The organism is Aeromonas sp. R5-1 (assembly GCF_040908265.1).
In the GTDB taxonomy this organism is placed as follows: Bacteria; Pseudomonadota; Gammaproteobacteria; order Enterobacterales; family Aeromonadaceae; genus Aeromonas; species Aeromonas caviae.
Map to the genome: position 1 here is coordinate 1 of NZ_JBFODJ010000013.1, position 111,118 is coordinate 111,118.

General features: G+C 62.2%; 112 protein-coding genes (1 of these 112 cut by a window edge). 38 read left to right on the forward strand and 74 right to left on the reverse strand.

Annotated features, from left to right (window positions below; translation table 11 throughout):
* Positions 1-276: 276 nt before the first annotated feature.
* The 3 genes from AB5Y64_RS01680 to AB5Y64_RS01690 form a co-directional block, all read right to left on the reverse strand.
* Positions 277-3,738 carry a PAS domain-containing hybrid sensor histidine kinase/response regulator gene (locus AB5Y64_RS01680; RefSeq protein ID WP_043152611.1) on the reverse strand — a complete coding sequence of 1,154 codons (3,462 nt, stop codon included), beginning with the start codon at positions 3,736-3,738 and terminating at the stop codon, positions 277-279.
* A 63-nt stretch (positions 3,739-3,801) separates the two neighbouring features.
* Positions 3,802-4,944: a 3-phenylpropionate MFS transporter gene (locus AB5Y64_RS01685; RefSeq protein WP_010673233.1), complete on the reverse strand. Its 1,143-nt coding sequence runs from the start codon at positions 4,942-4,944 to the stop codon at positions 3,802-3,804.
* Between the two features lie 261 nt (positions 4,945-5,205).
* Complete coding sequence (locus tag AB5Y64_RS01690) at positions 5,206-7,299, reverse strand: TonB-dependent hemoglobin/transferrin/lactoferrin family receptor (RefSeq protein WP_368203131.1); 2,094 nt, start codon at positions 7,297-7,299, stop codon at positions 5,206-5,208.
* Between the two features lie 196 nt (positions 7,300-7,495).
* Between AB5Y64_RS01690 and AB5Y64_RS01695 the strand changes: the two genes are divergently transcribed.
* Genes AB5Y64_RS01695 through AB5Y64_RS01705 form a run of 3 tightly spaced genes read left to right on the forward strand, consistent with a single transcriptional unit; the run spans position 7,496 to position 9,477 of the window.
* The gene (locus AB5Y64_RS01695; protein ID WP_113978651.1) at positions 7,496-8,464 is read left to right on the forward strand and encodes a ChaN family lipoprotein; all 969 of its coding nucleotides are present in this window, start codon (positions 7,496-7,498) and stop codon (positions 8,462-8,464) included.
* A 14-nt stretch (positions 8,465-8,478) separates the two neighbouring features.
* On the forward strand, positions 8,479-9,030 hold the full coding sequence (locus AB5Y64_RS01700) for a cysteine hydrolase family protein (protein ID WP_039040040.1): 552 nt from the start codon (positions 8,479-8,481) through the stop codon (positions 9,028-9,030).
* 39 nt (positions 9,031-9,069) lie between these two features.
* A complete protein-coding gene (locus tag AB5Y64_RS01705) occupies positions 9,070-9,477 on the forward strand; it encodes a hypothetical protein (RefSeq protein ID WP_041211184.1) in 408 nt (135 codons plus the stop codon).
* Positions 9,478-9,542: 65 nt separating this feature from the next.
* Here the strand turns inward: AB5Y64_RS01705 and hutZ are convergent, their stop codons facing one another.
* Together hutZ and hutX are read right to left on the reverse strand one after the other, a co-directional pair.
* Complete coding sequence (gene hutZ / locus AB5Y64_RS01710) at positions 9,543-10,100, reverse strand: heme utilization protein HutZ (protein ID WP_010673228.1); 558 nt, start codon at positions 10,098-10,100, stop codon at positions 9,543-9,545.
* Positions 10,097-10,609: a heme utilization cystosolic carrier protein HutX gene (gene hutX / locus AB5Y64_RS01715; RefSeq protein ID WP_368203132.1), complete on the reverse strand. Its 513-nt coding sequence runs from the start codon at positions 10,607-10,609 to the stop codon at positions 10,097-10,099. The genes hutZ and hutX overlap by 4 nt, the downstream gene beginning before the upstream one ends.
* A gap of 167 nt (positions 10,610-10,776) precedes the next feature.
* On the opposite strand from hutX, the gene AB5Y64_RS01720 reads away from it, so the two are divergent.
* From AB5Y64_RS01720 to AB5Y64_RS01730, 3 genes are read left to right on the forward strand one after another with little or no spacing between them, the layout of a single operon-like run.
* Positions 10,777-11,622, forward strand: coding sequence for a hemin ABC transporter substrate-binding protein (locus tag AB5Y64_RS01720; RefSeq protein ID WP_041211182.1), 846 nt, complete (start codon positions 10,777-10,779; stop codon positions 11,620-11,622).
* A complete protein-coding gene (locus tag AB5Y64_RS01725) occupies positions 11,619-12,650 on the forward strand; it encodes an iron ABC transporter permease (RefSeq protein ID WP_039040072.1) in 1,032 nt (343 codons plus the stop codon). The genes AB5Y64_RS01720 and AB5Y64_RS01725 overlap by 4 nt, the downstream gene beginning before the upstream one ends.
* 15 nt (positions 12,651-12,665) lie before the next feature.
* Entirely contained in the window at positions 12,666-13,457 is a 792-nt protein-coding gene (locus tag AB5Y64_RS01730) for a heme ABC transporter ATP-binding protein (protein ID WP_368203134.1), read from the forward strand.
* A 97-nt stretch (positions 13,458-13,554) separates the two neighbouring features.
* On the opposite strand, the gene AB5Y64_RS01735 is transcribed toward AB5Y64_RS01730, so the two are convergent.
* Positions 13,555-14,163: a YitT family protein gene (locus AB5Y64_RS01735; protein WP_368203135.1), complete on the reverse strand. Its 609-nt coding sequence runs from the start codon at positions 14,161-14,163 to the stop codon at positions 13,555-13,557.
* A gap of 291 nt (positions 14,164-14,454) precedes the next feature.
* On the opposite strand from AB5Y64_RS01735, the gene AB5Y64_RS01740 reads away from it, so the two are divergent.
* Positions 14,455-15,816, forward strand: a complete 1,362-nt coding sequence (locus AB5Y64_RS01740) for a UDP-glucose/GDP-mannose dehydrogenase family protein (RefSeq protein WP_323937449.1) — start codon at positions 14,455-14,457, stop codon at positions 15,814-15,816.
* A complete protein-coding gene (locus tag AB5Y64_RS01745) occupies positions 15,813-16,811 on the forward strand; it encodes an NAD-dependent epimerase (protein WP_368203137.1) in 999 nt (332 codons plus the stop codon). The genes AB5Y64_RS01740 and AB5Y64_RS01745 overlap by 4 nt, the downstream gene beginning before the upstream one ends.
* Before the next feature lie 81 nt (positions 16,812-16,892).
* Here the strand turns inward: AB5Y64_RS01745 and AB5Y64_RS01750 are convergent, their stop codons facing one another.
* The 3 genes from AB5Y64_RS01750 to AB5Y64_RS01760 all read right to left on the reverse strand — a co-directional run bounded on the left by AB5Y64_RS01750 (position 16,893) and on the right by AB5Y64_RS01760 (position 19,765).
* Positions 16,893-18,581 (reverse strand): ArnT family glycosyltransferase, encoded by a 1,689-nt coding sequence (locus AB5Y64_RS01750; RefSeq protein ID WP_368203140.1) that lies wholly within the window; start codon positions 18,579-18,581, stop codon positions 16,893-16,895.
* Positions 18,571-18,936, reverse strand: a complete 366-nt coding sequence (locus tag AB5Y64_RS01755) for a lipid-A-disaccharide synthase N-terminal domain-containing protein (RefSeq protein WP_252593194.1) — start codon at positions 18,934-18,936, stop codon at positions 18,571-18,573. The genes AB5Y64_RS01750 and AB5Y64_RS01755 overlap by 11 nt, the downstream gene beginning before the upstream one ends.
* 88 nt (positions 18,937-19,024) lie before the next feature.
* Positions 19,025-19,765 (reverse strand): glycosyltransferase, encoded by a 741-nt coding sequence (locus tag AB5Y64_RS01760; RefSeq protein ID WP_257709780.1) that lies wholly within the window; start codon positions 19,763-19,765, stop codon positions 19,025-19,027.
* 343 nt (positions 19,766-20,108) lie between these two features.
* Between AB5Y64_RS01760 and AB5Y64_RS01765 the strand changes: the two genes are divergently transcribed.
* Positions 20,109-20,954, forward strand: coding sequence for a lytic transglycosylase domain-containing protein (locus AB5Y64_RS01765; RefSeq protein WP_042075010.1), 846 nt, complete (start codon positions 20,109-20,111; stop codon positions 20,952-20,954).
* Between the two features lie 586 nt (positions 20,955-21,540).
* Here the strand turns inward: AB5Y64_RS01765 and AB5Y64_RS01770 are convergent.
* The 36 genes from AB5Y64_RS01770 to AB5Y64_RS01945 all read right to left on the reverse strand — a co-directional run bounded on the left by AB5Y64_RS01770 (position 21,541) and on the right by AB5Y64_RS01945 (position 50,194).
* Complete coding sequence (locus tag AB5Y64_RS01770) at positions 21,541-21,846, reverse strand: hypothetical protein (RefSeq protein ID WP_368203142.1); 306 nt, start codon at positions 21,844-21,846, stop codon at positions 21,541-21,543.
* Positions 21,833-22,069, reverse strand: coding sequence for a hypothetical protein (locus AB5Y64_RS01775; protein ID WP_368203143.1), 237 nt, complete (start codon positions 22,067-22,069; stop codon positions 21,833-21,835). Before AB5Y64_RS01775 ends, AB5Y64_RS01770 begins: the two co-directional genes overlap by 14 nt.
* Complete coding sequence (locus tag AB5Y64_RS01780) at positions 22,066-23,757, reverse strand: hypothetical protein (protein ID WP_368203144.1); 1,692 nt, start codon at positions 23,755-23,757, stop codon at positions 22,066-22,068. The genes AB5Y64_RS01775 and AB5Y64_RS01780 overlap by 4 nt, the downstream gene beginning before the upstream one ends.
* 66 nt (positions 23,758-23,823) lie before the next feature.
* Positions 23,824-29,397: a hypothetical protein gene (locus AB5Y64_RS01785; RefSeq protein ID WP_368203145.1), complete on the reverse strand. Its 5,574-nt coding sequence runs from the start codon at positions 29,395-29,397 to the stop codon at positions 23,824-23,826.
* A gap of 83 nt (positions 29,398-29,480) precedes the next feature.
* Positions 29,481-29,882 carry a hypothetical protein gene (locus tag AB5Y64_RS01790; protein ID WP_102948362.1) on the reverse strand — a complete coding sequence of 134 codons (402 nt, stop codon included), beginning with the start codon at positions 29,880-29,882 and terminating at the stop codon, positions 29,481-29,483.
* 5 nt (positions 29,883-29,887) lie between these two features.
* Positions 29,888-30,472, reverse strand: coding sequence for a hypothetical protein (locus AB5Y64_RS01795; protein WP_171865159.1), 585 nt, complete (start codon positions 30,470-30,472; stop codon positions 29,888-29,890).
* Positions 30,469-31,071, reverse strand: coding sequence for a hypothetical protein (locus tag AB5Y64_RS01800; protein ID WP_368203147.1), 603 nt, complete (start codon positions 31,069-31,071; stop codon positions 30,469-30,471). The genes AB5Y64_RS01795 and AB5Y64_RS01800 overlap by 4 nt, the downstream gene beginning before the upstream one ends.
* Positions 31,068-33,197: a hypothetical protein gene (locus AB5Y64_RS01805; RefSeq protein ID WP_368203148.1), complete on the reverse strand. Its 2,130-nt coding sequence runs from the start codon at positions 33,195-33,197 to the stop codon at positions 31,068-31,070. Before AB5Y64_RS01805 ends, AB5Y64_RS01800 begins: the two co-directional genes overlap by 4 nt.
* Positions 33,175-33,495: a phage tail assembly protein T gene (locus AB5Y64_RS01810; protein ID WP_368203208.1), complete on the reverse strand. Its 321-nt coding sequence runs from the start codon at positions 33,493-33,495 to the stop codon at positions 33,175-33,177. The genes AB5Y64_RS01805 and AB5Y64_RS01810 overlap by 23 nt, the downstream gene beginning before the upstream one ends.
* A gap of 17 nt (positions 33,496-33,512) precedes the next feature.
* The gene (locus AB5Y64_RS01815; RefSeq protein ID WP_368203150.1) at positions 33,513-33,950 is read right to left on the reverse strand and encodes a hypothetical protein; all 438 of its coding nucleotides are present in this window, start codon (positions 33,948-33,950) and stop codon (positions 33,513-33,515) included.
* On the reverse strand, positions 33,947-34,423 hold the full coding sequence (locus AB5Y64_RS01820) for a phage tail tube protein (protein ID WP_102948357.1): 477 nt from the start codon (positions 34,421-34,423) through the stop codon (positions 33,947-33,949). Before AB5Y64_RS01820 ends, AB5Y64_RS01815 begins: the two co-directional genes overlap by 4 nt.
* On the reverse strand, positions 34,423-34,824 hold the full coding sequence (locus tag AB5Y64_RS01825; protein WP_368203152.1) for a hypothetical protein: 402 nt from the start codon (positions 34,822-34,824) through the stop codon (positions 34,423-34,425). The genes AB5Y64_RS01820 and AB5Y64_RS01825 overlap by 1 nt, the downstream gene beginning before the upstream one ends.
* A 32-nt stretch (positions 34,825-34,856) precedes the next feature.
* Positions 34,857-35,024 (reverse strand): hypothetical protein, encoded by a 168-nt coding sequence (locus tag AB5Y64_RS01830; RefSeq protein WP_368203155.1) that lies wholly within the window; start codon positions 35,022-35,024, stop codon positions 34,857-34,859.
* A gap of 34 nt (positions 35,025-35,058) precedes the next feature.
* The gene (locus AB5Y64_RS01835) at positions 35,059-35,661 is read right to left on the reverse strand and encodes a phage tail protein (protein WP_368203156.1); all 603 of its coding nucleotides are present in this window, start codon (positions 35,659-35,661) and stop codon (positions 35,059-35,061) included.
* A gap of 7 nt (positions 35,662-35,668) precedes the next feature.
* Entirely contained in the window at positions 35,669-35,965 is a 297-nt protein-coding gene (locus AB5Y64_RS01840; RefSeq protein ID WP_005323966.1) for a hypothetical protein, read from the reverse strand.
* The gene (locus AB5Y64_RS01845; protein WP_236664162.1) at positions 35,965-36,282 is read right to left on the reverse strand and encodes a DUF2190 family protein; all 318 of its coding nucleotides are present in this window, start codon (positions 36,280-36,282) and stop codon (positions 35,965-35,967) included. Before AB5Y64_RS01845 ends, AB5Y64_RS01840 begins: the two co-directional genes overlap by 1 nt.
* 57 nt (positions 36,283-36,339) lie before the next feature.
* A complete protein-coding gene (locus tag AB5Y64_RS01850) occupies positions 36,340-38,445 on the reverse strand; it encodes a ClpP-like prohead protease/major capsid protein fusion protein (protein ID WP_368203159.1) in 2,106 nt (701 codons plus the stop codon).
* On the reverse strand, positions 38,357-39,919 hold the full coding sequence (locus tag AB5Y64_RS01855) for a phage portal protein (protein ID WP_368203160.1): 1,563 nt from the start codon (positions 39,917-39,919) through the stop codon (positions 38,357-38,359). The genes AB5Y64_RS01850 and AB5Y64_RS01855 overlap by 89 nt, the downstream gene beginning before the upstream one ends.
* Positions 39,916-40,125 (reverse strand): hypothetical protein, encoded by a 210-nt coding sequence (locus AB5Y64_RS01860; protein ID WP_270807119.1) that lies wholly within the window; start codon positions 40,123-40,125, stop codon positions 39,916-39,918. The genes AB5Y64_RS01855 and AB5Y64_RS01860 overlap by 4 nt, the downstream gene beginning before the upstream one ends.
* Positions 40,122-42,068, reverse strand: coding sequence for a phage terminase large subunit family protein (locus AB5Y64_RS01865; protein WP_368203162.1), 1,947 nt, complete (start codon positions 42,066-42,068; stop codon positions 40,122-40,124). The genes AB5Y64_RS01860 and AB5Y64_RS01865 overlap by 4 nt, the downstream gene beginning before the upstream one ends.
* Complete coding sequence (locus AB5Y64_RS01870) at positions 42,040-42,576, reverse strand: terminase small subunit (RefSeq protein WP_041205565.1); 537 nt, start codon at positions 42,574-42,576, stop codon at positions 42,040-42,042. The genes AB5Y64_RS01865 and AB5Y64_RS01870 overlap by 29 nt, the downstream gene beginning before the upstream one ends.
* Positions 42,577-42,702: 126 nt before the next feature.
* Positions 42,703-43,299: a DUF2514 domain-containing protein gene (locus AB5Y64_RS01875; protein ID WP_368203164.1), complete on the reverse strand. Its 597-nt coding sequence runs from the start codon at positions 43,297-43,299 to the stop codon at positions 42,703-42,705.
* Positions 43,242-43,733, reverse strand: coding sequence for a lysozyme (locus AB5Y64_RS01880; RefSeq protein ID WP_045525021.1), 492 nt, complete (start codon positions 43,731-43,733; stop codon positions 43,242-43,244). The genes AB5Y64_RS01875 and AB5Y64_RS01880 overlap by 58 nt, the downstream gene beginning before the upstream one ends.
* A gap of 2 nt (positions 43,734-43,735) precedes the next feature.
* Positions 43,736-43,942 carry a hypothetical protein gene (locus AB5Y64_RS01885; protein WP_033132437.1) on the reverse strand — a complete coding sequence of 69 codons (207 nt, stop codon included), beginning with the start codon at positions 43,940-43,942 and terminating at the stop codon, positions 43,736-43,738.
* A gap of 193 nt (positions 43,943-44,135) precedes the next feature.
* Positions 44,136-44,657: an antitermination protein gene (locus AB5Y64_RS01890; RefSeq protein ID WP_223918230.1), complete on the reverse strand. Its 522-nt coding sequence runs from the start codon at positions 44,655-44,657 to the stop codon at positions 44,136-44,138.
* 94 nt (positions 44,658-44,751) lie between these two features.
* A complete protein-coding gene (locus tag AB5Y64_RS01895; protein ID WP_041211155.1) occupies positions 44,752-45,138 on the reverse strand; it encodes a RusA family crossover junction endodeoxyribonuclease in 387 nt (128 codons plus the stop codon).
* The gene (locus AB5Y64_RS01900; protein ID WP_368203168.1) at positions 45,125-46,117 is read right to left on the reverse strand and encodes a DUF968 domain-containing protein; all 993 of its coding nucleotides are present in this window, start codon (positions 46,115-46,117) and stop codon (positions 45,125-45,127) included. Before AB5Y64_RS01900 ends, AB5Y64_RS01895 begins: the two co-directional genes overlap by 14 nt.
* Positions 46,114-46,311, reverse strand: a complete 198-nt coding sequence (locus AB5Y64_RS01905; RefSeq protein WP_005324004.1) for a DUF3283 family protein — start codon at positions 46,309-46,311, stop codon at positions 46,114-46,116. Before AB5Y64_RS01905 ends, AB5Y64_RS01900 begins: the two co-directional genes overlap by 4 nt.
* Positions 46,308-47,018, reverse strand: a complete 711-nt coding sequence (locus AB5Y64_RS01910; RefSeq protein WP_041205556.1) for a phage regulatory protein/antirepressor Ant — start codon at positions 47,016-47,018, stop codon at positions 46,308-46,310. Before AB5Y64_RS01910 ends, AB5Y64_RS01905 begins: the two co-directional genes overlap by 4 nt.
* 76 nt (positions 47,019-47,094) lie before the next feature.
* On the reverse strand, positions 47,095-47,376 hold the full coding sequence (locus AB5Y64_RS01915; RefSeq protein WP_171865133.1) for a hypothetical protein: 282 nt from the start codon (positions 47,374-47,376) through the stop codon (positions 47,095-47,097).
* Entirely contained in the window at positions 47,376-47,648 is a 273-nt protein-coding gene (locus AB5Y64_RS01920) for a hypothetical protein (protein WP_171865131.1), read from the reverse strand. The genes AB5Y64_RS01915 and AB5Y64_RS01920 overlap by 1 nt, the downstream gene beginning before the upstream one ends.
* Positions 47,635-48,303: a replication protein P gene (locus AB5Y64_RS01925; protein ID WP_368203169.1), complete on the reverse strand. Its 669-nt coding sequence runs from the start codon at positions 48,301-48,303 to the stop codon at positions 47,635-47,637. Before AB5Y64_RS01925 ends, AB5Y64_RS01920 begins: the two co-directional genes overlap by 14 nt.
* Complete coding sequence (locus tag AB5Y64_RS01930) at positions 48,303-49,217, reverse strand: replication protein (protein WP_319886400.1); 915 nt, start codon at positions 49,215-49,217, stop codon at positions 48,303-48,305. Before AB5Y64_RS01930 ends, AB5Y64_RS01925 begins: the two co-directional genes overlap by 1 nt.
* Positions 49,210-49,422: a hypothetical protein gene (locus AB5Y64_RS01935; protein ID WP_005324016.1), complete on the reverse strand. Its 213-nt coding sequence runs from the start codon at positions 49,420-49,422 to the stop codon at positions 49,210-49,212. Before AB5Y64_RS01935 ends, AB5Y64_RS01930 begins: the two co-directional genes overlap by 8 nt.
* 77 nt (positions 49,423-49,499) lie before the next feature.
* The gene (locus tag AB5Y64_RS01940; protein ID WP_368203171.1) at positions 49,500-50,021 is read right to left on the reverse strand and encodes a phage regulatory CII family protein; all 522 of its coding nucleotides are present in this window, start codon (positions 50,019-50,021) and stop codon (positions 49,500-49,502) included.
* Positions 50,018-50,194, reverse strand: a complete 177-nt coding sequence (locus tag AB5Y64_RS01945; protein ID WP_368203172.1) for a Cro/CI family transcriptional regulator — start codon at positions 50,192-50,194, stop codon at positions 50,018-50,020. The genes AB5Y64_RS01940 and AB5Y64_RS01945 overlap by 4 nt, the downstream gene beginning before the upstream one ends.
* A gap of 87 nt (positions 50,195-50,281) precedes the next feature.
* On the opposite strand from AB5Y64_RS01945, the gene AB5Y64_RS01950 reads away from it, so the two are divergent.
* Entirely contained in the window at positions 50,282-50,932 is a 651-nt protein-coding gene (locus AB5Y64_RS01950; protein ID WP_368203174.1) for a LexA family protein, read from the forward strand.
* A gap of 366 nt (positions 50,933-51,298) precedes the next feature.
* Here the strand turns inward: AB5Y64_RS01950 and AB5Y64_RS01955 are convergent, their stop codons facing one another.
* The 3 genes from AB5Y64_RS01955 to AB5Y64_RS01965 all read right to left on the reverse strand — a co-directional run bounded on the left by AB5Y64_RS01955 (position 51,299) and on the right by AB5Y64_RS01965 (position 52,488).
* The gene (locus AB5Y64_RS01955; protein WP_202605897.1) at positions 51,299-51,466 is read right to left on the reverse strand and encodes a hypothetical protein; all 168 of its coding nucleotides are present in this window, start codon (positions 51,464-51,466) and stop codon (positions 51,299-51,301) included.
* A 133-nt stretch (positions 51,467-51,599) separates the two neighbouring features.
* A complete protein-coding gene (locus AB5Y64_RS01960) occupies positions 51,600-52,130 on the reverse strand; it encodes an ImmA/IrrE family metallo-endopeptidase (protein WP_161470040.1) in 531 nt (176 codons plus the stop codon).
* A gap of 4 nt (positions 52,131-52,134) precedes the next feature.
* Positions 52,135-52,488: a helix-turn-helix domain-containing protein gene (locus AB5Y64_RS01965; protein ID WP_161470041.1), complete on the reverse strand. Its 354-nt coding sequence runs from the start codon at positions 52,486-52,488 to the stop codon at positions 52,135-52,137.
* 365 nt (positions 52,489-52,853) lie between these two features.
* Here AB5Y64_RS01965 and AB5Y64_RS01970 point away from each other — a divergent pair, with 365 nt between their 5' ends.
* The 14 genes from AB5Y64_RS01970 to AB5Y64_RS02035 all read left to right on the forward strand — a co-directional run bounded on the left by AB5Y64_RS01970 (position 52,854) and on the right by AB5Y64_RS02035 (position 64,213).
* Positions 52,854-53,195 carry a DUF4406 domain-containing protein gene (locus AB5Y64_RS01970; RefSeq protein ID WP_368203176.1) on the forward strand — a complete coding sequence of 114 codons (342 nt, stop codon included), beginning with the start codon at positions 52,854-52,856 and terminating at the stop codon, positions 53,193-53,195.
* Positions 53,192-53,743 carry a hypothetical protein gene (locus tag AB5Y64_RS01975; RefSeq protein WP_368203177.1) on the forward strand — a complete coding sequence of 184 codons (552 nt, stop codon included), beginning with the start codon at positions 53,192-53,194 and terminating at the stop codon, positions 53,741-53,743. Before AB5Y64_RS01970 ends, AB5Y64_RS01975 begins: the two co-directional genes overlap by 4 nt.
* A complete protein-coding gene (locus AB5Y64_RS01980) occupies positions 53,740-55,434 on the forward strand; it encodes a phage N-6-adenine-methyltransferase (protein ID WP_368203180.1) in 1,695 nt (564 codons plus the stop codon). Before AB5Y64_RS01975 ends, AB5Y64_RS01980 begins: the two co-directional genes overlap by 4 nt.
* On the forward strand, positions 55,431-57,242 hold the full coding sequence (locus AB5Y64_RS01985; RefSeq protein ID WP_368203182.1) for a DNA cytosine methyltransferase: 1,812 nt from the start codon (positions 55,431-55,433) through the stop codon (positions 57,240-57,242). Before AB5Y64_RS01980 ends, AB5Y64_RS01985 begins: the two co-directional genes overlap by 4 nt.
* 89 nt (positions 57,243-57,331) lie before the next feature.
* Positions 57,332-57,526 carry a hypothetical protein gene (locus AB5Y64_RS01990; RefSeq protein ID WP_368203184.1) on the forward strand — a complete coding sequence of 65 codons (195 nt, stop codon included), beginning with the start codon at positions 57,332-57,334 and terminating at the stop codon, positions 57,524-57,526.
* Positions 57,523-57,960 (forward strand): hypothetical protein, encoded by a 438-nt coding sequence (locus tag AB5Y64_RS01995; RefSeq protein ID WP_102948875.1) that lies wholly within the window; start codon positions 57,523-57,525, stop codon positions 57,958-57,960. The genes AB5Y64_RS01990 and AB5Y64_RS01995 overlap by 4 nt, the downstream gene beginning before the upstream one ends.
* Positions 57,936-58,130 (forward strand): hypothetical protein, encoded by a 195-nt coding sequence (locus tag AB5Y64_RS02000; protein WP_102948876.1) that lies wholly within the window; start codon positions 57,936-57,938, stop codon positions 58,128-58,130. The genes AB5Y64_RS01995 and AB5Y64_RS02000 overlap by 25 nt, the downstream gene beginning before the upstream one ends.
* A 54-nt stretch (positions 58,131-58,184) precedes the next feature.
* Positions 58,185-58,442 carry a hypothetical protein gene (locus tag AB5Y64_RS02005; RefSeq protein WP_368203186.1) on the forward strand — a complete coding sequence of 86 codons (258 nt, stop codon included), beginning with the start codon at positions 58,185-58,187 and terminating at the stop codon, positions 58,440-58,442.
* Complete coding sequence (gene ssb, locus AB5Y64_RS02010; protein ID WP_102948877.1) at positions 58,442-58,906, forward strand: single-stranded DNA-binding protein; 465 nt, start codon at positions 58,442-58,444, stop codon at positions 58,904-58,906. Before AB5Y64_RS02005 ends, ssb begins: the two co-directional genes overlap by 1 nt.
* A gap of 87 nt (positions 58,907-58,993) precedes the next feature.
* A complete protein-coding gene (xisR, locus tag AB5Y64_RS02015; RefSeq protein ID WP_223918428.1) occupies positions 58,994-59,182 on the forward strand; it encodes an excisionase family protein in 189 nt (62 codons plus the stop codon).
* Positions 59,158-60,465, forward strand: coding sequence for a DUF3596 domain-containing protein (locus tag AB5Y64_RS02020; protein ID WP_182957056.1), 1,308 nt, complete (start codon positions 59,158-59,160; stop codon positions 60,463-60,465). The genes xisR and AB5Y64_RS02020 overlap by 25 nt, the downstream gene beginning before the upstream one ends.
* A 28-nt stretch (positions 60,466-60,493) precedes the next feature.
* Entirely contained in the window at positions 60,494-62,161 is a 1,668-nt protein-coding gene (ettA, locus tag AB5Y64_RS02025) for an energy-dependent translational throttle protein EttA (protein ID WP_201955916.1), read from the forward strand.
* A gap of 111 nt (positions 62,162-62,272) precedes the next feature.
* Positions 62,273-62,602, forward strand: coding sequence for a hypothetical protein (locus AB5Y64_RS02030; protein ID WP_113978642.1), 330 nt, complete (start codon positions 62,273-62,275; stop codon positions 62,600-62,602).
* A gap of 255 nt (positions 62,603-62,857) precedes the next feature.
* Positions 62,858-64,213 carry an NCS2 family permease gene (locus AB5Y64_RS02035; protein ID WP_045523766.1) on the forward strand — a complete coding sequence of 452 codons (1,356 nt, stop codon included), beginning with the start codon at positions 62,858-62,860 and terminating at the stop codon, positions 64,211-64,213.
* A gap of 85 nt (positions 64,214-64,298) precedes the next feature.
* Here AB5Y64_RS02035 and djlA read toward each other — a convergent pair whose 3' ends face one another.
* The 3 genes from djlA to AB5Y64_RS02050 are packed head-to-tail and all read right to left on the reverse strand — an operon-like array spanning position 64,299 to position 66,815.
* The gene (gene djlA / locus AB5Y64_RS02040) at positions 64,299-65,120 is read right to left on the reverse strand and encodes a co-chaperone DjlA (protein WP_368203188.1); all 822 of its coding nucleotides are present in this window, start codon (positions 65,118-65,120) and stop codon (positions 64,299-64,301) included.
* 19 nt (positions 65,121-65,139) lie between these two features.
* The gene (gene murU, locus AB5Y64_RS02045; protein WP_171865071.1) at positions 65,140-65,808 is read right to left on the reverse strand and encodes an N-acetylmuramate alpha-1-phosphate uridylyltransferase MurU; all 669 of its coding nucleotides are present in this window, start codon (positions 65,806-65,808) and stop codon (positions 65,140-65,142) included.
* Entirely contained in the window at positions 65,805-66,815 is a 1,011-nt protein-coding gene (locus AB5Y64_RS02050; RefSeq protein ID WP_368203191.1) for an aminoglycoside phosphotransferase family protein, read from the reverse strand. The genes murU and AB5Y64_RS02050 overlap by 4 nt, the downstream gene beginning before the upstream one ends.
* A 174-nt stretch (positions 66,816-66,989) precedes the next feature.
* On the opposite strand from AB5Y64_RS02050, the gene lptD reads away from it, so the two are divergent.
* Genes lptD through AB5Y64_RS02080 form a run of 6 tightly spaced genes read left to right on the forward strand, consistent with a single transcriptional unit; the run spans position 66,990 to position 73,788 of the window.
* A complete protein-coding gene (gene lptD / locus AB5Y64_RS02055) occupies positions 66,990-69,422 on the forward strand; it encodes an LPS assembly protein LptD (protein WP_223929873.1) in 2,433 nt (810 codons plus the stop codon).
* A 30-nt stretch (positions 69,423-69,452) separates the two neighbouring features.
* Positions 69,453-70,745: a peptidylprolyl isomerase SurA gene (gene surA, locus AB5Y64_RS02060; RefSeq protein ID WP_052816417.1), complete on the forward strand. Its 1,293-nt coding sequence runs from the start codon at positions 69,453-69,455 to the stop codon at positions 70,743-70,745.
* Between the two features lie 50 nt (positions 70,746-70,795).
* Complete coding sequence (pdxA, locus tag AB5Y64_RS02065) at positions 70,796-71,791, forward strand: 4-hydroxythreonine-4-phosphate dehydrogenase PdxA (protein ID WP_368203211.1); 996 nt, start codon at positions 70,796-70,798, stop codon at positions 71,789-71,791.
* Positions 71,781-72,593, forward strand: a complete 813-nt coding sequence (gene rsmA, locus AB5Y64_RS02070) for a 16S rRNA (adenine(1518)-N(6)/adenine(1519)-N(6))-dimethyltransferase RsmA (RefSeq protein WP_010673207.1) — start codon at positions 71,781-71,783, stop codon at positions 72,591-72,593. The genes pdxA and rsmA overlap by 11 nt, the downstream gene beginning before the upstream one ends.
* A 4-nt stretch (positions 72,594-72,597) precedes the next feature.
* Positions 72,598-72,960: a Co2+/Mg2+ efflux protein ApaG gene (apaG, locus tag AB5Y64_RS02075; protein WP_010673206.1), complete on the forward strand. Its 363-nt coding sequence runs from the start codon at positions 72,598-72,600 to the stop codon at positions 72,958-72,960.
* A gap of 6 nt (positions 72,961-72,966) precedes the next feature.
* The gene (locus tag AB5Y64_RS02080) at positions 72,967-73,788 is read left to right on the forward strand and encodes a symmetrical bis(5'-nucleosyl)-tetraphosphatase (RefSeq protein ID WP_039040022.1); all 822 of its coding nucleotides are present in this window, start codon (positions 72,967-72,969) and stop codon (positions 73,786-73,788) included.
* Between the two features lie 126 nt (positions 73,789-73,914).
* Here the strand turns inward: AB5Y64_RS02080 and AB5Y64_RS02085 are convergent, their stop codons facing one another.
* Complete coding sequence (locus AB5Y64_RS02085) at positions 73,915-74,400, reverse strand: 2TM domain-containing protein (protein WP_045523772.1); 486 nt, start codon at positions 74,398-74,400, stop codon at positions 73,915-73,917.
* A gap of 183 nt (positions 74,401-74,583) precedes the next feature.
* Positions 74,584-75,573, reverse strand: coding sequence for a luciferase-like monooxygenase (locus tag AB5Y64_RS02090; protein WP_103244305.1), 990 nt, complete (start codon positions 75,571-75,573; stop codon positions 74,584-74,586).
* 216 nt (positions 75,574-75,789) lie between these two features.
* On the opposite strand from AB5Y64_RS02090, the gene AB5Y64_RS02095 reads away from it, so the two are divergent.
* Positions 75,790-78,675 carry an HD domain-containing phosphohydrolase gene (locus AB5Y64_RS02095; RefSeq protein ID WP_103261492.1) on the forward strand — a complete coding sequence of 962 codons (2,886 nt, stop codon included), beginning with the start codon at positions 75,790-75,792 and terminating at the stop codon, positions 78,673-78,675.
* A gap of 70 nt (positions 78,676-78,745) precedes the next feature.
* Here the strand turns inward: AB5Y64_RS02095 and AB5Y64_RS02100 are convergent, their stop codons facing one another.
* The 4 genes from AB5Y64_RS02100 to rplU all read right to left on the reverse strand — a co-directional run bounded on the left by AB5Y64_RS02100 (position 78,746) and on the right by rplU (position 82,461).
* Complete coding sequence (locus AB5Y64_RS02100; RefSeq protein ID WP_010673201.1) at positions 78,746-80,116, reverse strand: YjiH family protein; 1,371 nt, start codon at positions 80,114-80,116, stop codon at positions 78,746-78,748.
* Between the two features lie 366 nt (positions 80,117-80,482).
* Complete coding sequence (gene cgtA / locus AB5Y64_RS02105) at positions 80,483-81,685, reverse strand: Obg family GTPase CgtA (protein WP_010673200.1); 1,203 nt, start codon at positions 81,683-81,685, stop codon at positions 80,483-80,485.
* Positions 81,686-81,874: 189 nt separating this feature from the next.
* Positions 81,875-82,132 carry a 50S ribosomal protein L27 gene (gene rpmA, locus AB5Y64_RS02110; RefSeq protein WP_010673199.1) on the reverse strand — a complete coding sequence of 86 codons (258 nt, stop codon included), beginning with the start codon at positions 82,130-82,132 and terminating at the stop codon, positions 81,875-81,877.
* A gap of 17 nt (positions 82,133-82,149) precedes the next feature.
* Positions 82,150-82,461: a 50S ribosomal protein L21 gene (gene rplU / locus AB5Y64_RS02115; protein ID WP_005304210.1), complete on the reverse strand. Its 312-nt coding sequence runs from the start codon at positions 82,459-82,461 to the stop codon at positions 82,150-82,152.
* 242 nt (positions 82,462-82,703) lie between these two features.
* On the opposite strand from rplU, the gene ispB reads away from it, so the two are divergent.
* The gene (gene ispB / locus AB5Y64_RS02120) at positions 82,704-83,675 is read left to right on the forward strand and encodes an octaprenyl diphosphate synthase (protein WP_043152564.1); all 972 of its coding nucleotides are present in this window, start codon (positions 82,704-82,706) and stop codon (positions 83,673-83,675) included.
* Between the two features lie 76 nt (positions 83,676-83,751).
* Here ispB and AB5Y64_RS02125 read toward each other — a convergent pair whose 3' ends face one another.
* The 10 genes from AB5Y64_RS02125 to AB5Y64_RS02170 form a co-directional block, all read right to left on the reverse strand.
* The gene (locus tag AB5Y64_RS02125) at positions 83,752-83,952 is read right to left on the reverse strand and encodes a DUF2065 family protein (RefSeq protein WP_043152561.1); all 201 of its coding nucleotides are present in this window, start codon (positions 83,950-83,952) and stop codon (positions 83,752-83,754) included.
* A gap of 91 nt (positions 83,953-84,043) precedes the next feature.
* Positions 84,044-84,928 (reverse strand): protease modulator HflC, encoded by an 885-nt coding sequence (hflC, locus tag AB5Y64_RS02130; protein WP_010673196.1) that lies wholly within the window; start codon positions 84,926-84,928, stop codon positions 84,044-84,046.
* A gap of 3 nt (positions 84,929-84,931) precedes the next feature.
* Positions 84,932-86,083, reverse strand: a complete 1,152-nt coding sequence (hflK, locus tag AB5Y64_RS02135; RefSeq protein WP_010673195.1) for an FtsH protease activity modulator HflK — start codon at positions 86,081-86,083, stop codon at positions 84,932-84,934.
* Between the two features lie 91 nt (positions 86,084-86,174).
* Complete coding sequence (gene hflX, locus AB5Y64_RS02140; protein ID WP_161470478.1) at positions 86,175-87,461, reverse strand: ribosome rescue GTPase HflX; 1,287 nt, start codon at positions 87,459-87,461, stop codon at positions 86,175-86,177.
* Between the two features lie 63 nt (positions 87,462-87,524).
* Positions 87,525-87,788 (reverse strand): RNA chaperone Hfq, encoded by a 264-nt coding sequence (gene hfq, locus AB5Y64_RS02145; RefSeq protein ID WP_011704864.1) that lies wholly within the window; start codon positions 87,786-87,788, stop codon positions 87,525-87,527.
* Between the two features lie 72 nt (positions 87,789-87,860).
* Positions 87,861-88,778: a tRNA (adenosine(37)-N6)-dimethylallyltransferase MiaA gene (gene miaA, locus AB5Y64_RS02150; RefSeq protein WP_161470477.1), complete on the reverse strand. Its 918-nt coding sequence runs from the start codon at positions 88,776-88,778 to the stop codon at positions 87,861-87,863.
* 92 nt (positions 88,779-88,870) lie between these two features.
* A complete protein-coding gene (gene mutL / locus AB5Y64_RS02155) occupies positions 88,871-90,754 on the reverse strand; it encodes a DNA mismatch repair endonuclease MutL (RefSeq protein WP_368203195.1) in 1,884 nt (627 codons plus the stop codon).
* A 105-nt stretch (positions 90,755-90,859) separates the two neighbouring features.
* Positions 90,860-92,377, reverse strand: coding sequence for an N-acetylmuramoyl-L-alanine amidase (locus AB5Y64_RS02160; RefSeq protein ID WP_202395083.1), 1,518 nt, complete (start codon positions 92,375-92,377; stop codon positions 90,860-90,862).
* A gap of 23 nt (positions 92,378-92,400) precedes the next feature.
* Positions 92,401-92,874 carry a tRNA (adenosine(37)-N6)-threonylcarbamoyltransferase complex ATPase subunit type 1 TsaE gene (gene tsaE / locus AB5Y64_RS02165; protein WP_109111729.1) on the reverse strand — a complete coding sequence of 158 codons (474 nt, stop codon included), beginning with the start codon at positions 92,872-92,874 and terminating at the stop codon, positions 92,401-92,403.
* Between the two features lie 17 nt (positions 92,875-92,891).
* The gene (locus tag AB5Y64_RS02170) at positions 92,892-94,394 is read right to left on the reverse strand and encodes an NAD(P)H-hydrate dehydratase (protein WP_368203196.1); all 1,503 of its coding nucleotides are present in this window, start codon (positions 94,392-94,394) and stop codon (positions 92,892-92,894) included.
* Positions 94,395-94,493: 99 nt separating this feature from the next.
* Here AB5Y64_RS02170 and queG point away from each other — a divergent pair, with 99 nt between their 5' ends.
* Together queG and ppgK are read left to right on the forward strand one after the other, a co-directional pair.
* A complete protein-coding gene (gene queG, locus AB5Y64_RS02175; protein WP_201890642.1) occupies positions 94,494-95,648 on the forward strand; it encodes a tRNA epoxyqueuosine(34) reductase QueG in 1,155 nt (384 codons plus the stop codon).
* An 83-nt stretch (positions 95,649-95,731) separates the two neighbouring features.
* A complete protein-coding gene (gene ppgK / locus AB5Y64_RS02180; protein ID WP_010673187.1) occupies positions 95,732-96,475 on the forward strand; it encodes a polyphosphate--glucose phosphotransferase in 744 nt (247 codons plus the stop codon).
* A gap of 52 nt (positions 96,476-96,527) precedes the next feature.
* Here ppgK and AB5Y64_RS02185 read toward each other — a convergent pair whose 3' ends face one another.
* The gene (locus tag AB5Y64_RS02185) at positions 96,528-96,983 is read right to left on the reverse strand and encodes a hypothetical protein (protein ID WP_010673186.1); all 456 of its coding nucleotides are present in this window, start codon (positions 96,981-96,983) and stop codon (positions 96,528-96,530) included.
* Positions 96,984-97,455: 472 nt separating this feature from the next.
* On the opposite strand from AB5Y64_RS02185, the gene metN reads away from it, so the two are divergent.
* From metN to rfaH, 4 genes are all read left to right on the forward strand, one after another.
* The gene (metN, locus tag AB5Y64_RS02190) at positions 97,456-98,499 is read left to right on the forward strand and encodes a methionine ABC transporter ATP-binding protein MetN (protein ID WP_039040957.1); all 1,044 of its coding nucleotides are present in this window, start codon (positions 97,456-97,458) and stop codon (positions 98,497-98,499) included.
* On the forward strand, positions 98,480-99,133 hold the full coding sequence (locus tag AB5Y64_RS02195; protein WP_029313844.1) for a methionine ABC transporter permease: 654 nt from the start codon (positions 98,480-98,482) through the stop codon (positions 99,131-99,133). The genes metN and AB5Y64_RS02195 overlap by 20 nt, the downstream gene beginning before the upstream one ends.
* A gap of 26 nt (positions 99,134-99,159) precedes the next feature.
* On the forward strand, positions 99,160-99,960 hold the full coding sequence (gene metQ, locus AB5Y64_RS02200; protein WP_010673183.1) for a methionine ABC transporter substrate-binding lipoprotein MetQ: 801 nt from the start codon (positions 99,160-99,162) through the stop codon (positions 99,958-99,960).
* Positions 99,961-100,057: 97 nt separating this feature from the next.
* A complete protein-coding gene (rfaH, locus tag AB5Y64_RS02205; RefSeq protein ID WP_010673182.1) occupies positions 100,058-100,558 on the forward strand; it encodes a transcription/translation regulatory transformer protein RfaH in 501 nt (166 codons plus the stop codon).
* A 167-nt stretch (positions 100,559-100,725) separates the two neighbouring features.
* Here rfaH and AB5Y64_RS02210 read toward each other — a convergent pair whose 3' ends face one another.
* From AB5Y64_RS02210 to arcB, 6 genes are all read right to left on the reverse strand, one after another.
* Positions 100,726-102,702 (reverse strand): methyl-accepting chemotaxis protein, encoded by a 1,977-nt coding sequence (locus tag AB5Y64_RS02210; protein ID WP_368203197.1) that lies wholly within the window; start codon positions 102,700-102,702, stop codon positions 100,726-100,728.
* Between the two features lie 37 nt (positions 102,703-102,739).
* Positions 102,740-103,951, reverse strand: coding sequence for an EAL domain-containing protein (locus AB5Y64_RS02215; RefSeq protein WP_041214588.1), 1,212 nt, complete (start codon positions 103,949-103,951; stop codon positions 102,740-102,742).
* Positions 103,944-108,218, reverse strand: a complete 4,275-nt coding sequence (locus AB5Y64_RS02220) for a transporter substrate-binding domain-containing protein (RefSeq protein WP_368203198.1) — start codon at positions 108,216-108,218, stop codon at positions 103,944-103,946. The genes AB5Y64_RS02215 and AB5Y64_RS02220 overlap by 8 nt, the downstream gene beginning before the upstream one ends.
* 144 nt (positions 108,219-108,362) lie before the next feature.
* Positions 108,363-108,566 (reverse strand): hypothetical protein, encoded by a 204-nt coding sequence (locus tag AB5Y64_RS02225; RefSeq protein ID WP_041211124.1) that lies wholly within the window; start codon positions 108,564-108,566, stop codon positions 108,363-108,365.
* A gap of 293 nt (positions 108,567-108,859) precedes the next feature.
* Positions 108,860-110,236, reverse strand: coding sequence for a dGTPase (gene dgt / locus AB5Y64_RS02230; protein WP_128312853.1), 1,377 nt, complete (start codon positions 110,234-110,236; stop codon positions 108,860-108,862).
* 29 nt (positions 110,237-110,265) lie between these two features.
* Positions 110,266-111,118, reverse strand: partial view of an aerobic respiration two-component sensor histidine kinase ArcB gene (gene arcB, locus AB5Y64_RS02235; protein WP_069784566.1) — the end only. The gene runs 1,460 nt beyond the window's last position; the window shows 853 of its 2,313 coding nt (coding positions 1,461-2,313); its start codon lies off the right edge, out of view; the stop codon is at positions 110,266-110,268.

Below are 111,118 nucleotides of genomic sequence, written 5' to 3' on the forward strand. Positions count from 1 at the left end.
AGGGTGATGGTGGTGGTGTGTTTGGAGACAGCCAGTTTACCAGCACCCTGTCTGTCAACTTCCACTTCCCCAAGATCCCGCGAAGAACCAAAAATAATCGCCGAATGACTATAGAGGAGAGTCGCCCGGGTGCCACCTGCCAAAAGTGACACCCAACAAGACTCAATTATCACCAAATCCGGAAAATGGCGACGAAATAGGCATCATCATCGTCGATCATGGCGCCTGGATGGCATCAAAAAAATGTTCAGCCAATGCTCGATTCTGTGAGACCAGTCACTGAACCGGCATCAGCAGGCTGTTCATCAGGGCGCGCAGCTTGAGAGGTTTGACCGGTTTGCTCACGTAGCCAAAGCCGTGCTCACGGATCTGTGCCTGCAACTCGCTCTTGCGATCCGCACTGATGATGATGCCGCCGATACCGTTGCCGTGGGCCAGCCTGATCATGTGCAGCGCCTGCAACCCGGTCTTGCCGTCATCCAGGTGATAATCCGACAGCACCAGCGCAGGCAGGAAGCCGCCGCCGATGATCTCTTCCGCCTGCTCCTGGCTCTGGGCACAGCGCACCTCGCAGCCCCAGCGTCCCAGCAGCGAGGCCATGGCGATGAGGATATCCTCCTCGTTGTCGATGCAGAGGATCCTGACCCCTTCCAGCTGGCTGTCCCGCAGGGCCGGGGTCGTCACCTGGCTGGGGATGACGGGCCGGGTCGCGAGGTTCAGGGTGATGGCAAAAACGGACCCCGCTCCGGGCCAGCTGCGCAGGGAGAGCTGATGACCCAGCACCAGCGAGATGCCGCGGGCAATGGCGAGCCCGAGGCCAAGCCCCTGCTCCCTGGCGGTGCGGGAGTGATCGAGGCGGGAAAACTCGTCGAAGATCGCCTCCTGCTTGCCCTCCGGGATGCCGGGGCCGTTATCCCACACCTCGATGCGCACCTTCTCCCCCATGCGGCGACAGCCGAGCAGCACCCGACCGCCGGGGTTGTAGCGAAATGCGTTGGTGAGGAAGTTCTGCAACACCCGCCGCAGCAAGCGCACATCGCTGTAGACCGCAAGGCGGCTCTCCACCACGGAGAACTGGATCCCACCGGCCTGGGCCAGCACGCCGAATTCCGCCTTGAGATTGTCCAGCACATCGCTCAGGGCGAAATCGAGCTTCTTCGCCTTGAACTTGCCCGCCTCGAGGCGCGAGATGTCCAGCAGATCCGTGATGAGATCCTCGGTCGCCCCCAGGGCGTCGTCGATGTGGCGAGCGATGCGAGCCGGTTCGTCCTCCGGGGGCAGCATCTCCAGCAAGGAGGAGGTAAAGAGCTTGGCCGCGTTCAGCGGCTGGGTCAGGTCGTGGCTCACCGCCGCAAGGAACCGGCTCTTGGACTGGTTGGCCCGCTCCACCTGCTGGTTTACCAGCAGCAGTTGGCGGTTGAGTTCGGAGAGCTCGTGGGTGCGCTCGGCCACCCGCGCCTCCAGGTGCTCGTTCGCTTCCCGCAGCACCCGCTCCGCCGCCCTGAACGGGGTGATGTCGGTGAAGGTCATGACAAAGCCCCCCGCAGGCATGGGGTTGCCCTGCATCTCGATGACCCGGCCATCGGGACGCTCCCGCGCCGAGACATGGGGGCTGCCACGCTTCATGAAGGCAACCCGCCGCGCTACCTGGGCCTCGATGTCTCCCTGGCCGCACAACCCCTGTCCAGCGTTGTAGCGGATGATCTCCTCGATGGAACGGCCCACCTGAATGAGACCGGGGGGATAGGAGAATAGCTCGATGTAGCGTCGGTTCCAGGCCACCAGCCTGAGCTCCCTGTCCACCACGGAGATCCCCTGCCCCATGTGTTCGATTGCCCCCTGCAACAGGCCGCGGTTGAAGCGGAACATGTCGGAGGCCTCGTCCACTATGGTCGCGATCTCCTCGAGCTGCATGTTGCGTCCCTGCAGGGCAGAGGCTAGCACCAGGCGGGCGGACGAGGTACCGAATACCCCGGCCAGCAGTCGCTCCGTGTGGGCGATGAGCTCGGCGGAGGCCTGCATCTGGGGCGCCAGGGTGCCTCCCCGTTCGCCCGCGAAGCGGCCGAAGGCCCGCTTGACGCGGCTGGAACCGACGAAGCGGGCCGCCAGCATCTCCAGCTCCTTCACCGAGACCCGCGCATGATAAAGCGCCGAGGTATCCCGGCTCGTCTTGCCGACGAAGTTGGCTGCCTGCAGCCGCTCGCTCACCGCCGCCCGTGACAGCAGGGAGCCCGCCACATAGCCGGCGAGGTTGAGCAGAAGACTCAGGAAGAGGCACCAGGCCCCCAGGCTCAGATCCCGCACCGCCGGCCAGTCTGGGGGCGCCAGCAGGGCTTCGAGAGGGGAGCCAGCCAGCAGTCCGCTCTCCGCCAGCAGGGTCACGAACCAGAGGCTGACCCCGAGGGCGAGCCCGAGATAGACGCCCTTGCGATTGCCATGACGCCAGTACAGGCCGAGCAGCAGGGCCGGTGCGAACTGGGCCACGGCCCCGAACGAGAGATAGCCGATGCGCGACAGACTGGTGAGATCCCCGAGCCAGAGATAGAGCGCCCAGGCCGCCAGCAAAATCAGCAAGATGGCACCCCGACGCACCTGCAGCAGCAACCGCATCAGGCGCTCATCCCGCCCCTGTTGCCAGACCCGGCGCAGCAGGACCGGCAACACCAGATCGTTGCTCACCATGATGGCCAGGGCGATGGTGCAGACGATCACCATGCCGGTGGCCGCCGAGGTGCCGCCGAGAAATGCCAGCATCGCCATGCCGTCGAATCCGAGGGACATGGGGAGGCTTATCACATAGGTATCCGAGGCCATGTCTGCCCCGACCCACTGCTTGCCTGCCAGCGCCAGAGGCCAGATGAAGAGCCCCATCAGGAAGAGATAGAGGGGGAAGATCCAGCGGGCCCAGTGCAGATCCTGCCCCTGGTTGTTCTCCACCACGGTCACGTGAAACTGGCGCGGCAGGCAGATGACGGCGCACATGGCGATCAGGGTGTAGATGGCGAGCTCCAGCAGGCCGCCCGGCGTCACCGCCACCACCGCATCGAGGAAGTCGCCCGCCACCAGGGTACGCGCCTCGCTCGGTCTGGCGATGATGAGCCAGAGCGCAAAGCCCCCCACCGCCATGAAGGCGAGCAGCTTGACCACGGACTCGAAGGCGATGGCCACCACCATGCCCCTGTGGTGCTCGGTGGCATCCAGGTTGCGGGTGCCGAACAGAATGCTGAACAGGGCCAGCAGCAGGGTGACCCCCAGCGCCAGCTCCGCCATGTTGCTGGTGGGGCTGACCCCCGTGCTGTTGGCCATCAGCAGATCGAGCCCGGTGACGATCGCCTTGAGCTGCAGCACCAGATAGGGAAGTATCCCCATGACGGCGATGAGGCTGATCACCATGGCCAGGCGCTGGGACTTGCCATAACGGGCGGCAATGAAATCGGCGATGGAGGTGATGTGCTCGCGCTTGGCCACCAGGATGAGGCGGGCCAGCAGGCGCCAGCCAAACAGGAACACCAGCATGGGGCCCAGGTAGATGGGCACCGGCGACCAGGGGGATTCGCTGGCCTGGCCCACGGTGCCGAAGAAGGTCCAGGAGGTGCAATAGACCGCCAGCGACAGGCTGTAGAGCAGAGGCTGCCCCTTGGGGCGACGGCGCTTGTTCTTGTCCGCCACATAGGCGATGAGGAACAGCAAGCCCAGATAGGCGAGCGACAACCCGATCAGCAGCCATCCTTGGTGCATCTCTCTACTTCCCTTTTCCAGATAAGTCGGAGGCCTGCCGCGCCAGAGACCGGCAGACCTGTGTCATCGGCCCTGTTCAGGGCTCTCTTCACGCAGCCGCAACACGAAGACCGGCAGCACTACCAGCACCATGATAAAGAAGATGCCGCCCCCCAGCGGCTCGAACAGCACGCCGCAGATCGCCATCAGGGCCGCCACCGTCATGCCAAGGCCCAGGGCCGCATAGAGCGCCTGGGTGGGGATCTGCTGCTCCGCGGGCAACTGGCGGGTCATGAAGCGGATGGCGCCGAGGTGGCTGACGCAGAAGGTGACCCCGTGCAGCAGCTGGCCGAGCACCAGCACCGCCAGGTCGGTAGAACTGCCGAGCAGCACCCAGCGCACCACGCAGCCAAGGGCCCCCACCAGAAACAGCGTCTGGGCGCCGAAGCGCTGGAGGAAGCGCTTGTCCGCGGCGAACATGGCGATCTCCGCCACCACTCCCAGAGCCCAGAGATACCCGATCAGGGTGCCGCTGTAGCCGGCGCTCTTCCAGTAGATGGCGCTGAAACCGTAGTAGGCCGCGTGGCTCCCCTGCAGCAGGGCGGTGATGAGCAGGAAGCGGCGCACCGGGGCCGACCTGAGCGTGACGAGCAGCGAGGCCTTGGCCCGCTCCCCTTGCAGCTCCCGGGGGGCGGGTCGCAGCGGCAGCAGGCTGAGCCCCAGCATGATCAGCAGCCCGGCCACCATGGTGTGCAGCACCCAGTCGCTGCCAAAGTTGCCCACCAGGGCCCCCACCAGGGTGGAGGCGACGATAAAGGCAAAGGAGCCGCACAGCCGCACCTTGCCGTAGTCGAGGTGGGTCTGCACCACCATACGGGTGGCAAGCGCCTCTCCCATGGGCATCAGGGTCGGGTAGATGAAGTTGGCCGCCAGGGTCAGCACCACCAGCCACCAGAGGCTGTGGCCCAGATAGAAACCGAGGAAGGCCAGCAGACTCAGCAGACAGAGCAGCCGGGTGACGGGCAGCAACTGGCCGGCTCCCTTGACTCGCCCCATCACCATCAGGTTGCCGGCAAAGCGGATGGCCATGCCCACCCCTAGCAATAGCCCTATCTGTTCAGTACTCACCCCGATGCCTTCCAGCCAGAGCGACCAGAACGGCAGGTAGGCGCCATAAACGAAGTAGAAGGCACCAAAAAACAGGGCTAACCAGGAGAACGCGGGCATAGAGGCTCGGGCTGCATGACAAGGGGCACAAATGATAACCGATTTCGGGGCGGGGATCCCCAGGCGGCATGACAGATAAAAACCATAAATATCAATAAAGTTGAACCTTTGTCACATCCCCCTGTCTATTGGGTAACACCGCTTCCTGATGAGTGTTGCAATCCTTCCACCCGCCCCTGGCGGGTTTCTTTTTTGCAGACGCCGACCTTCATGACAAAAGGGGCCTGAGGGCCCCTTTTCCTTCATGCTGGTCCACGACCATCAGAACACGTACTTGACCCGTGCACTGAGGTTGCGGCCAGGCTTGGTCTGCTTGCTGGTATCTGCGGTGGCGGCAAGGCCGGTGATGCTCTCGTAGCTCACGTACTCCTTGTCAAACAGGTTGAACACCCCCACGTTGAGCTGCAGGTCCTGCACCGGCTTGAACTGGGCATAGAGATCCACCACGCCCCAGCCTGCGCTCTTGATGTTGTCGTTGCCTCGCGCATCCTTGCCCACCTTGTCCATGTCGTCGGCAAAGCGCAATGCGGTGTTGATGTTCCAGTTCGGCTGCTCCAGACGCACTCCGACGCTGCCGTTCAGGGGGCTCAGGCTGTTGATGTAGTTGCCCTCGCCATCCTTGCCCTCGATGTAGGCCAGGTTGCCCCAGACGTTGACCAGCTCGTTCAACCAGTAGTCCGCCTTGGCCTCGGCCCCCTTGGTGGTCGCCTTGTCCAGGTTCTGGTACTGATAGAGGGCGGTACGGCCTTCGGTGCCCACGGCCGTCAGTTCGATGAAGTCGTCGAACTTGTTGTAGAAGGTGGCCACTTCATAGCTGAACCCGCCACGGCTGCCGCGCACCCCCAGATCGATGCCGTCGCTGCTCTCTGGCTTGAGGTTCGGGTTGGGCTCGATGCGATAGCCATACGCCTGGTGGTTCAGGGTGGAGAAGGCGTTGTCATACATGGGCGCCTTGAAGCCGTGGCTGTACTGGGCGAACAGGTTCGCCGCCTCGTGCGCCTTGAACACCAGCCCCAGCTTGGGAGAGAACTCCCCTTCGGAGATCTTCTTCATGTTCTCGCCCGTGTAGGCGGGATCCTCGTCCGGGGTCATCTTGTAGTAGTCGTAACGCACGCCCGGGGTCAGCACCCAGCGCTCGCCGAACTTGATCTCGTCAAAGGCCCAGAGCGCACTGCGCTCGCTGGTGGTGGAGGGGAAGCTCAGCTCGTTGTAGCCGACGAAGTCACCCGGAACGGTCGGCCCCTTGAAGCGGGTGCGCTCGTTGTCGGTGTGCTCGTATTCCAGGCCCCAGGCCAGACGCTGGCTGGCGAGCGCCTTGTTGAACTTCACCTGGGCGCCCAGGCTCTCCTGCTCGAAACCGTTGTGATCCAGGGAGTTCTTGGTCACATAGGGGTTGCCCGGTATGACCGGATACTTGGACGAAGCGTACTGATCCAGGGTCTGCTTGGCGCGGCTGTAGTAGATCTTGCTGTCCACGCGATCCGCCCAGAGGGCGTTCAGGGCGAGGCCATGATCCAGTACCAGGGAGAGGTTGTCGGTCTCCTTGTCGGTAATGGGCTGGTTGAAGACGGAGCCCGCCTTGGTCAGATCGATGGCATCCGGATCCTGCCCCTCGGTGAAGTAATCCACCGTCAGTTTCAGGAACTGATCATCGGAGAGATTCCACTTGCTCTTGAACAGCACGGCCTGGCTGACGATGTCGAACTCGTTCTTGTCGCCGTCATAATTCTGGGTGACACCGCCATCGCGCCAGGTGTAGCGCAGCAGGTTCTCGACTTCCCCGGTGCGCAGCGCCCCCGTGATGCCGGCCATTCTCTGGTGGCTGCTGGAGGCATAACCCGTGGTCGCATCCAGATAGCTGTCGCGGCCCTTGAGGAAGTCGCCAGCATCCTTGGTGGTGATGGCAATGACGCCTCCCAGAGCATCGGAACCGTAAGCGGCCGAGGCCGGCCCTTTGGCCACTTCCACCTGCTTGATCATGTCGGTGTCGAAGTAGGTCTGACCCACGCCGCCATTCTTGTAGGCATCGTTCTGGCGCACACCGTCCTGCACCACCTTGACCCGGTTTTCGCTCATGCCGCGAATGGTGAAGGTTTGGGCATCTCCTGCTCCTCCCTGCACGCTCACCCCGGGCTCATAGCGGAACAGATCGGCGACGTTGCTGACGACCTGCTCTTCAATCTGCTCCGAGGTAATGACGGCGATGGGACCGGAAACATCTTCCAGCTTCTGTTCCATCCGGGAGCCGCTGACGACCATGACTTCATCGGCTTTCTTGTCTGCGGCGAAAGTGGGGGAGATCAGCCCGGCCGCCACGGCGAGGGCTATCAGGGAGGGGGTGTTGTTGTGCGCCACTGCAAAGTCCTTATTGAGAATTATTATCAAGCGGAAGGCATATTACCCCGCCAGAGACAAAGATCAATAATAAAGTGAATCATTCTCATTTCACTTTATCGTCATTCCCCCTTACACTGGCGCCACTTTTTCGCTCGCCATGCCGCCATCCCATGGTGCAGCCTTTTCCCATCCCCTGTTTCTTGAGTGAGTAACCATGATCCGACGACTCCCCCTACTCGCCCTGCCCCTGCTGCTGGCCGCCTGCGCCACCACGTCGCAGAACACCCCACCCGAGACCCTCTATGACGCACGGCTCGATACGGCCCAGGGGCAGGCGTTGACCTTCGAGCAGGCGGTGGCGCGGGTGGCGGATGCCGACATCGTGCTGGTGGGGGAGCTTCACACTCACCCGGCCATCCATCTGTTGCAGGCACGTCTGCTGGCGGGGCTTGACGAGATGTCGCAAGCCGATGGCCGGGCCCTGGTACTCTCCATGGAGCAGTTCAGCCGCGCCGATCAGCCGGTGCTGGATGCCTACCTGGCCGGACGCATCGGCGAATCGGCCCTCATTCGAGATGGCCATGCCTGGCCCAACTACCAGAGTGATTACCGCCCTCTGGTGGAGTTTGCCAAGGCGCAGCACCTGCCAGTGATCGCCGCCAATGCCCCCAAACCCCTGGTGAGCTGCGTCGGTCAGGAGGGACCGGCCTGGCTCGACAAACTGCCGGCCAATCGCCGCAGCCAGCTTGCCCGCGAGCTGACTCTGGGGGATGACGGCTACCGCCAGAAGTTCATGGCTTCCATGCACCATGGGGATGCGGACGGCAACGCCCGTCGCTTCGCCGCCCAGACCAGCTGGGACGACACCATGGCCGAAAGCATGGTGGATTATCTGGGCAAGCATCCCGGCAGGCGCATCATGCATATCGCAGGCAACTTCCACGTGGAGGGGGGACTCGGGATCGCCAGTCGCATCGCCAGCCGCAATCCGGCACTCAAGGTGGCACTCATCGTGCCGCAAACCAGTGACGAGACAGCCCCCGGGAGAGACGCAGACGTCAGGGTCCACATCGCTCCCCTGCCGGAACGCTGGCTAAATGCAAAGGAAATGAAGCAAGATATGGGCGCACTGCATCAATCCCGAAGCCGTGACTGCAGCCAATGGTTGCAACCCTCAAAATAGCCCAAGGATTTCATATGGATGTGTTACTCGTCATCGACATGCAACAGGGGTTGTTCGATAACCCCCGCCATCAGGATGCCCAGGTCATCGCCAACATCAATCGTCTGGCCGATCGCGTGCGGGGCCAACACGGACGGGTCATCTATGTGCAACACGACGAACCGGGTTCCGAGCTGGAACCTGGCAGTGCGGGCTGGCAACTGCACGCCGATCTGGCCCCGTCTCCCCACGACAGCCGGGTGCGCAAGACCGCCTGTGACAGCTTCCTCGACACCGAGCTCGGCTTCCTGCTGGCAGAGCAGTCGGTAGACAGACTGCTCATCTGCGGCTGTGCCACCGACTTTTGCGTCGATACCACGTTGCGCAGCGCCGCCGCCAGGGGCTTTGACGCCTTTGCGGTGACCGACGCCCATACCACGGCGGACAGGCCGCACCTGAGTGCGGAGCAGATCATCCAGCACCACCACTTCATGTGGCGGCATCTGAGCCTGCCTCAAGGCAGAAGCGTGACCCTGCTCACGACGGATGAGCTGCTGGCCACCATTCAACCCGAGCGGGCGTGTTAAGCTGCCCGTCCTGATGTGAACACCCGATTGGAGTCTTGTGTGCGTCTACTCTCTGCCGTTGCCCTCACGCTGCTGTTACCGGCGCTCACCGCCTGCTCCGGCTTGCCGGGGGCAGCACCCGATGGCCCGGCCCCCCTGTTCCACACCCATATCAGCGACGACGGGAGCAAGCGCTTCACCTTCGAGGCCGCCCCTCTCGACGTCCTGCCCACCCGGTTGCAGGAGGGAGATGACAACCGGCTGAGCCGCCGCGACAAGAGCCTGCTGGAACGCCGGGAAGCCCTGCAGGACGAGCAGCTCACCCAGATGCTGGCCACGCGCAAGTATTGCCGAAGCGGCTATATCGTCCTCAGCCAGACCTCCTGGAAGATCCGCGGGGAATGCAACGAGAGCGCCACCCAGGCCGATCGCGATGCCTTCCCCAACCAGGCAGGCTGGCAAGAGTAACCCGGGACATAACAACAAAATGGGCAGCCCAGGCTGCCCGTTTTCTCATCTCGCTAATTGTTCCCTCAAACGGGTTCATCCGCCGGGCTGGTCAGCTCGGCGCCATTGTCGATGCGTTTGTGCCCTTCCACCAGGTGAACGAAGTCCACCAGTTCGTCGCCGGAGACACGGAACGCCTGACCGAATCCCTTGACGAACAGTCCCTGCTCGGGCTTGAGCCTAAACAGCACGAAGTCCTTGAGGTTGGAGAGCCCTTTGACTATCTCGCCGAAGCGCCCTTCCAGCGCCGCAACGGCCTTCTCCCAGCGTGCGTCGTCGCGGGCCACCACCTCGGCGACCGCATCGAAGGTCAGACGCTTGCGGGCAAACAGCTCGCGGGCACCGGTTTCGTCCTCGATCAGCATCAGCGATACCTTGGGCACCTGTTGCAGGTTGCGGGCGTGGCGAGCTATCTCGGAGATGAGCACATAGTATCCATCTTCCTGCAGCACGAAGGGGGCATAGCTGGCATTGGGGTTGCCTTCGCCATCCACAGTGGCGAGCTGCAGGGTACGGCAACCGTCGCGGAACTCGCGGATCTCCGGTTGCAGGCGGTTTTGCAGGCGCTCCTGACGTTCACTCATGCTTTCACTTCCTCTTGATACTGACGGCGCAGGGCCATGAAACGCTCCACCTGCTCAGGCAGCAGATGACGCTGCTCGTCCCGGCCCAGGTAGATCTTGAAAATGCAGCGGCCACTGTGGCCGAAGAACTGGAAGGAGTGCCCCTCCTTGCCCATGAAGAGCTTGCTGACCAGGGCGATGCCCGCCACGTTGTCGAGCTTGAGGTGGCCGTGCAGTTCGCCGTCCCGCCCCATCAGGTTGTAGTAGCCGCGCGCGTTCTTGCCCTTGGGGAAGGGAGCCTTCACCTCGAAGATGGAGCCATCGGATTCGACGATGGTGGTCACCTGACCCCAGCTGGACAGGTCCGCCAGCAGGGCTTCGGCCTCCCCGGCCGGCACTGACGTCATCAGGGCGGCAGGCAGATGGCGTACCACCTCCCACTCGCTGACGGCCAGCTCGGTGGCGATAGTGGACGGGTGGGCACTGGGGTCTTGCTCCAGCAGCGCGTGAATGCGTTGTGCAATGCTCATCGGTTCTCCCTGGATGATCTGGCGATGGTGCTCGGTGTCGCGACGGATACTGTAATAAAGCGCCCCAAGTAACGCAATTGATAATCGCTTTCATTCTCAGTGCATTTTGGTGGGCGACTTGATATTCTCGGCGGCAACCTTATTTCATTCACCCTTCGGAGGTTCGCATGGGCCGTCGTTTTGCCCTCGCATTCAGCCTGCTCGGCTGTGCCCTTTCCCTCTCTTCCCCATCCGTCATGGCGGTGGAGCGTATCGTCAGCATAGGCCCGGCCACCACGGAACTCATCCTGGCGCTGGGGGGCGAGCAGAGCCTGGTCGCCACCGATGTCAGCAGTCCGGAGCCCAGAGGCGTGCCCAAGGTCGGCTATCACCGCGCCCTCGCCGCCGAAGGGATCCTGAGCCTCTCTCCGACCCTGGTGGTCGGCAGCGACGAGATGGGCCCGAACAGCACGCTTGATCAGTTGCGCCGTGCCAACGTCAAGGTCGAGGTCATGGCCACAGCCCCTACGCTGGCCAACCTCAACGAGCGTATCGACACCCTGGCCCATCTCCTGGGTGACCAGACGGCAGGGAGCAAGCTCAAGGAGCAAATTGCCGCCCAGAGCGACACCCTGGCGGCGCAGGCGAAGCAGAACAAGCCCCTCAAGGTCGCCTTCCTGCTGCTGCACAAGGGTCAGCCCACCAGCATCGCTGGCGGCAACACCACCGCCAGCGCCCTCGTCACCCTGGCGGGCGGCGTCAATCCGGTGGCTGGGCTCCACGACTACAAGCCCGTTTCCACCGAATCCCTCATCGAGCTGCAACCGGATCTGGTGTTGGTGAGCGGCCGCGACTGGCAGCAGTATCAGGATCCCGACGCCGTCCTGAGCCAGGTGCCCGCCCTGTCAGCCACCCCGGCAGGCAAGAACAAGGCCATCCACGCCATCGACGGACATGCCCTGCAAGGGGGCCTCAGCCTTCGTTCCCTGCAACAGGCGAACCAGATCGCCCAGTGGATCAAGCAGGGTTCCTGATGCGCCTGCCTCTGCCCTGGCTGCTCGCCCTGACCGGCTGCGCGCTGGCGTTGCTGCTGGTCGGGTCCCTCGCGACCGGCCCCATGTCCCTCTCCCTTGGCGAGAGCCTGCGCGCCCTGTTTGCCGGACCACAGAGCGGGATTGAGGCTCACAAATTATTGATCGTGCAGGAGATCCGTCTGCCACGAACCCTGCTCTGCATCGCCGTGGGGGGCATTCTCGGCCTCTGCGGCGCCGTCATGCAGGGACTGTTTCGCAACCCCCTGGCAGACCCCGGCATCATAGGGGTGTCGGGCGGGGCGGCACTCGGCGCGGCCCTGGCCATCGTGCTGCTCGCTCCGCTGGGCTCGCACCTGCAGAGCCTGCTCGGCCTGGGGTTGCTGCCCCTGCTCGCCTTTCTCGGCGGAGCCCTCACCACCACCCTCGTCTATCTGCTGGGTACCCGGGAAGGGGGCACCTCGGTCACCGTGATGCTGCTGGCCGGGGTGGCCATCACGGCGCTCTCCGGTGCCGTCATCGGACTGCTCACCTATCTCGCGGACGATCAGATGCTGCGCAACCTGAGTCTGTGGCAGATGGGCTCCCTGGCGGCAGGCAAGCCGGTCGATGTGACGCTGGCGCTGCTGACCCTGGCCGCTTTGCTGCTGCTGTTCATGCGCGATGCCAATCCCCTCAACGCCCTGCTGCTGGGAGAGGGAGAGGCACGGCATCTGGGGGTGAACGTGCAGACGCTGAAGCGTCGCCTCATCCTGCTCACCGCTGCTGGTGTCGGCGTGGCGGTGGCCGTGGCCGGCATGATCGGCTTTGTCGGTCTGGTGGTTCCCCATCTGGTACGGCTGCTGGCCGGTCCCAACCATGTCCGCCTGCTCCCGCTGTCTGCCCTGCTGGGGGCTGGCCTGCTGCTGGGGGCCGACATGCTGGCGCGTACCCTGCTCGCTCCGGCCGAGCTGCCGGTCGGCATCATCACCGCCCTGCTGGGTGCCCCTTTCTTCATCTGGCTCTTGGTCAAGAGCCGACGAACCCTGTAACAGGAGATCGCCACCTTGCCCGGATACCCCTCCCCCCTTCTCAGTTGCCGGGGTCTTCGCCTCAGTCGTGGCAACCGGCTTATCCTGGACAGCCTGGATCTCGACCTGCATGCCGGCAGCCTGACCGCCCTGCTCGGCCCCAACGGGGCGGGCAAAAGCTCACTGCTCAAGTGCCTGACCGGCGAGCTGGAACATGAAGGGGAGATCCACCTGTTCGGCCAGACCCGCAGGGGGTGGGCCGACAACGCTCTGGCCCACCGGGTCGGCGTGCTGCCGCAAAGCTCCTCCTTGAGCTTCCCCTTCCTGTGCGAAGAGGTGGTGGCCATGGGCCGGCTGCCCCACAGCGAGCCTGCCAGCCGGCGCGACGAGATAGTCCGCGCCGCCATGACCCACGCCGGGGTGGATCACCTGACGGGCCGCCTCTACCCCGGCCTCTCCGGCGGGGAGCGCCAGCGGGTGCAGTTCGCCCGGGTGCTGGCCCAGATCTGGCAGGCCCCGGACGAACCGCAGCAGGCGCGGCTGCTGCTGCTCGACGAACCCACCTCGGCCCTCGACCTCAAGTACCAGCACCAGCTGCTCACCATGGCCCGGGCGCTGGCCGGTCGCAACACCGCCGTGCTGGTGGTGTTGCACGACCTCAATCTGGCAGCCCGCTACGCCGATAGGCTGGTGATGCTGGAGCAGGGCAGGCTGATGGCTGACGGCAGCGCAGGCGAGGTGCTGACTCCGGCGCTCATCGCGCGCCTCTACGACTACCCCGCCCAGGTGATCCACCACCCCGAGAGCGGCGTCCCCATGGTGGTGTGACACCCCGGGACAGATAGCAACAGAGCGCCATCAGGCGCTCTGTTTTTTTGCGGTATCCAGCCTTGGGCTGACCTGCAGGGCAACTTCCCTGGGCACATCAGGCTATCTGGTAGCGCCCCGGCTTGTGATTGAGTGTCAACACCAGGTTACAGATGATGGCAGCCACCACGGAAAGCGCCAGCAGCCAGGGGGAGACCACGAAGAATGAGGCAACCACGATGGCGCAATCCAGCCCCATTTGCAGCTTGCCTGCCCGCACACCCCATCTGTCCTGAATGAAGAGCGCCAGGATGTTGAAGCCCCCCAGGCTCGCCTTGTGGCGGAACATGATGAGCAGCCCCATGCCGATCAGGGTGCCGCCGATCAGCGCCGCATAGACGGGTTCGATCTTGCCGATTTGCAGCACGGCGTTGAGGTGATCCGTCATGAAGGAGACAGTGGCCACGGCGGCAAAGGTATTGAGGGTGAAGCGCGGCCCCATTCTGAGCCAGGCCAAGACATAGAACGGCAGGTTCATGCAGAAGAACAGCAGGCCGAAGCTCAGCCCCGTCAGCTGCTGCAACAGCAGCGCCAGCCCGGCGGTGCCGCCGGTGAGCAGGCCGACCTGGTGAAACAGGAAGATGCCGAGGGAGACGAAGCCTGCCGCGGTCAGCAGGGCGAGCACATCCTCATAGAGCGGATGCACCGAGCGGGGTTTGTTGTCCATAACCTATGTCCATAGCGAAGTGAAAGAGTGTCTATGCCCCTGGTGGAGGCGCGAGCCCCTTGTACCGGGGCTTCGTTATGGACACAGTGTCCGATTTCAGTGAGCCGGATCACAAGTACGCGACGATATGCGCCAAAATGGTGCGCGTCAGCATGGCGTTACAACCCTTGCACCAAAATAACGCTCCCCCGAAAACTGACAGCAGCCTGAAAAAGCGGACGGTTCCCGCTGCTCGCGGCAGCGAATCGTTCTAGAATGAGTGCCTTGCAATTGCCTGCGGAGCAACAGTAGATGAGAGTCGCCGTATTCGGGATAGGTTATGTGGGGTTGGTCCAGGCCGCCGTACTGGCCGAGATGGGTCACCAGGTAACCTGCGTGGATGTGGATGCCGCCAAGGTCGGCCGGCTGAAAGAAGGCATCATCCCCATCTTCGAACCCGGCCTGGCCCCCATGGTGCAGGCCAACCACCAGGCCGGTCGCCTGCACTTCACCACGGACGTGGCCGAGGGGGTGGGCTTCGCCGAGCTCATCTTCATCGCGGTCGGCACCCCGCCGGATGAGGACGGCTCAGCCGATCTGCAGCACGTGCTGGCGGTGGCCGGCACCATAGGCCGCCTGATGCAGGCTGGCAAAGTCGTGATCAACAAGAGCACGGTACCGGTCGGCACCGCCACCAAGGTGCGCCGGCACATCGAGGCCATACTGCGCGAGCGCGGCGTCGAACTGCCGCTCGAGGTGGTCTCCAACCCGGAGTTTCTCAAGGAAGGGGCCGCGGTGGCCGACTGCCTGCGGCCGGATCGCATCATCATCGGCACCGGCTCGGCCCATGCCATGTCCCTGCTGGAGGAGCTCTACGCCCCCTTCAACCGCCAGCACGATCGCATCATCCAGATGGATGAGCGCAGCGCCGAGCTGACCAAGTACGCCGCCAACGCCATGCTGGCCACCAAGATCTCCTTCATGAACGAGATGGCCAATCTGGCGGAGAAGCTGGGGGCCGATATCGAGGCGGTGCGCAAGGGCATAGGCGCGGATCCGCGCATCGGTTACCACTTCATCTACCCGGGCTGCGGCTACGGCGGCTCCTGCTTCCCGAAGGACGTGAAGGCGCTGATCCACACCGCGAGCGAGATCGGCTGCGAGGCGCCCCTGCTGCGCTCGGTGGAGAAGGTCAACGATCGCCAGAAGCACAAGCTCATCGAGCGGCTGCACCAGCACTTCGGCGCCGACTTGAGCGGCCGCACCTTCGCGATCTGGGGGCTCGCCTTCAAGCCCAACACCGACGACATGCGCGAGGCGCCGAGCCGGGTGCTGATGGAGGCCATCTGGACCGCCGGCGGCAAGGTGCAGGCGTTCGATCCCCAGGCCATGAGCGAGGCCCAACACCTCTATGGCCTGCGGGACGACCTGACCCTGTGCGGCACCCAGGAGGCGGCCCTCAAGGGCGCCGATGCCCTGCTGATCTGCACCGAGTGGCAGCAGTTCCGCGCCCCCGACTTCGAGCTGATCCAGCAGACCCTGAAGCAGGCCGTCATCATCGACGGTCGCAACCTCTACGATCCGGCCCGCCTGCGCCAGCGCGGCTTCACCTATTACGCCATCGGCCGAGGCGACAGCCTGGAACAGGCGCACGGTCTGGGGCAGCCGCGATGAAGTATCTCGTCACCGGCGCAGCCGGTTTCATCGGCTTTCACCTGGCGCAGCGGCTGTGCGGCGAGGGTCACGAGGTGGTTGGCATCGACAACCTCAACGACTACTACGAGGTGAGCCTGAAGGAGGCGCGCCTAGCCCTGCTCACGCCTCTGCCCGGCTTTCGCTTCGAGCGCACCGATCTCGCGGACCGCGCGGCCATGGCCTCGCTCTTTGCCCGCGAGCAGTTTGACCGGGTGATCCATCTGGGGGCCCAGGCCGGGGTGCGCTACTCCCTGGACAACCCCTTCGCCTACGCCGACAGCAACCTCACCGGCACGCTTACCGTGCTGGAGGGGTGCCGCCATCACGGGGTCAAGCACCTGGTCTACGCCTCGTCCAGCTCGGTGTACGGCCTGAACGAGCAGATGCCGTTCAAGACCTCGGACGGGGTGGATCACCCCGTCTCCCTCTACGCGGCGAGCAAGAAGGCCAACGAGCTGATGGCCCACTCCTACTCCCACCTCTACGGCCTGCCCACCACCGGCCTGCGCTTCTTCACCGTCTATGGCCCCTGGGGTCGCCCCGACATGGCGCTGTTCAAGTTCGTGCGCGCCATCCTCGCGGGGGAGCCCATCGACATCTACAACCAGGGCCAGCTCAGCCGGGACTTCACCCATGTCGACGACATCGTGGAGGGGATAGTGCGGGTCGTGGATCGGCCGCCGGTCGGCGACTCGAACTGGCGGGGGCAGACCGACGCCAGCCCGGCGCCCTATCGCCTCTACAACATCGGCAACGGCAGCCCGGTGCGGCTGCTGGACTTCGTGGAGGCCATCGAGACGGCACTCGGCAAACGGGCGATCCGCAACATGCTGCCGATGCAGCCCGGCGACGTGCTCGCCACCTGGGCCGACACAGAGGCGCTGTTCGAGGCGACCGGCTATCGCCCCAAGGTAGGGTTGACCGAAGGGGTCGAGAGCTTTGTGAAGTGGTACAGGGAGTACTACAGGATCTGACCGCACAGGATCATCCAAATAGAAAGGGGCTGCCAATGGCAGCCCCTCTGTTTATCCGGCTTACTCTCCTGCCGTCCGGGCTCAGGGCCCGGGGGCATAGCTGAAGGGCGCTATCTGTGGGCTGAGACCGCGGCACTCCGGCTTGAGGGCATCCACCCCCGCCAGCATCCAGTCGGTGCGGTGGCGGTTGCCGAGGCTCTCCATGCGATCGGCGTCGAAGCAGACCGCCATCAGATCGGCGGCGCCCAGCACCCAGCGTCCGGGGGCGGCCGCTATCCAGGCCGCCGCCTCGCGGGACTGCTCCCCGTCCGGCATCTGGTAGGAGTAGTGGCGCAGAGGCTGTTGACTGAACAGCAGGTGCTGCTCCTTGAAGCCGGCCAGCAGCAGTTCGTTCCCCGCAGGCACCCGCTCCGCCGCCAGCGCCATCACCCCCTCCGGGGTGCGCATGTCGTTGAGTTTCACGCAGATCCAGCTGGAGTAGATGAGCCACCCCACCGCCAGCGAGCAGAGGATGGCACTGAGCGGCGCCCGGCGCAGCAGGGCGTTGATGAGCAGCAGCGCCGCCCCCATCGCCAGCAGGGGCAGCCAGGGCGCCGGGCCCAGATCCCCCAGCTTGCTCGCCAGCTTGGCGCTGAATGCCAGCGCCCCCGCCCCGCCCACACAGATGATCCCCAGCAGCCAGCCGAGCCCGCCCAGCAGGCGCGCGGGCCAGACCCGCGCCAACAGCTCGGCGACAAAGGGAGCCGTCAGCAGGGCCAGCGCCGGCGTGCCCGGCGTGACGTAGACGCCGCGCTTGCCCGGCGACACCGAGAAGAAGACGATCACCAGCACCAGGTAACCGAGCAGCAGTATGATGCGCTTGTCCTGCCCCTGGATGGCCTTGCGCCACGCCACCACCAGCCAGGGCAGCAGCAGGGAGAGCGGCAGCCAGAACGGCGGGATCACCGAGGTGAGGTAATACCAGAACGGTTTGACGTGATGCCAGGCGTTGGCATAGCGGGTCACCGTCTGGCGCAGCAGTATGTTGTCCCGATAGGCCTGCAGCACGGGATCCCCGCTCTGGGCCACCGCGAGCAACATGGGCACCAGCCACAGGCCGATGGCCAGCAACATGAACAGCGGTCCCGCCAGCCCCTTGAGCCAATCGCTCCTGGAGGCGGCCCGGATCTTCTCGCGGTGGGTCCAGATCGCCGGGATCAGGATCAGCAGGGCCAGCAGCCCCACCCCCTTGGTGATGATGCCGAGCCCGGCGGCGAACCAGCCGAGCCAGTACCAGCGCCAACCGCCACCGCAGAGCAGGAAGCGGACGAAGCCGTAGACGCCGAGGGTGATGAAGAAGGTGACCAGCGCATCGATCTGCGCCGTCTTGGCCTGCAGGGTGAACTGGACGGTAAACAGCAGCAACAGCCCGGCCAGGAAGCCGACCGAGGGGCTCCACAGGCGGCGGCCCATGTCCCACACCAGCGTGATGGTCAGCAGACCCGCCAGCAGGGAAGGCAGCAGGAACGCCACCTTGATGGAGCCGGTCAGCAGATAGCCGATGGCGATGCCCCACATAAACATGGGGGGCTTGTCCGGGTAGATCTCGCCGCCGCGCATGGGGAACAGCCACTGGCCGCTCTCCACCATCTCCTTGGCGATCAGGGCGAAACGGGGTTCATCGGCGGGCCAGGGATCCCGCAGGCCGAGGCCGGCGCCGAGCACCACCAGGGCGATCAGCAGCAACCAGCCGAATGAGCTCTGATTGAGCAGGTAACGATCATTTACCATGACGAGCCTCATAGTCGTTGACGACCTTGTCCCGCTTCCAGCCTCTGTGCTGGATATCCAGATAGAGGCTGTAGAGCGCGGTGAAGGTGGGGAAGAGGTTCTGCAACACGCCGACCGAGTCCTGCTTGGGCGAGAAGACGAAGTAGCTGAGCGTCATCAGGCTGCCGAGCACGCTCATGTACCAGAACATGCGCGGGATCACCGGCTTGCCGGCGCGCTTGGAGGCGACGAACTGCACCAGCCAGCGGCCGCCGAACATCAGCGCCCCTGTGTAGCCGATGATCTTCCAGCCGGTGACGTGCAGACCCGTCCAGTCAAACCAGGTCAGCTCCATGGAAAGCAGGGCATCGATCATCGCCGCCCTCCCCGGTTCAACCAGCCGACATGGGGGACGACCTCATCCCGGTCCGGCCAGACCGATGACAACGAAAGCAGGGTGTCCATCACTCCAGCATCTCCCGGATCTCGACCACCTTGGATCGGCGCTGCAACCACCAGACACCGACCACGTCCACCAGCCCGACCCAGAGCCGGTTCCAGACGCCGTACTTGGAGATGCCCGCCTGCCGGGGTCTGTGATTGACCGGCCAGGGGGACATGCGGCCACCCTGGGCCTGGATCAGGGCCGGGATGTAGCGGTGCATATGGTTGAAACCGGGCAGGCGCAGATACCAGTCGCGGCGCACCACCTTGAGGCCGCAGCCGGTATCCGGGATACCGTCCCGCAGCAGCAGATCGCGGAAGCCGTTGGCCAGCTTGGACGAGAGGCGCTTCACCCAGTCATCGCGCCGATTGACGCGATGGCCGATGAGCCCGACCTGGCTCTTGTCCGACGCGAAACGGCGCTTGGCCTCTTCCAACATGGCGGGAATGTCGGCCGGATCGTTCTGGCCGTCGCCGTCCAGCACCACCAGCCAGTCGCCACGACCGTGACGCACGCCGCTCAGCACCGCCATGCTCTGGCCGACGGCCCGCACGTGGCGCACGACCCTCAGGCTGGCGAAGCGCGCCTTCAGCTCGCACAGGACGGCAAAGCTGTCGTCCTCGCTGCCGTCGTCCACGTAGATCAACTCGTAGTCGTACTTGCCGCCCAGGGCCGCATCTATCTCCCCGATGAGGGGAGCCAGATTGTCCCGTTCATCCTTGGCTGGTACTACGACTGACACATCGACTGAATCACCCATATGAGCTTCCCGACAAAGAAAATAATCCAAGGGATCCTGTTGCGCACATCATGAAGAAGGTGGACTGAGCGCCAGAACCCGCACAAATACAAGGTATTACATCATGATGATCGCCGTCTATCACCCGACAACTAACAATCGCATCAACTAAGAGGGGCAGCACAACAGCGCGGCCCTGCCCGCACCTCAGGTCGTCACCACCAGCAGGATCTTCTCCCGCCTAAAAGTTCCATACCGTTTTCGTCTCTGATGACCTGACACATAACCACATGTTCCATCGTCTGGCTGGCAGCCACCCCGTGGAGAACCTATATCTTCCGGACAAGCCAACGAGGTAACCATCATGCAGAGACTCTGCGCCTGGGGCTGGGGGCTGCTCCTGCTGTTGACCACGGCATCGGCCCATGCCGATGCATTTCGCCAGGCCCCCAAGGCGATGAGCGCCCTGCGCCAGGGCGCCGCCATGGAGCGCGGCAACCCGAGGCAGGCCATCGCCCACTACTGCACCGCCGCCAGCCTGGGCAACCCGGAAGCCTATTACCGCATCGGTCGCCTGCTGGCTCGCGGCCCCCAGGGGATACGCAACGCGCGCCACGCGAACGCCTACCTCGCCATGGCCATGCGCCTCGGCAATCAGCAGGCCGCCCGCTACTACAACGAGCGGGTCGGCAACGCCCCCCTGGGTACCTGTGGCGTCGGTGGCAGCGGAGGCGGCGCCCCCTGGGTGCGGCCCAGCACCCCCTTCGATCAGGACAGCTACCTGGCCCGGCAATCCACGAGCAAGCAGCAGCTGGCCAGCATGATCCGCCAGGCGGCCAAGCGCCACAGAGTCAACCCCCAGCTGGCGCTGGCCATCGCCATCGCCGAGTCCAATCTGAACAGCGCCGCCGTCTCCCCCAAGCAGGCGCAGGGCGTCATGCAGCTCATCCCCGAAACCCAGGCCCGTTTCGGCGTGACCCGGCCGTTCGACGCCCGGCAGAACATCCGTGGCGCCATGATCTACCTGAAGTGGCTGGAGAAGCAGTTTGGCCCCGACTGGGTGAGGATCAGCGCCGCCTACAACGCCGGGGAGCAGGCCGTCCTGCGCCACGGCGGCGTGCCCCCCTATCGGGAGACCCAGGAGTACGTGCAGCGGGTGCTCTACTACTCGGGACAGGATCCGGCCAAGGAGCGCCGGCTGCCACGCTGAGCGCCACCCGCCGGCCGTCTCATCCGCACGAATCCTATCGGGCCAGGCTTAAGGAAATCTTAAGACAGGGCCCCGCACGCTCCTGTCCGCTGCCGCCTCTCGGCCGCTCGCCAGCCCCCTGGCTCCCCGCTCCCCGGCTTTGCCGCCCCCTCCCCATTGGTTTACAATCGACGGGTTTTTTGGAACCGGGTTGACGGCCCGTCGACCCGGCCCCACCACGACATCAGTCTGTTAATGTCACGACATTAAACTGCTGAAAAGGAAGAGAATTAGCCAATGGCTCAATTTATTTACACGATGAACCATTGAAGCCGCGGGCGAGCCAGCATGAGCTACAAAGAGCCACATAAAGCTGGCAAATTCAGAAGCTTACAATTAGTTATCAGCAGCTAATCTTGGCTTTCCCCAGCTCTTTTTGTGGCCCCATTTTAGCCCCAAACACATCATTCCTGCATTTTTTGGCCCCAAGATGGCCCCAAACTGGAGCATCACTTCTGGGGGTAATCATGGCGATTGTTGTGGCGCCCATAGTTCCAGATCGCGATTCGAGCCTCAGAGCCCCGGCACGGGGCCGGGGCAGATCACATCAGGCCCACACCCGCACGGGCGTCACCGGGTAGGTACGCAGGGCACCCAGGGCTGCTGCCAGCTCGTCAGAGGTGGTGCGCACGTTGACATGGTAGCCAGACACCGGGGCGGTGACGGGCACCTCCTGGCCATCGACCAGGGTGGTTTCGCCGGTGGGCTGGTAGATGGTGCCGATCACATCGAGCGCGGCGTCAGGGTGATATAGGGCCCCACTGTCGGGATCCTGGCTAAAGCCGGCGGCCTTGAGCGCGGTGGTCATGGCCGACTTGCTGCCGGCCTTGAGGTAAAGGTCAATCAGTTCCATGGGTCTTGTCCTTCCAGAAATACCAGCCGCCAGCGCGGCAGGCGACCCAGAACAGCCAGGCCATCACCGGCTTGCCCTGGGCAATCATGCAGTGGCGCAAGCGCCTGTCAGCCTCGGCACGGGATACCGCGCCTCTGGCGCCATAGTCGTGGTCGTGCTGCTGGCAGCAGCTATTGGTGCCGGGTGAAACGGGGCCAAGCCCCGTGCAGTAGTGGCGGGTCATGATGAGGCCGCCTGACACTGAATGTCTGTGAGTGATGAGTTCCAGATATTGATGTTGCGCAGGTGGCCGTTGAGGCAGCTGTCTGGGGTTATGGCGTAACCGAGTCGCAGCAGAACGGGCATTCCTGGGGCGTTTGGGGATGCTGTTATCGTAGAGCCGACCTTCGCACCGTCTACGAATAGATCACACACATTGCGGTTAATGCGGTAGCACACGCGGTATCTGCGGCGCGGCAATACAGGAAATGAATGGGCGACACCAGGGCCACGGAAAGCTCTCCACGTTCCCGGCGCATCAATCCGTTGCATGAAGTTACCAACCCCGCCGCCGCCGCTATAAAAAATGCTATGTGATGAGGGGGAAACGGGGAGCCCAACCGTATCGAACTCAACTGCGATAGTCAGTTCCTGCCAATCCGTCAGCGGGTGCATGTTCCCCGGCCACGGAATGTCACATCTCGTTGTCGCAGGGCGAGTTGTCTGTGCTGATGTGGCATTCTCGATATAGGGCGTGGCGAAAGGTTTCGCTTCTAGCTGAACACGGCGATAGGTCATAGAACCCGTTGAGCCAACATTCGAACCGAAGGGGTAGATTCGAAACATCCTGGTGGTGTTCGTAAATGTCCGCGTCAGTTCAACCCGCCAGAATGCGCCCATATCGACAACCTCAGCAGCGCTGGGTCCACTTACCGCAGCCTCTGTGATTGTCACATCGACGCCACTTGACTCGTGCCCGAACGTTCTTAATGTGACGTTCAGCCCTACCGTTTTCAGAATATCGAGGCTAAACGTGTGCGGAGTGCCAGTCGTCGGTACTGAAAAATCCCTATATGAACCTTCCGACTTGGAAGGGTCACCAGCACCGCTCACGGTGATCCACCCCGCTGCATCCACCGCACCATGGGTCCACGCAGCGGCGGCGAGGGCGGAGGCTGGCCAGTTAATGCTGGGGGCCGCCAGATTCACCGACTGATCGAAAATGGCCAGCCCCTGCTGCTCGATGGCCATCTCACCGGCGGGTACTGTCACCAGTCGGCCCGACTTGTCGATCATGGTCTGCGAACCCAGGCGCTCATAGGTGACAAGCTGGGCAACGGGAGTCGTGCCGACCAGCACGGGAGCCCCTTTGCCGTGCGTCATGCGCCCGTCCGTCGTGAATGGGATCGACACATCCGGGGTCGGCAGCCGCGCCGCCAGCACCGCCGCGGCGGCAGCAGCGGCAGAAGCGGCGGCCTTGTCCGCCTCCGCTTTGGCACGGGTGGCCTGCCCCTCCCCCTCGCTGGCCACCTTCTTCCAACTGGGGATGGTGACGTTGGCGCCGGTGTCCGGGTTGAGTATGGCGACATCCCCCGAACCGGTCAGCCAGGTCATCATGCCGTCAAACCAGGTGCGATACTTGGCCACCAGGGAGGCCAGATCGGCGGCAAACTGGCTGATGGTCGAGGTGCGGGTGATGTCGATCCGGTACGGCTGATTGGCCATGGTGCCGCCGCGATAGGTATCCACCAATAGGATCTCGGTGTCGCTGACCACGGTATCGACCTCATAGGCCGCGTTGTCCGGGCCATAGAAGGTGTGCCCCTTCTGGATCGGGAGGGTGCCGGTTTTCCACTTGGTGCCAAAGCCGGTGATGGTCTTGCTGCCATTCGTCACCGTCACGTTGCCGGTGCGCTGCCAAAGTCCTGCCATTGCAAAGTTCCTTGAAAAGAAAACCCGGCACAGGGCCGGGTTGTTGTGGTAGCGATTTGCCGCCTATTACTGAGTGAACACCATGGCGACCGAGCCGCGCACTCGATAACCGCCCGTGAACGCGATGGTAACGGAGGTGATCTGGTTGGGTGGGATCGCCACCGTTCGGCCACAAACGGTACTTGTGAAATTACCTGACCCGGTTGCAGACACCGAATCCGAGGTGGTAGAGCCATTAACAGTGATTGAGCAAGATGCTGAGTTTGTGATCTCCTTGTCAGCATGGTCTCCGCCCCCTCCCTGGGTACTACCTCGAGCATAAATTTCTATGCCCGAGATCACCAAGTTTCGGGTGCGGGAAAACGCCGGGATGGTAAACGAGATCCGATCGCTGGCGACGTAGGACTCCAGGGCATAGACCCGCGTCACATCGCCTTCAATCTGGTTAACGCTCAGTTTTCCCAGGATCTGGCAGTTCTCCCGCATCACCACGTTGTTGAACGTGCCGCTGTTGGCATTCACCTCGCCGGTAAACGAGCCGGCAGCCGCATAGAGCTTGTTGGTGCGGATGGTGCCATCGGCGTAGATGATGGTGTGCCACCACTCGCCCCAGCCACTATAGGGACCACCCCGACCAAAGCCGGCATTCCCGCCCTTGAAGTCGCTGTTCACGATGGTGGCAGCCAACAGGTCGGTGACCTTGATGTACTTGGCGATCACGTTGCCGATCTCTGCCGTGTCCATCATGGCGTGGTTCATGAACACAGTGCCATTTTTAATGATGAACGGGTGGCGTTTGCTGGCGGCGCCCGCTGCCCGCGACATCACGGCAAACACATCGGTATCGACGACAAAGGAGGTCAGCGTGGTGCCGTCCACGTTCAGTTTGACGGACAACCCAAAGCCGCCGCCCTCGCCGTTGATCTTGGCCTTGGTGTACCAGCCCGCCTCTACCTCCCCGCGCAGGTTGGCCGTCGCGGTGGCGCCGCTTTGGACTGCGGCGTTGGTGTTGTTGAGGTTGGCCTGCACCTTGGTGATGGCCTCGGCGTTGGCTTTGTCGCCCGCCACCTGGGCCTGCTGGGTCTGCTGGATGGCGGCATTGAGGGCAGTGTCGCCATTCGTCACCTTGGCCTGCAACTGGGTCATCTGGTCAGCCAGCACCTTGTCACCCGCCGCCTGGGTGCGCTGGGTTTCCAGGATAGCCGCGTTGAGCGTCTGGTCGTCGCCTTCCAGGGTGGCTTGCAGTTGATCCATGCGGGTGGCCAGGGCGCTGTCACCCGTCACCTGGGCCTGCTGGTTCTGCTTGATGGCCGCATCGAGCACCTTGTCATCGGCCACCACCTTGGCCTGCAACTGGGTCAGTTGCTCGGCCAGGGCGCTGTCACCGGACACCTGGGCCTGCTGGGCTTGCTTGATGGCGGCATCGAGCACCTTGTCGCCCGCTACCACCTGACCTTGCAGCTGGGTCAGCTGCTCGGCCAGGGCGCTGTCGCCAGTCACCTGGGCTTGCTGGGTCTGCTTGATGGCCGCATCGAGCGCCTTGTCACCCGTCTCCACCTTGGCGGCGAGTTGGGTCAGCTGCTCGGCCAGCGCCTGATCCCCCTGCGCCTGGGTGCGCTGGGTTTCCAGGATAGCGGCGTTGAGCGTCTGATCATCCCCTTCCAGGGTGGCCTGCAGTTGGGTTACCCGTTCGGCCATGGCCTGATCGGCGGCGCTCAGGGTGCGGTTGCTTTCCTCCAAGGCGGCGGCGGTCTTGCTGTCTGCCGCTTGGTAATCGGCCTTGAGCTGGCTGATCTCCCGGGCGGTGGACTGCTCCACCCCGGCGATCACCTCCCTCACCCCGGTGAGCGCGGCGGACGTTGCCGCCTGCTCCCCCTCAAACTCGGCCCGGAACTGGGTCACCTCGCGGGCCAGCGCCTGGTGTTCGTCTGCCTGGGTATCCTGACGACGAGTGATCGTGGCGCGGGCCTTGCGAGCCCGGTCCTCGTCCTGATCATCTGCCAAGGTGTTGCCGATGCTGGCCAGGGCGGTCAGATCGACTTCTGCTGACAGGTCATCCTGGCGAGCGGCCAGCGCCTTGCCCTGCTCTGCCACGGCCTCAGACAAGGTGCCCACATCGGATTGGGTCTTGTCGGTCTTGGTGGTGAGCTGTTGCAGGGCCTCGCCGGTGGCCTGCTGACCATCGGTGACCACCTTGCCCAGGCTGGTGAGCTGGGCGGCTTGATCGCCGCTGGCTGTCTTGAGCTGGCCGATTTGCTCGGCGAGCGCCTGATCCCCCTGCGCCAGGGTGCGCTGGGTTTCCAGGATAGCGGCGTTGAGCGTCTGATCATCCCCCTCCAGGGTGGCCTGCAGTTGCGTGACCCGCTCGGCCATGGCCTGGTCGGCGGCGCTCAGGGTGCGGTTGCTTTCCTCCAGGGCGGCGGCGGTCTTGCTGTCTGCCGCCTGGTAGTCGGTCTTGAGCTGGCTGATCTCCCGGGCGGTGGACTGCTCCACCCCGGCGATCACCTCCCGCACCACAGTCAGCCGTGCGGCGGTGTCAGCCTGCTCCCCCTCAAACTTGGCGGTGAGATCGGTGACCTCGCTCGCCAGAGCCTGATGAAGATCAAGCTGCACCTGCTGGTCACGGCGAATGGATGCCTCGGCCTGGCGGTGACGCTGCTCCCCCTTATCGCCCGCGAGGGCGTTGGCGATGGCGGCCTCGGCGGCTTGGTCAGCAGCCTTGGCCGTCAGATCCAGGGTGGCGGTGATCTCGTCAAAGCGGCCAGCGGTGATCCCGCCGTCACTCTCGACAATCTGCTCCAGCGCCCGGATCTTGCCCTCGGCGGTGTCCGTCCTGATCTCCACCCCGCTGACCCGTTGGGCCAGCACCTGGTCAGCCTCGACGCTGACCCGCGCCACTTCGGTGATGTTGGCGAGCAGGGTCTGGTCATCTACCTCCAGCTCGGCCTTGAGGCCGGATACGCGCTCGGCCAGGGCCGACTGGGCATCGCTGTTGACGGTGATCCGTTGCTCTGCCGCCGCGAGCCGTTCGCCCTGCTCGGTCACGGTGGACTGGGCGGCCTTCTGCTGGATCTGCCCCAGGGCGGCATCCAGGGAGCTGCTGACCTCGGTCAGGCGCTGCTGTTCGCTGGTGAACTCCGATTTGGTGACGGTCTGGGTCAGCTTGGCATTGATGCCGTCCAGTACCTGCTCGGCCTCGGTCAGGCGCTCCCCCTGGGCATCCACCACGGCATGATCGGCCTTGGCGGCCAGGGTGCCGGTGACGGCATCGAGCGTCTGGTTGACTTCGGTAAAGCTGGCCTTGGTCTCGTCGCGCAGCGCCCGCACCGCATCCATTTCGATCTGGCCGTTTTCGGGGTTGACCGTGAAAATGGCATCGCGCAGATCGCCCATCTCGCTCTGCACCCGATCAATCTTGCCGTGCAGCTTGTCTTGCTGCAGGACGGTATCGATGCCCATCTGGCCCAGGTGATTCTGCTCATCGCGCAGCAGGTTTTCGGTCTGCTTTGACCGCTCATCGAGGGCCGACAGGGCATCACCCAGGCCGGTCAGCTCCCGATCGATCACCGGCACTCGCTCGGCAATCGGCGCGACCGTCTCGCTCAGGTCGGTAAACTCCCGTTCGACTTGCTCCAGCTGCCCCACGATGTCAGGGATCGCCTGGTCAACGATGTCCTTGATCTGCTCGATGGGCTTGCGCAGTTCCTCGCGCAGGTGCTCGCCGCCGATCTCCCCGTCCAGCACATCCAGAATGGAGGATGCGTCGTAGGTGGTTTTCCCGCTGGCGGCGAACAGGCCGGATTTGCCGTAGGCGTTGACGGCACGCAGCCACACGTAATAGGTGGTGTCAGGCTGCAAGCCCTGGAACGTCATGTACGCGCCCAGGCCCGCCTGGGTGGCCTTGGCCTGCACCTCGGCCAGGGGCAGTTGCACCTTGCTCCACCACCATTCGCACAGGGTGCCGTAGGACTGGCCGCCGGTGAACACCGGACGGAACGCCAGCGACCAGTTGCCCGCCTCGACCTCCACCCCCACGGGGATGGCCGGCACGGCGATGGTGAAGGACACCGACGCCACCGGCGATGGGGCGCCGGTCATGGCAATCGCCCGCACCTGGCCCACATAGTTGCCGGCGGCCAGGCCATTCACCCGGCACGACTGCCCGGGCACCTGGGCCGTCAGCACGACGTGCGGTGGCTGGCCAGGGTCGAGGCGCTGGATGATCACCTGGTTGTAGGCGATGGTGCCCACGTTGCGCCAGGACAGCACCCCCTGGATCACCTCACCGACTTGCTCCACTTCATAGCGCAGCTGATCGGGCATGGCGACGCCGCCCGAGGGTAGCTCGGTGATTTCCGGGCGCTCCATGGGCTTGCCAATGGCGTCCGACCAAAACAGCGGGCTCTCTTCTCGCAATGTGAGCTCGACCCCACTGGTCAGCGAGAACGACCAATCTACCACACGAAACTCGGGGCCATTGATGCCCAGAGCCGGGATGTAGAGTCGGATCGAGCTGCCGGGGCGATAGCGCCAGCCAGAGAGGTTGATCGGGCATGTCACTGTGCGGGCGGAGCGGCGCTGACGCAGCATGATATTCGCCAGACGCTGGGCCTGGTATTCGCTGGTCACACAGCGCAGGTCGAGGTCTTCCAGCAGGGCAAGGCCGCCGTCCTCTTCCACCCATTCGTTGACAATCACCGCCGGGAAGTCGGTCTTCTTGAAGGTGATCGGGTCAACAAATGTCCCGGTCACCTGGTTGATTTTCTCACTGCTGGCTGGCTCCGGCAGCAGCTCGCTATCCCCGATAATCTGGTGCGCCCGGATCTCGTCGCTGGCAGGCCCGTAATAAGCCCCCGCGATGATGCCGTGCTTGCCGCCTATGTAAGTCGGCTGGCCGGCACACGCCATGTGCAGCGCCTCCAGCACCTTGGCGCGGGGCTCCCCCAGATCGAATTCCAGGTTGGCGGTGTAGCGGGGCTCCCGCGTCCCATCCGGGCGCGTCACCAGCTCGTCGCAGATGTTGGCAGCCACGATGAACTCGTTCATGCGGATCTCATCGTCCGGCACGTTCAGCCAGGAGCGGTAATAGTCGAGGATGACCAGGGCGACGTTATCACTCCACTTCCATTTGCTGTCCCTGGGATCCCACACCTCCTTTCCGAACTTCTCCACCTTGATGTTGGGGAGCCCCGCCGGGAACTTCTGGGGGTCGAACTTGAGTGACAGGCGCAGCCAGGTAATCCCCTGACCAATCATGTCTTCCTTCCAATCGGCACACTTGGCCAACATGAAGGGGTCGCAGGTTTTGCGGTCGGCATGGAGTTCGTAGGAGACCAGATCGGAGAAGGTGCCGATCAGATCGTCACCCAGCCAGATGTCGCCAACGCGGGAGAGCTTGTGACCGGCGATCACCAGGGCCAGGTGCAGCCACTCCCCTTCATCCTGCTCGCCGGCCTGCTCGGCGGCGAACGACAGCAGACCGGAGGACACCACGCGGCCATAGACACAGGTCTTGTCGCTGGCGGCAGCACGCAGCACCTGGCTACGCTCGCTCGCGCTGCGATAGTCAGAGAGCGACGGCTTTTTCGTCGTCAACATCATGGTGGCAGTGGCCACCGCTGTGCCGATGGAAAGGGCCATGCCCACCGTGACAGCCGTCACGGCAGCATAAGCGCCCGCGCCAGCAGCGGCACCAGCGATAAGAGGGACGGCAGCGGCGGGCATTATTCAACTCTCCAGGCAATGAGGGGGACTTGATCCGGGATGGGGCGGGCGCCTTGCTCGGTCATGGCCCAGACTTGGCCAGCCCACATGACCCCGGCGGTCAACCCGTTTGGGCCATCAAACACCAGGGCATCGCCGCGCTGGGCCATGGCAATTGGTACACGGACAAACAGCGCATCGAGGGCGGCCTCAATGCTGCCGTGGGTCTTGGCAAGCACCCGCTTGGCGCCGATCTCGGTGGTGTAGCGCCCCCGGTACTGGGCTGCGGGATCCTTGTCGCAAGCGGCAAGACACACGTCAGCGACAAACAGACAGCAATCATTTTCACCCCAACAAAAAGGCCGCTCGGTGGCGGCCTGAATGGTGGTGATGATGCGGATTTGCCAATCTGGGTGGCGCATGGCGGTCAGTCCTCATAGTTGAAACTCGGGGCATCTTTCTTGGAACCCCAGTAGATGGATCGGTCAGCCATCTGGTTCTGATAGCGGAAGAAGCGATCATTCGGGTGAATGCGGCGGTGGCTTTCGTCGGTGTTGCGCAAGTTGAGGCCCTTCTGCCAGTCCTCAAACTTGTTCGAGATGGTGAGCTGGATGGTGTTGGTTCGCCCTGCCTTGATGGGGGTTTGCGCTATCTTGCCGCTAAACTGCAAACAGGCATTGAGGGGGGTGCCATCAGGGCCAAGCACGACCAGATAAAGCCACGCCATTCGGTCAACGATGCGCTCCCTCATCACCTCGGCCAACAGGGCGTTGTCCAACCCCGTCAGGGTGACGCTCAGCTTGGTTGGCGAGGTGGAGATCTGCTCTTTCTGGGGGCTGACCGCCCCCAGGGCACCTACCCCGTAATACACCTCACCACCCAGCACCAGCTCCCCCAAGCCCGAGTGAAGGCGGCTCATACCGCTCACCAAGTCCAGCTTGAGGGCATAGAGCGCTGTCACGTTTGGCTGATTGAGGGCGGCGATCACATCAGGATCAAGGCCGGTGATCATGGATAGAAACTCTCCTTGAACTTGAGGGTGCCGAGATCACGGCGAAGGCCAGACGGGCGACGAGATTTGCCGCCGCCATCGAGGCGAAACACCCCCATGGGACGCTCGACCACCAGGGGGGTGCCGCTGGGGTGACTCTTGCGCAGCATGGGGGAAAACGCGATCCGGGCCGCGCCAGACTGATCTGACCAAACATCTGCCGTGACCCGCTTGAGTTCATCGCCCACCTGTAGCCAGTCGCCGTCCCGCAGCACTAAGGTAGAGGGCTTCCACCCTCTGCTCGTCATCGCTGTGCGCATGTTCAGCGCCTCACTGACGATAGGAGCACCATGTACCGGCTGTTTGGGGTGAGCGAAGTCCCACAACCTGACCCGGTTGGTTTTGCCATCCAGCTTGGCGATGAAGGCTTCCAGGCGACGGGCAACTGCGGGCTCCATCTTGCCCATGGTCAGCTCCATCAGCCACTTGCTGCCCGGGGTGGCGACCGTTTGCTCGGAGCCGTCAAACGGCGATTCAAATACCCGCCCCATGGTTTCCAGGTCGAGGGTGTTTTCCCGCACCCGAAACTCAGCAGGCCAGTCATAGATTTCCATCGTCATACCCCCAGCATTCGGCGACCCTGGCCATAGCTGGCCAGGTCATCGAGAAACATTTGGTAACCCTGCCGGGACGCCGCCGTGATCACCTGATTGCGGTCGTCGTCGGTCATGTCGGCACTGAAATGCAGGTGCTGTTCAAACACCGCGCCGCCGCTGGCCGCCACACCTCCCCCACTCATCAACTGGTCATACATCTGATCGATACGCTGGGCTGATTTGTTGGTGTAAACCCGCTCGCCGGTATTGAGCAGCCAGGTTCCCTCCCGGGGAATAGTGTCGATGCCGTCATGGGCCATGCCTGCAATGGCCGTCCCGGCGACGATGCCGACCGATATCATGGTCTGCGCCTTGAGCATTGCGCGGGCAGACTCAGCGGCGAGCAGGCCGCCGGTCATCGCGGCAAACGCCGCCGCCCCGGCCTCTGCTTGCTCACCGGCCACCAGGATCGACGGTATTGCCAGCAGCTTCTGAGCAGCCAGCAGTGCCTTCATGATGAAGGTCTGCTCTTTGCCCGACTGCTGGAGCATGTCAGTGGTGAGACTGAGGGTCTGGCTGGTGAAATTGAGCATGTCGCGGGCAGCTTGTTGCTGGGCGGCTTTCTGCCTTTCAACGCGCTGGCGCTCCTGCTCGGCAAGCTGATCCTGCTTGCGCTGATCCGCCTCCAGCTCCTTGGCCATCGCCTCTTCGCGCTTGGCCATGTAGTCAGCTTGCTGCTCGGCGAAGTGATCCGCCTCCTTCTGGCGGTACTCCTCTCGCAGCTCACTCAGGCTCTCATAGCCGCGGCGCCGCAGTTCGGCCTCGCTGACCTGCAGGCTGTCGATTTCTGCCAGGCGCTCCTCATGGGAGAGGCGCAGCTTGTCCAGCTCGCTGGCGAATTGCATGTCCAGGGCACTGAGGCGCTTTTCCCCCTGCTCCAGATCCTTGCGGTTGTCAGTGCTGATGACGCGGGAGCTGACCGGCTCGGGGGGCTGGTACTCCGGTTGCTCACCAATCCCGAAGCGCTTCTTGCCATACGCTTCCTGAATCCGGTCTATCTCGGCCTCAATCTCGGCGCGGCGTTGCTGGAGCTCCGGCAGGGCAGCGCGGCCCGCCGTGTCGCCCAAAATGGCGTCAAGCAGGCCGACGCCGCCGAATGCCTTTTGCTCCGACGTCTCTTTGATCTGGTCATCCAGATCCTTGAGTTCTTCACGCAGGTTCCCGAGGCGACGGCTCATGCCGTCGATGGTGCGGGGGTTGTCGGCCCAGCTGTCGAACAGCGTCCCCCAGTAGCCCACCGCGTAACTCACCTTGTCGGTCAGCCAGTCGATCTGCTCCGAGGCCCCCAGTACCGCTTTGGCAAACGACCCTTGCAGTTTCAGGCCCACATCGTGGAGCTGCTGATCCATCTCCTTTAGCTGACTGATATCGGTCTCGGAGAGCGCAGCGTTGAGATTCCGATAGTGCCCGGTCAGGCGTTGAAGTTCGGCGCCGTTATTGCGCAGCAGGGGTTGCAGGGTGGAGACATCGTTAGCGATGGACTCTAGGTAAAACACCTGCTCGGCGGCGGAAACGTTGGTCTTGTCCATCGCATCCTGCATCGCGATAAGGGCATCGGGGCCGCTCATCTGCTGCAGTTTTTCGATGGTCAGCCCCACCTTGGGGGCGATGTTGGTCATCCAGTCGGCAAACTCGCCACCGCCGGTGGCCGAGAAGTCGCCCAACTTGTCCTGCACGTCCTTGAGCATGTCAGCCAACTGATCGCCGCTGACATTGTATTGCTCGGTGGCGTAGGCCAGCTCCTGCATCCGTTCGACGGTCACCCCCGCCTTGTTGGACATCTGCTCCAGTTCGCGTCCCTGCTGGGCCAACGAACTGACCGCCGAGGCCATGCCGACCGCCGCGCCCACCACGCCGAGCACGGCTCCCTGCATCAGGCTGAAACCACCGATGATGGCCTGGGACTTCTGCGAGAGCAGATCGGCGGTTTCCCCGAACGAGCGGCCAAAATTGAATGTCGAGTCTTCGGCACTCTTGGCGTCGGCAGCATAGCTTTTCAGCACGTTCGCTGCGGAGCGGACATCGGCAGGCAAGGACGAGAGATCCGCGCTGAGGAGCACCCGAAGGTCAGCAATCTGGGTCGATGACATAGGTTCTCTCTACTCCCGGGATAAAGGCGGCCAAGTTGGCGATCTCCTCGTCACTTTGTTCAACCACCACGGGTTCGGGGCGGTTATAGAAAAATTCTGAGGGACTGACCCAGTGCTCGGCCTTGAGGTGGACATTCAGCAGGAGGGCGCAGATCTGGCCGGTTTCGTATTGGCGGATCCGGTAATCGGTCGGGTGCTCCGAAAAATCCTTCACCCAGTCGAGGTATTCAGCGGCGGAAAACTCACTCAGCCAGCGCCGCCAGTCTGCTCGGCCAAACTGGCGGGCCAGGCTCAGGATGAACGCCTTTTCGGCCGCTAGGCTTTTTTTGGGTCGGCGGGCTCTTTGGTTGTCCCGTCATCCTCCTGGGGCTCCCCCGCCGAGGGCGCCGGGGTGGCCAGGCCGCTCAGCGCCTTCACCGCCACCGCGAGGCGCATGATGTGATCGGGCAGCGGGTAGCTGTTCATGACCCGCTGGCGGGCCTCGTCGAGGGTGTCCGCCGGGTTCAGGTAGTGCAGACCATAGGCGGCCATGGTGGCGTTCAGCTCATAGACCACCCTCTGCACCTGCAGGGTGTATTTATGGGCGGCCTTGTCATCCCCTTCCGGGGGCTGGGCAGGCCACTCCACGTCCGCCAGATAGGTCTGGTAGTCGAACAGTTGCAGGGCCGTCAGCGCCCGGACGGTGACCTCGGAGGTCAACCCGCCGGGGGTGACCAGGCTGATGGTTCGGCTGTCAATGTGCGGCTCGGTCATGCGTTGGGGTTCCAGTCAACTTCTGCCGGGGCCTGACGGCCAGAGAGGGAGATTTTCACCGAGCGGGTGATGGTCTCTTTCGCCTGCACCGACTTGCCCACGCTGCTGACAAAGCCGTAGAAGCCATCCCAGGCGCCGTTGGGGTACTTGATGAAGAACCAGCGGCGCTCCTGGCCGAGCTGGTTGCACAGCAGGCGCTGGGTAGTGTCGGCAGGCTTCCAGGCCAGGGTCAGGGATAGCTGGCCCGGGTCGATCTGGCCGGCCTCCTTCTCCTTCCACTCCGGGCTGTCAGAGTCCAGGTAGGATTCCTCGACTTCTTCGGCGGTCATTTCAGGCGGCGTCAGCTCCTTGATGTCCGCCAGGCGGATCACGGTGCCTTCGGTGGCAGGGTTGGGCTTGGCCTCGCCGACTTCGGCGGCCATGTACAACTGGGTGCCCGCGCCCTTGACCGGCTTGGTTCCTTCGATTGTCATCAGTTATCACTCCAGGTTGCGTTGAAGTTGAGGGTGAGCGAGGCCAGGCCGGTGCCCAGTTCGTCCACGCCGTATTGCCAGCCGGCGGGCTCCAGCCCCGCCAGCAGCAGGCCGTCCAGGTCATCCCCGGGCAGGGCCGCGAGCTGGTCGGCCAGCGCGTCGAGATCGGCGTCGGCCTGGTTGGTTTCTGCCACGTAGAGGGACACCATGAGCTGCGCCCGCTCGCCCTCCATATCCAGGGAATGTTCCCCCTCGCCGCCTTCGAGGAAGTAGCAGAACGCCAGGGGCAGATCCTCGGCGGACACGGCCACCGGGCGGCCAGGAATGGCATCCAACAGACTAGGCACGGCGTCTTTCACCCGAGCGGCCAGGGCCTCTCGAATGTCGGTTCGTATTGTCATGATGAGTCCAATAAAAAACCCGCCGAAGCGGGTTATTTGGTTGACGTGGTTTGCCGTTTGGCATCCCAGCGGTTGAACATGCCATTGAGGATAAGGGTCATGCCGACTGTGATGACGAACCCCAGCCAGCCGCCCTGCCAGGTGCCGATGGCGATCAACGCCAGCATCAGCAGGGCTACCACGATTTTCAGGATGATCATGATCTCTCCTTGAGTGAAGATCGGGATCTTACCCTCATTTGAATGCCAATTGAAGCTGACGCGCCAGCGCCCGCTGCATTTCGCGGGGCATGTCACGGGCCATCCCCGCCTTGGCCTCGCGCTCGTAGTGCTCGGTGATCGGCGTCACCAGCGGGATCCGCATCACCTCCAGGGCATGGCGCCCCTTGCCGACCCGGCGCAAGATCTGCCAGCTTTTGAGCTTGGTGGCCGCATAGCCACCGCCTCGGCGGTACTCACCAAACCCCTGGCTGCCATCAGCCACAAAGCCGCCAGCCACCCGATGGCGACCGGCTTGCATATCGCCCGCCTGGTAACGACCACCGCGCCGAGTGAGCCGCTGCTGGGCAGGGCCAAGCCGGATCATGGGGATAGGGCGGCGGCGCACCCGGATGGTGGCCGAGGGCTTCTGCTGCGAGGCTTTGAAGATCTTCACCCGGGGGCGCAGCAGCTTGGCGGGCACCAGCACCCGGCTATCCTTGGCGGTCAGCCGGATAGCCCGACTGGACGCGCCAGTCGCCACCCGGTTGACCGCCTGAGCGCTCGCCTTCGGCACCAGCTTGGTCGGCAGCAGATTCAGGTTCGCCAGCGCCTTGTCCAAGTCTTGCTTGATGGGCATGGCTTCCTCACTTGATGGGGATGATCAACTGGCCAGCCCGCATGTATGGCACGTCTCTGACAGTGGTCACCAGGCCAAGGCTTGGCACCTCTACCTTGTCACCATTACGGAAACGCACCCCTGGCGGCGGACTGCTCACCGCGAGCTCGCGCAGCACTGTCGCCACCTGGGCAAATGCATCAGGTTGTTCGTCATAGATCACGGTCAGCGGCTGACCGGCGACAACGGCATCGATACCCATGGCTTGATCAACGGCCACGTTGAGGCGACTGACCGCCCGCTGCCAGCGGGAGCCGGTCACCATTACTGGACGATCAGCGCGTCGGCGTAACCGCTGGCGCCGCTGCTGACCAGCTTGCCGAAGTCGTCCGCGTCCTTGGTGGTGTCTGCGACCAGCTTGGCGCCATCCCATTTGACAGCCGTGCCAACCGTGGTCAGCGCGGTGTCGCAGGGGAGAGACCAGACACCGGACAGGGCGCCGGTAAACTCGGCGCCCGCGGTGGCATTTTCCAGCGGGACAACGGTCAGAGCGCCCATCTTGATAGGCTTGCCGGCAACCACACCACCGGCCGGGGCGACAAACGCCATCTGGGCGCCGGTACAAACGAAATTCTTTGCCATGTTGCTGTTCCTGTTTGTTTGCCAAAAGATGGCCCGCCATGTTGCGGGCCGTTCCGATTACTTCCCGGCAGCCTTGACAAGGCCGCGATGGTCGAGGGCAGAAACCCCCGCATCGATGCGAACCTTGGTGGTCACGCCGTCAACGGTGAAGCCTTCCTGCTGCTCAATCCAGGGCGCATCCATGCCGTCCAGATAGGCAACCTCAACCGTGTCGCCACCCTGCGCAGCCAGGAACCACTGGGCCACATCGCTATCGGAGAGGCGCGGCTCACCGATCACCTCGGCGAAGCCCTTGAGCGGGTTGCTGATGCCGGAGTTGGCATCGGCACCGGGGACGGAGGTGCTGTTGATCAGCTGGAGCGCGGTATCTTCCAGCTCAATCGGCACCAGAACAAAGCCCGGGCGGATGTTGAGAGCGCGACCCTTGCCACCTTCTGCGGCCGCCTTCTGGCTGCGCATCAGCGCCTTGGCAGCAGAGAGTGCCTTGATGCTCATGGCAGAGTCTGCGCCGCTCAGCAGGTTGTGGTGATCGGCGTGGAACAACGCCTTGTTGTCCGGCATCTTGATGTTCTGGGTCAACACGGCATAGACCAGATCTGCGATGGTGCCACGCGCCGCCGCCCCCATCAGTTTCGGGATGCGGGTCAGCAGGTCGAGGTCATCGTTGATGATCGCCTGGCGGGTGATGCAGAACAGCTCGCCGTAGGTCGCCAGCTGGATGGTGGCACCGGTGTCGTTCAGGGTGATGTGCTTGTACTCAGCACCCTCACGCACTTTGCGCAGGCTGGCGATATCACCCAAGCCGACACGCTGGGCTACCTTGAAGTCGGACAAGGTGCCCTTGCGCGTCCACTTCTCGAAGGTCTCGTTGGCGGATTCCCAACCTTCCAGCACTGACTTGTTGGAGACATCCATCAGGATCTTGCCAAAGTCGGAACTGGTGTGGGTGAAGGCCATGCCGACATAGTTCATCGGGCTCATGCCGGAGGTGGATACCCCGCGACCTTCCAGTGATGCCCGCGCCAGCTCGCGCAAGCTGAAACCGTCATAGCGGTTGTCACGCTCTTTCTCTGCATGACCACAGCGAGCCATCAGGGAGGCGCGAACAGAGTCGCCGATCAGGTTGCCGTTGCCAGCGTGGATATGCACGGTGGAACCCAGCGGGCCGGTTTCACTGGCGCCGGTGCCCAGCGCTGCCTTGATTTTCTCTTTCGCAGCGGCGGCGGAAACATCCATATCATCCAGGCACTCGGCCATCAGCTCAGGGAAGCGGCCGCCGGTCAGCGCAAACAGATCCTGAATGTCATTGCGGCGAGCCTGCTCCTGTCGCTTGAAGGCAGCGACAGCATCATCACCAGCGGGCTGCTGGGGTTGGCCAGGCAAAACGGCGGTCGTGGTGGGATTGGCCGGTACAGGAGCAGCTGTGCCAGCGTTCGCTTTGGCGCCGAACAGGGTTCGGGCCTGGGTAGGAATGTTGTTAAAGTCTTTCATCTTGTTCTCGTTCACGTAGGCGGCAGCCGAGATCGGCTCTTCCAGGACATCGACAAACCCCATCTCTTTGGCCTGCAGGCCATCGAGCCAGGTATCTGCCGACAGTAGCGCGGCCAGCTCCTCGCGGGGCTTGCCGGTTTTCCTCTCGTAGGCGTTGAGCAGCAGCGCCTCGTTGCGATCCAGCCAATCGGCCAGATCTCGCAAGTCGTCCGCATTGCCGACTGCGCCAGACCACGGCTTGTGGATCATCACCCAGGCATTGCTCGGCATATGCACGGTGGCATTGGGCAGGCAGAGAATGACCGAGGCCATACTGGCCGCCAGGCCATCGTTCCAGATGTCGATCTTGCAGGTGAGGCGGGCCAGGGTGTTGTAGATGGCAAACCCGTCCATCACATCACCGCCGGGGCTGTGAATGTGCAGATTGATTTGCTTGGCACTAAACACCCCGGCGGCCTTGCAGTCCGAGATGAATTGTTGAGCCGACACACCCCAGTAGCCGATCACGTCATAGATGTAGATCTCGACAGTGGGCTCTGAGCCGGCCAAGGCGCTGATGGTGTACCAGCTGCGGGGGCTCTGGTTATCGGCGGCGGGTTGGTCGCTGGCGGCCTCCGCTCGCGCTGGCATCAGCGCGGTCTGGACCGCCGCCGTCAGGTGGTGCTTTTTCACTGGGTTGTGCTCCTGGATCATTGGCTGGGTTGGAATCGGTGATGACGTTGTTTTGCTTTTCCCATTCCAGTTCGGAAAGACGCTGGTCCCGCACCTCGTCAGGGTTCCTGTTGCGAGCCCGGATCCACTCAGTCACCGTGCCAGCACTACCACGAATCAAAGCTTTCCAGCCGTTGGCCTCGCGCTCCGGGTCAATCCAGGGCATGACAGGGGCCAGATAGATGGCATCGAACAGGGTTTTCATATCCAGCTCGGGAGGCAACTCGAGCGGGTCTTTGCTGCGCAGGATTTCGGCTCGCAGCCAATCCCGAAAAACAGGGCGCGACCAGTTGGCCACAAACTCATCCTGCAGCACGGCGAAGCCTTCCCACCCCTCGACCAGCTCCTGGCGCTGGGCGGAATAGGTGCCGTCATAGTCGCGGGCCACGCTCGAATACTGGCTGCGAGTGCCAGCACAGGATGAGCGCAGCTGGCCCGCTCGCCAGACGTTTAGGGCTGTGTTTGGCCGGTTGGACTGGATAACCCCGACATCCTCGCCGGGGCGCAGGTCGTCAAAGGTCATGCCCGGCGTGATGTCGATACTTCGCTTCTCTTGCGGCGGCGAACCATCTGGCGGAGGCTGATACCCCTGCGGATCCTCCTTCTTGATGAAGAAGGCGAGCGAGGCACTGATCCGAGCTGCCACACGCTCGGCCTCCTCCACCGACTTGAGGTCAGCGAGGCGAGTGATGACACCGTGCAGCAGCGTAACGCCGCGCAGCTGATGGATCCGCTTGCGCAGGGCCAGGTGATACATCTCGCTGGCTTCAACCTCCTTGGTGCGGTAGCGATAGCCCTGCATCTCGCCGGGGTGATCGAACATCACAAAGTAGGATTTCGGCCGGCGCCAGGCATCGACCTTGATCCCCTGTCTGACGCCATCCGCCACGCTGTTCATCTCGAACGGCACAAAGTCAGGCTCCAGCACCTCCACCGAAAAGGGGGTGTCAGAATGATGCTGATAGCCCTTGATGGTGCCGAGCAGGCGGCGGCCAAACACCTCGCCATCGCGCAACCAGGTACGACAGACCAGGCGCTCCATGGCGGGACGGGTGTAGGTGCCGGTGGTTTCCGGTTTGAGCGACCAGGCAGCCCAGCGGCGGCGGATCTCCCTGGCGAGGTCATCCAGCAACTGCCCATCGACAGAGCGGGGCTGCGGCTCGATCTGGATGCCTTTGCCGCCGACAATCCGCTCCTCCATTTTGTCGAGGAGGCCGATCACGATGTCATGGTTTTCGTCCAGGGCTCTGGCCTGCTCGCGCAAGCTGATCGCCGATTGCTGGGTGGCCACGTTGGCGCCCCGCCGTTCCCGCTTGGCCTGATGGGTTCTAGACGGCATTGCCGCCTCGTAGGCCATCATTCGCAAGCGGTCGCGCATCCGGTTGGCCGCCCAGCCGGGCGAGATAAACCCGACCAACTTATCTATGGCTCTCATGTAAACCTCGCGGCGGCATAGGGCTGACGGGCAGGGTTGGCCACGCTGGCGCGGCGCTGCTCCCACTCCCGCCGACCAGAGCGGATCTCGTTGAGGTTTTCAGAGGTCACAGTGCGGCCCTGGAACGTTACCTGCTTGCCGGCCAGCACATCGCGCTCGGCCTGCAGGTACAGCTCGATCATGCTGTCGATATCGCTCAGCTTCACAGCCAGCCTCCTGAGTTTGTGCCGAGCCAGCTGTTGCCTGCTGCCGTGGGTCTTGGCTGCGGGCGGGATACCGGCTCGGCGTGGTTGATAGTGGTTGGCTGATGCCGGGCGACCAGGCGCCAGCCTTTGTGCTGGACGCCAAGGCGCACGGCGGCCAGTGAGTAACCCGCGCAGTCAGTGGGCTCGTTGCGGGCGCCGGATGGGTTAACCCAGCGATAGACGCGGCGGCCCTTGATAAACTCCAGCCGCTTTCGCTCACAGGTCAGACCCTTGAAATAGTGTTCATCTGCCCACTCGGCGACAGGGTGGTGCCGGTAACCAGGCAGCGGCCCGGATAGCGATGCAGGCACATCGGCCAGGCGGGCGTAGATCACGTCCTTGGCGGTGTCGGTGCCGACCTCCGACAGGTAAACACCCTGCCGGTTCTTCTTGCGCGGGAAGGTGATGATGGGTTTGCCCATCACCGAGGCCCCCTTGATAGGGATATATTTGCGCGGGTTGCGGCGACAGAACTGATAAACCTCATCGGTGTAGTGACCACCCGAGTCAATCAGCACCAGGCCGATATCCATCACCTCACCGTTGGCCTTGATAAACTGGCGCGAGAACTGCTCGTGCAGTCGATCCCAGATCTCGGTGTGCCCGAGGTTGCCGTACAGGCGCTGGTAGTCGATCACCCACTGCTCCTCCCCCACGCCCCAGCCGGTGATCTCGAACTCGATACGGTCATCCTGGGTATCAGCCCCGACAGTGATATAGAGCACCCCATCAGGGACGGGGTGCGGCCATACCTCGCGGCGGGCGGCAAGCGCCTCCCACTCCAGTTTCTCACCGGTCTCCTCTTCCCAGGTCTCGCCCAGCGTGGTGTTGACGAAGGTCTTTAGCTTGCCCTGGTCATCCTTCGCTTTGAGGAAGTCAGAGACAATCCGCACCCATGTCGTCAGCGGGCTGTAGGCCGTCCAGATATGGAAGGTCACCGACTCGGGAGGAGGGATCGGTTGGTCATCACTGTCGAACCAGTCGATGGAGTCCCGCGTCCAGATGCCGGTGCGCTCGCAGATCCAGCGTTCCACCGTCTCGTAATCCATCTCATGCTGGCGAATGGCGCAGCCATTTGCCTCGCACAGATAGAACGCCGAGTTGTGGTTGTTACCGTCCCACTTGATGCCGAACTCGGCATCGGGGCCGCCCCACTTGAGGTACTGCTCTGCATGGCAATGTGGGCACTTCACGTGATAACGCATCAGGTGCTGCGATTCGCTGGCCGCCCGCTCTATCTGGCACTGCCCCGCGATCTTGGGGGTAGAGCCACGGATTGATTTGGGGTGGGTCGAGCCCTCCATCCGCTTGTCACCGAGGAACGTGGGCGAACCCTCGTGATCGATGTCAGCATCGAAGGCGGCCAGCTCGTCATAGATACCGAAGTCGGGAGAGGCTTCTCGGTAGTTTGCCGCCGCTTTACCACCCCGGATCTCTAACCCTCGCCCGTTGGCGAATCGCTTGAGCTCCAGCGTGTTGTCTTTGTGCTTCTTCCCATACCAGGGCGCGAGCGCCTTTAGTCTGGGGACATCACGGATCATGGGATCAACGTGCTTTTTGACGAACTTTTCAGCATCACCATCAGTGGGATGCCAGATCAGTCCGTTGCGCTTCTTGTGCTCCAACAGGTAAGCGGCCACACCGAGCAGCATCTTGGTGTAACCAACCCGCGCCGACTTGACGAAATTGACCTCTCGAATGTCGTCATTGGCCATCGCGTTGATGATGGCCACCTGGAACGGCAGCGACTTCCAGCGGCCCTCCTGATAGGAGGACTCCACCGGCAGGTAGTAATGGTCATCCATCCACTCGGCGGCGGTCTGCACCGGCGGCCTGAGCAGGGCTGACAGCCCAAGGTTTACGGCAGCCGCCAGGCTACTTACTTGTGCTGTCGATATATTCATCCAGTAACTCCGGCAGCAGATCACCCAGGGAGGCCGCCTCGTTGCTGGCTATGACCAGTTCGCGCTGGAGCCCCTCGATGTGCTTGGTCTGCAATTCGGGATAACGGCGGCGCATAGTGAGTGGAACGGTGTCGAGCAGACTGCTGACCTTTGCGGCGATGCGCGTCAGAGCGAACGTTGCAAACTCGGTCGGCACCTGATGGCGCTCAGCGATCCGGTTCTCGCGCTCGGCCTTGTCGGCCTGCTCCTTGGTGAGCCTCCACCGTTGGAAGTCCAATTGATCCTCATCCATGTCTTGAGGATCCGTTGGTTGGTGTTTTTGGATCGCGTTCTCGATCCGGTTATCCACAACCGAGCGCACATCAAAGTAAACGTTGCGCCCGATCTTTTTTACTGGCTTAACTCCCCACTTATCAAAGGCTTGCACCGAGATCCCCAGGCTTGCAGCCATGTCGGATTTTTTCAGCCAGCCAGGCGCAGGGCGATCCTTGTCTGATGGCTCTGACATGAAAACAACAACCTCACTTCTTGGGGTTTCATATGTAGTGAAAAAACGCGCCTCGTCCGACCCGTAAGGCCGGGGGGTGGCTGGGAGTACCTTTACCCTGGGGGGTGGGGTATTGCGGTAGTTGGGTTAACGGGGTTGAGTCAATGAGAGATAGGCTCTTTCGCAGGCTAGTCCTGACGCTCGAGCTCGGTCATACGCTGCTGCCAGCTCACCCGCTCTTTCATCAGCCCGGCTGAGCAGGTCGGCGAGCACCATGGCAGGATGTCCGGCTGCCGGGCCTCCCTGGGCAGCCCCGGGATTGCTGGCGCACTGACTTGCTCGGGCTGCCAGGCGGCGGGCTTGCTCGCGCAGCCGGCCAGACTCAACGCCAGCAGCAGCGGCATCAGCCTGCGCTTGGGCGATTTCTTCTTGTGCATGGTCTCTCACCTCATCGATTTCAGCCTGCCGGCGCTGCTCTTCCTCCCGAGCCTTCAGCTCAGCCTTAGTTCTGGCTGTGGCAAGGCGGGCAGCCTCTTCATTCCACTTTGCCTGCCAGGTCTTGCGCTCCCCCTCCTCCCCAGCAGCATGACCGGAGCGATAGAGCGCCACACCGCCGCCGGCCAGGGCGGCTATCACCAAGGCACCGGCCAGGAACGGCAGCACCTTGCTCTGCTGAGTCACTCCCATCACACCCCCTTGCACTTCGCATTGAGGCGCAGCCGGTCTTTCCAGAGCCCGGGGCATACCCGGTTCCCCGGTACCGAGCAGTCCTGGTTGCCGGAACGCTTGAATAGCAGGATCGCCTCGCAGGCCCCGGGGTAGTCGCCAGCGTTCAGGCGCTTCACGATGGTGGATCGGCAGAAGGCGCCGGGACCGATGTTGTGGGAGAGCTCGACATAGGCGTCGAACTCATACTGGTGGAGTGGCACCTTGATGCAGGCCTTGAGGGCATTCTCGAACACCCGCACCTCCCGAAGGCTCCTGTTCACCGCGGCGACGGGCGTGATGGTGTCACCCATCTTGACCCCTTCGGTGCTCCCAAAGCCGATAGTGGGGAGCTTGGTACCGTGTACGGGGTCGGGGTAAGCCGTCGGCTCAAACCCCTCCCGATTCAGGATCCCCACAAAGCCGGCAGCACTGAGAGTGAGCGCCGCTATGGCAATTCGTACTTTTGTCATGCCTACCCCACCTGCTTGGCGCGTGGCTTGATGATGTTCGACCAGATAAACCAGCCGATCTGAACCGAAAGCCACACAAGCGTCGCGATCAGCACCCAGTCATTCAAAGAGACACCAGCCCACGACATACTCACCACCGCTACAGGAGGGGCAGATTTCGCAGTTTCACCGACCACAGTGGTAGCGATCTGCTCATGGCCTTGATTCATGAATCCACCACAGAAACGAAAAAACCCCGGCTAAGCCGAGGTTTGAGAGCAAGAAACAAAAAAAACCGCAACCTTTCGGGTGCAGTCTTCCATCGTTGGCAATCAGCCTACACAAAATTGCAGGTGGCCGTCAAGCCACCCTCACCTGCACAAGCAACAACCCCGCCGAAGCGGGGTTCTAGGGGCAAGTGACTTACCGCGTCGTATACCAATAGCGCGTCTGCGCCGCTGACTCCTGCTGGTGGCACCAATCCAGCACGGCCAGATAGAGCGGATACCAGCCCAGCTCCCATTGCCCACGGGTCAGTCCACCAGCCAACGGTTCAATGGCGCGTCTGATCTGAGTACCCGGGATGGGGCGTAGCCCGGTACCACCACAGCGTGGGCACACCTTATCAATCGCCTTGCCGTGCAGGCGGCTCAGTTCCAGGTCGCGGATCACTCCCCGCCCCCGGCAGAACTGCGGGTGACAGGAAGCCCCAGGAGTGTCAGCAGTGCGGCAGTAGTGTTCCAGGGCCAGCTCGGCCACCCGGCGCAAGGCCATGCCATGGCCACGTTCCTTGTTGGCCCCCACATAGCGGGGGGCAATCTTGGTACACTCGGCTTGCACAGCTAGCAGGGCCTTCTTAGCATCCCCTAGGTCTTTGCAGTAACGCGCCATCACCAGCGCCATGCCGGCACCATTGTGCTTCTGAACCATTCCCAATGCCGTCATCACATCACTCTTTGTCAGATGAGAACGCCCCGTTGACTGGGCCTGATAGGCCTGCAGCATCACAGAACGCGGATCCCCTACGGTAATTGCATATTCAAAGCGCACTCATCACCTCCACAGTTACCGACACCATTCCCCCTTTCACTACCGGCCCACGCTCCACCAGCAACCGGTCGATCTGGCTATCGTCCAGCCACACCCCGGCGTGGGTCAGGGCGTCTTGCACCGCCTTCACCGTGTTATCCAGATCCCGGGCTCGCCGGTCAGGGGCCTGCACCACCAGCCGCAGGGCCAGCCGATCGGGAATCTGCTTGCCGGCTAACTTGGCAGCCAGACAGGCATCAGCCGCAGCTTTGCGATAAACCCTCCCCTCCTGGCTCAGCAGGGTTCTGGGCTTACCGCTCACGGCCACATTGCGCCAGATCCGGTTGGTTGAAGGGGGCCATGGCAGGGTCACTGTCCATGAATCAGCTTTTGGCATTGAACACTCCCAAGGAGCAAGCAAGCTCCAGTGTGTTGATAACGTGCTCCAACTGCGAACCGTGCTGGGCTTCCCAGGCCTTCCACCCGATCCGGTGCAACTCCATGTGTGGCTGGTGGGCGAGCGGGAACACCATCAGATCGTGCGCCTTACTACCCATCACACTCATCCCATGACCCACGACATGGTGCGCCTCGATGCCCTCGCGCTGGCCCGTCACCACACAGGGCAACTGTCGAACAAAAGCCAAGTAGGCCGCACACTCCCAGCGCTGTCGTTTGGGCTTGCCTAAATGCAAGGCCGCAGGCTCAGGATCAATCTGGCGAATGGCCGGTTTGGCATTGATGCGAGCCCGCAGATCGGCCAGTGGATCGCGCTCTGCCACCTCAAGGCGATGATCACGATAGCGAGCATCGGTCTCCCGGTTACCACGGGGCGACCACTTCCGATCCGGTTCGATGGGTGCCAGGCGACAGGCAGAGCGCAGCAGCGGATCCGGCAATGAAGGCAGCACCTTATAGACGGTCGCCCACCAGCACAGATCCCGGGCAGTCAGGTCAGCAGCGGCCACCCCACACCAGCCAGCGACCCGCTGCAGCACAAGCTGCGCCAGCCACCCGGCCACATCGGCGAGGCGGATCGGTAACTGCCCATTGCGGTGCTCGTTGTCGTGATGCCAGCACAAAGGCAGATGGACCCCCTCCACCTCTGCGGTGACGGTTTCCCCAATGCAGCCATCGGCTATCACGCAAGCAGTGGCATTGGCGGTCAGCAGCTCCCCACCGGCGGCATTGACCACCGCGGCGCAGGCCAGGGCCGACACCAACTCAGAGAACTGGGCCAGCAGGTCAGCCCCCTGATCGCTCACCAGACGCACCGGCTTGCCAGCCAGTTGGCGCCTCACCGCCGGCAGGCTGTCGCCCAGCGGCACCAGGGCCAGCCCCAGCGCTTCGACAAACACGGCGTTACCTGCGCTCACGCTTGCCCCCTGATCGCGTTCAACTGTTGGCGAAACCACTCACGGTGCTCTTCATCCACCTCATCGATGGCGGCCACCACGACCTCACGCCCGATCTCGTTGCGGCGACGGCGCCACACCAGCAGGTGCGCCTGCTTGATCAACTCGATGCGCTGCCGTTCAGCTGATGGCAACAGGGCCAGGTTGTGACTCATGCGGCCACCCCACGCAGGATGCCGTCACGGATCAGTCGCTCCACCAGCCACTGCTGGCCCTTGCCGGTGATCAGGGGGGTGAAGCTGATCCGCCGCTCGCCGTTGCTGTCAAACGAGCTCTCCCGGGTCGCGAACAGCCCGCGGTCCACATACTCCTGCATCGGCAGGTTCCAGCGCTCCCCGCGGCAACTCATCAAGATCTTGCGTTCCCTCAGCAGGGTGAACAGGGTATTGGGGCCAAGGCCCACCGTCTTGGCGAACGCCGACAAGGTGATCCCCTTCTCCACACTGGCGATCTGCTTGGCGAACTCCACCGCCGGGGCATCCATCGCCACCTTCTGTTCCAGCGCCATCTTCTGCTCGGCCAGCTCGGCAGCAAGGCGCAGTGCCTCCGGCAGGGTCTGGGGGATCATCATCGCGGGCTGGTGGGCTTGCTGCTCCAGCTCCTGCCAGCGGCGAATAATCCGGATCCGCAACTGGGCGCTGTAACCGGCCACCAGACAAAGGGTCTCGTCCTTGTCCAGCAACAGGCACGGCTGGGTGCGACCACGGCCATCCTGGTAATCGCCTGACTTCTCAGGAGATTGAATTTCCACCAGCATCTTGCGGATATCGGCCATCACGTTGTCGTGGCGCTTTCCGGTCAGCTCGGCGATCTCCACGCTGGTCATCGTCAAAGGGGTTGCCCCCCGCATCATCAGTTCCATCACCTCACCCCCATCGACACATTCGCGGCCAGATACACCGCTAACCCCACCAGCACCACCACCATCAGGGTACCCCTCATGAAATCGCGCATGGGATCATCTCCAGCGTGGCTGGCCGCTGTTGCTGGCCGCGCAGGGCGTTTACCGCCGCCATGACTTCGCCGAGATCGGCATCCTGCACCAGGTAGTGCCCGGCACGGTGGGCGGCAGAGGTAGCCCCCAGCTGGCGCGGACAATCCGACACCTCAAGGCGCACCTGTACCGGCAGCCAATCCTTCACCTCGGGGTACACAGCCACCCGCACATGCTTGGCGGCCTTGATATCCCGCTCGCAAGCTTCACTGAATGTCACTGCCATCACTGCACCCCCAGACAACTGATGTTTGCTCTGAGCAGCGAGGCCTGCAGCGCCACTGCGTCCTTGGTGATCACCTCGACCGATGACAACTCGAAATCGTCACCTTCACCGATGCGGGCCGGCACCGGCTCGAACTCCCCCGCTTTCTGCGCCATCGTCCAGCTCCAGCCGGCGGGCGCCTCAGGGATCTCGATATCGAAGGTGCAGGGCCACATCTTGTGCAGCTGAGCCATCGCCGCATTGGCGATCAGCTCGTGTTTATTGGCCACCATGCTCACCTCCCCGCTTGAACAGCTTTTTCAGGTTTGCCACGGCGCGCTGGCCTGCCTGCTGGTAAAACTCAGGGCTGTGCTGGATCTGCGCCCGGGTTGGCAGCCCCTTCACCACCTCGGCGTTCAGGTCTTCACCGGCCATCATCCGGCGCACCAGCTGGGCATAGGCCTGATCGAACACGGCGCGGTAAGCGTCTGCGCTCAATGTCTGGCGCTCCCAGCTGGTCGCCTTGGCGGCCAGCTCAACGGCGGGATGGGTGTAACGGCGGGTGCGAACCTCAACCAGCGCGCTATCCAGCGTGGGCAGGCCGAGTGACTCCGGCGTTACCTCACACCACTTGATGAACTTGCTGGTGCTCGGGAAGAAGTCCCCGCCGTGGCTACGGGCCATCCGCATCCCCAGCTGCAGCTGCTCGCGGCTGGTGCAACCGGCATCGACCAGGGCGCGGGTCCACTCGGCCAGCGCGCGGCGCTGATGGTCGTCAGTGGGGAATGCCTGTTTCCATGCCGGGAACACCGCTTTGAGCTGCTCGAACAGGGTGGCAACCATCTTGGAATCCCGATCGGTCAGCGGGCGCTGCTGCTGGGTGATGGCCTCCACGGTCGGCACAGTGGCGATCTCGTGCAGCACGGCACTGAGTGGTTTCATGGTCATCAGAAACCCTCCTGCATGCGCTGATTGAGCTCAGCGGCCGTCATGGTCTGGGTCAGGTCGGTGTGATCATTGCGGCGCGGAGTGAAGCCCTGCAGACCATTGCTGCCACCACGGTCTTGGCACTTCGACAGCCAGGCGTTGATAAACCGGTTGATGCCGGTCTTGGTCTTGCGCTTGGTGGGGTTGGCAATCAGCCAGCCAGTCATGGTGCGCAGCTCTTGAGCCACATCCACCGCCGGATACAGGGCTTGCATCTGGGCGGCAAACGACTCGGTTACCGCATGCTCCCCGCTGTTGAGCGGCATGGTAATCACCACTGGCTCTTGCGGTGCTGGCTGCTTGGCTGGCAGTGAAACCGGCTCAGCAGAAACAGATTCAATCACCACCGGCGTGGAGGCCGCGATAGCGGGCTCGGCGCTAGTGTTTTGATCTTTTGTCTTTCTTGTCTTTTGAATAGTGTCTTTTGTGTATCCCTGTTTCGGGGAAGATGCCTTCCCTGTTTTGGGGAAACTTTCCTTCCCTGTTTTGTGGAATGTTTCCCCATTTTGGGGAATGTGAGTTTGCCACTCAGAAATGACCTTGTTCGGGCCAGTTTTACGGCCACGACTGATGAGCACACCCATGCGCAACAGCTCATTCTTGGCAGTGCTTACCCGAGTGGCAGGGATATTGGTCGCCTCGGCAATCTGCTCGTTGGTCATCCAGTCCATAGACTTGTTGAAGCCGTAGGTCTTGCGGATGACAGCCAGGGCCACCTTGTACTGGTGCTTGGTCAGGTCAGCCTCAATCAGCGCGTCGAGCAGGTCGTTCGCCAGTCTGGTGTAACCATCATCACAATCTGCCACCATGACCTCCTGTGGCTTCGCTGGTGCGCTATGGGCTGGGAATTGAATAACGGTGGCAAGGTTACCCATGAGCCACCTCCTGCAGGTGCTGCATCAGGCAGTTCAGGTGACGCTTGGCCTGCTCTTTGGTTGCCGGGATCTTGATGCCGCGCAGCAGACCGCCATAGACCAGATAGGACTGGCCCTGACTCTCCACCAGACGCGGGATCACAGCCGGGATCACGTTACGGCGCTTGCCTTGCGCTTTGGCGCCAGCTTCGGTACGCTTATGCATGTTGTTTTCTCCAGTGAAATCGACCGTGGGTCCGGCTGTTCGCGCAGCGCGGGCCCGATTCATTTCAACGACGTTCATCACTTCGCTCCTCCTTGCACGGCCACTGGCAACGGGCGAACCTGACTTGCCACTGACCCCTCCAAACTCAACAGCTCCCTGATGGCGCGATGCACTGCCGCCGTAATCGCCTGACGCTCGATCGGGTCAATCACCCCGTCTTGCCGCGCTTCACGCAGCTCACCAAACACCGCCGCCACCACCTCACCCACCAGCATCACCTGGTCAGCCAGCTCTTCCTCGGTCACCGTGGTATCCGGCAGGGCCACCAGCACTTGGCCACGAGACAGCGCCCAGGCTTGCAGAATGGCGTTGTCACCGGTCAGCTCGGTCACGGCGATCGCCTCAGACAGATACAAGTGGTGGTCTTCACACTGCGGATTGAACTTGTTGTTCAGGGTGGTAGGGCGCTTGTTACCCATCAGTCTTGCCAGCTCGGTGACGTTGTAGCTGCGGCTCAACTGATAAGCGGCGTCAATAGGGTCAGATGCGTGGGAGTAATCCCGCTTGACTCTCGTGGTTGTTTTTTTGGCTTCTGTCATGATGGTCGCACCTGCTCAGTTTTTAGCTTCCCCTTGGTGAGGAGCTGGATCTGACAAGCGCGACCGTAAGGGATGTCCTCCCCCCATAGCGACACTGCCGACTTGCTTATGCCGAGTGCTTTCGCGGTCTTTGTTACCCCGCCAAAGTAGGCGATAACGTCTAGTTTCTTCATAACCCCTCCTGTCGATAAGGAAAGGTTAAGCAAGCGCAACTCTCCGGTCAAGCACAATTAACGCCAAAAGGTTTAAATTACTTAACTATGAGCATCGGAGAACGCATCAAGCTGTCTAGGTCGCGCCTGAAAATGACCCAGCAGCAACTCGGCGACAAAATAGGCGCAAACAAGGCATCCATTTCACAGTGGGAGAATGGGGTATACACCCCTGACGCAAAGAACCTTTCCGAGTTGGCAAAGGCGCTTTCTGTCTCTGTGTTTTGGTTGATGGATGGGAAGGGCGAGCCTTCTGGTCAGAACATGGAGATAGCATCACCCGACACTCACCGGATCCCGGTGATCAGCTATGTGCAGGCAGGGGTATGGACAGCACCGAACGAGATCCGCGAGTGCGATGGCAATATGGCCTATATCACTACCGATCTTGACTTGGGACAGCGCGCCTTTGCCATCGTGATCCGGGGCAACTCCATGGAACCGGAATTTACCGAAGGGGACCTGGTGCTGATCGACCCGGACGAGCCACTCCACCCGGGGGATTTCGTGGTCGCCAAGAACGGCGAAGAAGAAGCCACCTTCAAGAAGTACCGCCCCCGGGGTTATGGCGAAGATGGCCAAGAAATTTTCGAGCTGGCACCACTCAATGACGACTACCCCACCATGCGCTCAGACCGTCAGCATATCCAGATCATCGGTACCATGGTGGAACACCGCCGCCGGCGTAAAAAGCGATAAATCAAATCAACAAAAAAGGGACATAAAATGTCCCTTGAAATTATTACACTTTGTTGATCAGCAGATCAGTTTGGCAGAGAACGCCAATGTGAGCGCACATACTCCATACGACCGTAGCGGAATCGTGGGTATGCGTTCACATGAACACACTTAGTTTTAGATGACATAATCTTGTCCCTATTTTTTGCTAGGGAGGGACCTCATCTATTGAGTCAAAGCTAGTAATTGGCCTATAATCAGCTCGTCCAAACTGGTAGTACGCCAATGTACAGGGGTCGAGACCTCCCACGTAAACCCATAGTCTTCTGCGCCAACAGTTGACTACCCTTGCCTCAAACTGTGACAACACAGATTCTTTGGCTTGGTTTACCTGGGTTGATACCTAGACTTAGGGATCTCTAATCTGAATGCGGTAAGTCCACGTTGGTGGGCATAGACACGCTTTCCTTTTACAGTGATCCATTTGGTGTAGATCACCACCACATCTTCTTCAGTTTCTGCATTTTGAGTAGCCATGAGTTCGGCTCCTATCATAGTGAGCCTCCTTGTTGCAACCCCAAAATGTATGCTACTTTGTAAGTGTCTAGTTTACGGTGTGGCAACACACTTAGGGTCTTCGAGGTGGAGGTTTACCTCAAAGATTGAAACAGCAAGTAGGGGTCGCAGCCTACTTGCTGTTTTGTTTTCTTAACTTACCAAGGCGCACATAAGCTGCCTCAATACTGACCCCAAAACGTTCAGCCAAATCATCTGGGGTATCATTCTTGACGTCAATATGACGCTCATCCATCAAAAACAGTGACGCGAAGGTATCAGCCTGCCATTCACTGTCTTCATAAACTTTATGCTCACCGCGAGCGTATGACGGTCGTTCACCACGATGCATGACTATGTGCCCAAGCTCATGAGCAAGTGTGAAGACTGCATGACCCACACCATCACATGCATCGTCATACGTCGACTTCTTCAATTTAATGTGCTTTTGGTCTGGGTAGGCAACTGCCTCCTCCAGTCCCAGCTCATGATCCTCCACAATCTCAAACGAGAGGATCTCCTCATTCTGGAGCACTTCGTAAAGTGCAGCCATGTTGGCCTTAGGGTTGTGTAGTTGGAAAAGATCTCGATGCATCTTAGCCAGGTCATTGATGGCATTCGTCGCTCGAGGCTTCACTTTATGTCCTAGTTTACGGTGCTGCATCGGCTTATACCTCTAACAGTTTCTTAAGCTGCTTCTTACTTTCTTCAGACAAAGACTCATAACGTCGAGCAAATGACATCACTATCTCTCTGTCATCATTTTGCTTGCCCACCAGATCGATTTTTACTGATGGTTGAGACAAAGTAGCCGCATGTCGCAGGTCGGCTGCTTCGTTGGAATTCAGACCATATTCATCAACAATCTTTGCCACAAACGAGTCCGGAACACTCTTTTTTCCAAGCTCGAGGGAAGATAAGTAGGCAGAGCTAACGTTCAGCACATCTGCCATATCTTTTAATAAAATTTCATTTTCTAATCTTAACCCCCTCAGATACTTACCAAATGCTGTTGCTTTCATGCCAATACCCTCGTTAACTCCGTATTACACCTATCAATGGACTAAAATGGAGCCGGTTCGCACAATGGCAGCCATCCACTACAGCAGTACCAGCCCTCCGATTAACCTATTGCATGGTCACAGAATAAACCTAAAAATGGTTGAATGCAAGAGGATCAACCAAAAATTGGTTAACCCTTCTTTTTCCTTATCTATGGGCATATCACCACCGCACGAGCGCATTGCTCTGACTTGCTAGCACGAGCCCGCCAGCACGGTGGGCTTTTTTTTGCGCCAATGAAGTTAAGCAATCACAACATGGGGCTTTACTTTTTGGTTTGGGTGGCTTAACTTAATCCCAGATACACCAGTAAACGGGATGAACCATGTCGAACCAACAACGCAAAATCGTCTACATCGCAGGGCCAATGTCTGGCCTGCCGGAATACAACCGCCCTGCCTTCAACACCGAAGCGCTCCACCAGCAGCAAAAAGGCCACGTCGTACTCAACCCTGCAACCCTGCCGGACGGACTCACACAGCAGCAATACATGCAGATTTGCTGCCCCATGGTGATGATGGCCGATGAGGTGATCATGCTGCCTGCCTGGATTAACTCCCAAGGCGCCACCGCTGAATTCAACCTCGCCATGAAGTGCGGCAAGGTCATCCGCCAAGCCGAAGACGGCTTTGCCTGGTACCCCACCAAGGAAGAGGAGGCGGCATGAAGCTGGACAACCTTATCTATTTGCTCGAGACCATTGCCAGCACAGAGGCTGACGATATCGATAACGATGCCTTTGATGTTCTTTGGGAAGACGAACGTGGCCACGAAGGATGGACTGAAGAGTCCATCACTGCTGTAGCTCAGCAGGCCGCTTTAACTCTGACTGCTCAGGCTGGGCGGGTCCGTGCTCTGCGTTCGCTGGTGCAGCGCATGGCAACCCACCTCACCTTGGCAGGAGAGGTCGCAGATGCTCACTCCGTGAACCCCATCAAGGCATGGCTGGCTGAGGCTGAAAGCGCTCTGCAGGAGTTCACCACCAACTTGCCATCAGCTGAGTTTCTCTGCGTGGCAGAACAGCTGATTGACACTCACCCGTTCCTCTATATCGAACTGAGCCGCACCAGAACCACAGACTGGATGGCATGGTTGCGTACCAATCCGAAGGAGAATGATGGCGTGCTGCTGGCCAGCGGCCAGGGCCTGACTCCTGATGATGCGTGCCGATACGCTTTGGCACAACTGAAAGAGAAGGAAGGCGGTGCGTCATGAACCACTACGCCCAAGCGCTGGCCGAACTGCAGGCCCAACCCGACCACGAGCTCAAGCAGATAGGCGACCAATGGCAGACCCCCAAGCCGCTGGCCTGGGGCCTGTTCCACCAGTTCGCCCCCACCCTGGGGCCGGTGGTGCTCGACATGTTCGCCGATGACTGCAACCACCTGGTGCCCAACTACTACGATGCCGAAGACAACGCCCTCACCCAGGAGCTGGCTGCCGACCTGCGCCGCTTGGGGGGCGCAGCCTACGCCAACCCGCCCTACTCGCGCCCCTGCACAGATAGCGAGGGGAACCCCATCACCGGGATGGAGGCCATCCTCAACTACTGCCGCGAGCAACGGGCGCTGGGCGCCAAGATCATGTTGCTCATCAAGGCCGCCACCAGCGAAACCTGGTGGCCGGAAGATGCCGACTTCATCCAGTTCATCAGCGGGCGCATCGGCTTTGAGGTACCGAGCTGGTATGTGCCCCGCGACCCGAAGAAGGACAAGCCCAGCTCCAGCGGCTTTGCCTCAGCCGTGGTGATCTTCGACGCCGGCTGGCAGGGCGAGCGACGCCCCGAGGCACGCCTGCGCCGTGACGACCTCATCACCACCGGTCAGATCATCCTCGATATGATCCACCGCCAGGCGGTAGAGCTCACCCTGGCCGCCGATCACGTTATCCGTAACGCCACGCCCAAGCTGACCCCCGTGGTCACCCAGGAGCAACCCGCCGAAACAGAACCGGCCGCGGGGGAACCACCAGCAGCCGACGATAACGAGGCCAGCGCCGCGGCGGCGGCCGAACTGGGCTATGCCGATGCCAGCAGCATCATGGCCAAGCAGATTGAGTGCGTTGATCTCGGCGAAGAGCAACAGGATACGGTCAGGGGTTATGTGCAAGGCTGGCTGGACGAACCTTATCCACTCTCCGAGATCTTCTATCGGCTCGATCTGGCCGTCGCCAACCTGCTGGCCGGCAAGCCTATCCATCAGGGCTTTGTCGCAGAAGAGAGTCGTTCCCCCGCCCTGCCCCACTGGCAACGCCACCCCGCAGTGAAGGGGGTTATCTACCAGATCGACGATGCGGACATCCTGACCCCGGCCAAGACCGCCGAGCTGGCCGCCTGGATCATCGACAACCTGACGGCCCCAGGCGATCTGCAGGAACTGGCCACCGCCAAAGCCGCCGAGCTGTTGGTGCAGAGTGTCGAAGCCACCAGCCCAGAGCCAAACCATGCAGAGCGGCAGCTCGAGCTGCTGGATGCCCACCACCCAACCGAGGAACCCAGCACCAAGCCGCTCGAGGACTGGGCCTTCGACTACCAGAACAACGAGCTCAATTTGGGTGGCGCCGAGTGGTCGTGCTTTGTCGCCGTGTTGACCGTGCTCTACGGCGCCAAGGAGCACTACACCGCCCGGGAGGTAGCGATCGCCATCTCAGTCAGCGATGAGCAGCTCATGGACGAATACACCACTTTGGACGAGGAAACCAAGGCGCTGCTGCGCAAGGCTGTCTCCACTCTGAAGCAGGTTGAAGGATACAACTTCACCGAGGCCTTCCCCATGCTCGACCTGCACCGCCAGGAGGCTGTCATCGCCTTGCTGAACGCCCTGCATAACGAGCCGACCCTCAGCCCCGTCACGCAAAAGAGTGTGATGATCAACGCCATTACCCGAGTGAATGAGGTGATGGCATGAGCAAATCACTTCGCCGCTCCCGCGCCGTCAGGGCCAAGGTGACCGGGGCCCCGCTCAACCTGGGATCCGCCATCAACGTGGATCTGTTCGCCGGCGGCGGTGGCGCCAGCACCGGGATCGAGCGTGGGCTGGGGCGCCCTGTGCACATCGCCATCAACCACAACCCGAAGGCGCTTTCCATGCACCAGGCTAACCACCCGGAGGCCCTGCATCTGCAGGAAGATATCTGGGCCGTGGATCCGGTTAGGGTGCTGGCCGGGCGCTCGGTCGGTTGGTTGCATGCCAGCCCGGATTGCACCCATCACTCCCAGGCCGCCGGCGGTCAGCCGCGCAAGCAGGAGATCCGAAGCCTGGCATGGGTGATCACCAAATGGCTTGCCCTGAGCAAACCTGCCGTGCTTTCCATGGAGAACGTCAAGCAGATGCGCACCTGGGGGCCCCTCATCGCCAAGCGGGACAAGGCCACTGGCCGGGTCATCAAGCTGGTCGAGGTTCAGCGCGGTAAGAAGACCAAGATCGAGCAGCATATCGCCGAGCCAGGTGAGCGGGTGCCACGCCAGCAGCAGTACCTGGTGCCGGATCCCAAGCGAGCTGGCCAGACCTGGCGCCGCTTTCTGGCCAGCATCGAACGCCTAGGGTATGTGGTAGACCATACAGTCCTGAACGCAGCGGACTACGGTGCGGCCACCAGCCGCCAGCGCCTCTACCTCGTTGCCCGCCGGGACGGGGAGCCAGTTTGCTGGCCCGCCCCGACGCATTGCAAGGCCCCGGCACCAGGCAGCCACCTCAAGCCGTATCGGGTAACGGCGGATCACATCGACTGGTCTATCCCCTGCCCCAGCATCTTCCTCACCAAGGAAGAAGCCCGGGCACAGGGCCTGAACGTCAAACGCCCATTGGCCGATGCCACCCTGGAGCGCGTGGCGATCGGGGTGATCCGCGAGGTGCTGACCAATCCCAAGCCCTTCATTATCGAGCTGGCCAACTGGTCAGGGCGCGGTGTCGATTCGGTTGATGCCCCATTGCGCACTATTACCGGCTGGCCCAAGGGTGGCGCGTTCGCCGTGTGCAACCCGAGTCTGGCCCCTCTGGTGGTGCGCCACTTCGGTAAAGGGGGTGAGCACGGGGTGGATGAACCTGCTGCGGCCATCATGGCCGGCGGTGGTGGCAAGTCCATGTTGGCGGCCCCCTTGATGGTGCAGGCCAATGGCGGGTTCAACACCGTGCCCGCCAGATCCGTGACTGACCCATGCAGCACCATCACCTCGAGCGGCAGCCAGCAGCAACTGGCCTCAGCCTTCATGGTGCACCTGCGCAGGAACCTGCCACCGATCACTCCGGAAAGCCAGCTCCCCACCATCGTTTCAGCGGGCCAGCACCACGCCCTGGTGCAGACCGTGATGGCGAGCCCGGGTGAGTTCGGTCTGACACCGGAGCAAGAGGCCGGGGCCCTGCGGGTCAGCGCCTTCCTGATGCGCTACTACTCGAGCGGCGGGCAGTGGGGCGCTGTCACCGACCCGATGCACACCATCACCACTAAGGACCGGCTGGCGCTGGTAACCGTGACCTGGTGCGGCAACACCTGGGTGATCGTGGATATCGGCCTGCGCATGCTGGTACCGAAGGAGCTCTATGGCTGTCAGGGCATGCCACGCCACTACATCCATGACCGCGGCCACGACGGCACCCCGCTCTCCATCACCGATCAGGTGTTGATGGTGGGCAACAGCGTCAGCCCGCCGCCGATGGCGGCCATTGCCAGAGCCAATAACCCGTACAAGCACCTGCAAGCCAGGAGGGCAGCATGACCAAGCAGCAAGCCGCCGGGATCACCATCCTGGTGCTCAACACACTGGCCGCGCTCATTGCGCTGGCTCTGATGTAAGGGGGACGCAGCATGATCACGGTCACCGATACCAAAGGACAAAAACACCACTTGGCGCTGGACGCCATAGCCAAGGTGAGCGAGGCCTCTCTCAGCTCACGTTGGTATGGGATTCGCTCCTACATCAAGACGTTCGACGGCGATGAGCTGGGTGTGCGGGAGGACGCCCAGCAGGTACTGGCGCAGATCGAGGCGAGAAGCGTATGAGCATCGTACAGGACGTTGCCGAGTGGATTCATGCCCGCACCGGCGGCGCCATCAGTGCCGATGTGGCTGCCGAGTTCTCCCTCACTGTCAGTGAGGCCAGCATAGTGATGGGCCAGATCCACAGGGAGGCCCGCTTCACCACCCGGATTGAACACTTCTGCATGGTTGGGGACAACGGTCGCGGGCGCCATACCCGCCGTCTCTTCGTTGACATGGTGAAACCGCCGCAGTGGCGCAAGACCCCAGTGATAGGCACTTGCGGGGATCTGGTGGTCCGGTTCGACAGCGTCACCGACGCAGAGACCAAGGGCGGCTTTGTCCGAGTTGGCATCACCCGCTGTCTTGCCGGCCAGCAGGAAAAGCACGGCGGGTACCGCTGGCAAATCGATACCACCAAAGGAGCAGGCCAATGCACCGCTACAGCTACACCCTGAATGCGGCCACCGAATTGGGGGCAGCACCGGATCGTCTGACCGGGACCATCGAGGCGCACCACCCGATGACTCACCAGCAGATCCGGCTGGCCGCCATCGACAAGGCCCCGGCCCAGTATCTGAATTTCAACGAACTGGAGTACCAGGAGATTGAATCCCCCCTGAATTGAATGCCCGGCCATGCTGCCTGGGTGTAACGAACCACGACTGTCCTGGAGGACACGATGCATATCAAACTTTACCAGCGCAATTACCGGGATGATCTCAAGCAGGCCATCCAGCAGGAGCATGCCGGCAACCATCAGGATGCGGACCTCTCCTACAAGAAAGCCCAGCACCACGCCACCAGCGCCAACATGCTGGAGAAGGCCAAGTTCGCGATGGCCCGTCGTATCCACTACCTCAAGCAGGCAAAGGATCCCGAATGGAAGCAGGTCAACGCCAAGTTCCAGCAACTCCATCAAGCCCTGGAGCATCGCTGATGGCCAGCCGCGGCATCAACAAAGTCATCCTGATCGGCAACCTGGGTCAGGATCCGGAAGTGCGCTACATACCCGGCGGGAACGCTGTCACCAGCATCACCCTGGCTACCTCAGAAACATGGCGTGACAAGCAGACCGGCGAGGCCAAGGAGCGCACCGAGTGGCACCGAGTAGTGTTCATGGGAGTGCTGGCTGAAGTGGCAGGGAAGCACCTGAAGAAGGGCTCCCAGGTCTACGTGGAGGGAAAACTGCGGACTCGCAAATGGCAGGATCAGAGCGGACAGGAACGCTACACCACCGAGGTGCTGGTCGACAGCTTCACCGGTGTGATGCAGATGTTGGGAGGGAATGGAGGAGGGAAACAGCAGGGAGCAAGCGGTCAGCCAAGGCCAACCCAACAACCGGCGCAGTCGCCGGCCTACACCGAACCACCCATCGATTATGACGACGATCTGCCGTTCTAGGCCAACGAAAGACAGTGGCCCCATGGGGCCGCTCTTCTCGCAGTGAGGCGTAAAGGAGACATGAATATGCATCAGAAAGTGGTTGTGATGGAACGCCCCAGTTGGGTTCTGCCTCGAGTTTTGGGGGAGATGTTCGGGTACACTGAGAAGGCCATCAGCGAGAAGCGGAAGAAGGGCCAGCTTATAGAGGGGGTCCACTACAAGTTGGCCCCGGATGGGAAGTATGTCTATCACTGGCGGAGATATGAGGATTGGCTGACCGGAACCAAGAACTGATCGACATCGTTGCGGTAACACCAGGTGTCGAACTACACGGCAAGAGCCTTCGCATCGACTTCCGCTTCCACGGCAAGCGATGCCGGGAAACGCTCAACATGCCGGCCACCAAAGCCAACATCAAGCATGCCTCCCGAAAACGGGAGGCCATCCTGCACGAGATTGCCATCGGGGTGTTCGACTACGCCAAGCACTTCCCAGACAGCAAGAATGCCCACCGGTTCGCTGGCACGACTGCAAGCCGTGACATTTCGCTAGGTGACCTAGTGGAGCACTACCTGAAGATCAAGGATGTGGACATCGGCGATAACGCCCGTGGTCGCTATCGCTCCATTCTGGGGATGATGGCCGCCGACCTGGACCACACCCGGATCGTCAGCACCTTCCGGACCGAAGACCTGCAACAATGGCGCCGGTACCTGATGACCGAGCCGCGGAACAGAACCAGCAAGCCCTTGGCTCCGAGATCGGTCAACTACTACATGATGGTCGCCGCTGGGCTGTTCAACTTCGCCAAGCAGAACGGCTACACCCACCAGGACCTTTCTTCAGTGCTGACCAAGGTGGAAGTGATCCGGGATAAACCAGACCCTTTTGATCAAGATGAGTTCCGGCGCCTGCAGGAAGCAGCTCGGCACGATATGGATGCGATGTGGATCCAGCTCGCATGCTGGACAGGCATGCGTACTGGGGAGCTCTGCTCCCTAGCATGGGAGGATGTTGACCTGGAGCGCGGGGAGCTCCAAATCCGCCGCAACATCACCCAGGCCCGCAACTTCAAGGTACCGAAGACCGGACATGAGCGAACCATTGTACTCCTGCCCCCTGCAATCGAGGCGCTGAAGCGCATGCGGCCAATGACAGCCATGCGCCAGTCCCATTACATCAAGAAGACGTTGAGGGACCGCCGGCAGGTCGACGAGAAGGTCACGTTTGTATTTAGTCCAGACGTCACCAGCAAGACGCCCGGGCTCAGTATCTGCTACACAGCCTTCACCTTGGGTGACAAATGGGACAGGTTGATAAAGAGGGCTGGCATTCGCCGCCGAACCCAATACCATATGCGCCATACATTTGCTTGCTGGATGCTGACCGCTGGCGCAAACCCTGAATGGGTTGCGTCTTACCTTGGGCACGAGGACAGCACCATGGTGCGAACAGTCTATGGCAAATGGATCCCCGAACAAGACCGCGACGAAGCGGACAGGGTTTGGGGCAGGCTTGGAGCCAACTTTTCAGATTTGGCCCCAATACAGCCCCAAGATTTCAAAGCAACACAATAACAACCTGTAAATTAAAGAGAATTAGCCAATGGCTCAATTTATTTACACCATGAACAGGGTCGGCAAGGTAGTGCCGCCCAAGCGTCATATTCTCAAGAACATCTCCCTCTCCTTCTTCCCGGGCGCCAAGATAGGCGTGCTGGGTCTGAACGGCGCCGGTAAATCCACCCTGCTGCGCATCATGGCCGGGATCGACACCGAGATCGAAGGGGAAGCCCGCCCGCAGCCCGGCATCAAGATCGGCTACCTGCCCCAGGAGCCTAAGCTGGATCCGGAGCAGACCGTACGCGAAGCGGTCGAAGAGGCGGTCGGCGACGTCAAACGCGCCATGGCGCGCCTCGACGAGGTCTATGCAGCCTACGCCGACCCGGATGCGGATTTTGACAAGCTGGCCCGCGAACAGGGCGAGCTGGAAGCCATCATCGCCGCCCAGGGCGGCCACAACATGGAAAACCAGCTGGAGCGCGCAGCCGACGCCCTGCGCCTGCCGGCCTGGGATGCCCAGATCAAGCACCTCTCCGGTGGTGAGCGCCGCCGCGTGGCCCTGTGCCGCCTGTTGCTGGAAAAGCCGGACATGCTGCTGCTGGACGAACCGACCAACCACCTGGATGCGGAATCCGTGGCCTGGCTGGAGCGCTTCCTGCACGACTACGAAGGCACCGTCGTGGCCATCACCCACGACCGCTACTTCCTCGACAACGTGGCGGGCTGGATCCTGGAGCTGGACCGCGGCGAAGGCATCCCCTGGGAGGGCAACTACTCCTCCTGGCTGGAGCAAAAAGATGCCCGTCTGGCCCAAGAAGCGAGTTCCGAAGCCGCCCGTCGCAAGTCCATCGAGAAGGAACTGGAGTGGGTTCGTCAGAACCCGAAAGGCCGTCAGGCCAAATCCAAGGCTCGTATGGCTCGCTTCGAAGAGCTCAACACCAACGACTACCAGAAGCGCAACGAGACCAACGAGCTGTTCATTCCGCCCGGACCGCGCCTAGGCGACAAGGTGGTGGAGGTGGCCAACCTCTGCAAGTCCTATGGCGACCGCCAGCTGATCGACGATCTCTCCTTCTCCATTCCGAAGGGTGCCATCGTTGGCATCATCGGTCCGAACGGTGCCGGTAAATCGACCCTGTTCCGCATGATGTCGGGTCAGGAGCAACCGGATTCCGGTTCCATCACCCTGGGTGACACCGTGGTGCTGGCCTCCGTGGATCAGTTCCGCGACAGCATGAACGACAAGAAGACGGTGTTCGAGGAAGTCGCCGACGGCCAGGACATCCTGCGCATCGGCAACTACGAGTTCCCGAGCCGCGCCTACATCGGCCGCTTCAACTTCAAGGGTTCCGACCAGCAGAAGCGGGTCGGCGAGCTCTCCGGTGGTGAACGTGGCCGTCTGCACCTGGCCAAGCTGCTGCAGACCGGCGGCAACGTGCTGCTGCTGGATGAACCGACCAACGATCTGGACATCGAAACCCTGCGCGCCCTCGAGAACGCCCTGCTGGAGTTCCCGGGTTGCGCCATGGTCATCTCCCACGACCGCTGGTTCCTCGACCGCATCGCCACCCATATCCTGGACTACCAGGACGAGGGCAAGATCGCATTCTTTGAAGGCAACTTCACCGAATACGAAGAGTGGAAGAAGAAGACCTACGGTGCCGAGGCTATCCAGCCGCGCCGCGCCAAGTACAAGCGCATTGCCAAGTAAGGCGAGGCAACAGCTGCGCCGCCAAGTATGACGTCACAAGGGGAGCCGGGGCTCCCCTTTTTTGCCTCTTCTGACTTACAATCTCCACCTATTCCCCAGCGATAGCGACCCATGACCCAAGCCTCCACCACCAGACTCACCATCCAGATCCGGCTCGAACCCGGCTGCCTGGGGCCGGATGGCAAGCAGCACATCGATACCTTCTGCGCGGCCGCCAACCGGATCCTCGCCGCCATAGAACCCCGACGGGTGCACTGGGTGCTGCTGCCCCGCCATGACAAGCAACTGGCCGAGCAGGCCTACTTCCTTGATGGCCGCCCCTTGAGCGAAACCCAGGCCACCCTGCTGCTGCAACGCATGGGGTTGACCCTCGATCCCTTGCTGGAGCAGAGCGATGCCGTGCTGAACCAGCTTATCGAACGCTACCAGAAAAACCGTTGATCCCGATGTGGAAACGGGGCTCTATTGGTCCCCTTTTTCCTGCCTCCGGGGGAAAACGTTTGAATTTTTACTCTATTCATTGATCCGCCTCGCACATCCGGGGTTTGTAAACCTGGCCGCCTGTGTGAAAATGTGCGCGCTGTCACGGTATCAGGACGAGTCTGGTCACTTCACCGCCAGAATCAGGGTCCGTCGCCCCGCATGGATGGGCCGGGCCCCCTGCTGCCTATTTCACGTCACCCATTGGAATCCAACATGAATCAACCACATCACGCTACCGGGCAGACCGCCAGCCCGGCTGCCGGGCAGGGATTGCTCGAGCGCCTGTTTGCCCTGCGCGGTCATGGCACCACGGCCCGCACCGAGGTGATCGCCGGCATCACCACCTTCCTGACCATGGTCTACATCGTCTTCGTCAACCCGCAGATCCTCTCTGCGGCAGGCATGGACACCCAGGCCGTGTTCGTTACCACCTGCCTCATCGCCGGCATCGGCAGCATCCTGATGGGTCTGCTGGCCAACCTGCCCATCGCCCTGGCTCCCGCCATGGGCCTCAACGCCTTCTTCGCCTTCGTGGTGGTGGCCGGCATGGGCTACTCCTGGCAAGTGGGCATGGGCACCATCTTCTGGGGTGCGCTGGGCCTGCTGATCCTGACCCTGCTGCGGGTACGCTACTGGCTCATCGCCAACATTCCCCTGACACTTCGGGTCGGCATCACCGCCGGCATCGGTCTGCTCATCGCCCTGCTCGGCCTGCACAATGCCGGCATCGTGGTCGCGAGCCCCGCCACCATGGTGACCGTGGGCAACCTCACCTCCCTGCCCTGCCTGCTGGGGCTGCTCGGCTTCTTCCTCATCTGCATCTTCTCCGCCCGCGGCGTCCACTCAGCCGTGCTCATCGCCATCGTGGTGACCACCACCCTGGGCTGGCTGTTCGGCGACGTCACCTTCAAGGGCTTCGTCTCCGTGCCGCCGAGCATTGCACCGGTCTTCGGCCAGCTGGACCTGATGGGATCGCTGGACATCAGCCTCGCCGGGATCATCTTCTCCTTCATGCTGGTCAACCTGTTCGACTCTTCCGGCACCCTGATCGGCGTGACCAACCGCGCCAAGCTGGCCGATGACAAGGGGCACTTCCCGCGTATGAAGCAGGCCCTGGTGGTGGACAGCGTCAGCTCCGTCGGCGGCGCCTTCATGGGGACCTCGTCCGTGACGGCCTACATCGAGAGCAGCTCCGGCGTCGCCGTCGGCGGTCGCACCGGTCTGACCGCCATCGTGGTGGGCATCCTGTTCCTGCTGGCCATCTTCTTCTCTCCGGTCGCCGCCATGGTGCCGGCGTATGCCGCAGCGGGGGCCCTCATCTACGTGGGCGTGCTGATGTGCTCCGAGCTGACCCGGGTGAAGTGGGAAGACCTGACCGAAGCGGTGCCGGCCTTCATGACCGCGGTAATGATGCCGTTCAGCTTCTCCATCACCGAGGGGATCGCCGTCGGCTTCATCTCCTACTGCGTGATGAAGGCGGGCACCGGCCGCTGGCGCGAGATCAACCCCTGCGTGCTGGTGGTGGCCCTGCTCTTCGTCCTCAAGTTTGTCTGGGTCGATGCCCACTGATTTTTCTTCCATGAAAAGAAAAACCAGACTCTGAAAACAAAAATGCCCGTCATCGACGGGCATTTTTTTATGGCGGGTACAGGGCTCAGCGAATGCCGCGGGCCTCGCGGATCCACTCCCACGCCTGCTGGATCTCCTGGGTCTTCTCTTTGGCCATCTCCATCATCTCGGGGGGCAATCCCTTGGCGGCCAGCTTGTCAGGGTGATGCTTGCTCATCTCCTTGCGATAGGCACGCTTGATCTCCTGATCGCTGTCGCTTTCGTTCACCCCGAGCAGCTGGTAGGCGTCCTTGAGGCGGTCCCGGGAAGGGGGCTCCTGCCGGTATTGCTGCCCCTGCCCGCCGCCCTGTTGCTGGCGATGGAAGAAGTTCATCTGGGCCTCGGCCATCGCCAGGATCCGGGCCAGCTCGATGCGACTGAACCCCAGCTCGTCGGCGATGGTTTGCAGGATGGCCCGCTCGTTCGCCTCCACCTGACCGTCGGCGAAGGCGGCCTGCAGCTGGACCTCGAGGAAGAAGCGCAGAATGTCGCGCTGCCCCAGGCTCGCCTGGCGAAACTCCGCCAGGGTCTCGCGCAGGGGGAAGTCCGCCTCCTTGCCAAGGCGGAACGACTCCTGAGCCCGTACCCGCTGCTCTCCGGCCAGCCGCATCCTGTCCATCAGGTTGGACGCGACCCGTATTTCGTGCTCGGTGACCTGGCCGCTCGCCTTGGCGATGTGGCCCATGACGGCGAAGGTGGCATGGAAAAAGACGGCCTGTTGCTGCTGGCTGGGTGCCCGCTGGAAGGCCCCGCGGATCCCCATGCCCCGATCGAAGCGATGGCCGATCCACAGGCCCAGCAGGGCGCCGAAGATGTTGCCGAGCAGAAAACCGAAGAAGGTGCCAAGCACCTTGCCCCAAATACGCATGGTTCAAGACCTCGTGATGTTAATGGGTGCCGGCGAGCAGTTGCTCGTCCAGCTCGCGCAGCCGATCCACTGTGCCGATGTCGCGCCACTCGCCAGCCAGCAGGCTGCCACCCACCCGTCCCTGCGCCATCCAGTCGCGCAGCAGGGGGGCCAGCTTGCGCGCCCCGCAGGGCAAGCCAGCAAAGGCAGCGGGGTGATAGAGGCCGACGCCGCTGAAGGTGAGGGCCGGGGTGTCCAGCACCCGACCCGCTTGCAGGGAGAAGTCACCTTGTGGGTGCTGGGGAGGGTTGGGCACCAGCCAGAGGTGGGCGAGATCCTCCCCAAGCGGCTGGCTCACCAGAGCGCGATAATCCAGGTCGAGCCAGGTATCGCCGTTGATCACCAGAAAGGGTTCGCTGCCCAGCAGGGGCAGCGCCTGCACGATGCCGCCGGCGGTCTCGAGCGCGCTCTCTTCGGCCGACCAGTGGATGGATACCCCGAGCGCACTGCCATCGCCGAGGGCCGCCACCAGCTTGTGTCCGAGCCAGGCGTGGTTGATGACAAGTGTGGTCACGCCGGCTGCCTTGAGTTTTTCGATATGGTGCACGATGAGGGGCTTGCCCCCCGCCGCCAGCAGCGGCTTGGGCAGCAGATCGGTGAGCGGACGCATCCGCTCGCCGCGCCCGGCGGCCAGGATCATCGCCTTCATGGTGTCACCCCGGTGCGCGCCAATCCGGGCAGCACCACCTGCTCCAGCCACTGGCCGAAGCGGGCCAGCACCGGATAGGCGGCGCCATGGCTGCGACAGACATCGACCACATAGCCCAGGGTGCGGGGAATGTCCTTGAGGTAGCCGGCCTTGCCATCGCGGTGATAGAGGCGGGTGAAGAGACCCGCCGCCTTGAGATGGCGCTGCATGCCGGTGAGATCGGCTGCGCGACGAAACGCGGCATAGTCCAGATTGCCGAGCAGGCCGGCCCCTTGCAGGGTGTCGAAGCCAAGTCGCATGCCCTGCTCGATCACCGCGTCCGGCCAGCGCACGTAGCAGTCTTTCAGCAGCGAGACCAGGTCATAGCTGAGCGGGCCTATGACCATGTCCTGGAAGTCGATCACCGCCAGTCGGCTGTCGGCCGGGGTCTCGCCACCACACACCATCAGGTTGCGGCTGTGGAAGTCCCGGTGCATCACCCCCTGGGGCTGGGCCAGGTTGTTCGCGGTGAGGCAGGCGAAGGTCTCCGCCAGCAGTTGCTCTTCCTGGGCGCTCAGCGTCAACTGCAGGTGGTGGCCCAGCAGCCACTCGGGGAAAATGCTGTTCTCCCGCGCCATGAAGGCCTCATCGAAGGGCTCGAGCGCCAGCGCGACCGCCCCCAGCCTCGGCAGCAGGGCGATGGCCTTGCCGTACCAGGCCAGCACGTTGTCATCGTTCAGGCAGCCGATGAGCTGGGTATCCCCGAGATCCGTCACCGCCAGCAGCCCCTGCTCGTAGTCCACCGCCCTCACCTCGGGCGCCAGCAGCCCAACGGCATGCAGGGCGGCCGCATTGCGAACGAATTCATGATTTTTTTCGGTTTTCGGATTAGCATCCACCCACACCAGACCGCCACCACGGAAGTAGCGGCGAAAACTGGCGTCACCGGAAATGAGGGTCAACGGGAGGTTGGCGTCACCGGAAATCCGGCGTGCCCATTGCAAAAGCAGGGAAGCGCGATCGTGCATGAGTCGGGAACCAAATTGGAAAGCAGCACTTGGCTGTTAGCCCTGGCCGCAATAATGCTTTATCATTGCCGGCTAACATAAAGCAATGACATGCAATGTCAACTCGATGGATCCTGACATAAAATGCATGCCCTGAATCAACCGTTTTTACTACGGATTGCGCGAGCCTTTCACATGACAAAATGGACACTGGGGTACTCCTGTCCCATCGCCCTGACCATCAGCCTTGTTCCTGCCCTGAGTCCGCTCATGGTCCAGGCAGCGCCACTCAATGCGCCACCCGCCACCGGGATCCTCGACAGCCTCTGCTATGACTATGTGCCCAAGATAGAGAAACCCAGCGCAAACGAGGACGCCAACGCCCTGCCCGTCGAGGTGGATGCCGATCGCCTGGAAGCCAAGCAGGGCGAGACCGCCGTCTACGAGGGTGACGTCAAGGTGCGTCAGGGCGTGCGCAAATTCGACTCCGATTATGCCCAGCTGGACCAGAAGAGCCGGGATGTCATCGCCATCGGCAACATCTATTACAACGACGGCCAGATCACGGTCACCAGCGACAAGACCCTCAAGTCCAACCTGGACACCAAGAACTCCGAACTGGAGGAGGGCAAGTATCAGGTTCATGGCTCACCGGTACGCGGCTTCGCCGAAAAGGTGACCATGACCAACAACAACCAGAACATCACCCTGGAGGGCGCCCAGTACACCACCTGCCCGCCGGGTCAGGAGGCCTGGACCCTGAAGGCAGGCAGCATCGACATCGACCAGTCGGAGGTGTTCGGGGAAGCCTGGAATGCCAGCCTCTGGCTCTATGACTACCCGGTCTTCTATTTCCCCTACATCAACTTCCCCATCAAGGATGAGCGCAAGACCGGTCTGCTCTACCCGGGCTATACCCAAAGCTCCAAGAACGGTATGGACATCACCCAGCCGTTCTACTGGAACATAGCGCCGAACTACGATGCCACCATCACCTCCCGCTTCATGGACAGACGGGGCCTGATGGAACAGGTCGAGTTCCGCTACATGCCGGATCCGGCCCATACCGGCAGCCTCTACTTCGAGAACCTGGCGGACGACAAGCAGTACGACGAGACGGACAGCCTCAACGACTACCTGTCCGATGGGCACCGCTACCTGCTGAACGCCCGCCACACCTCCAGGTTCCTGGACAACGCCCTGCAGGTGTCGGTGGACTACACCAAGGTGCGGGATCAGGATTACAACTACTTCAACGACTTCTCCCCCAAGGTGGGGACCCAGGTCGACAACCAGCTGCAGCAGTCCCTGAAAGCCGGCTACTTCCAGCAGAACTGGAACCTCAACGCCGAGGTGCGGACCTACCAGATCCTGCTGGCCAGCGCCCAGCAGCCCCACGAGCTGATGCCGCGCATCGATCACAACTACTACCAGCAGGGCAACTGGTACGATCTGGCCTGGAACACAGAGCTCACCAACTTCGGCTACAACAACGACCAGGCCGTCGAGCAGAACCAAGGAGAAGCCTACACCGGCACCCGCATCCATACGGCCCCGACCCTGACCATCCCCCTGGTGGACGAAGCCGGTTACTTCCTCGACAGCCAGTACAAGCTGATGTACACCCGTTACGATCAGACGGTGCCTGACAACATGAGCAGCACCTTCACAAACCGCTTTACCCCGCGAGAAGGGGGGGACGTCACCCTGGAAGAAGGCGTCATCACCCGGGTGCTGCCCTCGTTCCGCCTCAAGGGCGGCATGACCTTCGAGCGCGACCAGCAGTGGTTCGGGGAAGGGGCCAACCAGACCCTGGAGCCGGAGTTCCAGTACCTCTACGTACCCTACAAGGATCAGGACAACATAGGCGTCTATGACTCCACCACCATGCGCCAGGACTACTACAGCCTGTTCAGCGATCGCCGCTACGCCGGTCTGGACCGGATCAGCGACTCCAACCGGCTCTCAGTGGGGGTCACCACCCGCATCTATGATCCGGCCGGGGATGAACGAATCCGGCTGGCCGTTGCCCAAGCCTTCGACTTCGTGGCCCCCAGGGTCAAGCTCTACAGCAGCGACGAGCTGAGCACCAATACCCGCTCGCCGCTGTCGTTCGAGGGGGACGCCAAGATCAACGAGCAGTGGTATGCCCATGCCGGGGCGCAATATGATGTGGAGCAGCGCCAAATAAGCTCCGCCAACAGCGCCCTGGAGTACCGTCACGAGAAGTTGATCAGCCAGTTGAACCACCGCTTCGTGCGGGATGCCAACTACGACCTCGACCACAAGGGGCAGGTGACGGATCTCAACCAGATCGGCCTGCTGCTGACCACCCCGCTGGACGATCGCTGGCACCTTTATGGCGGCTACTATCAGGAGCTCAATCAGAACGTCAAAGTGGACCGCAAGGTGGGTCTGAAATACGACTCCTGCTGCTGGAGCATCAACTTCAACCTGGAATGGGTCAACACGCCAGATAACGTGAACAATACATCCACTGCCGAGCGCAGTTTCGGCATTCAATTTGAAATGAAAGGATTGGGTAGCGTGGGTACCGGCTCCAAGGGCACTTCCCTGGACACCGAAGCACTGCCTTACATTCGTCCGTTTAACCTGCGAGACCAGTAACCGGTCTGGCAAACGCCTTGAGAGATGGATATGAAGAAGACGTTGATTTCCCTGCTGACCGCAGGCCTGTTCGGAGTCATGAGCCAGGGAGCCCTCGCCGCCCCCGAGCTGATGGACAAGGTGCTGGCCGTGGTCAACAAGGATGTGGTGCTGGCCAGTCAGCAGGAGGCCCTGGTGCAAAAGGTCAAGGCCTCTGCCCAGGAGAGCGGCCAGTCCCTGCCCGATGACGTCACCCTGCGCAAGCAGGCACTGGATCGCCTGATCCAGGAGAGCCTGCAACTGCAACTGGCGGAGCGCCAGGGGCTCAAGATCAGTGACACCCAGCTGGAACAGGCCATTCAGAGCATCGCCGCCGACAACAAGATGAACCTGGAGCAACTGCGCGCCCAACTGGAGCGGGAAGGCCTGACCTACGCCCAGTACCGTGAGGAGGTGCGCCGCGAGATCCTGATGAACGAGGTGCGCCGCAGCCAGGTCCGCCGTCGCATCAACATCTCCGATCAGGAGGTCAAGCAGGTGGTCGAGGCCCTGAGCAAACAGGGCCAGCAGCAGACGTCATATCATATCGGCCATATCCAGGTCGCGCTGCCGGACAACCCGAATGCCGAGCAGCTCAACGCAGCCAAGGCCAAGATCGAGCGCATTCTGGCGTCCCTGAAAGAGGGGGCCGACTTCCGCAAGCTGGCCATTGCCGAGAGTAACGGTCCCAAGGCGCTGGAAGGGGGTGACTGGGGCTGGTTGAGCCCGCAGGAGATGCCCACCCTGATGGCGGAAGCCGTGCAAGGGGCCGGCAAGGGTGACATCGTCGGCCCGCTGCGCTCCGGCGCCGGTCTGCACATCATCAAGATCTTCGACACCAAGGGTCAGCAACAGGTCATGCAGACCGAGGTCAAGGCGCGCCACATCCTGATCAAGCCCTCCATCATCCTGAGCGAGGAGAAGGCCAAGGGCACCCTGGACGGCATCCTGCACGACATCAAGAGCGGCAAGGCGAGCTTCGCCAGCATGGCGGAGAAGTACTCCGAAGACCCGGGCTCTGCGGTGCAGGGTGGCGAGCTGGGCTGGTCCGATCCCAACGTCTATGTGCCGGAGTTCCGCGACATGGTCAACCGCCTGCAACCGGGCCAGATCAGCGAACCCTTCCGCACCAGCCACGGCTGGCACATAGTGCAACTGGAAGATCGCCGCAGCCAGGACGCCACCGGCAAGGCCCAGGAGCAGCGCGCCTATCAGCTTATCTTCAACCGCCGCTTCACCGAAGAGTCCCAGGCCTGGCTGGATGAGCTGCGCGACGAAGCCTACATCCAGATCGAACCCAATTGATGGGCGACAAGCAGATGAACAAGGCGCATCCAGGGCACGCCGAGGCACAGCTGAGCTGCCACCGGCTTGCCATCACCCCGGGTGAACCGGCCGGGATCGGTCCGGATCTGGTCCTGCAGATTGCCCAGCGGGCCTGGCCCCATCAGCTGGTGGTGATTGCCGATCCCGCCCTGTTGCGCGAACGGGCCGCCCTGCTGGGGCTGCCCGTCGAGCTTGAACCCTATGACGAAAGCGCCCCCACCCGTCCGCAGCGAGCGGGGACTCTGACCGTCTGCCCCGTGCCGCTCGGCGCCCCCGTGGTGCCAGGCAAGCTGGATGAGGGCAACGGCGCCTATGTGCTGGCCACCTTGCAGCGCGCCTGCGACGGCAACCTGAGCGGCGAATTCGCCGCCGTGGTGACCGGGCCGGTGCACAAGGGGATCATCAACCAGGCGGGCGTCTCGTTCAGCGGTCACACCGAGTTCTTCGCCCAGCAGTCCGACACCGCCGATGTGGTGATGCTGCTGGCCACCGAAGGGCTGAGAGTGGCCCTCGCGACCACCCATATTCCCCTTGCCTATGTGGCCAAGGCCATCACCGAGGATCGCCTTGGCAAGGTGATCCGCATCCTGGATGCGGATCTCAAGCGCAAGTTCGGCATCGAACAGCCCCGGATCTATGTCTGCGGCCTCAATCCCCATGCCGGGGAAGGGGGTCATCTGGGCCGTGAAGAGATCGATGTCATCGAACCCGCCCTGGCCGCCCTGCGCCAGGAAGGGATCGATCTGGTCGGCCCGCTGCCGGCCGATACCCTGTTCCAGGACAAATACCTCAAGGATGCGGATGCGGTACTCGCCATGTACCACGATCAGGGGCTGCCCGTGCTCAAGTACAAGGGCTTTGGCAACTCGGTCAACATCACCCTCGGACTTCCCTTCATCCGTACCTCGGTGGACCACGGCACCGCGCTGGATCTGGCAGGCAAGAACCTGGCAGACCCCGGCAGCCTCACCACCGCGATCAACCACGCCATCCAGATGGTAGAGACAAAAAGATATGAGCAGTAAGGTGCACATGGGCCACACGGCCCGTAAGCGTTTCGGTCAGAACTTCTTGCACGACCGGTATGTGATCGACCAGATAGTGGCCGCCATCAACCCGCAACCGGGTCAGAATCTGGTGGAGATAGGCCCGGGTCTGGCCGCGCTCACCGAGCCGGTCGCCGCCCAGATGGACAAGATGACCGTGGTCGAGCTGGACCGGGATCTTGCCGCACGTCTGCGCGAACACCCCACCCTGAAAGAGAAGCTGACCGTCATCGAAGCCGATGCCATGCGCTTTGACTTCAGCACCCTGATGGGGGAAGGCAAGGGGCCGCTGCGCATCTTCGGCAACCTGCCCTACAACATCTCCACCCCCCTCATCTTCCACCTGTGCGAATTTGCCGACCGGGTGGAGGACATGCACTTCATGCTGCAAAAGGAAGTGGTACTGCGTCTGGCCGCCGGCCCGGGCAGCAAGGCCTATGGCCGTCTGAGCGTGATGACCCAGTACTACTGTCAGGTAGTGCCGGTGCTGGAAGTGGGTCCGGGCGCCTTCAAGCCGGCGCCGAAGGTGGATTCCGCCGTGGTGCGTCTGATCCCGCACAAGAACCCGACTATCGTCGCGAAAGACATTCGTTGCCTGAACCGGGTCTGCACCGAAGGCTTCGGCCAGCGTCGCAAGACCATTCGCAACAGCTTCTCCAACTTCATCACCGACGCCCAGCTGACCGAGCTTGGCATCGATGGCAACCTGCGCCCGGAGAATCTCTCCCTCGAGCAGTTCGTCACGATCGCCAACTGGCTGGCCGACCAGCAACAGGCCTGATCCCATGACCCAAGCCCGGATAGTGGTCCGCCCCCACCCAAGCTATGTGGCGGGAACCGCAGATCCCTACCATTTTCTCTATCGCATCGAGATTGAGAACCTGGGTCCGGGCACGGTGCAACTGCTGCATCGACGCTGGCTCATTACGGATGCCAATGGCAAGATGCTGGAAGTGGAAGGTCCCGGCGTGGTCGGTGAACAACCCCTGATCGCCCCCGGCGAGACCTTTTCCTACCAGAGTGGCGTTCCCCTCGCCACACCGCTTGGCGTGATGGAAGGCAGCTACATCCTGCAGGATGAATCGGGGCAACAATTCGAAGCCCCCATCGCCCCCTTCACGCTGGCCGTCCCCAACATAATCAACTGAGGTTTCATGGCGAACTGTTTCGTCGGTGATATCCAGGGCTGCTACGACGATTTGCGCCGTCTGCTGGATCTTGCCGAGTTCGACTTCGATAACGACACGCTCTGGCTGTGCGGCGATCTCGTCGCCCGGGGGCCGGACTCCCTCAACACCCTGCGTTTCGTCAAATCACTGGGGCAGCAGGCCGTCACCGTGCTCGGCAACCACGACCTGCACCTGCTGGCGGTGGCCCACGGGGTCGCCCCGCTCAAGAAGAAAGACAAGCTGCAGGCGCTGATGGAGGCGCCGGATCGGGACGAGCTGCTGGAGTGGCTGCGTCACCGTCCCCTGCTGGCAGAACACCCCGACCTGCCCATCATGATGGTGCATGCGGGCCTCTCCCCCGCCTGGGACGCCCACACCGCCCGCAGTTGTGCCCGGGAGGTGGAGAGCCTGCTGCGCGGGGATCAGTACAGCTGGCTGCTGCACAACATGTATGGCGATCAGCCCGACAGCTGGAACGACAACCTGCTGGGCATAGAGCGTTACCGCTACATCATCAACAGCTTCACCCGGATGCGCTTTTGCTACTTCGACGGGCGCCTCGACTTCAAATGCAAGAAGGGCCCCACCGAATCGACCCCGGGCCTGCGCCCCTGGTTCGAGCAGCGCGAGCACCATGTGGATGACCCCATCCTGGTGTTCGGCCACTGGGCGGCCCTGATGGGCAACACCGGCAAATCCGATATCAAGGGACTCGACACCGGGTGCGTCTGGGGCAACAGCCTCACCCTGTGGCGCTACGAGGACGACGCCCTGATCGCCACCCCCTGCCCGGCCTATGCCAAGTAGAGCGGCTCTTTGCGGAACATGGGAATGATCCGCCGTTGAGAGGACAGCAATGCCCTCTCCTGCGAAATGGAGCTGAAAACAGAACGGGCCCGGCAATGCCGGGCCCGTTTTTTCATGATGAGCGGATCAGAGCCTGCGCCCCAGCCGTTTCTCGACCTGGCGCCGCTCCCATTCCGGGCCAAACAGCTTGAAGGGCTGGAACAGGTTGATGGCGTGAGAAGCCAATCCCAACCCCCAGCCCAGCATGGGCCACCAGGCCCAGATATAATCCGGGTTGCTCAGGTAGTTGATGATGAACAGCCCCCCTATCACCAGCACATAGCTCATGAGGTGGCCGTAGAAGCCCCTGAGCCCCTCCACGAACTTCATCGCCTCCCGCTCATCCCGCGCCACCTGCACGCGTCCCCGATCTTCGCCCTCATTCCCTTTCATCTCGCTCTCCTGCAGTTGGGTCACATCGAGCTCGAAGACGGCGGCCAGGGCCTTGAGGGATTCCAGTCCAGGTTGCTGGCCCTGCTCTATTCGCTGAATGGTGCGAACGCTCAGGCCAGTGAGGGTCGCCAGCTGTTCCTGGGACCATCCCCGTTGCAATCTCAACTTCCTGACGATCATCTTGCGCTCCTTGTGGTGATTGACAGGGCCAGCATAGGGGAAGGGGATGAGAGGCGACACGACAGATGGCCGACACTCACCTGACTTCCTTTAAAAATCAAAATCTTACTACCGCGCAATCGTGGCTTTTGCGCCCCGAGCAGCCAGGCTTGGCGTGCCGCTGGCGGCCAGGCGTCGCGGGGGTTACAACCCCTGCATCAGCTCGGCACCAATCTCGAAGGAGCGCAGGCGCGCCTGATGATCGACGATGGGGCCGTTGAACATCAGCTCGTCCGCTCCGGTCTCTGCCAGCAGAGCCTTGAGGCCGTGGCGTACCCGATCCGGCTCCCCCACCAGGGAGCGAGCCAGGGTCTGCTCCATCGCCATCAATTCGCGGGGAGACCACTCATCCCCCAGCGTCTGCACCGGCAGTGGCAGCTTGCCGGCATCCCCCCGGTAGAGACGCAGGAACTGCTGCTGTAGGGTGGTGAACAGGAAGCGGGCCTCACGGTCGGTGTCGGCGGCGATCAGATTCACGCACACCACCGCATGGGGTTTGGGCCAGCGGGCAGAGGGGCGGTATTGGGTACGGTAGATCTCCAGCGCCTGCAGCAACATGGCGGGAGCGAAGTGGGAAGCAAAGCCGAACGGCAACCCCATGGCCGCAGCCAGTTGGGCACTGTAGAGGCTGGAGCCCAGCAGCCAGATGGGCACATGGAGTCCCTGACCCGGCACCGCCTGCACGGCACCGACCTCGTCGCCAAAATAACTCATCAGTTCGCGTACATCCGCCGGGAAATCATCCACCTCGCCGCTGCGCTGGCGGCGCAGCGCGTGCATGGTGCGCTGATCGCTGCCAGGGGCGCGGCCCAGGCCGAGATCGATGCGATCCGGATAGAGGGAACTCAGCGTACCGAACTGCTCCGCAATGACCAGGGGGGAGTGGTTCGGCAACATGATGCCGCCAGCCCCGAGCCGCAACGTCGTGGTGCCCCCGGCCAGGTGGCCAATCAGCACCGCTGTGGCGGCGCTGGCAATGCCCGGCATGTTGTGGTGCTCCGCCAGCCAGTAGCGGTGGTAACCCCAGCGCTCCGCATGGCGAGCCAGATCCAGCGAGTGGCGAAACGACTCGGACGGCAGGCCACCTTCGGGAACGGGCACCAGATCCAGCACGGAATAGGGGACGACAGACATGGGACACTCCATTGGTTCACAGGGCGTTTATCAGGGGAGCAATGTAGCACGAGATATCTGAACGAATCATCTCACCACAGGGCAAGGGCGCAGCGCGAAGGCTGGCTGTTGATTTGGGGCCGAAGAGCGCAAGATCGAGTCCTAGGCTTTTTGTCATCCAGCAAGCACACTGTTAGGTGACCAATACGGCGATCGCCAGGGGACAAGGATCCGTCCATGACAAACGCAAGTCTCAGTCGCAGACCCTTTTACGTACACATTGCCACCCTTTTCATCCTGCTCTTCTCCTTGCTGGGGGGCGCCCTCATCGTGCTGCAGTTCCAGCAGGGCATGCAGCAGGGGCTGGAGCACGAACGTCAGAGCTTCCAGCAATACCGGGAGCAGCTTGCCCTCGCCATCAAGCTGAACCAGCGACCGGCCCGCATGTCCCTGAATCTGCTGCGCAGCGGCCAGCTGTCCGCCATGACAGACCTCGAGACGCGGCTAGCCTTCCTGCCCCAGCTGGCGGAAGTGCTGGCCAACAGTACCAGTTACGGTGCCATCTATGCCGGTTACGAGGACGGCGATTTCTTTCTGGTACGCAAGCTGACCGAACGGGCGAGAGGGGTGCTGGAGGCGCCTCCGCCCGAGAGCCGCCTGCTGGTCCAGAGCCTGCATCAGGGACAGGGAAAGTTCCTCTATTTCGACCAGCGGCTGCGGCTGCTGGAGCGGCGCCCCATGCCGGACTACCGTTTCGATCCTCGAGATCGGGGCTGGTACAAGGAGGCGCGCTGGAGCACGGGCATCATAGTGACCCACCCCTACCTCTTCTTCACTACCCGGGAGCCAGGCATGACACTGGCGGTGGAGAGCGACGATCGCCGGGCGGTGATCGGGCTCGATGCGGGCGTGGAGGGGCTCTCTTCCCTCATCGGCGAGTTGCCCCTGCCCGGTCACAGCCAGCTGGTGCTGTTTGACGAGGTCGGGACCCTGCTGGCCACGGATCCCGAGCGCCTCCCAAGCTTCGAGCAACTGAGCCGCCTGCCCATGCTGTCGGCCCTCAATCACCCCATTCTCACCAGGCTGCAACAGGAGATGGCCGCGCGGCCTGCCCTGCTGCATCACCCCGCCGAGCTGACCCTGGCAACGGTTCAGGGTCAGGAGTGGCTGGTCAATCTCTCCTCCCTCGGGGAAGAGTCCCCGTTTTATCTCGCCCTCCTGGTGCCCACCGAGGTGCTCACCGCCCCGGCGCGCCAGGATGCGCTGCACAATCTCGCCTGGGCCCTTGCCGGTCTGCTGCTCCTGCTGCCCGTCATCTGGCTGGCTGCCCGGCGCACTGCCGCCCCCTTGCTGGTATTGACCGGGGAGGCTGAGCGGATCCAGCACTTCGACTTTGGCGAAAGCCCGGGGCCGGATTCGGCGATCCGCGAAATTGACGACCTCGCCCGCGCCATGTCCAGCATGCGCCTGACCCTCGGCAATTTCATGAACATGGGCCGGGCACTGGCGGCAGAGCATCGCTTCGATTCATTGCTCAGCCGCATCCTGCACGAGACGGTGGCGGCTGCCCAGGCCGAGGGCGGCTGCCTCTTCCTGGCCCAGGAGAGCGAGATGCAGGCCGTTCACGCCATCTGGCAGGGGCAGCCGCTGGCGTGCGAACAGGTACAGTGGCAGGCGGCGCTGCTCGGTGGCCTCTACCACACGGAGCGCCTCTGCCTGCCCCTCGACGAGGCACAGTGGGCCCGCTTCCTCACCGACTGGGGCCCCTTCCCTGGTGCCTGCCAACTGCTGGTCGAGCCCCTTCACAACCACCGTCAGGAGCTGATCGGCTGCCTGCTGCTGATCCTGCCAGACTGCTCGGCCCGCGAACTGGCCTCGCGCATCAGCCTCATCGAGGCGCTGGCGGGCACTTCCTCCTCCGCCATCGAAAACCAGCGCCTGCTGGAGGAGCAGAAGCAACTGCTGGAAGCCTTCATCGAGCTCATCGCCGGTGCCATCGATGCCAAGAGCCCCTACACCGGCGGCCACTGCCAGCGGGTGCCGGAACTGGCCAGGATGCTGACCCAGGCTGCCTGCTCACAGCAGACGGGGCCCTTTGCCGATTTCCGGCTCAACGAAGAGGAGTGGGAGGCCATCCATATTGCGAGCTGGCTGCACGACTGCGGCAAGGTCACCACCCCGGAGTTCGTGGTGGACAAGGCGACCAAGCTCGAGACCATCTACGACAGGATCCACGAGATCCGCACCCGCTTCGAGGTGCTCAAGCGGGATGCCCACATCGAGGCACTCTGCGCCCTGCTGCCCCCATCCGGGCAGCAGGCCGCCCTCGAGGCCCTGCTCCCCCTCTGGCACACCCTGGATCAGGAGTTTGCCTTCGTGGCCGAGTGCAATCTGGGGGGCGAGTGGATGGCGCCGGAGAAGCTAGCCAGGCTGGATGCCATTGCCAGCCGCACCTGGTTGCGCACTCTGGACGATCGGCTCGGTATCAGTCAGGAGGAACGCAAGCGCCACCAGGAGGCCCCCTCTCCCCTCCCCTGCCGAGAGTCGCTGCTCGCCGACAAGGCGGTCCATCTCATCCCTCGCCCCGAGCACGACAATCTCGCCCGACACAACCCATGGGGCTTCAAGGTGCGGGTGCCCACCCACCTCTACAACCGGGGGGAACGCTACAACCTCGCCATCGGCCGTGGCACCCTCACCGAAGAGGAGCGCTACAAGATCAACGATCACATCATCCAGACCATACGCATGCTGGAGAAGCTCCCCTTCCCCCGCCATTTGCGCAAGGTGCCGGAGATTGCGGGGGGCCATCACGAGCGGATGGACGGCACGGGCTATCCGCGCCAGTTGCAAGGGGGGCAGATGAGCATTCCCGCCCGCATCATGGCCATTGCAGACATCTTCGAGGCGCTGACGGCGAGCGATCGCCCCTACAAGTCTGGCAAAACGGTCTCCCAGTCCCTGGCCATCATGGTGAAGATGGTGCAGGAACAGCACATAGACCCGGCCCTGTTTGCCCTCTTCATCGAGAGCGGCATCTGGCGGGACTACGCCAGACGCTTCCTCGCCCCCGAGCAGCTGGACGAGGTCGAATGCCAGGCCCTGCTGGCAGGATCACACTGACCTTCCGCCGACACTCGCCCATAAAAAAACGGTCAACCCGGGTTGACCGTTTTTCGTTCCACTTCGTCCCTTAGAACAGCAGGTGCGCCACACCGGCAATCACCGGCAGGGTGACCAGGGTGCGCAGCAGGAAGATGACGAACAGCTCCCACAACTTGACCGGGATCTTGCTGCCCAGCAACAGAGCGCCCACTTCCGACATGTAGATGAGCTGGGTGACCGACATGGCGGCGATCACGAAGCGGGTGATGTCGCTCTCGATAGTGGAGGCCAGCACCGCCGGGATGAACATGTCGGCGAAGCCCACCATGATGGTCTTGGAAGCGGCTTCCGCCTCCGGCAGTTGCAGCAGCTCGAGCAAAGGCACGAAGGGCGCCCCCAGCCAGTTGAACACCGGGGTGTGCTCCGCCAGCATCAGGGCACAGGTCCCGACGGCCATCACCACCGGCAGCACGCCAAATACCATGTCCAGGGCGTTTTTCACCCCTTCACGCGCCACGGCGCCGAGATCCGTCATGCTGTCGGCCTTGGTCAGGGCACGATGGTAGCCGTAGCTCAGCACGCTGTGCTGATGGGGGATGGCCTCCTGCTTGCGGCACAGGGGAGTACCGTCGCTGTAGACATCCTTCTTCCAGGAGAGCGGCGGCAGGCGCGGCACCACGATGGCGGCCACCACACCGGCCAGGCAGACGGTCAGGTAGAAGGGGACGAACATATGCTCCAGCTTCACCTGGGAGATCACCACCAGACAGAAGGTGATGGAGACGGCGGAGAAGGTGGTACCGATGACGGCCGCTTCCCGCTGGGTGTAGAACTTGCCTTCATACTGCTTGCTGGTCAGCAGGATCCCGACGCTGCCATCACCGAGCCAGGAGGCGAAGCAGTCCACCGCAGAACGACCCGGCAGACGGAACACCGGACGCATGATGCGGGTCATCATGGTACCGACAAACTCCAGCAGACCAAAATCCAGCAGCAAGGGCAGCAGCAGGCCCGCAAAGATGAAGACGGAGAACAGTACCGGCAGCAGATCGTGCAGCACCAGGCCGCCGGTCGCCCCTGAGCGCAGCACCTCGGGACCGGCTTCAAAGAAGGTCAACAGCACGAAGACCCCGCCCAGCACCCGCACGCACGCCCAGAAGGGGGAGACGTTGAACAGGCTGTTGAGGAAGGGGCGTTTTACCAGGATCGCCGGTTTGAACAGCCAGGCGATCAGGGTCATCAGCATGGTGGTGGTGATGATGGCGCTGACCATGGCCACCAGATGATCGGCAAACACCGTTTGAACCAGCTTCGCCAACACGGCGACGGGAATGGTGACATTGCCGTCATAGATGACCGGGGTCATGAACAGCAGGATCCCGATCAGTGACGGGATCAAAAACATCAGCACGTTGCGGCGAGTACGGATTGCCGGTGCTTCCAGGGTCTTTTCCAACATATAAACAGCCTTAAATGTGACTTTTCCTTCAGCCGGGCCGCCTGCATACTCATGCCCTCGCCCGGAAAACGGGCGCAAGAATAACCCAAAAAACTGCACAAACAAGCCGTTAATTGATCATTTCAAGCATAAATATTTTATCAGGCGAACCATCCATAAGAACAAACCAAAACAGTCATGCATATCGATTCAATTTGAATGGTTAGCATAATGTTTCATACAGGTTACATTCAGGTGCGCAGTATAATCCGCAGCCACTGTCAGGCAATAAGAGACATGAAAAATATATCTATAGGGTGACCCCGTCGATCCTCCCATAAAAAAACCGGAGCCTGTCTGGCTCCGGTCTTGTCACGAACATGATGCTCAATCGCGAACGTAAATGACTTCGACGCCGTCGTCGTCCTCATCGTCCCAGTCGTCATCGTCCAGGCCATCATCGAAGGCCTTGGACGCCGCCAGGGCATCGGCTTCCGCCTTGGCCAGCTGGTTCTTGTGATAGTCATCCCACTTGAACTCCACCTTCTCGATGGCGTCTCTGGCATCTTCCGCCAGCTGACGGGGCATGGTGTCCAGCAGATCCAGGATGTCGTAGCACACCTTCTTGGTGCCTTCCTTGCTGATGGCGGTGATGGCGTAGACCGGACCTTCGTGGTTGAGGGCTGCCTTGACTCTGTCCATCACTTCCTGAGCCTCTTCTTCCAGGATCAGGTCCATCTTGTTGAACACCAGCCAGCGCGGCTTGCCCGCAAGCTCGGGGCTGTATTTTTCCAGCTCCCGGACGATGGTCACGGCGTTCTCGGCAGGATCGGAGCCATCCACCGGGCAGATGTCCACCAGGTGGATCAGGACGCGGCAACGCTCCAGGTGCTTGAGGAAGCGGATACCCAGGCCTGCTCCCTCGGCAGCCCCTTCGATGAGGCCGGGAATGTCGGCAATGACGAAGGAGCGGGAGTTTTCACCGCGTACCACACCCAGGTTCGGTACCAGGGTGGTGAAGGGGTAGTCTGCCACTTTCGGACGGGCCGCAGAAACGGCGCGAATGAAGGTGGACTTGCCTGCGTTGGGCAGACCCAGCATGCCGACATCCGCCAGCAGCAGCAGCTCCAGCCTCAGGGTACGCACTTCACCCGGGGTGCCGTTGCTCTTCTGGCGCGGCGCCCGGTTGACCGAGCTCTTGAAGCGGGTGTTGCCAAGGCCGTGGAAGCCGCCCTTGGCAACCAGCAGCTTCTGATCGTGACTGGTCAAATCCCCCAGCAGTTCGCCGGTGTCTTCATCGGTGGCGCGGGTGCCGACCGGTACTCGCAGGATCTTGTCCTTGCCGCGACGACCGGTACAGTTGGCACTCTGGCCGTTCTCGCCACGCTCGGCGGCGTGGAAGCGCTCGAAACGGTAGTCGATCAGGGTGTTCAGGTTTTCATCGGCCACCAGATACACGTCGCCACCATCACCGCCGTCACCGCCGTCCGGGCCGCCGTTCGGGATGTACTTCTCGCGGCGGAAGCTCACACAACCGTTACCACCGTCACCGGCATCGACTCGAATCTGGACTTCATCAACAAACTTCATAGGTAACCGTCACCTTAATTCGAAAAACCGATACGCAATTATAGTGATACGGGCCCCTTCGGGCGAGGCGCATCTGGCCGATGAGGGCTGTCAGCGCCGGCTCATCCGCGTGCCGTTTTTTCGTCAAACTCATCAGAAAAACAAAAGCCCCGCCAGGTTGGCGGGGCTTCGGATCCTTGCGGTCCGTAATTACTCAGCAACGATGCTGACGTACTTACGATTCTGCGGACCTTTAACTTCGAACTGCACTTTACCGTTCGCGGTAGCGAACAGAGTGTGGTCCTTGCCCAGACCAACGTTCTCACCAGCGTGGAACTTGGTGCCGCGCTGACGAACGATGATGCTGCCAGCCAGAACTGTTTCGCCGCCGAAACGCTTCACGCCCAGGCGTTTAGCTTCAGAATCGCGACCGTTGCGGGATGAACCGCCAGCTTTTTTGTGTGCCATCTATCGGACTCCTCTAATTAAGCGCTGATGCCAGTGATTTTGACTTCAGTGAACCACTGACGGTGGCCCGCTTGCTTACGGTGGTGCTTACGACGACGGAACTTGACGATAGTCACTTTCTCGCCACGGCCGTGAGCCACAACTTCAGCCACAACCTTGCCACCTTCAACGAAAGGAGCACCTACTTTGAAAGTGTCGCCTGCAGCAACCATCAGCACTTCGTTGAAGTCGATGGTAGCGCCAGTCTCAACGTTCAGCTTTTCCAGACGAACGATTTGACCTTCGGCCACACGGTGTTGTTTTCCGCCGCTTTGGAATACCGCGTACATTTGATTAACTCCGTAAAGGCGTGTCTTTTGCTCAAGGCCAGACACGCACAAAAACCTATAACAATGGGCGGGCATTCTACGCAGAACGATTTGCCGAGGCAAGGCCAATTTAGCAAAAAGTTTATTTTGTGCGCATATCTGCCCCCGTGAATAAACGCCTAACTGTAACCCATTGTGAAATCGTGTAGAATCCCCGCCATTGCTAAAAACGCAGTAAATGCTGCCGTCACGTTACGAGACTTATGGACCAACAGACTATCCGTGCGCTCTGTGCCGCCGACATGACGGCGGTCAATGAACTGATCCTGGCGAGACTCCAGTCCGATGTCAGCCTGATCAACCAGCTGGGTTTCTATATTGTCAGTGCAGGCGGAAAACGGATGCGCCCCATGCTGACCGTGATGGCCGCACGCGCACTGGGCTATGAGGGTGAAGATCACCTGAAACTGGCCGCCATCATCGAATTCATTCACACCTCCACCCTGCTGCACGACGACGTGGTCGACGAATCCGACCTGCGCCGCGGCCGGGAAACCGCCAACGCCCTGTTTGGCAACGCCGCCAGCGTCCTGGTGGGTGACTACCTCTACAGCCGCTCCTTCCAGATGATGAGCGAACTCTCCAACCTGAAGGTGATGGAGATCCTCTCCGATGCCACCAATACCATCGCCGAAGGAGAAGTGCTGCAGCTGATGAACTGCAACGATCCGGATACCACGGAAGAGAGCTACATGACGGTCATCTACTGCAAGACCGCCAAGCTGTTTGAAGCCGCGACCCGACTCGCCGCCGTGCTGACCCATCAGCCCGAGCCCGTCGAGCAGGCCATGACCGACTACGGCAAGTACCTGGGTACCGCGTTCCAGATCATCGACGACGTGATGGACTACTGCTCCCAGAGCGAGGAGATGGGCAAGAACGTGGGTGACGATCTGGCCGAAGGCAAGCCGACCCTGCCACTGTTGCGTGCCATGGAAGTGGGTACCCCGGAAGAGCGTCAACTGGTGCGCGATGCCATCGAGCACCGCAACGGGATGGATCACCTGGAGCGTATTCTGGGCATCCTGGATCGCACCGGAGCTCTCGAATACTCCCGCCAGCGAGCTCGGGAAGAGGCTGACAAGGCCATCGACGCCCTCGCCATCCTGCCGGACTCCCGGCACAAGCAAGCGCTGGAGACCCTGGCCCACATGGCGGTGCAGCGCAGCGCCTGATGCCAGCCGGCGGACAATAAAAAAGAGGCCCTCTGGCCTCTTTTTTATTGTCTGAATTCGCCGTGCCACTGTCGTATCAACACAGGTTATAACGGGCCAACGCCCACAAGATGACACCACCGGCCACCACCAGACAGCCGCCGATGCGGCGCAGCTGTTCCGGCGGCAACTCCCCGAGCAGGCGCAGCATCTGCTGCCATGCCCTGGGAGCAAGCAAAGGCCCCAATCCTTCGAAGAGCAGCAGCAACCCCAGCCCCATCAACATGGATGTCAGCATCACCTCTCCTTATCCCTGTTCCCCTGCCGGTCTGTGACCGGCAAACAAAAGGGCCTGAATCATCAGGCCCTTGGGTCATATCAACACGTGTTTACTGCTTGTTGCCGTGCGGCGACTTGAGGTAGCGGAAGAACTCGCTGTCCGGTTTCAGGACCATGAGGTCGTTGCCGCCGGCGAAGCTCTTGCGATAGGCCTCCATGCTGCGCACGAAACTGAAGAACTCCGGGTCCTTCTTGTAGCTGTCGGCATAGATCCTGGCTGCTTCGGCATCCCCTTCACCACGCAGTTGACGGGCATTACTCTCGGCGTCGGCGATCATCACGGTCACCTTGCGGTCGATGTCGGCACGCAGGATCTCGGCCTGCTCGCGGCCCTGTGAACGGTGTTCACGGGCAACCGCGGTCCGCTCGGCACGCATCCGCTGATAGATGGAGCTGGAAACTTCCACCGGCAGGTTGATCTGCTTGATGCGCACATCCACCACCTTGATGCCGAGCTCGGAGGAGCGCGCCATCTTCATCAGGGCATCTTCCATCACGGTACTGCGCTCGCCGGAGACGATGTCCTTGATGGTACGGTTACCGATCTCGGAACGCAGGCCGTTGTTGATCTTGCGCTTGAGCAGGTCTTCAGCCTGGATCTTGTTGCCACCACCGGTCGCCAGGTAGTACTTGGAGAAGTCCTCGATCTTCCACTTCACGTAGGAGTCGATGATGAGGTCCTTCTTCTCGGACGTAACGAAGCGATCCGCCTGGCCTTCCAGGGTCTGGATGCGGGCATCCATCTTACGTACCTGGTCGATGAGCGGCACCTTGAAGTGCAGGCCCGGCTCGTACAGGCGCGGTTCACCGGAGTCGACCCGTTTCACCTTGCCAAACTGCACCACGATCCCCTTCTGTCCTTCATCGACGATGAAGATGGACGAGAAGCAGACCATGGCGGCCACAGCGATGACACCAATAGCTAGCTTTTTCATCTATCAGTTTCTCCCTGTGCTGAAACGGTCACCGCCACGCAGCGGGGTCGGAGTGGAGTTGGCCCCTTCGTTGGACGGCTGGGCCGCCTCGACTGCCGGGGTGCCCGCAGGACGTGCCGGTTGCACGGCATTCGCCTTGCCAGAGAGCTTGTCGAGCGGCAGGTAGATCATGCTGTTGTTGCCAGCCGGCATGTCGACCACCACCTTGTTGGCCTGCTGATAGAGCTCTTCCATGGTTTCCAGGTAGATACGATCACGGGTCAGCTCGGGCGCGGCCTGATACTGGGGCAGCAGCTCGTTGAAGCGAGCGACTTCACCCTTGGCCTTCAACACGATCTGGGACTTGTAGGCTTCGGCCTCCTGCTCCAGACGTTTGACCTGGCCACGAGCCTTGGGCTCCACTTCACGGGCATAGGCTTCCGCTTCACGGATGAAACGCTGCTCATCTTCCTGGGCGGAGATGGCGTCATCAAACGCATCCTTCACCTCTTCCGGCGGACGCGCCGGCAGGAAGTTGACGTCCACGATCTGCAGACCCATCTGATAGGGCTCGATGATGCTGTCGATCACCTGCCAGGTTTCCTGACGCACCTTCTCACGACCCGTGGTCAGCACATCGTCCATCCGGGTGTGACCCACCACGTAGCGCAGGGCGCTGTCGGTGGCCTGGCTCAGGCTCTCGTCGGCGTTGGTCACGCTGAACAGGTACTGCTCGGGATCGACCACGCGATACTGCACGTCCATCTCGACCCGTACCACGTTCTCATCCTGGGTCAGCATGAAACCGGACGCCGGCAGGGAACGGACAGACTCCACGTCCACCGGGATCACCCGGTCGATGAAGGTCGGCTTCCAGCGCAGGCCGGGATCCACGTTGTGGGAGTATTCGCCAAAGCGCAGCACCACGCCCCGCTCGGCTTCACGAATGGTATAGAAGCCGCTGACGACCCACACCACTACCGCCACCACCAGAGCGATGGAGAGGCCAAACTTGCCTACATCGCCACCACCAGACTTGCCGCCACCGAGCAGACCACCAAAACGGCGGCTCACCTTGCGCAGCATCTCGTCCAAATCAGGGGGTCCCTGATTCTTGCCGTTGTTCCCCCAGGGGTCACGGTCTTTGCCGTTGTTACCAGGCTCATTCCAAGCCATCAGCGTCTCCATTAATACATGCGGATGGATATCATCTCTATCGGGTCATCAACCGTTGATGAAGCCAGCAAACATTCATCTCATCGACGAATCAATGCCTGATAAAGCGTTGTAAACTATCACCTTCTTGTTTCATGAGGCGGTTCCAGTCAGCCAGTTGCAGGCGGACTTCCAACACAAAATCCCCCTCCTCGCTGAAACCTTCCTGCTCGATGCCCTTGAGGCGATAGAGCGCACTGCGCAATCTGGCGGCCGAAGGCGGCAACTGCAGGGTGTGGTGCACCATGGAGCCGGCCAGCAATTCAGTCAGGGCCGTAAACAGGTCTGCACATCCTTCCCCGGTCTGGGCTGACAGCCAGACCCGCACCGGGCGCCCCTCTTCGTCACGCTCCAGCCCGACCGGATGTTCACCCAGCTTGTCGATCTTGTTGCAGATCATCAGCTGGGGTCGGTCATCGGCTTCGATCTCGGCCAGCACCTGCTGCACCGACTCGATATTTTCCTGCATCTGCTCATCGGCACAGTCCACCACGTGCAGCAGCAGGTCCGCTTCGCGGGTCTCCTGCAGCGTCGCCTTGAAGGCCGCGACCAGATCATGGGGCAAGTGTCGAATAAATCCAACTGTATCCGCCAGAATCACATCACCCACATCCTGGATCACCAATTTGCGCAGGGTCGGATCCAGGGTTGCGAACAATTGGTCGGCAGCATACACGCTGGCAGCTGTAAGTTGGTTGAACAAAGTGGACTTTCCGGCGTTGGTGTAACCCACCAGGGAAACGGTCGGCACCTCGTTGCGGTTGCGGGCACGACGCCCCTGCTCCCGCTGCTTGGCCACCTTGTCGAGGCGGCGCAAAATGGCCTTGATGCGCTCACGCAGCAGGCGTCGGTCGGTTTCAAGCTGGGTTTCACCCGGGCCGCGCAGACCGATCCCCCCCTTTTGTCGCTCAAGGTGGGTCCAGCCTCGCACCAGACGAGTGGAAAGATGGCGCAACTGGGCCAGTTCGACCTGCAACTTGCCTTCGTGAGTGCGGGCGCGCTGGGCGAAGATATCGAGGATAAGACCAGTCCTGTCCACGACCCGGCACTGGAACAGACGCTCCAGGTTGCGCTCCTGGGCAGGGGTCAGGGCATGGTTGAAGATGACCACGTCGGCGTCCAGCATCTGGACCTGGGACGCGATCTCTTCCGCCTTGCCGCTGCCGACAAAAAATTTGGCGCTGGGTGCGCTGCGACTGGTGGTGATCACCCCCAGTGCATTGACCCCGGCCGAGCTCACCAGCATCTTGAGCTCGTCCAGATCCTCCCGCTCGCCCTCATCGCTGAAGTTGACATGTACCAGAACGGCCTGTTCACCAGCTTCGTAACGGTCAAACAAGCGCTTGCTCCTTGACAGGTATCATGATGGATCTGAGTTGGCGAGTGAACTCGCCGCAGGATATCACGCCTCGGCTTCACCCTGCTCTTCACCGGCGGCGCCCGGGGCGTGCTGGTGATGGTTGACGGCACGGGCCGGCACCACGGTGGAAATGGCGTGTTTGTAGACCATCTGGCTCACGGTGTTCTTCAGCAGAATGACAAACTGGTCAAACGATTCGATCTGACCCTGCAGTTTGATGCCGTTCACCAAATAGATAGAAACAGGAATACGCTCACGGCGCAGCGCATTCAAAAACGGGTCTTGGAGAGATTGCCCCTTAGCCATCTTTCTTTTCCTTATAGTTTGTTGTTTTTAAACACCGGATATTCAATATAACAACCTGATTATACAGGAGTGTCAAGCCGGACCAGCTTGGGCGACGACCCTGGCCAGATTGCCAGACTCACCAGATTCCAACCAGGTCACATCAGGCCAACCGCGCAACCAGGTCATCTGACGCTTGGCCAACTGGCGGGTGGCAACAATGCCGCGATAACGCATCTCATCATACTCCACTTCCCCCGCCAGGTAGTCCCACATTTGGCGGTATCCCACGCAGCGAATGGAGGGAAGATCCGGGGTGAGATCCCCCCGCTCGTAAAGCGCCCTGACCTCCTGCTCGAAGCCGCAGCCCAGCATCTTGTCAAACCGCTGCTCGATGCGCTGGTGCAGCACGGCCCGATCCCTCGGCGCGATGGCAAACTGCAGCGCCCGGTAGGGCAGCCCCTCTCCCTGTACCTGGGTCAACTCGGTGAGGGTCTTGCCGCTGATGCGGTAAACCTCGAGCGCCCGGCACAGGCGCTGGGGATCGTTGGGGTGGATGCGGGCACCGGCCACCGGGTCGATGCGCACCAGTTCGTCATGGAGCGCCTGCCAGCCGAGGCGGGCAGCCTCTTCCTCGATGCCGGCCCGAATGGCGGGATCGGCGGAAGGCAGCGGAGAAAGCCCCTCCAGCAGCGCCTTGAAATAGAGCATGGTGCCGCCCACCAGCAGCGGAATGCGACCACGGTCGGCGATCTCTTTCATCTCCCGCAGGGCATCCTTGCAAAAATCCGCCGCCGAATAGCTCATGGCGGGATCCAGGATGTCGATGAGCCGGTGCGGGGCCTGCGCCAGCTCGGCTGGCGTCGGCTTGGCGGTGCCTATGTCCATGCCGCGATAGATGAGCGCGGAGTCCACGCTGATGATGTCGCAGGGCAGGGCCTGGCACAGTTCAATGGCGAGATCCGTCTTGCCGGAGGCCGTCGGCCCCATCAGAAAAATTGCAGTCGGCAAGTCAGCCACGTTAAACACTCCCTTCGGCCGCCCCTTCACGGGCGAACCGGCATAAAACTGGTCATATGGATGCAACAGACGACGAGACGCCGTCAGTTGCCATCGGCAAACTCGGCCAGCACATTCGCCAGCGGCAACGGGCGCACCATGCGAACGTCTGCCAGTTGGTCACTGAAATCGGCAACAAGTTCCGTCAACAACCGGGTGGCAGTGGCAAAATCGTATATTTTTTCGGCACTTATGCCTTGTTCCACCAACCACTGGCATAGTACCCCAGCCTGCGCGTCGGCATCACTGTCAGATCCGCTCTCGACCAATTGCAACAATTCGGGTAAGAGACGGGCCAGATCGGTCTGGCGCAGCAGGGCGGGCACCCGAGTCAGGATCATGGTGTCGCGTCCCCCGCTTTTCAACTCCAGCCCCATGCGTTTGAGCAGACGTTCCCGCTCCTCCACCAGGGCGACCAGGTTTTTCGGCAGCTTGAAGGAGACCGGCAGCAACAGAGGCTGGGCCGCCAGCCCCTGGCCCCAGGCATCCAGCAGCCAGTGGCGCAACAACAGACGCTCGGCGCGCACCAGGGAGAGCAGCGCCAGCTGCCCCTGACGCTCCATCAGCAGATAGGCCTGCTCGACCAGGCTCAGGGCGCGCCACTCCCCCGTTCGGGCTGGCGTCTCGACGGCACCGCTCTCGGCTACGGGCTGGGATGCCGGCATCGCCACCTCGGGCAGGGTGGTGAGCAAGGCGCCCATGCCTCGCATCGCGGCCCGGCTCGGGGGTTCGGGAGGCTGGTAGTGTCCTCCCCTGCCACCACCGCCTTCCCGCACGCCGTCGCCATCTCGTGCAGGGGCAGGAGCCCGATAGCCGTGTTCGGCACCGTACCACTCGGTGCGCGGCGCCTGACCCGGATAGGTGATCTCCGGGCTGCCCGGCAGCTCGACCTGGGTCTCGGCCAGGGGTTCATCGGTGGCGCTCCCTGCTCCGTCCTGGCGCAGGGCGGTAAACAGCGCCTGGAAGATAAAATCGTGGATGAGACGCGCCTGATGGAAACGCACTTCGTGCTTGGCCGGATGGACGTTGACGTCCACCTGGCGGGGATCCAGCTCGATATAAAGCACATAGGCCGCGAAGCGATCGGCGGGCAGCAGCTCGTCATAGGCCTGGCGGATGGCGTGATTGATGAGCTTGTCCCGCATCATGCGGCCATTGACATAAGTGTATTGCAGGTCGTTCTGCGGCCTGGCCCCTGCCGGAGTGGCCAGCCAGCCCCACAACCGCACGTCGCTGTGTTCGCTCGATACCGCCAGGGCATGGTGCATGAAGGGGGAGCCGCAGACGGCGGCAAGGCGGCGCTCCTGCTCCGCCACCGTGTTGGCCGCCTTGTACTGGCGCACCACTTTGCCGTTGTGACGCAGGATCAGGGTGGCGTCGAAGCGGGAGAGCGCGATGCGGCGCACCAGTTCGTCGATGTGGGCAAATTCGGTCTTTTCGCTGCGCATGAACTTGCGCCGCGCCGGGGTGTTGAAGAAGAGATCCACCACCTCCACCGTGGTGCCCACCGGGTGGGCCGCCGGCTTGACGGTGACGCTCATCTCACGCCCTTCCGCCTGGGCCTGCCAGGCCTCGCTCTGCTCTGCCGTACGGGAGGTGAAGGTGAGGCGGGAGACGGAGCTGATGGAGGCGAGCGCCTCCCCGCGAAAGCCCAGGCTGTTGATCCCTTCCAGATCGTCCAGGGTCGCCACCTTGGAGGTGGCGTGGCGCGACAGCGCCAGCACCAGCTCATCCCTGGCGACACCGCAGCCGTTGTCACGAATGCGGATAAGCTTGGCGCCTCCCTTGTCGATGTCGATCTCGACCCGGTCAGCCCCCGCATCCAGGCTGTTTTCCACCAGCTCCTTGACCACGGAGGAGGGCCGCTCCACCACCTCACCGGCAGCAATCTGGTTGGCCAGAATCGGCGGCAATATACGGATTGGCATCGCTTGCTCCTGCAGATGAAAAAGGGGAAGAGGTGGACCTGGCGCCATCAATGCTCACCGCCCCTCCCTGCCATCGGCAGAGAAGGGCGGCGTTCTTCACCCGCGCTATTTTCGCGGAATATAGAGCACCTGCCCTATCTGGATGTCCCGCGACTTAAGCTTGTTGATCTCCACCAGTCGCGCCTGACTCACCCCATGTTTCTCGGCGAGCCGGGAGAGACTCTGACCACGGGTGACCACGTGGCGGATCATGTTGGACTTGTCGTTGCTCTGCACGCTGGCTACCGGCGCACTCGGCTCCTGGGCTGCGACCTTGTAAGGTTTGATCACGCCGGCACCGGAGGCGCTGCCGACGCTGCTGACCGGGGCGCCGCCCTCACCGACGCGATAGGGCTCGCTCGCCGGCATCCGGTTGGTCACGACCTGCTGCGTTGGCTGGGCAGCCGGCTTGCTGACAGCGACCGGCTTGTTGGCAGGCGCCTGACGCGGCGGGGCAGCAACCTGGCCCTTGCCGGTGAGCATGGGCCCCTTGGTCGGATGACTGCGGTAATAGTTGCGGATCCCCTCGAAGATGGCCCGGGCCAGCTGATCCTGATAGCTGGCGGTGGCCAGCAGCTTCTCCTCGGCGTGGTTCGAGATAAAGCCCGTCTCCACCAGTACCGAGGGGATGTCCGGCGCCTTCAGCACCGCCAGACTCGCATGTTCCGGCGCCTTCTTGTGCAATCTGGCCACCCGCCCGAGCGAGCGCAGGATCTGGCGGCTGACGTCATAGCCTTCGGCCCTGGACTTGTCCATGGAGAGATCCAGGAAGGTCTGCGCCAGATAGGGGTTGGGATCAGACTCGGCCAATACCTTGCCAACGCCTCCCAGCAGTTCCCCCTGTTTCTCCTGCTTCTCGAGCCAGCTACCCATCTCGCGGTTGGCGCGGTTGGTCGACAGCACCCAGACGGAGGCGCCGCGCGGGGTCGAGTTGTGGAAGCTGTCGGCATGCACTGACACCAGCAGGTCTGCCTTGGCCTTGCGGGCAATCTCGGAGCGTTTGTTGAGATCGACGAAGTAGTCGCCACGGCGGGTCAGCACGGCGCGCATGCCGGGCTCCCGGTCGATGAGGGTCGCCAGCTTCTGGGAGACCGCCAGGGTCACCCGTTTCTCGTAGGTGCGGCGCGGGCCGATGGAGCCCGGGTCTTCCCCGCCGTGACCAGGATCGATGGCGATGACGATGGCCTTGCCGTGCCCCCCGACGGGAGCGGGCTGCGCCGCAGCGCTCCCCTTCTCTTCATAGGGAAGATCGATCACCAGACGGTGGCCATAGGGACCTGCCGGCGCCAGCGGGAAGACCACCGGCTTGATGGCAGAGCCGAGATCCAGCACCAGTCGCAGGCCGCCCTTCTCCAGCGGCGTGCTCTCGCGGATCTTGCGCACCAGCTCGCTCTTGTTCTCGATGCGGGCCAGGTTGGTGGCGTTGCTCGCCCCTTTCAGGTCGATGACCAGACGGTTCGGACCGGTCAGGGTGAAGTAGTTGAAATTGGGGGCGCTGCTCATGTCGAGCACCACCCGGGTGTTGTCCGGTGATGGCCACACCCGCACACTCTTGAGCTGATTGGCCCAGGTGGGCAATGCCATCAGGGAGAGAACAAAAACAAGGATCACGCGCACTGAGATGACAACCGTTCCAGAATGGCTTCGCCGATAGCAGTGCGGGCATCAATCTGCACCGCGCGCTGCTCGTTTGCATAACTCAGGGTGATCTCGAGATCCGGGGCTGGCAGCCAGCCCTCGCCCTTCTCTGGCCACTCCACCAGGCAGAGGGTATCGGCGGCGAAATAGTCGCGAATGCCCATGAACTCCAGCTCTTCCGGGTCGGCCAGTCGATAGAGATCGAAGTGATAGACCTGCCACTGGGCAAGCTCATAGGGCTCCACCAGGGTATAGGTCGGACTCTTGACCTTGCCCTCATGACCCAGTCCCTGCACCCAGCCTCGGGTCAGGGTGGTTTTGCCGGCCCCGAGGGCACCGTGCAGAAATACCGTGGTGGCCTGTTGGCACGCCTTTGCCAGACGGCCACCCAGCGCCACTGTTGCTGCCTCGTCCGGCAGTGTCATCATCAACGTTTTTGCCATGTTCTTCTTGTTACTTGTTACTGTGTCGGATTGACCAGACGACGGATCCAGGGCAGCAGATCCGATGCCAGCATGCCCCTCTCACCCTCGGCAGCGGCCAGATCGGCGGCCTCTGCGTGGATCACGGCCCCGAGTCGGGTGGCCATGCCCGCAGACCAGCCCTGAGCCAGAAGGGCGGCGATTATACCAGACAAGAGGTCACCCATGCCGCCACTGGCCATGCCGGGGTTGCCCTCGTCGCACAGGGAAATGCGCCTGCCGTCGCAGATGAGCGACCCCGCCCCCTTGAGCAACACCACACCACCGTAGCGCTGTTGCAGTCGCGAGACGGCCGCAAACCTGTCCCCCTCGACCTCGGCGATGGAGCAACCCAGCAGGCGAGCCGCCTCCCCGGGGTGGGGCGTGAGCACCCAATTATCCTGATGACGGGGGGCCTGCGCCAGCCAATTCAATCCATCGGCGTCCAATACCAGTGGCACGGCGGCTCCGATGCCCTGTTCGAACCGGTCCCGGCCCCACTCATCCTGACCGAGCCCGGGGCCCAGTACCTGCACCGATGCCCACCCTTCATCCATGTCCGCCGGGCATCCCATCAGCTCGGGTTGAACCAGGCTGGCCGCAGGGCAATCCGGGTGCTGGCGCAGGCGTACCAATCCCGCCCCCGCCCGCAGACAGGCCTGACCCGCCAGCAGGATGGCCCCCTGCATCCCGAGGTTCCCCCCCGTCAGCAGTACCTTGCCGCTGTGTCCCTTGTGAGCCGAGCGCCTGCGCGGGGTCAGCAACCCCTTGAGGCTGGGATAATCGATCCGCTCGGCAGCGGGAACCCGTTCCTCCCCCGGCGTCACTCCCAGGGGATCCCGGTCGAGGTGGCCGACTCCGTCCACCCCGTCGGCGGTGAGCATGCCCTGCTTGATGCCGATGAAAGTGAGGGTGCGGGTGGCACGCACCAGTGCGCCCATGGCGCGGCCGGTGTCGGCATGGAGACCGGAGGGGAGATCCACCGCCAGCACGGGCGCGTTCAAGCCATTGATTGTTGCGACGATCTTTGTCATTGACGAGGAGAGGGGAAGCTGGACGCCGGTACCGAGCAGTGCGTCTATGACCAGATCCGGCGGCGGCAGCGTGGCGGGCAGCAGATCCTCGGCCATGGTCACGCTCCCCCCCGATGCGAGCCACTCTTCGGCAGCCCGCCTGGCATCTCCCCTCAGCAGGCCGGGAGCCCGGGCGGCAATCACCAGAGGTTCGAGGCCGATGCGCCGGGCAAGGCGGGCCAGCACGTAGCCATCCCCACCGTTGTTGCCAGGGCCGACGAAGATCCACCACTGACGGCTGTCGGGCCAGTGGTGACAGGCATAGTTGCACAGCGCATTCCCGGCCCGCTCCATCAGCACATAGAGGGGCAACCCCTCCTGCTCGGCCCAGCGCCGTTCCATGCTGCGGATCTGCTCGGCCCGCCACAGGGGTTGTGCTAGACTCTCCCACTCATTTTTGCGGATAGCGTCCCCGAACACCTCTACCATGACGGCCCCCACGTTTCATCATCCCATGACCCGGCAACTGGCACGCCATATTGCCGCCCTGCGCCTGCCACACTCCTACAGGCAGAGGGGGGATGCTGCATGACGGCTGCCGAACTTGCGCAACTGGCCCACGATATCAAGCTCTGGGCAAGGGAGCTAGGATTTGACCAGGTCGGCATCGCCGACACCGACCTCACCCTGGAAGAGCCAAGGTTGCAGGCCTGGCTGGATGCCGGTTATCACGGGACCATGGACTACATGGCGCGCCACGGCATGATGAGGGCCCGCCCCCACGAGCTGTTGCCGGGCACCTTGCGGGTCATCTCGGTGCGGATGAACTACCTCCCGTTCGAGGCGGGCTTTGCCGCCACCCTGCGCAATCCCACCCTCGGCTACATCAGCCGCTATGCCCTCGGCCGCGACTACCACAAGGTGCTGCGCAACCGGCTCAAACAGTTGGGGGAGCGCATCGAGCTGCGGTGCGAAACCCTGTTGCAGGCGGCGGGACAAACCCTGGGCGAGTGGCGCCCCTTCGTCGACTCGGCCCCTATTCTGGAAAGGCCGCTAGCGGCCAAGGCGGGCCTTGGCTGGGTGGGCAAGCACTCGCTGCTGATCAACGAGTCCGCCGGCTCCTTCTTCTTTCTGGGAGAATTGCTCATCGCCCTGCCGCTGCCCGTGGATACCCCGGTGGAGAAGGAGCTGTGTGGCAAGTGCGTGGCCTGCATCAATATCTGCCCCACCGGTGCCATCATCGCCCCCTATGTGGTAGACGGACGGCGCTGCATCTCCTATCTCACCATCGAGAACGACGGCCCCATTCCCGAGGAGTTCAGGCCGCTCATGGGCAATCGCATCTATGGCTGTGACGACTGCCAGCTCATCTGCCCCTGGAACCGCTATGCCAATGCCAGCCCGGAGCCCGACTTCAGCCCCCGCCCCAATCTGCACCGCCCGCCCCTCTTGACCTTGTGGGGCTGGAGCGAGGCCGAGTTTCTCAAGCACACGGAAGGCAGCCCCATCCGCCGCATCGGCTATCAGCGCTGGCGCCGCAACCTGGCGGTGGCCCTTGGCAACGGACCGGCCAGCAGCGAGGTCCTGGCCGCCCTGCAACAGGCGCTGCCTGAGGCGGCGCCCATGGTGGCCGAGCATATCGAGTGGGCGCTGGCGACCCTGGCCAGGCGTCAGCAGGAAGAGAATAAAAAGACGCGATTGCTGATCCGCTGCATCGAAAAAGGTCTGCCGGATCACGCATAAGTGATCTGGCCCTTGCCGGATCGCAGCCATTTTTTCATGCTCTGCCGACCATTGAACATCGGCACAATAAAAGGAAGATTCTGATGCAGATGCTGGGAGTAGATATTGGGGGGTCCGGGATCAAGGGCTGCCTGGTCGACACCGAAACCGGGGAGCTGATTGGCGAACGCCACCGCATCGCCACACCGCAACCGGCAACCCCGGCCGCCGTGGCACACACCCTCAAGGCGCTGGTCGAACACTTCCAATGGAAGGGTCCCGTGGGGTGCGGTTTTCCCGCCACCATCCACAACGGCATCGCCAAGAATGCCTCCAACATCGACAAGAGCTGGATTGAGACCGATGCCGCCCACCTGTTTGCCGATGTGACCGGCCTGCCCTGCCATGTCCTGAACGACGCCGATGCGGCCGGTCTGGCGGAGATGCGCTTTGGCACCGGGCAGGATCGCCAGGGCGTCATCATTCTCATCACCGTCGGCACCGGCATCGGTACCGCCGTCTTCGTCAATGGTCAGTTGCTGCCCAATACCGAGCTGGGTCACCTGATGCTGGAAGGCATGGTGGCCGAACACTATTGCTCCGATGCGGTGCGCAAGCGCGAGGATCTTTCCTGGGGCCGCTGGGGCAAACGTTTCAACAAATACCTGGCTCGCCTGGAGTTTCTGTTCTCCCCCGACCTCTTCATCCTGGGGGGCGGCAGCGCCGCCAAGCTCGACAAGTTCATCGACAAGATTGAGACCCGGGCTCCCCTGGTGGCGGCCGCGAACCTCAACCAGGCCGGCATCATAGGCGCCGCCCTCTATGGCGCGGCCCGGCAAGGGGGCTGACCGCCAGCAACATCAGAAGACCCGGCCCGTGCCGGGTCTCTCTCATCCGGGCTCAGAGATCGTCGAGGCGATGAGCACCGTGTACCAGACGGGTCAGGCGGGATTGGGCCATGGAGGCCAGGGCTTTCAGCAGCGCCGCCGTGTCGGGCGTGGGGCACTCCCGGGCCAGACGTTCCAGCTCGCCGATGAGCCTCTCCTCCTGGCGTGACACCAGGGCCACTATCTCCGCGGGCTGGGTTGTGGCGGGCAGCGCCAGACGATCCCCCTCGGCCAGCAGATCCTCGCCAAACCCCTGATCCAGCCAGGTCTCCTTCACCGCGCTGCCCATCTGCTCGCGATAATCGTGCAGATGAGCCGCCGCGGCATCCTCCCGCCCTTGCAGATAGGCCAGCAACATTCTGCTGCGCTCAGCATCCACCCGGGGGATCTGGCGCCCGTAAATGTGCCCTTGCCGATGATGAAGCTCCTCGAGATAGAGCATCAGGTCCTTGATCTGTTGGAATCGCATCTCGCCTCCCTCCTGGCATCCACCTGCAGCCAGTATAGGGAGCTGGCATGTCGACACGGCCACAAACTGGTCATTTATTGTTCTGCATCAAGGAGATGGAAAAGAAAGCAGGAAAAGAGACGGCAGGAGGAAGGGGAAACCGGCAGCGAGACTGCCCGGACAACCGGGCACCTTGTCCGAAGGGGAGGCATCAAATCGACGACATAAAAGATATTTACCAGCTTATATTCGGACTAGAGTCATCAAATCGGAATCTAATATTGATGCTGGTGGTGATACCTCCACACCATAGTCAAATGGCGGGAATCCTTATCCATTTTTTAGACGTCTAGACGTAAAAACATGCGTTGACACAGCCATCCGGACATCTTAGCATCATCCTCCATGATGACAGAGCTACCCAGTGAAACCTCTGCCCAATTTACCCGCCTGTAGCGCCCTGTGCTTTAAGGCTGTTAGCACGGAAGAATCCATGATTAAGTTGATCGGTCTCAACAAAGTCTACGGTAAAGGCAGTGATGCCGTGCACGCCCTGCGTGACGTGAGCCTGCATGTGCCCCAAGGCAAGATCTTCGGGGTGATCGGTGCCTCCGGTGCCGGCAAGAGTACCCTCATCCGCTGCGTCAACCTGCTGGAGCGCCCCACCGAGGGGCAGGTCATCGTCGATGGCCAGGACCTGGTCGCCCTCAGCGAGCGGGATCTGACTCAGGCTCGCCGCCAGATCGGCATGATCTTCCAGCACTTCAACCTGCTGGCCTCTCGCACCGTCTCCGCCAACATCGCCTTCCCGCTGGAACTGGCGGGCTGGAGCAAGGACAAGATCCAGAGCCGGGTCAGCGAACTGCTGGCCCTGGTCGGGCTGGAAGCCCGTGCCCACGCCTATCCGTCCGAGCTCTCCGGCGGGCAGAAGCAGCGCGTCGCCATCGCCCGTGCCCTGGCACCGGCTCCCAAGGTCCTGCTGTGCGACGAGGCCACCTCGGCCCTCGACCCCCAGACCACCCGCTCGATCCTGACCCTGCTCAAGGAGATCAACGTCAAGCTGGGGCTCACCATACTGCTCATCACCCACGAAATGGACGTGGTGAAGGGGATCTGCGACGAAGTGGCCATCATCAGCGACGGCCGTCTCATCGAGCAGGGGGAAGTGGCCTGGTTCTTCAGCAATGCCAAGACCCAGCTGGCCCGGGATTTCATCCACTCCACCATCCACCTGGAAGTGCCCCAAGAGTATCAGGATCGGATGAGTAGCGACCGGGTGCCCGGCAGCTATCCCCTGGTGAAGCTCGGCTTTACCGGGACCACGGTGGATTCGCCGCTGATTTCCGAGGCGAGCCGCCGTTTCAACATCGACATCAGCATCCTGAGCGCAGACATCGAATACGCCGGTGGCGTCAAGTTCGGCTTCCTGCTGGCGGAACTGTTCGGGGACGAGGCCCAGTGCGAGGCCACCCAGCAGTTCCTCATCGACAACCACATTCAGCTGGAGGTAATGGGTTATGTCCGAAGCAATGATTAATCTGCTGATTTCGGCTCTGGGCGACACCCTCATCATGGTGTTTGCCTCCGCCCTGTTCGGCTGCCTGCTCGGCCTGCCGCTCGGCGTGGCGCTGCACGTGACCAAGGCGGGCCAGATCCTGGCCAATCCGCTGCTCAACAAGGTCCTGGGCGTCATCGTCAACGTCGGTCGCTCGGTGCCCTTCATCATTCTGCTGGTCGCCATCATTCCGTTGACCCGCTTCATCGTCGGCACCAGCATCGGCACCATCGCCGCCATCGTGCCGCTGACCGTGGGCTGCATTCCCTTCATCGCCCGCCTGGTGGAAGGGGCCCTGATGGAGGTGCCTGACGGCCTGCTGGAAGCGGCCAAGGCCATGGGGGCCAAGCCCCTGCAAATCATCGCCAAGGTGCTGCTGCCCGAGGCCCTGCCGGGGATCCTCAACAGCGTCATCATCACCCTCGTCACCCTGGTGAACTACTCCGCCATGGCAGGTGCCATCGGAGGCGGTGGTCTCGGTGATGTGGGTATTCGCTACGGCTACCAGCGTTTCGATCCCACCGTCATGCTGGTCACCGTGGTCATTCTGGTGGTGCTGGTTCAACTCATCCAGAGCGCGGGTGAGCGCCTGGTCAAACAATGTGATCATCGTTAATCGTCGATTTCTGACAGGAGGTTTTTATGAAATTGGGCATCAAATCCGCAGCAGCTGCGCTGCTGGCAACCCTGGTACTGGTCGGCTGCGGCCAGAAGGAAGAGAACAAGACCCTGAAGGTGGGCGCCATCGCCGGTCCCGAGACCGAGCTGGTTGAGACCGCGGCCAAGGTTGCCAAGGAAAAATACGGCCTGACCGTCGAAGTGGTCACCTTCTCCGACTACGTCACCCCGAACGTGGCCCTGAACGACGGCAGCGTCGACGTCAACGCCTTCCAGCACAAGCCCTACCTGGATGCCCAGATCCGTGATCGCGGCTTCAAGCTGGTGCCGGTCGGCAACACCTTCGTCTACCCGATCGCCGGTTACTCCAAGAAGGTCAAGGCCCTGTCCGAGCTGAAAGACGGTGCCCAGATCGCGGTGCCGAACGATCCGACCAACCTGGGTCGTTCCCTGATCCTGCTGGAGAAGCAGGGCCTGCTGAAGCTGAAAGAGGGTGCCGGTCTGGAAGCGACCGTACTGGACATCGCCAGCAACCCGCGCAACTTCAAGATCGTCGAGCTGGAAGCCGCACAACTGCCGCGCTCCCTGGAAGACGTGGATCTGGCCATCATCAACAACACCTTCGCCGGTCAGATTGGTCTGACCCCGACCGAGAACGGCCTGTTTGTCGAAGACAAGGAGTCCCCCTACGTCAACCTGATCGTTGCTCGCGAGAACAACAAGGACGACGAGAAGGTCAAGGAGTTCGTCCAGTCCTTCCAGACCGACGAGGTCTTCAAGAAGGGGACCGAGCTGTTCAAGGGCGGTCTGGTGAAAGGTTGGTAATCACTCACTCTGGAAAAAAGGCCACGTCAAGCGTGGCCTTTTTTTTTACCCCCGTTATCATAGCCACAAGCACGGCAACACGAAAAACAGAACAACAATGAAGAAATGGTATCTGGCCTACTGCAAACCCAAGGAAGAGGCCCGCGCCCGCGCCCATCTGGCAGCCCAGGGCGTTGAATCCTATTACCCCATGGTCGAGATTGAAAAACTGCGGCGAGGCAAGCGCGTGCCCCAGCGCGAGCCCATGTTCCCCAACTATCTCTTCATCTACGTGGATCTGGAAGAGGTCACCCCGGTCACCCTGAAATCGACCCGGGGCATCAGTCGCATCATCCACTTCGGCAAGGAGTGGACCCCCGTCAGCAGCCAGCTGATCTACCGGCTCATGAGCCGGGACGACAGCGACGAGGCGCGCGCCAGCTATGCCCGCCTGCCGACCCAGGGAGACAAGGTACTTATCGAATCCGGCCCCCTCGCCGGGTTTGAAGCCATCTATCTGGAACCGGATGGCGAAAAGCGGGCCATCCTGCTGGTCAACCTGCTCAACCAGGAGACCTGCAGCAGCTTCGAAAACCAGGCCTTCCGCCGCCTGGAGTGACCCGTCCTGCCGGCAGAAAGAGCCACAGGGCAGTACACAAGACACCATCCCCCAGCTTCCGAACGGTCAGGACCGCACCTGCGGCGTGCATCCTTCCACCACCAGGTTTTCGGGCCGAAAAAAACGGGGCAGACCCAGAGGTCTGCCCCGTTTTTCTCTCACTTGCGTCAGGCATCCAGTTCGAAGCGGCTGATGGCCGATGTCAGTCTCCCGGTCTCCCGGGTCAGGCGGGCGGCGATCTGCTCCCCCTGCTGGCCATGCTCGCTGGACTGATGGCTGAGCCCGGCAATCTCCTCCACCGTGCCCGCCACCTCCTGCGCCGCCCTTGACTGCTGCTCGGTGGCGGTGGCGATGGCGGCAAGCTGGCCGCTGAGATCCTGCACCAGCGTCGCCATCGACTCCAGGGTCTCGGTCACCGAGGCCACGGCGCCGCGCCCCTGCTCCACCAGCAGGGTGCCGCTGCCCACGGTATCCGCGGTCTCCCGGGTCTGCTGCTGGATGCTGGCAATGGTCTGGTTGATCTCCATGGTCGATGCGCTGGTGCGGCTGGCCAACTGCCTCACTTCATCGGCCACCACGGCAAATCCCCGTCCCTGCTCACCGGCCCGCGCCGCCTCGATGGCCGCATTGAGTGCCAGCAGATTGGTCTGTTCGGCGATGGTGGCGATCACTTCGGTGACCCTCCCCACTTGCTCGCTCTGGCTGCTGAGCTGCGTCATCGCCTGGTTTGCCTGGGCAATCATGGCACCAATCTGCGCCATGGTGGTCCCCATACGGGCGAGGGCCTGCTCCCCCTCCCTTGCCTGTTGCTCGGTCTGGCGAGCCGCTCCCGCCGCGTCCGCAATGTTGCCCGCCACATCCCGGGTACTGACCGACATCTGCTCGATGGCGGCTGCCACCGCATCGAGCCGCTGATTCTGGCTCGCCAGATCATCCACGATGGCATTGGTGGTCTGGCCCACCTCGCGGCCAGCCCCTTCCACCTGACCGACCGCCCCCTGGATCTCCCCCACCAGCTCGCGCAACTGTGCCGACATCCGATTGATGGAGCCCGTGAGCCCTCCCAGCTCATCCTGACGAAGCACGGGCAAGGGGGTGACGGGGAGGCGGCCATCGGCCACCAGGCCCGCCCGTTTCACCAGGCTGGCGATGTCCCGGGTCAGGCGCCGGCTGAACAGCAGGGCCACCAGGGTGCCCAGTAGGATGACGCTGGTGGTGGCCAGCAGCAGGGTGCGGTGAATGGCCTGACTGGCGGCCGCCATCTCCCCCGCCATCTTGTCCACCTCGGCACGGGTATGGGTCACCTGGGTCGCCAGCTGATCCGCCAGCCGGGTCAGGGCGGGCTCTATCTCGGTGGCCATCAGGTGGTTGGCCCTGTCCCAGTCCGGGGCCTGGCGCTTCTCGATCACCTGGCCGACCAGCTCGGCAAAGGGGGTTGACATCTCTTCAAAGAGCGTCCAGAGCCCCTTTTGTGCCTCGGTGAAGTTGGCCTCTTGCTGTTTCAGCTCGGCCACCCGCTGCTGGTGAAACTGGTAGTAGTCCCGGTACTTGTCCAGGTACTCCTTCTCCCCCGAGATGAGGAAATCCCGCAGGGCGGAGAGCGCATTGCCCAGGCTGTTGTAGGCATCCCCCACCTGCTTGAGCAGCAGGCGCCTGTCACCAGGCAACGTCGCCTGGGGCGTCGCCACCTCTTCATTGGCAAAAGACTGCAACTGATCGAGGGCCGACTCCGCCAGGGGGCCGGCCTCCAGCAGCATCAGGGTGTGGGCGGGCAGGTTCTCTTCGGTGTGAGCCAGGGCCCACACCTGTGACTGTGCCCCCTTGAAATCCTTGAGTGCCCGGGTCAGGTCGGGGGTGAAACGCTGGCGATCGATGGCGTGCCAGGCCTCTTCCCACTCCTGCTTGATGCGATCACCCTGTGCCGGATCCTTGCCGAGGATGAGATAGGCCCGCAGGGATGAAACGGTGGCAATCAGGGCTTTCTGGCTCGCCTCGTCCCGCTGCAGGGCGGGCAGGGCCTGGGCCAGCAAGGCATCTTGCGAGCCTTCGATCCGGCCGAGCTGATGATAGACAAGGGCGGAGGAGAGAATGATGAGCAGGTTGATAAAACAGAAGCTCAACAACAACTTGCTTGATATTTTCATGGCCATCCTTGGAATTCGTCGGGCATCCTGCCCGGGATTAGCGTCTGATGAGCGCGGGCAAACGAGCCTGCCAACCCTGATGCCATCCCATCAGCTCCTCGCGGGGCATGGGGCGGGCGGAGAAGAAGCCCTGGCATTGATCGCACCCCAGCTTCGCCAGCAATTGCCAGGTCGCCTCATCTTCGACCCCCTCGGCCACCGATTTCAAGCCCAACTTGCGAGCCAGCTCGATGCTGGACTCGATGATGGCTAGGCGAGAGGGATCTTCATAGCAGCGATCCACGAAGGATCTGTCCAGTTTCAACTCGGTAAAGGGGAGCAGGGCGAGCTGCTGCATGGAGGAGTAGCCGGTCCCGAAATCATCGATGGAGAGGCCAAAACCGTGCATCCGCAAGCGGGTCAGCACCTCCAGCGACTTGCCGAGATCCTTGACGAAGGCGCTCTCGGTCACTTCGAGGGTGATGAGCTCGGGGTTGATGCTCCAGCGCTGGCAGTGACTGAGCAGGGTGTTGCACAGATCCCCCTCGATGAGGGAGGTGGTGGAGAGGTTCATCGACAGGTTCAGGGAGAGCCCGGTCTTCTCCCACAGGTGGCCGTCCCGCAGCGCCTTGCCGATGATCACCTCGGTGAGCGGGTCGATGAGCCCGTTGTGCTCCGCCAGCGGGATGAAACGGGCCGGCGAGATGAGGCCATATTCGGGGTGCTGCCAGCGGGCAAGCGCCTCCATGCCGAGCCACTCCCCGTTGTGAAAACCCACCTTGGGTTGATACCAGGGCAGCAACTGGTCCTGATCCAGCGCCCGGCGCAGCTCATCCAGGGTCAGGTGATAACCATCCTCTTCCTGGCTGCGCACCTGCTGGGGCCGCCAGGCACCGATGAGCTGCGCGATCTGCTGGGGAGACGCGGGTTTCTCGATGCGCCCCAGCACCTGCAGGCCATAGGCCCGGCTCATGCGCAGCACGGCATCGACCACGTCATCCTCCAGGGCGCTGCACAGCACAATGCCGCCGCGGAACCCGCCAAGGGAGAGGCGGCGCAGCAGCGCCATGCCATCCATGCCGGGCATGCGCAGATCGCAGAACAGGATGTCGACCCTGTGGTGCTGGCACTGTGCCAGCGCCTCCTCCCCGTCCTGCGCCTCCAGCAGGTTGCCGTAGCCCAGTCCACGGATCTGGTGCATCAGGGCCTTGCGCTGGAAGTTGTGATCCTCCACCACCATGATCGCCAACTCATGCCGTGCGCTATTCATCGAGCCATAACCCCGTTTCACCTCTGATAGAGTCCATCAATGCCTGTACCGCCCTGGCCAGGTCATCGAGCTTGTCCAGTTGTTTCAATCTGGCCGCCGCCTCCAGCCGGGCCGCCTCCTCTGCCAATGCCTGCTGTCCTACCATGCGCGCGGCCCCCTTGATGCGATGTGCCGTCTCCACCAGCGCCTGGGTATCCTGGCTGGCCAGCGCCAGCCTCATGTCCTCGCCATCCTGCTCGTTGGCGTCCAGGTATTCGCTGGCCATGCTGCGAGCCACCGCCTCATCCCCGAACAGGGTCAACCAGCTTATGCCTGGCAGCTGAACCCTGGCTTGCCGGGGCGCCTCCGAAGCGAGCTGTTCTTCCTGAGTCGGCAACCAGCGTCCCAGGGTCTGGCTCAGGGCATCCAGACTGTAGGGCTTGAACAGCATGTCGTTCATGCCGGCATCACGCATCTGCTGGCTCGCCTCCTCAGAGGTATCGGCCGTCACCCCGATAATGGGAGCACTGTCCCCGGCATCCCGCAAGGCTCGCGTGAGGGCATAGCCATCCATCACCGGCATGTGGCAGTCGGTCAGCAGCAGGGCGAAATCCTGCCCCTGCCAGGCGCGCAGCGCTTCCTCGCCATCTTCCACCACCTCGGATTCAAGCCCCAGGATAGCGAGCTGCCTCGTCAGCAATGCCCGGTTGACGGGGTGATCATCCGCCACCAGCACCCGCCCCCTGAGCTTCTCCCCCTCCATCCCCATCGACTGGCTCGCCTGCTGGTTGAACAGTGACTGGCAGGTTTCCAGCAACAGATCGGGGTAGAGAGACGATTGTCCCAGTCGCCACCAGGCGTCGCCCCCCATGCGCCCCCGCAGGGCCTCATGGGGAGAGAGTACTATGCCCTTGAGGTTCGAACGCTGCAAACAGGCCAGCCAGTCACTGCCAAGGGCCTGCTCCAGGTGATTCTCCTGCGCCAGCAGATGCCCCTCGAGGGGCTGCTGCCAATGGTGTGCCTCCATGCGAACCAGTCTGGCGCCCAGCCTGGCCATCACCGATTCCAGCCCCTCATCCTCCCCAAACCACCACCATACCTGGCCGGTCAGGGGGGGCGCTTCCCACTGGCACTCGGCCAGAGGCAACGTGAAAGTCACGCAGGTGCCCATTCCGGGGGTACTCTCCAGGGTCAGGCTCCCCCCCATTTTCTGGGTGAGTTGATGACAGATGGCAAGCCCGAGCCCGGTGCCGCCAAACCGGCGGTTGGTGTCGGACTCCACCTGCTTGAACGGGATGAAGAGGGTGCGCTGCTGCTCCAGGGCGATGCCTATCCCGGTATCCCGGATCCGGAAGGCCAGCCGGTCGTCTTCATAATCCACCTGGATGGCGATCGCCCCTGCCTCGGTGAACTTCACCGCGTTGTTCAACAGATTGGAGATCACCTGCCCCACCCTTATCCCGTCGATGCAGGCCAGATCCGGCACAGTCTTCCCCCACCGCAGCGTCACGTTGAGTCCCTTGCCATAGGCCAGGGCCGCATGTCCCCGGATGACATCGCAAATCACCGAGGTCAGGCGGCAGTGATGGGGATGCAGTTGCAACTGCCCGGCTTCCATCTTGGAGAAGTCCAGGATGTCGTTCACCAGATAGAGCAGGTGGTTGGTGGAGGTCGAGATATTGCGCAACATGTAGCGCTGATCGTCATCCAGCGGGCTCATTTGCAGCAGCTCCAGCATGCCGTGCATGCCGGAGATGGGAGTGCGAAGCTCATGACTCATGGTGGCGAGGAAGCGGCTGCGCGCCTGGGTCGCCTCCTCCGCCACCCGCCTGGCCTGGCGCAGCTCCAGCTCCTGGCGCTTGAGCTTGGTGATGTCCTGCACCACGCCGTTCAATATGACCCCTTCAAGCCCCTCCTGGTGAACGAAGTGACCACGGATCTGCAAATAGCCCGCCTCCCCCTGGCGCCGGATCTCCACCTCGAGATCCAGCGGCTGCATGCTCAGGGCATGACGATCCACCGTGGCCACGAAGTCCTGGTGCGCCTTGCCTGTCAGCCCCAGGATGGAGGCACCGGTGACCGCCATGCCGGCCTGCTCCTCTTCGACCCCCACCATCTCCCTGACCCCTTGCGAGGTGTAGAGGAAGTGCCCCTTGCCCGGCCCAAGCCAGTGATACTGATAGACCAGACCCGGCATGCTGTCGGTGATCTGGGTCAGCCGGGTCTGCGCCTCCTGGGCCGCAAACCGCGCCTGCTCCAGCTCGGTCACGTCGGTCAGCACGGTCAGGATCCCGAGCCGCTTGTCATCGGGCCCCGCAAAGAGCCGCTTGGTGTAGATCATCTGGTGCAGGCGATCGTCATCAAACCGGATCTCGCCCCGGCCATGAAGCTCCTCTCCGCTCTCCCAGACGCTGGCATCCTCCTCCATCACCCTGGCGCGGATCGACTCGGGTAATCGATCCTGGAGCAACCGCTCATAGGAGCCCGTCAGATTCTCCCCGCCGAGGAACATCTGCCGATACGCCCGGTTCGTCATTGCCACTTCATAGCGCTCGTTGGTCAGCACCACCTGGTTGGGCAGGGCATCCAGCATCATCTGGACAAACACCAGCTGCTCCTCGAGCCGCCGCTCGGCCTCCCGCCGCTGGCTGATCTGGCGGCGCAGCGTCCGGTTCCAGCCCATGAACAGCAAGAGGCAGAGCAGGAAGATGCCGCCGCCAAGGGAGGACCAGAGCAGCACCGTCTTCGGATCCAGTCCCGTCTGTATGGTCAGGGAGAGCCACTTTTTCTCCAGGGCGGAGAGCTCGTCGGGGGGAATGGCGATCAACACCTTGGTGAGGATCTGCTGCAGCATGGGGTCCTGCAACTGGGTCGCCATGGCGATGGGTACCCGCAGGTCGCTGCCGGAGAAGACCACCTGGTAGCGGTCGCTGAATCCCTTTTGCAGCGACTGCTCCAGGGTGGTGGTGCTCATCAGCACATAGTCGACCTTCTGCTGGTCCAGCAGGGGCAGCAATTCGGCATCGCTGGCCACCGGCACGGCGATGGCCCCCACCTCGTTCAGCAAGACCTGCTCCACCGAGCCCCCTACCATGCCCACCCTGTGCCCTTTCAGTGCCCTGGCGGCGGTGAGCTCGGCCATCCCCTGCCTCGCCACGACCACCCGGTTGATCGACGCGTAGTTGGGGGTAAACCGGGCAAACTGCTGACGCTCCGCGGTGGGAGTCATGGCCGGGATGAGATCCAGCTTGCGATCCTGGAAGAGCGCCATGCTCTGGGCCCAGCTCCGAGTCGGCACCAGGGTGAACTGAAGCCCGGCACGCTGGCTCATCAGTGTCAGCAGATCGGCAATGAGCCCCTTGAGCCGCCCCCTGTCGTCCACCTCGCTCATCCCGGGCCAATCCGGGGCAACCCCGTAGCGGATGACCGGATGTGCTTGCAACCACGCCTGCTCCTGCGGATTGAAGACGATCTCCCTGCTCCTTTTCACCAAGGCATAGTCGAGGATGTCCCCCGCCTCCAGAATGGCGCGACGCTCCAAGGGAGAGATGTCCTCGAGGGCCCGCTCCAGCAATCCCTGCAAGACATCATTCCTGGGCGCCACGGCCATGGCGAGGGAGGTATCCCTCATCCAGTCGATCCTGGCCAGCGCCATGCCCGCCATGGCTTGCAGCCTGTTCAGCATGGGCAGCTCGGCCAGGTAGGCATCCGCCTTGCCCTCCTTGAGCATGAAGATCGCCTCGTCCCGGCTGTCGGCCGTGATCAGGTTCGAGATCCCAAGGCGCAGCAGCTCATCGCAGGCGCTGACACCGAAGACGCAGACCCAGCGCACCCCATAGGCCTCCTCCAGGGAGAGGCTCTCCCGCCCCCCCGTCAGCAGCACGGCGCGGGGCAGTGCCATCAGCTCGGAGGTAAATTGCATCTGCAGGGTGCGGGTCGGGCTCGGTGCCACCCCGATCAACATGTCGACCTTGCCATCCAGCAAGGCCTGCTGGACCGCCGCATTGTTGGCATAGGCACGGTAGCGAAGGCTCACCCCCAGCCTGGCTGCAATCTGGGAGGCGAACTCATCCAGGGGGCCGGTGAAGTTGCCGCGCCCATCGGTATAGACATAGGGTGGCCAAGCCGCCGAAGGCATGCCGACGACCAGTTCATCATGGGTGGCAAGCCAGTGCAGTTCGTCCAGGGTGAAGTTGCTCTGGTCCAGTTGCGCCGGCGCAGCCGCAACCATCAGGCTCCAGAAAGCCAGACCACATAGCAAGATGAGACGACAGCAGCGGCGGAACATTATCAACTCCCATACGAAACGGAGGGGGATCATAGAGTGTTTGGCGCAATGTGCGACAACTAAATTGAGACAATGCTCATCAGGAAAGAAAAATGGCAGGCCCAGGCCTGCCATCCACCAGGTCGGGGGCCGGGCCCCCTCCCATCAGGTTATTCGGTTCCCGAGCCGGAAACCGGTTTGAAACTCCCGCTCACGGATGTGGGCGATCTGCACTTCCTTGCCTTCCAGCCCGATGTCTTTGAGCAGGGCAGGTGAAAGATGCAGGTAGCTGACGCGACGCTCCAGCCGGGTGATCCTTTTTTGAACCAGGGTCTCTACGTGGCGCAGCAGGGCGAGTTCGATAGACATAATATTCTCCAGTTGAACGTGCGGTTCCCCCGGAGAGAGGTGATCACCCTGCGGGACAACCGCGGGTGATGAGAAAAGCAGGTGTTACCTGTCCCCTCCACGCGGCAAATAAAGAGCACGAGTCTTCGCGCTGCCAGAGCAGCGATCGAACGCAACGTTGAACATGGAATGTTGCATGGTCGTCTCCTTACCGTGTGAAAGTTGAACAAGTTGCCGCAGTGTAAAAAAACACCGAATTTTACGCAATATCTCTCCCACCCATATGGGTGGAATGCGGCCAAGAAGAGGTTCATTCAAATCCCTGACAACAGCCGGAACTCCTCCAGCGCATAGGTATCCGTCATGCCGCTCACATAATCGAGCAGCAGCCGCACCCGGTAGTACCACTCCTGCTCGCTCTCCTTTTCGAAACGGGGATCCCGGCTCGCCACCGCCAGTCGGTACGCCTTGAGGTGGCGGGCAGAGAGGCGGTGGAACAGCCGCCGGGCGAAGAAGAGCTCGCTCCCGCCGTTGCCTGCGAGCAGCCGCTCGAACTGGCTGGCGGGCAGGGCCAGCAGGCAGGCGTAGGTGGAGAGCACCCCGCGCAGGGCGGCATAGCCTTCCAGCTCCAGCGCCTCCACCTCCGGGCGCATGAACACCAGCTCGCGAGCCACCCGCTTGAGGGTATCGAGTACCCGGGCTGCCGGAGCCTGGCCGTGCAGCAGCGCCTGGGGATAGGCCCCGCTCAGGATCTGATCGTGCTCGGCCACATAGGTATGGGCGGCCAGCGCCACCAGATCCCGGGTCAGATGCTGGCGAAAATGGGGGAAGAACCCCCGACCGGAGGCAAGCGCCTCATCGAGCAGGTCGGCCATGTAACCGCCCTCGTCCGCCTCGCGCAGGGCTGCCAGCAGTTCGCTCTGGGTGAGGATGTGCCTGTCCACCGCATCCTCGAGATCGGCGATGCAGTAAGAGATGTCGTCCGCCGCCTCCATGATGTAGACCAGCGGATGACGGCACCCCTCGGCCAGCCCCAGGCTCTGGCCGAGGGCACGATAGAGGGGTTGTTCGCTGAAGAAGATGCCGCGCTTGCTGGTCCAGCCGTGGTGCTGACCATAGCCCTGGGGATGGTGCAGGCCCGGCAGGGGCTGCTGCGGGTATTTGCACAGCGCCGCCAGCTGCCCCAGGGTGAGGTTCAGCTCATGGAGGCTGTGCACCAGTCGCAGGCTCTGGGCATTGCCGTCAAACACCAGCAGATCCTGGCGAAGGGTTGCCCACTGGGGGCTCGGCAACTGGTCGTGGGCACGGGCGAAGAGGCCGTCCAGCTCCTGGGCAAGCCACTGACTCATCACCTGCTCGCCGAAATGGCCAAACGGCGGGTTGCCGACATCGTGCAACAGGCAGGACATCTCCACCAGATTGATGAAGGCCCCCTCGCAGACCACTCCGGCCGGCAGCGCCGCCAGGATGCGGCGACTGATCTGGCGACCGGTCTCCTGCACCTCCAGCGAATGGGTGAGACGGCTGCGCACCGAGGCTTTCACATCGAGCGGGAAGACCTGGGTCTTCTGCTGCAACCGACGCACCGGCGCCGCCTGCACGATGCGGGTGCGGTCCTGCTCCGTCGCCTCCAGCAGGTCTTCGTCTCCCCAGGGGTGAATGCGCTCGGGGGGGATCAAACGGTCGTACATGTCGTGGCTCCTTGCCTGAGGCGTCGTGTCTACGAGAGCAGCCAGCGCCGCAGGCGGGCGATGTCACCCGGGTATTCCCGGCGCAGGGTTTCAATCCAGTCTTCCACGTTCTCCCACCAGGCGGGGTGATCCGGGCTCTGGATAAGCTGGGCCGTCTGCTGCAACCGGCGCAGGCCGATGGAGCCCGCCGCCCCCTTGATCTTGTGGGCCTCCTCCACCACACCGGCCTGATCCCTGGCAATCATGTTGGAGTCGAGCACCGCCATGTAGTCCGGCATCATCTTCTCGAACAGCTCGACGCTGGAGAGCAGCACCGGCTTGCCGACCGTGCTGGCGTAATCGGTGAGGAAGGGCAGATCCAGCAGGGCATCCTGATGGTGGACATCGTCCTGCTCGTCCGCCTCGTCCCCGGCGAGATCCGCAAACAGGTGGCCTATCACCTCCCGCACCGCCTTGGAGCCCAGCGGCTTGTTGATCACATCCTGCATGCCGTGATCCCGGTAGTACTGGCGATCGCCGGTGGCGTTGGCGGTGAGCGCCACCATGGGGGGCAGGCTGTCGCCGTAGCGCGCGAGCAGTTGCTCCGCCACATCGAACCCCGTCATATCCGGCAACTGGATGTCGAGCAGGATCAAGTCGAAATCATCCGGGTTGGCCATGGCCAGCGCCTCTGCACCATCCCGCGCCACCTTGACCTGATGGCCGAGCTTGTTCAGCAGAGCGCAGGCCACGGTCACGTTGAGCTCCACATCCTCCACCAGCAGGATGTCGAGGGAGGGCATCTCGGGCTCCGGGGCTGCGGCCCTGGGCTCGACGCAGTCCACCTCCAGCTCGGCGGTGAAGCAGGCGCCTTCGCCCGGGTCGCTGTCCACATAGAGTTGA

What these genes read in the sequence shown, in the direction of transcription:
- AB5Y64_RS01680 (WP_043152611.1), bottom strand. Translation starts at nt 3,738, where the DNA reads ATGCACCAAGGATGGCTGCTGATCGGGTTGTCGCTCGCCTATCTGGGC.
- AB5Y64_RS01685 (WP_010673233.1), bottom strand. Translation starts at nt 4,944, where the DNA reads ATGCCCGCGTTCTCCTGGTTAGCCCTGTTTTTTGGTGCCTTCTACTTC.
- AB5Y64_RS01695 (WP_113978651.1), top strand. Translation starts at nt 7,496, where the DNA reads ATGATCCGACGACTCCCCCTACTCGCCCTGCCCCTGCTGCTGGCCGCC.
- AB5Y64_RS01700 (WP_039040040.1), top strand. Translation starts at nt 8,479, where the DNA reads ATGGATGTGTTACTCGTCATCGACATGCAACAGGGGTTGTTCGATAAC.
- hutZ (WP_010673228.1), bottom strand. Translation starts at nt 10,100, where the DNA reads ATGAGTGAACGTCAGGAGCGCCTGCAAAACCGCCTGCAACCGGAGATC.
- hutX (WP_368203132.1), bottom strand. Translation starts at nt 10,609, where the DNA reads ATGAGCATTGCACAACGCATTCACGCGCTGCTGGAGCAAGACCCCAGT.
- AB5Y64_RS01720 (WP_041211182.1), top strand. Translation starts at nt 10,777, where the DNA reads ATGGGCCGTCGTTTTGCCCTCGCATTCAGCCTGCTCGGCTGTGCCCTT.
- AB5Y64_RS01735 (WP_368203135.1), bottom strand. Translation starts at nt 14,163, where the DNA reads ATGGACAACAAACCCCGCTCGGTGCATCCGCTCTATGAGGATGTGCTC.
- AB5Y64_RS01740 (WP_323937449.1), top strand. Translation starts at nt 14,455, where the DNA reads ATGAGAGTCGCCGTATTCGGGATAGGTTATGTGGGGTTGGTCCAGGCC.
- AB5Y64_RS01745 (WP_368203137.1), top strand. Translation starts at nt 15,813, where the DNA reads ATGAAGTATCTCGTCACCGGCGCAGCCGGTTTCATCGGCTTTCACCTG.
- AB5Y64_RS01750 (WP_368203140.1), bottom strand. Translation starts at nt 18,581, where the DNA reads ATGGTAAATGATCGTTACCTGCTCAATCAGAGCTCATTCGGCTGGTTG.
- AB5Y64_RS01755 (WP_252593194.1), bottom strand. Translation starts at nt 18,936, where the DNA reads ATGATCGATGCCCTGCTTTCCATGGAGCTGACCTGGTTTGACTGGACG.
- AB5Y64_RS01760 (WP_257709780.1), bottom strand. Translation starts at nt 19,765, where the DNA reads ATGGGTGATTCAGTCGATGTGTCAGTCGTAGTACCAGCCAAGGATGAA.
- AB5Y64_RS01765 (WP_042075010.1), top strand. Translation starts at nt 20,109, where the DNA reads ATGCAGAGACTCTGCGCCTGGGGCTGGGGGCTGCTCCTGCTGTTGACC.
- AB5Y64_RS01770 (WP_368203142.1), bottom strand. Translation starts at nt 21,846, where the DNA reads ATGGAACTGATTGACCTTTACCTCAAGGCCGGCAGCAAGTCGGCCATG.
- AB5Y64_RS01775 (WP_368203143.1), bottom strand. Translation starts at nt 22,069, where the DNA reads ATGACCCGCCACTACTGCACGGGGCTTGGCCCCGTTTCACCCGGCACC.
- AB5Y64_RS01780 (WP_368203144.1), bottom strand. Translation starts at nt 23,757, where the DNA reads ATGGCAGGACTTTGGCAGCGCACCGGCAACGTGACGGTGACGAATGGC.
- AB5Y64_RS01785 (WP_368203145.1), bottom strand. Translation starts at nt 29,397, where the DNA reads ATGGCCCTTTCCATCGGCACAGCGGTGGCCACTGCCACCATGATGTTG.
- AB5Y64_RS01790 (WP_102948362.1), bottom strand. Translation starts at nt 29,882, where the DNA reads ATGCGCCACCCAGATTGGCAAATCCGCATCATCACCACCATTCAGGCC.
- AB5Y64_RS01795 (WP_171865159.1), bottom strand. Translation starts at nt 30,472, where the DNA reads ATGATCACCGGCCTTGATCCTGATGTGATCGCCGCCCTCAATCAGCCA.
- AB5Y64_RS01800 (WP_368203147.1), bottom strand. Translation starts at nt 31,071, where the DNA reads ATGACGATGGAAATCTATGACTGGCCTGCTGAGTTTCGGGTGCGGGAA.
- AB5Y64_RS01805 (WP_368203148.1), bottom strand. Translation starts at nt 33,197, where the DNA reads ATGTCATCGACCCAGATTGCTGACCTTCGGGTGCTCCTCAGCGCGGAT.
- AB5Y64_RS01815 (WP_368203150.1), bottom strand. Translation starts at nt 33,950, where the DNA reads ATGACCGAGCCGCACATTGACAGCCGAACCATCAGCCTGGTCACCCCC.
- AB5Y64_RS01820 (WP_102948357.1), bottom strand. Translation starts at nt 34,423, where the DNA reads ATGACAATCGAAGGAACCAAGCCGGTCAAGGGCGCGGGCACCCAGTTG.
- AB5Y64_RS01825 (WP_368203152.1), bottom strand. Translation starts at nt 34,824, where the DNA reads ATGACAATACGAACCGACATTCGAGAGGCCCTGGCCGCTCGGGTGAAA.
- AB5Y64_RS01830 (WP_368203155.1), bottom strand. Translation starts at nt 35,024, where the DNA reads ATGATCATCCTGAAAATCGTGGTAGCCCTGCTGATGCTGGCGTTGATC.
- AB5Y64_RS01835 (WP_368203156.1), bottom strand. Translation starts at nt 35,661, where the DNA reads ATGCCCATCAAGCAAGACTTGGACAAGGCGCTGGCGAACCTGAATCTG.
- AB5Y64_RS01840 (WP_005323966.1), bottom strand. Translation starts at nt 35,965, where the DNA reads ATGGTGACCGGCTCCCGCTGGCAGCGGGCGGTCAGTCGCCTCAACGTG.
- AB5Y64_RS01845 (WP_236664162.1), bottom strand. Translation starts at nt 36,282, where the DNA reads ATGGCAAAGAATTTCGTTTGTACCGGCGCCCAGATGGCGTTTGTCGCC.
- AB5Y64_RS01855 (WP_368203160.1), bottom strand. Translation starts at nt 39,919, where the DNA reads ATGAGAGCCATAGATAAGTTGGTCGGGTTTATCTCGCCCGGCTGGGCG.
- AB5Y64_RS01865 (WP_368203162.1), bottom strand. Translation starts at nt 42,068, where the DNA reads ATGAATATATCGACAGCACAAGTAAGTAGCCTGGCGGCTGCCGTAAAC.
- AB5Y64_RS01870 (WP_041205565.1), bottom strand. Translation starts at nt 42,576, where the DNA reads ATGTCAGAGCCATCAGACAAGGATCGCCCTGCGCCTGGCTGGCTGAAA.
- AB5Y64_RS01875 (WP_368203164.1), bottom strand. Translation starts at nt 43,299, where the DNA reads ATGCCCCGGGCTCTGGAAAGACCGGCTGCGCCTCAATGCGAAGTGCAA.
- AB5Y64_RS01880 (WP_045525021.1), bottom strand. Translation starts at nt 43,733, where the DNA reads ATGACAAAAGTACGAATTGCCATAGCGGCGCTCACTCTCAGTGCTGCC.
- AB5Y64_RS01885 (WP_033132437.1), bottom strand. Translation starts at nt 43,942, where the DNA reads ATGAATCAAGGCCATGAGCAGATCGCTACCACTGTGGTCGGTGAAACT.
- AB5Y64_RS01890 (WP_223918230.1), bottom strand. Translation starts at nt 44,657, where the DNA reads ATGACGGCATTGGGAATGGTTCAGAAGCACAATGGTGCCGGCATGGCG.
- AB5Y64_RS01895 (WP_041211155.1), bottom strand. Translation starts at nt 45,138, where the DNA reads ATGCCAAAAGCTGATTCATGGACAGTGACCCTGCCATGGCCCCCTTCA.
- AB5Y64_RS01905 (WP_005324004.1), bottom strand. Translation starts at nt 46,311, where the DNA reads ATGAGTCACAACCTGGCCCTGTTGCCATCAGCTGAACGGCAGCGCATC.
- AB5Y64_RS01910 (WP_041205556.1), bottom strand. Translation starts at nt 47,018, where the DNA reads ATGGAACTGATGATGCGGGGGGCAACCCCTTTGACGATGACCAGCGTG.
- AB5Y64_RS01915 (WP_171865133.1), bottom strand. Translation starts at nt 47,376, where the DNA reads ATGGCAGTGACATTCAGTGAAGCTTGCGAGCGGGATATCAAGGCCGCC.
- AB5Y64_RS01920 (WP_171865131.1), bottom strand. Translation starts at nt 47,648, where the DNA reads ATGGTGGCCAATAAACACGAGCTGATCGCCAATGCGGCGATGGCTCAG.
- AB5Y64_RS01925 (WP_368203169.1), bottom strand. Translation starts at nt 48,303, where the DNA reads ATGACCATGAAACCACTCAGTGCCGTGCTGCACGAGATCGCCACTGTG.
- AB5Y64_RS01930 (WP_319886400.1), bottom strand. Translation starts at nt 49,217, where the DNA reads ATGGGTAACCTTGCCACCGTTATTCAATTCCCAGCCCATAGCGCACCA.
- AB5Y64_RS01935 (WP_005324016.1), bottom strand. Translation starts at nt 49,422, where the DNA reads ATGCATAAGCGTACCGAAGCTGGCGCCAAAGCGCAAGGCAAGCGCCGT.
- AB5Y64_RS01940 (WP_368203171.1), bottom strand. Translation starts at nt 50,021, where the DNA reads ATGACAGAAGCCAAAAAAACAACCACGAGAGTCAAGCGGGATTACTCC.
- AB5Y64_RS01945 (WP_368203172.1), bottom strand. Translation starts at nt 50,194, where the DNA reads ATGAAGAAACTAGACGTTATCGCCTACTTTGGCGGGGTAACAAAGACC.
- AB5Y64_RS01950 (WP_368203174.1), top strand. Translation starts at nt 50,282, where the DNA reads ATGAGCATCGGAGAACGCATCAAGCTGTCTAGGTCGCGCCTGAAAATG.
- AB5Y64_RS01955 (WP_202605897.1), bottom strand. Translation starts at nt 51,466, where the DNA reads ATGATAGGAGCCGAACTCATGGCTACTCAAAATGCAGAAACTGAAGAA.
- AB5Y64_RS01960 (WP_161470040.1), bottom strand. Translation starts at nt 52,130, where the DNA reads ATGCAGCACCGTAAACTAGGACATAAAGTGAAGCCTCGAGCGACGAAT.
- AB5Y64_RS01965 (WP_161470041.1), bottom strand. Translation starts at nt 52,488, where the DNA reads ATGAAAGCAACAGCATTTGGTAAGTATCTGAGGGGGTTAAGATTAGAA.
- AB5Y64_RS01970 (WP_368203176.1), top strand. Translation starts at nt 52,854, where the DNA reads ATGTCGAACCAACAACGCAAAATCGTCTACATCGCAGGGCCAATGTCT.
- AB5Y64_RS01975 (WP_368203177.1), top strand. Translation starts at nt 53,192, where the DNA reads ATGAAGCTGGACAACCTTATCTATTTGCTCGAGACCATTGCCAGCACA.
- AB5Y64_RS01980 (WP_368203180.1), top strand. Translation starts at nt 53,740, where the DNA reads ATGAACCACTACGCCCAAGCGCTGGCCGAACTGCAGGCCCAACCCGAC.
- AB5Y64_RS01985 (WP_368203182.1), top strand. Translation starts at nt 55,431, where the DNA reads ATGAGCAAATCACTTCGCCGCTCCCGCGCCGTCAGGGCCAAGGTGACC.
- AB5Y64_RS01990 (WP_368203184.1), top strand. Translation starts at nt 57,332, where the DNA reads ATGATCACGGTCACCGATACCAAAGGACAAAAACACCACTTGGCGCTG.
- AB5Y64_RS01995 (WP_102948875.1), top strand. Translation starts at nt 57,523, where the DNA reads ATGAGCATCGTACAGGACGTTGCCGAGTGGATTCATGCCCGCACCGGC.
- AB5Y64_RS02000 (WP_102948876.1), top strand. Translation starts at nt 57,936, where the DNA reads ATGCACCGCTACAGCTACACCCTGAATGCGGCCACCGAATTGGGGGCA.
- AB5Y64_RS02005 (WP_368203186.1), top strand. Translation starts at nt 58,185, where the DNA reads ATGCATATCAAACTTTACCAGCGCAATTACCGGGATGATCTCAAGCAG.
- ssb (WP_102948877.1), top strand. Translation starts at nt 58,442, where the DNA reads ATGGCCAGCCGCGGCATCAACAAAGTCATCCTGATCGGCAACCTGGGT.
- xisR (WP_223918428.1), top strand. Translation starts at nt 58,994, where the DNA reads ATGGAACGCCCCAGTTGGGTTCTGCCTCGAGTTTTGGGGGAGATGTTC.
- ettA (WP_201955916.1), top strand. Translation starts at nt 60,494, where the DNA reads ATGGCTCAATTTATTTACACCATGAACAGGGTCGGCAAGGTAGTGCCG.
- AB5Y64_RS02030 (WP_113978642.1), top strand. Translation starts at nt 62,273, where the DNA reads ATGACCCAAGCCTCCACCACCAGACTCACCATCCAGATCCGGCTCGAA.
- AB5Y64_RS02035 (WP_045523766.1), top strand. Translation starts at nt 62,858, where the DNA reads ATGAATCAACCACATCACGCTACCGGGCAGACCGCCAGCCCGGCTGCC.
- djlA (WP_368203188.1), bottom strand. Translation starts at nt 65,120, where the DNA reads ATGCGTATTTGGGGCAAGGTGCTTGGCACCTTCTTCGGTTTTCTGCTC.
- murU (WP_171865071.1), bottom strand. Translation starts at nt 65,808, where the DNA reads ATGAAGGCGATGATCCTGGCCGCCGGGCGCGGCGAGCGGATGCGTCCG.
- AB5Y64_RS02050 (WP_368203191.1), bottom strand. Translation starts at nt 66,815, where the DNA reads ATGCACGATCGCGCTTCCCTGCTTTTGCAATGGGCACGCCGGATTTCC.
- lptD (WP_223929873.1), top strand. Translation starts at nt 66,990, where the DNA reads ATGACAAAATGGACACTGGGGTACTCCTGTCCCATCGCCCTGACCATC.
- surA (WP_052816417.1), top strand. Translation starts at nt 69,453, where the DNA reads ATGAAGAAGACGTTGATTTCCCTGCTGACCGCAGGCCTGTTCGGAGTC.
- rsmA (WP_010673207.1), top strand. Translation starts at nt 71,781, where the DNA reads ATGAGCAGTAAGGTGCACATGGGCCACACGGCCCGTAAGCGTTTCGGT.
- apaG (WP_010673206.1), top strand. Translation starts at nt 72,598, where the DNA reads ATGACCCAAGCCCGGATAGTGGTCCGCCCCCACCCAAGCTATGTGGCG.
- AB5Y64_RS02080 (WP_039040022.1), top strand. Translation starts at nt 72,967, where the DNA reads ATGGCGAACTGTTTCGTCGGTGATATCCAGGGCTGCTACGACGATTTG.
- AB5Y64_RS02085 (WP_045523772.1), bottom strand. Translation starts at nt 74,400, where the DNA reads ATGATCGTCAGGAAGTTGAGATTGCAACGGGGATGGTCCCAGGAACAG.
- AB5Y64_RS02090 (WP_103244305.1), bottom strand. Translation starts at nt 75,573, where the DNA reads ATGTCTGTCGTCCCCTATTCCGTGCTGGATCTGGTGCCCGTTCCCGAA.
- AB5Y64_RS02095 (WP_103261492.1), top strand. Translation starts at nt 75,790, where the DNA reads ATGACAAACGCAAGTCTCAGTCGCAGACCCTTTTACGTACACATTGCC.
- AB5Y64_RS02100 (WP_010673201.1), bottom strand. Translation starts at nt 80,116, where the DNA reads ATGTTGGAAAAGACCCTGGAAGCACCGGCAATCCGTACTCGCCGCAAC.
- cgtA (WP_010673200.1), bottom strand. Translation starts at nt 81,685, where the DNA reads ATGAAGTTTGTTGATGAAGTCCAGATTCGAGTCGATGCCGGTGACGGT.
- rpmA (WP_010673199.1), bottom strand. Translation starts at nt 82,132, where the DNA reads ATGGCACACAAAAAAGCTGGCGGTTCATCCCGCAACGGTCGCGATTCT.
- rplU (WP_005304210.1), bottom strand. Translation starts at nt 82,461, where the DNA reads ATGTACGCGGTATTCCAAAGCGGCGGAAAACAACACCGTGTGGCCGAA.
- ispB (WP_043152564.1), top strand. Translation starts at nt 82,704, where the DNA reads ATGGACCAACAGACTATCCGTGCGCTCTGTGCCGCCGACATGACGGCG.
- AB5Y64_RS02125 (WP_043152561.1), bottom strand. Translation starts at nt 83,952, where the DNA reads ATGCTGACATCCATGTTGATGGGGCTGGGGTTGCTGCTGCTCTTCGAA.
- hflC (WP_010673196.1), bottom strand. Translation starts at nt 84,928, where the DNA reads ATGAAAAAGCTAGCTATTGGTGTCATCGCTGTGGCCGCCATGGTCTGC.
- hflK (WP_010673195.1), bottom strand. Translation starts at nt 86,083, where the DNA reads ATGGCTTGGAATGAGCCTGGTAACAACGGCAAAGACCGTGACCCCTGG.
- hfq (WP_011704864.1), bottom strand. Translation starts at nt 87,788, where the DNA reads ATGGCTAAGGGGCAATCTCTCCAAGACCCGTTTTTGAATGCGCTGCGC.
- mutL (WP_368203195.1), bottom strand. Translation starts at nt 90,754, where the DNA reads ATGCCAATCCGTATATTGCCGCCGATTCTGGCCAACCAGATTGCTGCC.
- AB5Y64_RS02160 (WP_202395083.1), bottom strand. Translation starts at nt 92,377, where the DNA reads ATGGCATTGCCCACCTGGGCCAATCAGCTCAAGAGTGTGCGGGTGTGG.
- tsaE (WP_109111729.1), bottom strand. Translation starts at nt 92,874, where the DNA reads ATGGCAAAAACGTTGATGATGACACTGCCGGACGAGGCAGCAACAGTG.
- AB5Y64_RS02170 (WP_368203196.1), bottom strand. Translation starts at nt 94,394, where the DNA reads ATGGTAGAGGTGTTCGGGGACGCTATCCGCAAAAATGAGTGGGAGAGT.
- queG (WP_201890642.1), top strand. Translation starts at nt 94,494, where the DNA reads ATGACGGCTGCCGAACTTGCGCAACTGGCCCACGATATCAAGCTCTGG.
- ppgK (WP_010673187.1), top strand. Translation starts at nt 95,732, where the DNA reads ATGCAGATGCTGGGAGTAGATATTGGGGGGTCCGGGATCAAGGGCTGC.
- AB5Y64_RS02185 (WP_010673186.1), bottom strand. Translation starts at nt 96,983, where the DNA reads ATGCGATTCCAACAGATCAAGGACCTGATGCTCTATCTCGAGGAGCTT.
- metN (WP_039040957.1), top strand. Translation starts at nt 97,456, where the DNA reads ATGATTAAGTTGATCGGTCTCAACAAAGTCTACGGTAAAGGCAGTGAT.
- AB5Y64_RS02195 (WP_029313844.1), top strand. Translation starts at nt 98,480, where the DNA reads ATGTCCGAAGCAATGATTAATCTGCTGATTTCGGCTCTGGGCGACACC.
- metQ (WP_010673183.1), top strand. Translation starts at nt 99,160, where the DNA reads ATGAAATTGGGCATCAAATCCGCAGCAGCTGCGCTGCTGGCAACCCTG.
- rfaH (WP_010673182.1), top strand. Translation starts at nt 100,058, where the DNA reads ATGAAGAAATGGTATCTGGCCTACTGCAAACCCAAGGAAGAGGCCCGC.
- AB5Y64_RS02210 (WP_368203197.1), bottom strand. Translation starts at nt 102,702, where the DNA reads ATGAAAATATCAAGCAAGTTGTTGTTGAGCTTCTGTTTTATCAACCTG.
- AB5Y64_RS02215 (WP_041214588.1), bottom strand. Translation starts at nt 103,951, where the DNA reads ATGAATAGCGCACGGCATGAGTTGGCGATCATGGTGGTGGAGGATCAC.
- AB5Y64_RS02220 (WP_368203198.1), bottom strand. Translation starts at nt 108,218, where the DNA reads ATGTTCCGCCGCTGCTGTCGTCTCATCTTGCTATGTGGTCTGGCTTTC.
- AB5Y64_RS02225 (WP_041211124.1), bottom strand. Translation starts at nt 108,566, where the DNA reads ATGTCTATCGAACTCGCCCTGCTGCGCCACGTAGAGACCCTGGTTCAA.
- dgt (WP_128312853.1), bottom strand. Translation starts at nt 110,236, where the DNA reads ATGTACGACCGTTTGATCCCCCCCGAGCGCATTCACCCCTGGGGAGAC.